Annotated in this window: 109 protein-coding genes and 1 other RNA gene (1 of these 110 running past the window's edge); 50 read left to right on the top strand and 60 right to left on the bottom strand. The window is 53.5% G+C overall.

The annotated features are described in order from the left end of the window. From IT781_RS00545 to IT781_RS00530, 4 genes are all read left to right on the top strand, one after another. Nucleotides 1-1240 carry the 3' portion of an ExeA family protein gene (locus IT781_RS00545; protein WP_194968175.1) on the top strand. 395 nt of this gene lie to the left of the window's left edge, so only the last 1240 of its 1635 coding nucleotides appear in the window; its start codon lies beyond the left edge, outside the window; the stop codon is at nucleotides 1238-1240. 1 nt (nucleotide 1241) lies between these two features. Further along, entirely contained in the window at nucleotides 1242-2060 is an 819-nt protein-coding gene (locus IT781_RS00540; RefSeq protein WP_194968174.1) for a general secretion pathway protein GspB, read from the top strand. A gap of 292 nt (nucleotides 2061-2352) precedes the next feature. Further along, nucleotides 2353-2877, top strand: a complete 525-nt coding sequence (locus IT781_RS00535; protein WP_194968173.1) for a phosphatase PAP2 family protein — start codon at nucleotides 2353-2355, stop codon at nucleotides 2875-2877. Next, on the top strand, nucleotides 2874-3917 hold the full coding sequence (locus IT781_RS00530; protein WP_194968172.1) for an MJ1255/VC2487 family glycosyltransferase: 1044 nt from the start codon (nucleotides 2874-2876) through the stop codon (nucleotides 3915-3917). Before IT781_RS00535 ends, IT781_RS00530 begins: the two co-directional genes overlap by 4 nt. A gap of 20 nt (nucleotides 3918-3937) precedes the next feature. Here the strand turns inward: IT781_RS00530 and IT781_RS00525 are convergent, their stop codons facing one another. Then, entirely contained in the window at nucleotides 3938-4252 is a 315-nt protein-coding gene (locus tag IT781_RS00525; RefSeq protein ID WP_370526869.1) for a BON domain-containing protein, read from the bottom strand. A 220-nt stretch (nucleotides 4253-4472) separates the two neighbouring features. On the opposite strand from IT781_RS00525, the gene mgtE reads away from it, so the two are divergent. Next, a complete protein-coding gene (mgtE, locus tag IT781_RS00520; protein ID WP_194968170.1) occupies nucleotides 4473-5924 on the top strand; it encodes a magnesium transporter in 1452 nt (483 codons plus the stop codon). A 39-nt stretch (nucleotides 5925-5963) separates the two neighbouring features. On the opposite strand, the gene IT781_RS00515 is transcribed toward mgtE, so the two are convergent. The 5 genes from IT781_RS00515 to sucC form a co-directional block, all read right to left on the bottom strand. Further along, nucleotides 5964-6839, bottom strand: a complete 876-nt coding sequence (locus tag IT781_RS00515; protein WP_194968169.1) for a M28 family peptidase — start codon at nucleotides 6837-6839, stop codon at nucleotides 5964-5966. 114 nt (nucleotides 6840-6953) lie between these two features. After that, entirely contained in the window at nucleotides 6954-8564 is a 1611-nt protein-coding gene (locus IT781_RS00510) for an NAD+ synthase (protein ID WP_194968168.1), read from the bottom strand. A 102-nt stretch (nucleotides 8565-8666) separates the two neighbouring features. After that, complete coding sequence (locus IT781_RS00505; protein WP_194968167.1) at nucleotides 8667-9464, bottom strand: ceramidase domain-containing protein; 798 nt, start codon at nucleotides 9462-9464, stop codon at nucleotides 8667-8669. Between the two features lie 52 nt (nucleotides 9465-9516). Continuing rightward, complete coding sequence (gene sucD, locus IT781_RS00500; RefSeq protein ID WP_194968166.1) at nucleotides 9517-10386, bottom strand: succinate--CoA ligase subunit alpha; 870 nt, start codon at nucleotides 10384-10386, stop codon at nucleotides 9517-9519. Next, nucleotides 10383-11549: an ADP-forming succinate--CoA ligase subunit beta gene (gene sucC, locus IT781_RS00495; RefSeq protein WP_194968165.1), complete on the bottom strand. Its 1167-nt coding sequence runs from the start codon at nucleotides 11547-11549 to the stop codon at nucleotides 10383-10385. The genes sucD and sucC overlap by 4 nt, the downstream gene beginning before the upstream one ends. 157 nt (nucleotides 11550-11706) lie before the next feature. On the opposite strand from sucC, the gene IT781_RS00490 reads away from it, so the two are divergent. Then, nucleotides 11707-13335 carry a PAS domain-containing sensor histidine kinase gene (locus tag IT781_RS00490; protein ID WP_194968164.1) on the top strand — a complete coding sequence of 543 codons (1629 nt, stop codon included), beginning with the start codon at nucleotides 11707-11709 and terminating at the stop codon, nucleotides 13333-13335. Next, on the top strand, nucleotides 13332-14681 hold the full coding sequence (locus tag IT781_RS00485) for a sigma-54 dependent transcriptional regulator (RefSeq protein ID WP_194968163.1): 1350 nt from the start codon (nucleotides 13332-13334) through the stop codon (nucleotides 14679-14681). The genes IT781_RS00490 and IT781_RS00485 overlap by 4 nt, the downstream gene beginning before the upstream one ends. Nucleotides 14682-14718: 37 nt before the next feature. Here the strand turns inward: IT781_RS00485 and IT781_RS00480 are convergent, their stop codons facing one another. The 5 genes from IT781_RS00480 to IT781_RS00460 all read right to left on the bottom strand — a co-directional run bounded on the left by IT781_RS00480 (nucleotide 14719) and on the right by IT781_RS00460 (nucleotide 19650). Beyond that, entirely contained in the window at nucleotides 14719-15189 is a 471-nt protein-coding gene (locus tag IT781_RS00480; protein WP_228778828.1) for a hypothetical protein, read from the bottom strand. Between the two features lie 163 nt (nucleotides 15190-15352). After that, the gene (locus IT781_RS00475; protein ID WP_194968162.1) at nucleotides 15353-16588 is read right to left on the bottom strand and encodes a UbiH/UbiF/VisC/COQ6 family ubiquinone biosynthesis hydroxylase; all 1236 of its coding nucleotides are present in this window, start codon (nucleotides 16586-16588) and stop codon (nucleotides 15353-15355) included. Between the two features lie 2 nt (nucleotides 16589-16590). Then, nucleotides 16591-17802 (bottom strand): 2-octaprenyl-6-methoxyphenyl hydroxylase, encoded by a 1212-nt coding sequence (gene ubiH, locus IT781_RS00470; protein WP_194968161.1) that lies wholly within the window; start codon nucleotides 17800-17802, stop codon nucleotides 16591-16593. Continuing rightward, nucleotides 17802-19112 carry a Xaa-Pro aminopeptidase gene (pepP, locus tag IT781_RS00465; RefSeq protein ID WP_194968160.1) on the bottom strand — a complete coding sequence of 437 codons (1311 nt, stop codon included), beginning with the start codon at nucleotides 19110-19112 and terminating at the stop codon, nucleotides 17802-17804. The genes ubiH and pepP overlap by 1 nt, the downstream gene beginning before the upstream one ends. 16 nt (nucleotides 19113-19128) lie before the next feature. Continuing rightward, complete coding sequence (locus IT781_RS00460) at nucleotides 19129-19650, bottom strand: UPF0149 family protein (RefSeq protein WP_194968159.1); 522 nt, start codon at nucleotides 19648-19650, stop codon at nucleotides 19129-19131. Nucleotides 19651-19838: 188 nt separating this feature from the next. Here IT781_RS00460 and IT781_RS00455 point away from each other — a divergent pair, with 188 nt between their 5' ends. The 4 genes from IT781_RS00455 to IT781_RS00440 all read left to right on the top strand — a co-directional run bounded on the left by IT781_RS00455 (nucleotide 19839) and on the right by IT781_RS00440 (nucleotide 21043). Next, nucleotides 19839-20066, top strand: a complete 228-nt coding sequence (locus tag IT781_RS00455) for a TIGR02449 family protein (RefSeq protein WP_194968158.1) — start codon at nucleotides 19839-19841, stop codon at nucleotides 20064-20066. Next, nucleotides 20063-20371: a cell division protein ZapA gene (locus tag IT781_RS00450; protein ID WP_194968157.1), complete on the top strand. Its 309-nt coding sequence runs from the start codon at nucleotides 20063-20065 to the stop codon at nucleotides 20369-20371. Before IT781_RS00455 ends, IT781_RS00450 begins: the two co-directional genes overlap by 4 nt. A 12-nt stretch (nucleotides 20372-20383) precedes the next feature. Further along, nucleotides 20384-20563, top strand: a non-coding RNA gene (ssrS, locus tag IT781_RS00445) — 6S RNA. Nucleotides 20564-20584: 21 nt separating this feature from the next. Next, nucleotides 20585-21043 (top strand): EVE domain-containing protein, encoded by a 459-nt coding sequence (locus IT781_RS00440; protein ID WP_194968156.1) that lies wholly within the window; start codon nucleotides 20585-20587, stop codon nucleotides 21041-21043. A gap of 43 nt (nucleotides 21044-21086) precedes the next feature. On the opposite strand, the gene ilvA is transcribed toward IT781_RS00440, so the two are convergent. The 22 genes from ilvA to IT781_RS00330 form a co-directional block, all read right to left on the bottom strand. Then, nucleotides 21087-22649 (bottom strand): threonine ammonia-lyase, biosynthetic, encoded by a 1563-nt coding sequence (gene ilvA / locus IT781_RS00435; RefSeq protein ID WP_194968155.1) that lies wholly within the window; start codon nucleotides 22647-22649, stop codon nucleotides 21087-21089. Nucleotides 22650-22727: 78 nt separating this feature from the next. Continuing rightward, nucleotides 22728-24932: a type II secretion system secretin GspD gene (gene gspD / locus IT781_RS00430; protein WP_194968154.1), complete on the bottom strand. Its 2205-nt coding sequence runs from the start codon at nucleotides 24930-24932 to the stop codon at nucleotides 22728-22730. After that, nucleotides 24922-25524 carry a hypothetical protein gene (locus tag IT781_RS00425; RefSeq protein ID WP_194968153.1) on the bottom strand — a complete coding sequence of 201 codons (603 nt, stop codon included), beginning with the start codon at nucleotides 25522-25524 and terminating at the stop codon, nucleotides 24922-24924. Before IT781_RS00425 ends, gspD begins: the two co-directional genes overlap by 11 nt. Further along, the gene (gene gspM / locus IT781_RS00420; RefSeq protein ID WP_194968152.1) at nucleotides 25521-26102 is read right to left on the bottom strand and encodes a type II secretion system protein GspM; all 582 of its coding nucleotides are present in this window, start codon (nucleotides 26100-26102) and stop codon (nucleotides 25521-25523) included. The genes IT781_RS00425 and gspM overlap by 4 nt, the downstream gene beginning before the upstream one ends. Beyond that, nucleotides 26089-27201, bottom strand: a complete 1113-nt coding sequence (locus tag IT781_RS00415; protein ID WP_194968151.1) for a PilN domain-containing protein — start codon at nucleotides 27199-27201, stop codon at nucleotides 26089-26091. The genes gspM and IT781_RS00415 overlap by 14 nt, the downstream gene beginning before the upstream one ends. After that, a complete protein-coding gene (locus IT781_RS00410; RefSeq protein WP_370526860.1) occupies nucleotides 27176-28249 on the bottom strand; it encodes a general secretion pathway protein GspK in 1074 nt (357 codons plus the stop codon). The genes IT781_RS00415 and IT781_RS00410 overlap by 26 nt, the downstream gene beginning before the upstream one ends. Beyond that, the gene (locus tag IT781_RS00405) at nucleotides 28246-28995 is read right to left on the bottom strand and encodes a prepilin-type N-terminal cleavage/methylation domain-containing protein (protein ID WP_194968150.1); all 750 of its coding nucleotides are present in this window, start codon (nucleotides 28993-28995) and stop codon (nucleotides 28246-28248) included. Before IT781_RS00405 ends, IT781_RS00410 begins: the two co-directional genes overlap by 4 nt. After that, entirely contained in the window at nucleotides 28992-29390 is a 399-nt protein-coding gene (locus tag IT781_RS00400; RefSeq protein ID WP_194968301.1) for a prepilin-type N-terminal cleavage/methylation domain-containing protein, read from the bottom strand. The genes IT781_RS00405 and IT781_RS00400 overlap by 4 nt, the downstream gene beginning before the upstream one ends. Then, nucleotides 29383-29919 (bottom strand): GspH/FimT family pseudopilin, encoded by a 537-nt coding sequence (locus IT781_RS00395; RefSeq protein WP_194968149.1) that lies wholly within the window; start codon nucleotides 29917-29919, stop codon nucleotides 29383-29385. Before IT781_RS00395 ends, IT781_RS00400 begins: the two co-directional genes overlap by 8 nt. Then, nucleotides 29916-30344, bottom strand: a complete 429-nt coding sequence (gene gspG / locus IT781_RS00390; RefSeq protein ID WP_194968148.1) for a type II secretion system major pseudopilin GspG — start codon at nucleotides 30342-30344, stop codon at nucleotides 29916-29918. Before gspG ends, IT781_RS00395 begins: the two co-directional genes overlap by 4 nt. 17 nt (nucleotides 30345-30361) lie before the next feature. Then, the gene (locus tag IT781_RS00385) at nucleotides 30362-31579 is read right to left on the bottom strand and encodes a type II secretion system F family protein (RefSeq protein ID WP_194968147.1); all 1218 of its coding nucleotides are present in this window, start codon (nucleotides 31577-31579) and stop codon (nucleotides 30362-30364) included. A gap of 1 nt (nucleotide 31580) precedes the next feature. Next, complete coding sequence (gene gspE, locus IT781_RS00380; RefSeq protein ID WP_194968146.1) at nucleotides 31581-33284, bottom strand: type II secretion system ATPase GspE; 1704 nt, start codon at nucleotides 33282-33284, stop codon at nucleotides 31581-31583. A 155-nt stretch (nucleotides 33285-33439) separates the two neighbouring features. Further along, nucleotides 33440-34438, bottom strand: a complete 999-nt coding sequence (gene waaC / locus IT781_RS00375; protein ID WP_194968145.1) for a lipopolysaccharide heptosyltransferase I — start codon at nucleotides 34436-34438, stop codon at nucleotides 33440-33442. A 12-nt stretch (nucleotides 34439-34450) separates the two neighbouring features. Beyond that, a complete protein-coding gene (gene waaF, locus IT781_RS00370) occupies nucleotides 34451-35413 on the bottom strand; it encodes a lipopolysaccharide heptosyltransferase II (protein WP_194968300.1) in 963 nt (320 codons plus the stop codon). Nucleotides 35414-35462: 49 nt separating this feature from the next. Next, nucleotides 35463-36386: a branched-chain amino acid transaminase gene (locus IT781_RS00365; protein ID WP_194968144.1), complete on the bottom strand. Its 924-nt coding sequence runs from the start codon at nucleotides 36384-36386 to the stop codon at nucleotides 35463-35465. 40 nt (nucleotides 36387-36426) lie between these two features. After that, nucleotides 36427-39297 (bottom strand): bifunctional [glutamate--ammonia ligase]-adenylyl-L-tyrosine phosphorylase/[glutamate--ammonia-ligase] adenylyltransferase, encoded by a 2871-nt coding sequence (gene glnE, locus IT781_RS00360; protein ID WP_194968299.1) that lies wholly within the window; start codon nucleotides 39295-39297, stop codon nucleotides 36427-36429. Nucleotides 39298-39567: 270 nt separating this feature from the next. After that, entirely contained in the window at nucleotides 39568-40896 is a 1329-nt protein-coding gene (locus IT781_RS00355; protein ID WP_228778827.1) for a transporter, read from the bottom strand. Between the two features lie 490 nt (nucleotides 40897-41386). Further along, nucleotides 41387-41860 carry a hypothetical protein gene (locus IT781_RS00350; protein ID WP_194968143.1) on the bottom strand — a complete coding sequence of 158 codons (474 nt, stop codon included), beginning with the start codon at nucleotides 41858-41860 and terminating at the stop codon, nucleotides 41387-41389. A 24-nt stretch (nucleotides 41861-41884) separates the two neighbouring features. Continuing rightward, on the bottom strand, nucleotides 41885-42577 hold the full coding sequence (locus IT781_RS00345) for a C39 family peptidase (RefSeq protein ID WP_194968142.1): 693 nt from the start codon (nucleotides 42575-42577) through the stop codon (nucleotides 41885-41887). Between the two features lie 25 nt (nucleotides 42578-42602). Further along, nucleotides 42603-42968 (bottom strand): hypothetical protein, encoded by a 366-nt coding sequence (locus IT781_RS00340; protein WP_228778826.1) that lies wholly within the window; start codon nucleotides 42966-42968, stop codon nucleotides 42603-42605. Nucleotides 42969-43077: 109 nt separating this feature from the next. Next, nucleotides 43078-43449: a hypothetical protein gene (locus tag IT781_RS00335; protein WP_194968141.1), complete on the bottom strand. Its 372-nt coding sequence runs from the start codon at nucleotides 43447-43449 to the stop codon at nucleotides 43078-43080. A gap of 1154 nt (nucleotides 43450-44603) precedes the next feature. Then, nucleotides 44604-45506 carry a winged helix-turn-helix domain-containing protein gene (locus IT781_RS00330; protein WP_194968140.1) on the bottom strand — a complete coding sequence of 301 codons (903 nt, stop codon included), beginning with the start codon at nucleotides 45504-45506 and terminating at the stop codon, nucleotides 44604-44606. Nucleotides 45507-46065: 559 nt separating this feature from the next. Here IT781_RS00330 and IT781_RS00325 point away from each other — a divergent pair. Beyond that, nucleotides 46066-47010 (top strand): M23 family metallopeptidase, encoded by a 945-nt coding sequence (locus IT781_RS00325; RefSeq protein ID WP_194968139.1) that lies wholly within the window; start codon nucleotides 46066-46068, stop codon nucleotides 47008-47010. A 47-nt stretch (nucleotides 47011-47057) separates the two neighbouring features. On the opposite strand, the gene crp is transcribed toward IT781_RS00325, so the two are convergent. Further along, nucleotides 47058-47711 (bottom strand): cAMP-activated global transcriptional regulator CRP, encoded by a 654-nt coding sequence (crp, locus tag IT781_RS00320; RefSeq protein WP_194968138.1) that lies wholly within the window; start codon nucleotides 47709-47711, stop codon nucleotides 47058-47060. Between the two features lie 141 nt (nucleotides 47712-47852). Here crp and IT781_RS00315 point away from each other — a divergent pair, with 141 nt between their 5' ends. Then, entirely contained in the window at nucleotides 47853-48272 is a 420-nt protein-coding gene (locus IT781_RS00315; protein WP_194968137.1) for an OsmC family protein, read from the top strand. Nucleotides 48273-48277: 5 nt separating this feature from the next. Beyond that, complete coding sequence (gene speD / locus IT781_RS00310; protein WP_194968136.1) at nucleotides 48278-49084, top strand: adenosylmethionine decarboxylase; 807 nt, start codon at nucleotides 48278-48280, stop codon at nucleotides 49082-49084. Nucleotides 49085-49334: 250 nt separating this feature from the next. On the opposite strand, the gene IT781_RS00305 is transcribed toward speD, so the two are convergent. Further along, entirely contained in the window at nucleotides 49335-49811 is a 477-nt protein-coding gene (locus IT781_RS00305; protein ID WP_194968135.1) for a hypothetical protein, read from the bottom strand. A 143-nt stretch (nucleotides 49812-49954) separates the two neighbouring features. Here IT781_RS00305 and IT781_RS00300 point away from each other — a divergent pair, with 143 nt between their 5' ends. From IT781_RS00300 to IT781_RS00290, 3 genes are read left to right on the top strand one after another with little or no spacing between them, the layout of a single operon-like run. Continuing rightward, complete coding sequence (locus IT781_RS00300) at nucleotides 49955-55081, top strand: AAA family ATPase (RefSeq protein ID WP_194968134.1); 5127 nt, start codon at nucleotides 49955-49957, stop codon at nucleotides 55079-55081. Continuing rightward, entirely contained in the window at nucleotides 55074-55478 is a 405-nt protein-coding gene (locus IT781_RS00295; protein ID WP_194968133.1) for a response regulator, read from the top strand. The genes IT781_RS00300 and IT781_RS00295 overlap by 8 nt, the downstream gene beginning before the upstream one ends. A gap of 5 nt (nucleotides 55479-55483) precedes the next feature. Further along, on the top strand, nucleotides 55484-57697 hold the full coding sequence (locus IT781_RS00290; protein ID WP_194968132.1) for an EAL domain-containing protein: 2214 nt from the start codon (nucleotides 55484-55486) through the stop codon (nucleotides 57695-57697). Here the strand turns inward: IT781_RS00290 and IT781_RS00285 are convergent. After that, nucleotides 57660-58247 carry a CPBP family intramembrane glutamic endopeptidase gene (locus IT781_RS00285; protein ID WP_194968131.1) on the bottom strand — a complete coding sequence of 196 codons (588 nt, stop codon included), beginning with the start codon at nucleotides 58245-58247 and terminating at the stop codon, nucleotides 57660-57662. The two genes, IT781_RS00290 and IT781_RS00285, sit on opposite strands and share 38 nt — an antisense overlap. Before the next feature lie 82 nt (nucleotides 58248-58329). Here IT781_RS00285 and IT781_RS00280 point away from each other — a divergent pair, with 82 nt between their 5' ends. Further along, nucleotides 58330-58587: a YcgL domain-containing protein gene (locus IT781_RS00280; protein WP_194968130.1), complete on the top strand. Its 258-nt coding sequence runs from the start codon at nucleotides 58330-58332 to the stop codon at nucleotides 58585-58587. Nucleotides 58588-58696: 109 nt separating this feature from the next. Here IT781_RS00280 and dcd read toward each other — a convergent pair whose 3' ends face one another. Both dcd and apbC read right to left on the bottom strand, forming a co-directional pair. After that, nucleotides 58697-59263, bottom strand: a complete 567-nt coding sequence (gene dcd / locus IT781_RS00275) for a dCTP deaminase (RefSeq protein WP_194968129.1) — start codon at nucleotides 59261-59263, stop codon at nucleotides 58697-58699. 232 nt (nucleotides 59264-59495) lie between these two features. After that, nucleotides 59496-60587, bottom strand: coding sequence for an iron-sulfur cluster carrier protein ApbC (apbC, locus tag IT781_RS00270; RefSeq protein WP_194968128.1), 1092 nt, complete (start codon nucleotides 60585-60587; stop codon nucleotides 59496-59498). Nucleotides 60588-60773: 186 nt separating this feature from the next. On the opposite strand from apbC, the gene metG reads away from it, so the two are divergent. From metG to IT781_RS00235, 7 genes are all read left to right on the top strand, one after another. Next, nucleotides 60774-62792 carry a methionine--tRNA ligase gene (metG, locus tag IT781_RS00265; RefSeq protein ID WP_194968127.1) on the top strand — a complete coding sequence of 673 codons (2019 nt, stop codon included), beginning with the start codon at nucleotides 60774-60776 and terminating at the stop codon, nucleotides 62790-62792. Between the two features lie 24 nt (nucleotides 62793-62816). After that, nucleotides 62817-64490, top strand: a complete 1674-nt coding sequence (gene hcp / locus IT781_RS00260) for a hydroxylamine reductase (protein WP_194968126.1) — start codon at nucleotides 62817-62819, stop codon at nucleotides 64488-64490. An 8-nt stretch (nucleotides 64491-64498) separates the two neighbouring features. After that, nucleotides 64499-65053: an electron transport complex subunit RsxB gene (gene rsxB / locus IT781_RS00255; protein WP_194968125.1), complete on the top strand. Its 555-nt coding sequence runs from the start codon at nucleotides 64499-64501 to the stop codon at nucleotides 65051-65053. Further along, nucleotides 65050-65685 (top strand): endonuclease III, encoded by a 636-nt coding sequence (nth, locus tag IT781_RS00250; protein ID WP_194968124.1) that lies wholly within the window; start codon nucleotides 65050-65052, stop codon nucleotides 65683-65685. Before rsxB ends, nth begins: the two co-directional genes overlap by 4 nt. Before the next feature lie 156 nt (nucleotides 65686-65841). Then, nucleotides 65842-66312: a hypothetical protein gene (locus IT781_RS00245; RefSeq protein ID WP_194968123.1), complete on the top strand. Its 471-nt coding sequence runs from the start codon at nucleotides 65842-65844 to the stop codon at nucleotides 66310-66312. A 94-nt stretch (nucleotides 66313-66406) separates the two neighbouring features. Continuing rightward, nucleotides 66407-67258 (top strand): DUF692 domain-containing protein, encoded by an 852-nt coding sequence (locus IT781_RS00240; protein ID WP_194968122.1) that lies wholly within the window; start codon nucleotides 66407-66409, stop codon nucleotides 67256-67258. Next, nucleotides 67239-68018 (top strand): DUF2063 domain-containing protein, encoded by a 780-nt coding sequence (locus IT781_RS00235; protein ID WP_194968121.1) that lies wholly within the window; start codon nucleotides 67239-67241, stop codon nucleotides 68016-68018. Before IT781_RS00240 ends, IT781_RS00235 begins: the two co-directional genes overlap by 20 nt. A 49-nt stretch (nucleotides 68019-68067) precedes the next feature. On the opposite strand, the gene IT781_RS00230 is transcribed toward IT781_RS00235, so the two are convergent. Together IT781_RS00230 and IT781_RS00225 are read right to left on the bottom strand one after the other, a co-directional pair. After that, nucleotides 68068-68514: a hypothetical protein gene (locus IT781_RS00230; RefSeq protein ID WP_194968120.1), complete on the bottom strand. Its 447-nt coding sequence runs from the start codon at nucleotides 68512-68514 to the stop codon at nucleotides 68068-68070. A 137-nt stretch (nucleotides 68515-68651) separates the two neighbouring features. Continuing rightward, nucleotides 68652-69236 (bottom strand): HupE/UreJ family protein, encoded by a 585-nt coding sequence (locus IT781_RS00225; RefSeq protein ID WP_194968119.1) that lies wholly within the window; start codon nucleotides 69234-69236, stop codon nucleotides 68652-68654. Nucleotides 69237-69416: 180 nt separating this feature from the next. Here IT781_RS00225 and IT781_RS00220 point away from each other — a divergent pair, with 180 nt between their 5' ends. The 8 genes from IT781_RS00220 (at nucleotide 69417) to IT781_RS00185 (ending at nucleotide 77982) form a co-directional block, all read left to right on the top strand. Then, nucleotides 69417-69608, top strand: coding sequence for a hypothetical protein (locus tag IT781_RS00220; RefSeq protein ID WP_194968118.1), 192 nt, complete (start codon nucleotides 69417-69419; stop codon nucleotides 69606-69608). After that, complete coding sequence (locus IT781_RS00215; RefSeq protein ID WP_194968117.1) at nucleotides 69605-71368, top strand: thiamine pyrophosphate-requiring protein; 1764 nt, start codon at nucleotides 69605-69607, stop codon at nucleotides 71366-71368. The genes IT781_RS00220 and IT781_RS00215 overlap by 4 nt, the downstream gene beginning before the upstream one ends. 265 nt (nucleotides 71369-71633) lie before the next feature. After that, a complete protein-coding gene (locus IT781_RS00210) occupies nucleotides 71634-71864 on the top strand; it encodes a hypothetical protein (protein WP_194968116.1) in 231 nt (76 codons plus the stop codon). After that, nucleotides 71861-73018 (top strand): c-type cytochrome, encoded by a 1158-nt coding sequence (locus tag IT781_RS00205; protein ID WP_194968115.1) that lies wholly within the window; start codon nucleotides 71861-71863, stop codon nucleotides 73016-73018. Before IT781_RS00210 ends, IT781_RS00205 begins: the two co-directional genes overlap by 4 nt. Beyond that, nucleotides 73015-73992: a cytochrome c oxidase subunit II gene (gene coxB, locus IT781_RS00200; RefSeq protein ID WP_194968114.1), complete on the top strand. Its 978-nt coding sequence runs from the start codon at nucleotides 73015-73017 to the stop codon at nucleotides 73990-73992. Before IT781_RS00205 ends, coxB (IT781_RS00200) begins: the two co-directional genes overlap by 4 nt. Nucleotides 73993-73997: 5 nt before the next feature. After that, entirely contained in the window at nucleotides 73998-75062 is a 1065-nt protein-coding gene (locus IT781_RS00195; protein ID WP_194968113.1) for a sodium:calcium antiporter, read from the top strand. After that, a complete protein-coding gene (ctaD, locus tag IT781_RS00190) occupies nucleotides 75062-77605 on the top strand; it encodes a cytochrome c oxidase subunit I (protein ID WP_194968112.1) in 2544 nt (847 codons plus the stop codon). Before IT781_RS00195 ends, ctaD (IT781_RS00190) begins: the two co-directional genes overlap by 1 nt. Further along, nucleotides 77602-77982 carry a hypothetical protein gene (locus IT781_RS00185; RefSeq protein ID WP_194968111.1) on the top strand — a complete coding sequence of 127 codons (381 nt, stop codon included), beginning with the start codon at nucleotides 77602-77604 and terminating at the stop codon, nucleotides 77980-77982. The genes ctaD (IT781_RS00190) and IT781_RS00185 overlap by 4 nt, the downstream gene beginning before the upstream one ends. A 45-nt stretch (nucleotides 77983-78027) precedes the next feature. On the opposite strand, the gene IT781_RS00180 is transcribed toward IT781_RS00185, so the two are convergent. Both IT781_RS00180 and IT781_RS00175 read right to left on the bottom strand, forming a co-directional pair. Then, nucleotides 78028-79134 (bottom strand): AI-2E family transporter, encoded by a 1107-nt coding sequence (locus tag IT781_RS00180; RefSeq protein WP_194968110.1) that lies wholly within the window; start codon nucleotides 79132-79134, stop codon nucleotides 78028-78030. 22 nt (nucleotides 79135-79156) lie between these two features. Beyond that, entirely contained in the window at nucleotides 79157-79513 is a 357-nt protein-coding gene (locus IT781_RS00175; RefSeq protein ID WP_194968109.1) for a BON domain-containing protein, read from the bottom strand. A gap of 497 nt (nucleotides 79514-80010) precedes the next feature. Between IT781_RS00175 and coxB (IT781_RS00170) the strand changes: the two genes are divergently transcribed. Genes coxB (IT781_RS00170) through IT781_RS00150 form a run of 5 tightly spaced genes read left to right on the top strand, consistent with a single transcriptional unit; the run spans nucleotide 80011 to nucleotide 85243 of the window. Continuing rightward, a complete protein-coding gene (coxB, locus tag IT781_RS00170) occupies nucleotides 80011-80979 on the top strand; it encodes a cytochrome c oxidase subunit II (RefSeq protein WP_194968108.1) in 969 nt (322 codons plus the stop codon). A gap of 11 nt (nucleotides 80980-80990) precedes the next feature. Beyond that, on the top strand, nucleotides 80991-82973 hold the full coding sequence (gene ctaD, locus IT781_RS00165; RefSeq protein WP_194968107.1) for a cytochrome c oxidase subunit I: 1983 nt from the start codon (nucleotides 80991-80993) through the stop codon (nucleotides 82971-82973). Then, nucleotides 82966-83565 carry a cytochrome c oxidase subunit 3 gene (locus tag IT781_RS00160; protein WP_194968106.1) on the top strand — a complete coding sequence of 200 codons (600 nt, stop codon included), beginning with the start codon at nucleotides 82966-82968 and terminating at the stop codon, nucleotides 83563-83565. The genes ctaD (IT781_RS00165) and IT781_RS00160 overlap by 8 nt, the downstream gene beginning before the upstream one ends. Nucleotides 83566-83573: 8 nt before the next feature. Beyond that, nucleotides 83574-83987: a hypothetical protein gene (locus IT781_RS00155; protein WP_194968105.1), complete on the top strand. Its 414-nt coding sequence runs from the start codon at nucleotides 83574-83576 to the stop codon at nucleotides 83985-83987. Nucleotides 83988-83992: 5 nt separating this feature from the next. Next, the gene (locus tag IT781_RS00150) at nucleotides 83993-85243 is read left to right on the top strand and encodes a cytochrome c (RefSeq protein WP_228778825.1); all 1251 of its coding nucleotides are present in this window, start codon (nucleotides 83993-83995) and stop codon (nucleotides 85241-85243) included. On the opposite strand, the gene IT781_RS00145 is transcribed toward IT781_RS00150, so the two are convergent. After that, nucleotides 85244-86074 (bottom strand): cytochrome c oxidase assembly protein, encoded by an 831-nt coding sequence (locus tag IT781_RS00145; RefSeq protein ID WP_228778824.1) that lies wholly within the window; start codon nucleotides 86072-86074, stop codon nucleotides 85244-85246. A gap of 203 nt (nucleotides 86075-86277) precedes the next feature. Here IT781_RS00145 and hemL point away from each other — a divergent pair, with 203 nt between their 5' ends. Together hemL and IT781_RS00135 are read left to right on the top strand one after the other, a co-directional pair. After that, nucleotides 86278-87558, top strand: a complete 1281-nt coding sequence (hemL, locus tag IT781_RS00140; RefSeq protein ID WP_194968103.1) for a glutamate-1-semialdehyde 2,1-aminomutase — start codon at nucleotides 86278-86280, stop codon at nucleotides 87556-87558. Nucleotides 87559-87646: 88 nt separating this feature from the next. Then, nucleotides 87647-88996, top strand: coding sequence for a DNA recombination protein RmuC (locus IT781_RS00135; RefSeq protein WP_194968102.1), 1350 nt, complete (start codon nucleotides 87647-87649; stop codon nucleotides 88994-88996). A gap of 35 nt (nucleotides 88997-89031) precedes the next feature. Here IT781_RS00135 and IT781_RS00130 read toward each other — a convergent pair whose 3' ends face one another. The 9 genes from IT781_RS00130 to gshB are packed head-to-tail and all read right to left on the bottom strand — an operon-like array spanning nucleotide 89032 to nucleotide 95736. Continuing rightward, complete coding sequence (locus IT781_RS00130) at nucleotides 89032-89763, bottom strand: TIGR00730 family Rossman fold protein (protein ID WP_194968101.1); 732 nt, start codon at nucleotides 89761-89763, stop codon at nucleotides 89032-89034. 4 nt (nucleotides 89764-89767) lie between these two features. Continuing rightward, nucleotides 89768-90073 carry a cytochrome c gene (locus IT781_RS00125; RefSeq protein ID WP_194968100.1) on the bottom strand — a complete coding sequence of 102 codons (306 nt, stop codon included), beginning with the start codon at nucleotides 90071-90073 and terminating at the stop codon, nucleotides 89768-89770. After that, the gene (locus tag IT781_RS00120) at nucleotides 90063-91364 is read right to left on the bottom strand and encodes a dihydroorotase (protein ID WP_194968099.1); all 1302 of its coding nucleotides are present in this window, start codon (nucleotides 91362-91364) and stop codon (nucleotides 90063-90065) included. Before IT781_RS00120 ends, IT781_RS00125 begins: the two co-directional genes overlap by 11 nt. Further along, on the bottom strand, nucleotides 91361-92326 hold the full coding sequence (locus tag IT781_RS00115) for an aspartate carbamoyltransferase catalytic subunit (RefSeq protein ID WP_194968098.1): 966 nt from the start codon (nucleotides 92324-92326) through the stop codon (nucleotides 91361-91363). Before IT781_RS00115 ends, IT781_RS00120 begins: the two co-directional genes overlap by 4 nt. Before the next feature lie 5 nt (nucleotides 92327-92331). Further along, complete coding sequence (gene pyrR / locus IT781_RS00110) at nucleotides 92332-92853, bottom strand: bifunctional pyr operon transcriptional regulator/uracil phosphoribosyltransferase PyrR (protein ID WP_194968097.1); 522 nt, start codon at nucleotides 92851-92853, stop codon at nucleotides 92332-92334. Further along, nucleotides 92850-93311: a Holliday junction resolvase RuvX gene (ruvX, locus tag IT781_RS00105; protein WP_194968096.1), complete on the bottom strand. Its 462-nt coding sequence runs from the start codon at nucleotides 93309-93311 to the stop codon at nucleotides 92850-92852. Before ruvX ends, pyrR begins: the two co-directional genes overlap by 4 nt. Continuing rightward, entirely contained in the window at nucleotides 93304-93867 is a 564-nt protein-coding gene (locus IT781_RS00100; protein ID WP_194968095.1) for a YqgE/AlgH family protein, read from the bottom strand. The genes ruvX and IT781_RS00100 overlap by 8 nt, the downstream gene beginning before the upstream one ends. A 40-nt stretch (nucleotides 93868-93907) precedes the next feature. Then, complete coding sequence (locus IT781_RS00095; protein ID WP_194968094.1) at nucleotides 93908-94789, bottom strand: TonB family protein; 882 nt, start codon at nucleotides 94787-94789, stop codon at nucleotides 93908-93910. Beyond that, nucleotides 94786-95736: a glutathione synthase gene (gene gshB / locus IT781_RS00090; RefSeq protein ID WP_194968093.1), complete on the bottom strand. Its 951-nt coding sequence runs from the start codon at nucleotides 95734-95736 to the stop codon at nucleotides 94786-94788. The genes IT781_RS00095 and gshB overlap by 4 nt, the downstream gene beginning before the upstream one ends. A gap of 144 nt (nucleotides 95737-95880) precedes the next feature. Here gshB and rpmB point away from each other — a divergent pair, with 144 nt between their 5' ends. Both rpmB and rpmG read left to right on the top strand, forming a co-directional pair. Continuing rightward, on the top strand, nucleotides 95881-96117 hold the full coding sequence (gene rpmB, locus IT781_RS00085) for a 50S ribosomal protein L28 (protein WP_194968092.1): 237 nt from the start codon (nucleotides 95881-95883) through the stop codon (nucleotides 96115-96117). Nucleotides 96118-96128: 11 nt separating this feature from the next. Next, on the top strand, nucleotides 96129-96284 hold the full coding sequence (rpmG, locus tag IT781_RS00080) for a 50S ribosomal protein L33 (protein ID WP_005370539.1): 156 nt from the start codon (nucleotides 96129-96131) through the stop codon (nucleotides 96282-96284). A gap of 72 nt (nucleotides 96285-96356) precedes the next feature. Here rpmG and IT781_RS00075 read toward each other — a convergent pair whose 3' ends face one another. Beyond that, nucleotides 96357-97751 (bottom strand): cyclic nucleotide-binding domain-containing protein, encoded by a 1395-nt coding sequence (locus tag IT781_RS00075; protein ID WP_194968091.1) that lies wholly within the window; start codon nucleotides 97749-97751, stop codon nucleotides 96357-96359. 247 nt (nucleotides 97752-97998) lie between these two features. Between IT781_RS00075 and IT781_RS00070 the strand changes: the two genes are divergently transcribed. From IT781_RS00070 to IT781_RS00045, 6 genes are all read left to right on the top strand, one after another. Further along, entirely contained in the window at nucleotides 97999-99363 is a 1365-nt protein-coding gene (locus IT781_RS00070) for a DegQ family serine endoprotease (RefSeq protein ID WP_194968295.1), read from the top strand. A 105-nt stretch (nucleotides 99364-99468) separates the two neighbouring features. Next, on the top strand, nucleotides 99469-99990 hold the full coding sequence (gene moaB, locus IT781_RS00065; protein WP_194968090.1) for a molybdenum cofactor biosynthesis protein B: 522 nt from the start codon (nucleotides 99469-99471) through the stop codon (nucleotides 99988-99990). A 1-nt stretch (nucleotide 99991) separates the two neighbouring features. After that, nucleotides 99992-100360 carry a DUF423 domain-containing protein gene (locus IT781_RS00060; protein WP_194968089.1) on the top strand — a complete coding sequence of 123 codons (369 nt, stop codon included), beginning with the start codon at nucleotides 99992-99994 and terminating at the stop codon, nucleotides 100358-100360. A 30-nt stretch (nucleotides 100361-100390) separates the two neighbouring features. Beyond that, nucleotides 100391-103042, top strand: a complete 2652-nt coding sequence (gene pepN / locus IT781_RS00055; RefSeq protein ID WP_194968088.1) for an aminopeptidase N — start codon at nucleotides 100391-100393, stop codon at nucleotides 103040-103042. A 437-nt stretch (nucleotides 103043-103479) separates the two neighbouring features. Then, on the top strand, nucleotides 103480-106143 hold the full coding sequence (locus IT781_RS00050; RefSeq protein WP_194968087.1) for a UPF0182 family protein: 2664 nt from the start codon (nucleotides 103480-103482) through the stop codon (nucleotides 106141-106143). A 91-nt stretch (nucleotides 106144-106234) separates the two neighbouring features. Beyond that, nucleotides 106235-107059 (top strand): hypothetical protein, encoded by an 825-nt coding sequence (locus IT781_RS00045; RefSeq protein WP_194968086.1) that lies wholly within the window; start codon nucleotides 106235-106237, stop codon nucleotides 107057-107059. A gap of 54 nt (nucleotides 107060-107113) precedes the next feature. On the opposite strand, the gene IT781_RS00040 is transcribed toward IT781_RS00045, so the two are convergent. The 4 genes from IT781_RS00040 to IT781_RS00025 all read right to left on the bottom strand — a co-directional run bounded on the left by IT781_RS00040 (nucleotide 107114) and on the right by IT781_RS00025 (nucleotide 110414). Beyond that, the gene (locus IT781_RS00040; protein WP_228778823.1) at nucleotides 107114-107473 is read right to left on the bottom strand and encodes a SirB2 family protein; all 360 of its coding nucleotides are present in this window, start codon (nucleotides 107471-107473) and stop codon (nucleotides 107114-107116) included. Nucleotides 107474-107832: 359 nt separating this feature from the next. Then, nucleotides 107833-108150 (bottom strand): Spy/CpxP family protein refolding chaperone, encoded by a 318-nt coding sequence (locus IT781_RS00035; RefSeq protein ID WP_228778822.1) that lies wholly within the window; start codon nucleotides 108148-108150, stop codon nucleotides 107833-107835. A gap of 138 nt (nucleotides 108151-108288) precedes the next feature. Beyond that, complete coding sequence (locus IT781_RS00030) at nucleotides 108289-108975, bottom strand: response regulator (RefSeq protein WP_194968084.1); 687 nt, start codon at nucleotides 108973-108975, stop codon at nucleotides 108289-108291. Beyond that, the gene (locus IT781_RS00025) at nucleotides 108972-110414 is read right to left on the bottom strand and encodes an ATP-binding protein (protein WP_194968083.1); all 1443 of its coding nucleotides are present in this window, start codon (nucleotides 110412-110414) and stop codon (nucleotides 108972-108974) included. The genes IT781_RS00030 and IT781_RS00025 overlap by 4 nt, the downstream gene beginning before the upstream one ends. Nucleotides 110415-110493: 79 nt before the next feature. On the opposite strand from IT781_RS00025, the gene IT781_RS00020 reads away from it, so the two are divergent. Continuing rightward, nucleotides 110494-111081: a DUF4405 domain-containing protein gene (locus tag IT781_RS00020; protein WP_370526856.1), complete on the top strand. Its 588-nt coding sequence runs from the start codon at nucleotides 110494-110496 to the stop codon at nucleotides 111079-111081. Between the two features lie 102 nt (nucleotides 111082-111183). Next, the gene (locus tag IT781_RS00015) at nucleotides 111184-112359 is read left to right on the top strand and encodes a M20 aminoacylase family protein (protein WP_194968081.1); all 1176 of its coding nucleotides are present in this window, start codon (nucleotides 111184-111186) and stop codon (nucleotides 112357-112359) included. Between the two features lie 262 nt (nucleotides 112360-112621). On the opposite strand, the gene IT781_RS00010 is transcribed toward IT781_RS00015, so the two are convergent. The 3 genes from IT781_RS00010 to IT781_RS00005 are packed head-to-tail and all read right to left on the bottom strand — an operon-like array spanning nucleotide 112622 to nucleotide 115218. Beyond that, nucleotides 112622-114241, bottom strand: coding sequence for a DUF2326 domain-containing protein (locus IT781_RS00010; RefSeq protein WP_194968080.1), 1620 nt, complete (start codon nucleotides 114239-114241; stop codon nucleotides 112622-112624). Continuing rightward, nucleotides 114234-114404: an ABC-three component system middle component 7 gene (locus IT781_RS22765; RefSeq protein ID WP_370526868.1), complete on the bottom strand. Its 171-nt coding sequence runs from the start codon at nucleotides 114402-114404 to the stop codon at nucleotides 114234-114236. Before IT781_RS22765 ends, IT781_RS00010 begins: the two co-directional genes overlap by 8 nt. A 34-nt stretch (nucleotides 114405-114438) precedes the next feature. Beyond that, complete coding sequence (locus IT781_RS00005; RefSeq protein WP_194968079.1) at nucleotides 114439-115218, bottom strand: ABC-three component system protein; 780 nt, start codon at nucleotides 115216-115218, stop codon at nucleotides 114439-114441. Nucleotides 115219-115343 lie beyond the last annotated feature (125 nt).

Here is a 115343-nt window from a genome sequence, read left to right as displayed (position 1 = left end):
AGCCCAGAACCTGAGCCTGGAAGTTCTGGAGCAGGTCCGGCTGCTGACCAACCTGGAAACCAGCAAGACAAAACTGCTGCAAATCATTCTGGTCGGCCAGCCCGAACTGAAGCAGTTACTGAGCCAGAAGGACTTGCGCCAACTCAACCAGCGCATTACAGCCCGTTATCATTTGCTGCCGCTGTCGCTTGATGAAACACGGGCCTATATTCATCACCGCTTGGCCGTCTGCAACGGCAACCCCGACCTTTTCAAGGACCGCGCCGTTCGCAAAATTTATCAATTTTCCTCAGGCATTCCCAGGCTCATCAATATTCTCTGCGATCGCGCCTTGCTCGGCGCCTACGCGACCAATGCCCATGCCATTACGCCCGACATCATTACGCGAGCCGCCCGGGAGACGCTGGCGCTCAAAAGCCCTCATCGCCAAGCTAAAGCAGCGATAGCGCTGGCGCTTTTCGGCAGCATTGCCGCAGGCATTTATTTTTTCAGCCAGCATCAGCCTGCAGACCATCAGGCCAAGCTCGTATTGTCAGGCCAATTTCCGGCACCGGCTTCAAAGCCGGCCATAAAAAGCCCGCAACCGGCGCCCAAATCTGAACCCGTAGCGCCGAAAGCCGAAGCGAAGACTTTTAACGCCTGGCTTGAAAATCCGTCGCTGTCGCTGAACTCGGCCATGATCCAGGCGCTCAAAGCCTGGAAAAAAGCCGTGCCGGCCGATAACCGGGCCGATTGCCATTATATGGAAACGGTGGGCCTTCGCTGTCTGTTCGACAAGGCCAACTGGAAGGATATACTGGAACTCGACCGCCCTGCTATTTTGGAGTTCTCGTTAGCCAATGAGAAAAAACGCTATGCATTGCTAACCGGTGTCCGCAAGGGCCAGCCTGTCATCCGCTTTAATGACGATTTGACGTTTCCGCTGGCCGACGTACTGAGCTTATGGGACGGCTATTATCTGATGCTCTGGCAGCCGCCGCGCCCGGATATGGCGGAAATCGTCCCGCAGCAGACATCGGCCAACGTGCTCTGGCTGCGCCAGCAGTTAAGCGCCGTAACGGGAACCCGCACCAGTGTTAATGAGCCGATGTTCTTTGATGAGGCGCTTAAAAAGCAGGTGATTGACTTTCAGCGCCTGCATCATTTAACGGCTGACGGCATAGCGGGCGCCCGCACCCTGATTCACTTGGACAACAGCATCGGCGCCAAAGACTCGCCACACTTGGAGATCATGGATTAATATGTCTTATATCTTGAATGCACTGCGAAAATCAGAGCGGGAACGGCAAGCCATCGAGCCCGATACGGTAGCAAACAGAATCCTTATTCCCCAGCCGCCGCAACATCAGCGCTCCACCAAACTGATCGCCGCACTGATCATAAGCAACCTGATGATTCTGGCTTATTTCCTCTGGTTCACGCAGAAAACGCAGCCTGTCGTCGCCTTGCCGCCAGCCGATACGCAGCCCGCTGCGCCTATAGTTAAGCCGCCCGTAGCACCGCCGGCTGAAATAATGACGCCCAAGCCCGAAGCCAGACTGCCTGAACCTAAAGACGCATCGATTGCCGAGATCATCGAAGCCAGAACTGTGCCGGCCTCTCAGCCTCCGGCCAAACCTGTCGTTGCCAACAAACCCGTCGTTGAGCCTGTTAAACCGGCGGTTGCGCTGCCGAAGCCGGCCCCGCAAAAAGCCGAGCCGGTCAAAAACGCGGTCATTAATCCTGAGCCGTTGCCTGCCAAAATCAGTAAACCGGCGCCTGTAAAACCGATCGAGCCTGTCGTGACGGCTGTTGCCAAACCGGCCCCGGCCGCGCTGCCGGCAAAGGACGACCTGCCTTTCTTGAATGAGCTGCCTGCCGAATTTCGCCGCACGGTGCCTAAGTTGCCTATCAATGTCTTTGTCTATTCACCGGCGCCTGCCGAACGTTTTGTCATGATCGACATGGTCAAATATACACCGGGCCAACTCATCAAAGACCAGCTGGAACTCAAGGATATACGGCCCGACAGCCTTGTCGTCAATTACAACAATCGCCTGTTCAAAATCAAGCGCCCTTAAGACTTAACGCCTGTTTCGGATGCGCCTTTTTCTGGCGCCTCCAACAATGCATATTGCAAGGTGCGGATTCATTCGCACCTGAACCGTCCTGTCTTAGGCTTTGGCAGCCTTTTCAAGTAAAGCCCTGTTAAAGCCTCTGTCACAAAACCTTAAACAAACCTTCATTTTTTTGTCACAAAAGAGTTTTAGTCTTTGCCCCGAAGGCAGGAATTAATTCAAAAGGAAAATCCGCGATCGTTCGGCTCTGCGCCGACCGCGGCCGACTTTTGCAAAACGCCGAGAGGACAAGAAAATGAAACTGCTCTATTCGATACATAAGTACGATGTGTTCATGCTCATCTGGCTGATTAATGTCAAAATGCACGGCTCATTGGCAAAATTCAGCCGGTATGTTTCAAAGACCGGAGATGGACCGCTGTATCTATTGGTCGCCGGCTTGCTATATTGGCGGCAAGGTATTGAAAGCCCTCTGCTCCAGGCTATTTTTCTGGGCTTTTTGCTCGAAAGACCAATCTATTTCATAGTCAAAAACAGCCTCAAACGTAACCGTCCGGCCGCAGCACTGCAAAATTTCCATAGTGTCATCACGCCTTCTGATCAATTCAGCTTCCCATCCGGCCATACTTCCGCAGCCTTCATGATGGCGACGCTGATCGGCTATTTTTTTCCTGCCCTAATGATTCCGCTTTATTGCTGGGCGGCCCTGATTGGTTTCTCGCGCGTCGTGCTGGGTGTTCACTTCCCGACTGACACGCTGGTCGGCGCCATGCTGGGCATCAGCACGGCGCTTTTCAGTCTGGGGCAAATTATTCCATGAGAATTTTCTATGGCGTACAGGGCACCGGTAACGGCCACATCACTCGCGCACGCGTTATGGCGAAGGAACTTTATGCGGTCGGCATGGAGGTTAGTTTTCAGTTTACCGGCCGTCCTGCCGATAAATATTTCGAAATGGCGATATTCAACAACTATCAGGTGCGTACCGGCCTGACCTTTAATACCGACAAGGGCCAGGTCAATTACCTAAAGACCGCCTGCAAAGCCAAACCGCTGACTTTCATCAAGGACGTCAGGTCGCTGGATTTGAGCGCTTACGACTTGGTAATCAGCGATTTTGAGCCGGTTACTGCCTGGGCGGCAAAAAAACAAAAAAAGACCGTTTTAGGCATCGGTCATCAATATGCATTCAACCACAAAATCCCCAAGGCGGGTTCCAATCCTGTCGCCAAAGAGATCATGAAATATTTCGCGCCGGCCGATGTCGGCGTCGGCCTGCACTGGCACCATTTCGGCCAACCCATTCTGCCTCCCATTATCGACACGACCGGGACGCCCGCCAATACCATCAAGAATAAAATTATTGTTTATCTGCCTTTTGAAGACCAGCGCGAAGTCATCAGGCTATTATCGCCTTTCAGACAGTTTATCTTTCATGTCTATGCGCCGGAAACCGTGCAGTCTGAATTCGACCATATCATCTGCCATCCGCTCTCCCGCGAAGGCTTTCAGAAGAATTTACAGGATTGCGCCGGCATCATCAGCAATGCCGGCTTTGAACTCGCCAGCGAATCGCTGAGGCTAGGCAAAAAGATTCTGGCGAAACCGCTGCACGCGCAGATGGAGCAGATCTCCAATGCCGCCGCCTTGCAGCAGCTGGGTTACGGCTATGTCATGAACGATATGGACCCGGCGGTAATTGAGCGCTGGCTGCATGATGATCATGCCGTCCAGATCACTTATCCCAATACCGCCAGGATACTGGTTCAATGGATTCAGGACGGCATGCCGGAAATGGACAAGGCTTTTGTCGATGCCGTCTGGAACAAGGTGGAAGTGCTGCAGGTTCAATTGGGATAAAACCTATCTCTTCAGTTCAGCTACTTAACGATCAGGCTGTTATTGACCATTTTAACGCCGCTTACCGCTCTCGCCCGCTCAACTGCTTTGTTAGCGGCTTTTTCGGAATCGACAAAACCGCTCAGTTGTACGACCCCTTTAAATGTCTTCACGTTAATATCCAGCACTTCCAGGCTTGGGTCATTGAATATGGCCGTTTTTACTTTGGTCGTAAGCACAGCATCGTCAAGATACTCGCCGGTGCTTTCATGCCTTCTGCTTCCCGCACAGCCGGCAAGCGATAACACCAATAATACAACTGATAAAAAACGTATTATCAAACTGAATTGATTCATCATATGTTTATATAACGTCGATAAATAGATAGGGTTTTAGCCGTTAATTATAACCCGCATTAATTAAGATATTATTTCATATACTATAAAAATATCGCCCAGCGTTTCATTTCCATGTTTTTCATAAATGAGCCGGAAATTTTAATTAGGCTTATTGTCTCTGTAAAAAGCATATTTTAATAAAAACAAATCTTACGGCCTTTAAACTATTTTTTTAACCATGGAATCCCTCGACAAACGCCATTCCGAGCAGTTTCTTCAGCAGCACCTGCAGCGCGTCATCACTTTGCTGGAAAAACAGCATCGGGAAGAATCATTGGTGCAAAAAGGCCCTGCAAGCCGGCAGGCGTTAGTCGAGATCGCCCGGCACAAGCAGCAGCAGGCCCTTTTACAGGAAGCGTTTGCCCAGCTTCATCCTGCCGACATCGCCTATATTCTTGAGTCGCTGCCGCTGGATCAGCGCCGTACAGCCTGGAACGCTATCAGAACCGATATTGACGGGCAAGTGCTGCTGGAAGTCTCCGATGCGGTGCGGCAAACGCTGATTGCAGACATGGGGCCCGAAGAGCTGGCCATCGTCGCCGGCAAGCTGGAAAGCGACGAGATCGCGGACCTTGCTGCCGACCTGCCTCAAAATGCCATACAGCGCATTCTGAAGTCTCTTAATCGCAAAAAACGCAAGGATCTGGATGCGGTTCTGGCCTGCCGGGAAGATCAAGTCGGCTCGCGCATGGATTTTGGCACAATCAAGATCCAGGACGATCTGACCCTGAAAGCCATAGCCGACTATATCCGCAAGCGCGGCAAACTGCCGGGCCATACCGACAAATTGTTCGTCGTGGACCAAAGCAATAAAATAAAAGGCGTTTTGCCGCTGCAGCGATTATTGACCCATCCGCCCAGCCAGCAAGTAGCGGACATTATGGTGACCGATTTTATCGCTTTTTCAGTCGATCAAAATCTCACCGAAGCCGCCCGGGCTTTCGAGCGTTACGACCTTGTCTCGGCGCCGGTCGTCGACCATGATGACCGATTGCTGGGCCGGCTTTGCGTCGACAGCATCGTCGATTATATCCGAGAGGAAACGGACGAAGACCTGCTGATTCAGGCCGGCGTCGAGGAAGAGGAGGATATATTTTCCAGTGTCTGGAAGAGCGCCAAAAACCGCTGGGGCTGGCTGCTGATCAATATCGCCACGGCCTTTGCCGCAACGCGCATCATCGGCCTATTCGAAGACACGATTCTGCATCTGGTGGCGCTGGCCTCGCTGATGCCGATCATCGCCTCGACAGGCGGCAATACCGGCAACCAAACCAGTATGCTGATCATCCGCTCACTGGCGCTTGGGCAGATTACCCGGGCCAATGTCCGTCATCTGATCATGAAGGAACTGAGCCTCGCCATCTTGAACGGCACGCTGCTGGGCAGCCTGGTCGGCGGACTGGTCTGGCTGTTCTATCAGAATCAGGACCTTGCCCTGGTCATGGGCATCGCCATGTTTATCAACCTGCAAGTCGCCGTCTTCGTCGGCCTCGGCATCCCTTTGCTGCGCCACAAGTTCGATAAGGACCCCGCAGTCGGCACCAGCGTCATGCTTACTTTCATCACTGATGCCATGGGTTTTTTTATTTTCCTGGGGCTGGCCAGCGTATTCCTGCTGGACCGGCCTTGAGCCGGACTCCCAGCGATTCCAAAGCCGCCTTTGTTATTTCTATACTTTTCCGACCAGATCGGCGACCACGTCATGCAGACCGCCGGTCACGGCGGCCAGAAACCCGTAATCCAGGCGTTCGATGGTATCCTTGGACTTATGGTAATAAGGATAGCGCAACGGGGCTGTATCCGTGACCATGATCGCCGGATAGTCCTCCTTCCAGAAGGACCAATGATCCGAACTCCAGGCGCCGGGAAAATTGGACGGCAGCGTGAACGTTTCGCAAGGAACCGATGCATTTCGCCGGAACGACTGCGCGGCGTCAGCAAGGAGTTCACGCGAACGGCGATTGCCGACCAGCGCGATAAAATTGCCGCGGGCCGGAGCAAACAGTCCGAACAGCGACAGATGCTGGCTGCCAAATTTTTCGGACCGGTAGGCGATTGTTTCAAGGCAGATCATGCCAACCACGCTCTCGCCGCGCTCACGGCAACGCGCGGCGTACACCCGGCTGCCCATCTGCCGGGTCCGCAGGAACGGTTTCTCTTCATTGGTGAAGGCGACAAAGCGCAGCGTACGGCCAATCGTCTCATGCGCGAACGCACGGGCCAGCGCGAGCAGCGCGGCGATCCCGGAACCGTTGTCGTTAGCCCCCGGCGACCGGCGATGCGTATCATAGTGAGCCCCCACAATAATCACCTCTTCCGGAGCAATAAGGCCGCGCACTTCGACTTCGATATTGGCGAATAATCTTCCCTTCGCCTCGTACTCCTGCCGCGCGGGAGTATAGCCCGCTTCGCGCAGCCATTGTTCAATGAGTCCTGCGGCCTCAACCAGCTGCGGATAATGGTAGACGTTGCGCGCACCGATATCACGGGCAAGCCGTCCGATGTCTTCGCGCAGTCTTGCAGTGTACTGATCTGATGCCGTCATGTTAGAAGTCCCTCCTAGTGAAGTACAGTGCGCCCATTGGCAATCAATGCTCGGCGCCCTATGAATGCTTGTTCTCCCAATAACAAGAGCGTCTACCGAGTTTAATGAAAGTTTTTAAATCCCGCGGTAGCCCGAAGTGATCGGATAGCGCCTATCGCGGCCGAACGCTCTGGGCGTGATCCGAATGCAGGGCGGTGACTGCCGGCGTTTGTACTCGTTTCTATCGACCAGGCGTATGGCTCTCTCGACATCTTCGCGCCGGAAACCGGCCGCGATAATCTCTTCAGCCGACTGATCCTGTTCCACGTACCGTTCCAGTATCGGGTCCAGCACGTTATACGGCGGCAAGGAATCCTCATCGAGCTGATCGGGCGCCAACTCGGCCGACGGCGGTCGAGTGAGCACGCGTTCGGGAATCACATTGGACAGTGAATTGCGATAGTGCGCCAGCTCATAGACCAACAATTTCGGCACATCCTTGATCGGCGCAAAGCCGCCGGCCATGTCGCCGTATAAGGTCGCATAGCCGACGCTCATTTCGCTTTTATTGCCGGTCGTCAGCAGCAGTTTGCCCGACTTGTTGGACATCGCCATCAGAATCACGCCGCGGCAGCGCGCCTGGATGTTCTCTTCGGTCGTGTCCTTGGCCCTGCCGGCGAACACACCAGCCAGCATGTCCGTGAAGGCGCTGACGGCCGGTTCTATCGGGATCGTATGGTATTTGACGCCCAGGGCTTCAGCCTCCAGCGCCGCATCTTCAAGGCTCATGGCCTGCGTATAGCGCGACGGCATCAGCACGGCTTCCACTTTGTCAGCTCCCAGCGCATCGACGGCCAAAGCCAGCACCAGCGCCGAGTCGACGCCGCCTGACAGGCCCAGGATGGCGCCCTGAAAGCCGTTCTTCGCGACGTAATCCTTGATGCCCAGCACCAGGGCCCGGTATTCACTGGAGACCTCGTTGTACAGCGGCGCACAGGTGCTTTTCAGCGGCCGATTGCCTGCAAATTCGACCACACTGACTTGCTCGCTGAATTCCTCGGCCCGAAATACGACTTCGCCGCTGCTGTCGACCACAAACGAAGCGCCGTCGAAGATCAGTTCATCCTGTCCGCCGACTTGGTTGACATAGACCAGCGGCAGCTGCAGCGCCTTAACTTGATTGACGATGATGTCTTCGCGCTCATGGATCTTGCCGGCATGGAAAGGCGAGGCATTCAGGGTCAGGACCAGTTCGGCGCCGGCGTCTCTGTTCCGGGCCAGGATGCCGGGATGCCAGACGTCCTCGCAAATCGTGATGCCGATCGTGATGCCTTTTAATGTAAGCAGAGCGGTCTGATCGCCTTCGAAGAAATAACGCTTTTCATCGAACACGCCGTAATTAGGCAGGGCATTCTTTCGGTAGCGCACTAGAACAGCGCCATCGCGCAGCACGGCCGCGCTGTTGTAGAGCTTGCCCTGATAGTTGTCGGGAAAGCCCAGCACGACATCAATGCCGGCCACCTGCGCGGCAATGCGCTCGACCGCGCGGGCCGCATGCGCAATAAAATCCGGCCGCAGCAACAGATCCTCGGGCGGGTAACCGGTCACGGACAGCTCGGGAAAGACCACCAGATCGGCATGCAGCCGGTCCCGGGCATGAAGAGCTGTATCGATAATCTTGGCGGCATTGGCATCGATACCGCCGACCAGTGGGTTGATTTGAGCAAGCGCTATTTTTAAAGACATGTATGGATTAACAATAACTGAGGTTGAATATTTGACTGCAAAAACGGCAAAGAAATCTGTAGACGTACGAAATCAGGCCTATAGGCTGATCATAACAAAACCTTATTTGGCAATGACACCGGTTTCTGACTTAACCACCTGCTGTACCGGCACGCGCTTTTGCAATGCAATCAGGAACAGACCGGCTCCGCCGGCGGCCAGCAGATGTTTGAGCGAGTGCCCGCTCAAAAAGCGCAGGTGCTCGTAGATGACCGCATCGCCGGCTTCCGCCAGTTTAGCTGCAACATAGATGCCGACGATGCCCCACAAATAACCATTGCCGGAAAGCCGCGGCTGGCAGAATACCAGCATGACCGGAATCAGCAGCATGGGCAGAAACTGAACCAGGCCGTAAAAGCGCAAATCGCCGAGCCCCTGCTGTTCGCTCCAGTGCCAGTAAATCACCGATGCCATGCCGATCAGGATCAGCGGATAGAGCAGCCGCCTGCCCCATTCAATGGATAGGAACTCGCCGACTATGGCTGAAAACAGCGCCATAAAGGCTATCGTCATCGGCAGTCTATCCCAAACCAGCGTCCCGTTGTCAGGATTTAAATGGTAATAGCCCGATCCCAGACCAGTCAGGCCGACGCCAATGAAAAACATCAAATAAGCCGAGCGCAATTGCGGCAAGCCGCCATCAAGCCGGTTGATCATGATCTGCCGCATGCCCATCAAACCGACGATCAAAAAAGGCAGGCTGGTCATGACATTCCAGAAGTTGGGAATGCCCAGAATCTGCTTCTGATCGCCGAAATCATGATAATTCAGATCCTGCGGTATCTTAGGCACCAGCGTGAAAACCGCAATCAACGCGATAATAGTGAACAGAACGATAAAGCTTCGGACTGATCGGTTCATAAGCTGTCCTGGCGTGCTTCGCGTACCGTGTTGTCTATCATCCGTTCGGTCGTTATTGCAGACAGCGCTGCATCGCCACGCCGATGTCGGCCGGTGAATTGACGACTTCGATGCCGGCCGCCTTAAGCGCGGCGATTTTGCCTGCGGCCGTGCCCTTGCCGCCCGTGATGATGGCGCCGGCATGGCCCATGCGCTTGCCAGGCGGCGCCGTCTGGCCCGCGATATAGGATACGACCGGTTTCGTGACATGCGCCTTGATATAGTCGGCCGCATCCTCTTCCTCGCCGCCGCCAATCTCCCCGACCATGACGATGCCGCGAGTCTGTTCGTCCTGCTCGAAACGGCTGAGCACGTCGATAAAGTTCATGCCGTGAATAGGATCGCCGCCTATGCCGACGCAGGTGCTCTGCCCCAGCCCTTGTTTGGTCGTCTGGTTGACGGCCTCATAGGTCAAGGTGCCGGAACGCGAGACGATGCCAATGGCGCCCGGCAGATGGATATGGCCCGGCATGATGCCGATCTTGCATTGGCCCGGCGTAATCACCCCAGGACAATTCGGCCCGATCAGCAAGGCGTCGGTGCCGGCCATGGCGGCCTTGACGCGCAGCATATGCAATACCGGAATGCCTTCCGTGATGCAGACGATGATCCTGATGCCGGCATCGACGGCTTCCAGAATGGCGTCGGCCGCATAAAAAGGCGGCACATAGATCATGGTCGCATCGGCGCCGGTCTGCCTAACCGCGGCCTCGACGGTATCGAAGACCGGCAGGCCCAGATGCGTGTCGCCGCCGCGGCCCGGCGTCACGCCGCCAACCAGCTGCGTGCCGTACGCCAGCGTCTGTTCGGAATGGAACGTGCCCTGCTTGCCGGTAAAGCCCTGGCAAATCACTCTGGTATGCTTGTCGATCAAAATGCTCATGCGGCCTCCGCTAAGGCGACAACTTGCGCTGCGGCAGTCGCCAGATCTGTTTCTGCAATCAAATTCAGGCCGGAATCGGCCAATAGCTGGCGGCCCGCCTCGGCATTGGTGCCTTCCAGCCGGACCACGACCGGCACCTTCACATGCACCTCTTTAACCGCCGCCAGAATGCCGCGCGCGATAATGTCGCATTGCACGATGCCGCCGAAGATATTGATCAGTATGGCTTTCACCTTGCCGTCGGACAGTATCAGCTTGAACGCTTCGGCGACTCTTTCCGGCGTCGTACCGCCGCCGACATCGAGAAAATTGGCCGGCGCGCCGCCATTCAGCTTCACCAGATCCATGGTCGCCATGGCGAGACCTGCGCCGTTGACCATGCAGCCGATAGTACCGTCCAGCGTGATGTAATTAAGCCCGTATTGCTGCGCCTTGTTTTCTTTTCGGTCTTCCTGGCCCGGATCGCGCATGTCCAGAATGTCAGGGTGCATGGCGACGGCGTTGTCGTCGAAATTAATCTTGGCATCCAGCGCCAGCAACTGGCCCTGCTCGGTCAGTATCAGGGGATTGATTTCAATCTGGCTGGCATCCTTAGCCAGCAGCAGCTGATACATGCCGCGCATGATGGTTTCCAGCGCCTTGATCTGCTCGCCGGCCAGTTGCAGGGCGAAGGCGATTTTCCGGCACTGATAGCTTTGCAGACCCGCTGCCGGATGGATTTGCAGCGAGATGATCCGTTCCGGCGTATCCCTGGCGACAGCTTCGATATCCATGCCGCCGGCCGCGGAAGCGATAAACAGGATGCGGCTGCTGACGCGGTCGACCAGGGCGCTCAGGTAGAATTCGCTTTTGATCGGATAGATTTTCTCGATGAGCAGCCTCTCGACCGGCAAACCGGCACTGTCGGTCTGCGCGGTTACAAGACGCTTGCCCAGCATATCGCGGCTGAAGTCCAAGACTTCCTGATGGCTATGGGCCAATCTTACGCCGCCAGCCTTGCCGCGGCCGCCCGCATGCACCTGAGCCTTCACAACCCAGCCGCTGCCGCCCAGTTCTCTGGCAACCTGCCCGGCATGCTCGGGGGTATCGGCCTGATGGCCCTCCGGGACGGCGATGCCGTAATCCCTAAACAACCTTTTTGCCTGGTATTCATGAATGTTCATTTATCGCTCCTGGTTTGACCGGCAACGACCGGAGGGTATTTTCTCAAGCCTTTGCATCGATGCTATGATGGTTCAGTTCAATCCGATCCGCCAGTAAAACTGGGGAAATCTGCTATTCTAACCAAGTCCCTGCAAAACGCTATTGTTAAAACCATCCATGTCAGATAATACGCATGAGACCATTTTTCCCTGCCCGTTCTCCAAAGGCTACGGCATTCCCGCCAAGCAAGCCTGGCTGCTACTGAAGGTTTTCCTGACTTACCGTTTTATTCTGGCCACGCTGTTTATCGTGTTATTTCAAGGCCAGATAGGGCCCTCTTCGCTTGGATCATACGACCGCCAACTCTATATTTACAGCAGCCAGAGCTATGTCATATTGTCTGCCGTCTCCAGCATCTGCATAGCTTGGCGGCTGACCGGCTATACGCTGCAGGCACAGCTGCTTATTTTTACCGACATCATCATTCTCACATTGCTGATGCATGCCTGCGGCGGCATCAATAGCGGCATAGGCATACTGCTCGCCGTCTCCATCGCCTATGGCGGTCTGTTGATCGGCGGCCGCTGCGCGATGTATTTTGCCGCTGTCGCCAGCCTGGCCGTCCTGTCCGAACAGATTTATGCCGATCAGGCCGGCCTTTTTGAAAAAACGTCTTACATATACGCCGGCATGCTGGGAGCCTCGTTCTTCACGATCGCCCTGTTGTCCTATGTGCTGGCGAAGCGCAGTGAACAGACGGTGCAACTGGCTCATCAGCAAAAACAGACCATCACGCAACTGGAAGAGTTGAACCATTACATTATCCAGCATCTGCAGTCGGGCATCATCATCGCCAATAAAAAACAGGCTATCCAGATGGCCAACGAAGCAGCCTTGCGGCTGGCCAATCTGCAAGCCATGCCGACCACGCTGGCCGATATTTCGGAACAGTTATGGCTGGCTTTTCAGATCTGGCTCAACGAGCCTGAACAGGCAATTGCACAGCTGCAACTGCCGAACCGGTCCGAAATTCATATCCGTTTCATGCCGCTGCCGACGCAGCAGGAATGCCTGTACCTGATCATGTTTGAAGACATCGCGCTTTATAATCAGCGCCTGCAGCAAAGTAAACTGGCATCCCTGGGCCGGCTCACGGCCAGCATCGCCCATGAAATACGCAATCCGCTGGGCGCCATCAGCCATGCCGGACAATTGCTGTCGGAAAACCCTCAGTTATCGGCCCAGGACAAGCGCCTGACCGAAATCATTCAGACCCACGCCGGCCGCGTCAATCGCATTATTGAAGATATCCTACAGCTTTCCAGGAGGAACGCGTCGAGGCGAAAAAAAATCCAGTTGAAGCCTTGGCTGATCGATTACCTGAACAATTTTATGCTCGATCAGACTATCGCTGCCGACACCTTCAAGCTCTCTGTAAGTACTGAACCTTTATACGCCCTAATAGACCCCGATCACTTAAAGCAGATTCTGGACAATCTATGTCTGAATGCCCTCCGGTACGGCAAACCGGAGCTGGGAAAGATCATACTGCAGGCCCGCATCAGCGGACAGGCGCCGTGCATAGAAATCATCGACAACGGCTCCGGTCTGTCTCCTGAGCAGATCTGTCATCTTTTTGAGCCCTTTTTCACGACTTCGTCCAGCGGCACCGGGCTAGGCCTTTATATTTCTCGGGAGCTGGCAGAACTCAACCAAGCAAAATTGAGCTATTATTTAACGGAAAAAAACCGGAGTTGCTTCAAGCTCTGCCTGCCCGATGCGGAAAATAAGTTAATAGAAATATGAAAAAACCACTGACATTGATTGTCGATGATGAACCCGATATCTGCGAGTTACTGGAAATAACCCTTAACCGCATGGATATCCAGACACACTGCGCCGACAATATCGGCAAAGCAAAAGCCCTGCTGCAACAGCATCCGTTCGATCTTTGCCTGACCGATATGAAGCTGCCCGACGGCAATGGCCTTGATCTGCTGGATCATATACACTCGAATTGCGCCCCGATGCCGGTTGCCGTTATTACCGCGCATGGCAATATGGATACGGCGATTCAGGCCATGAAGAAAGGCGCTTTTGATTTTGTCTCGAAACCGGTCGACTTATCTGCGCTCAGGCAAATGGTGAGCAGTGCGCTGAAACTTGCCAACGCCACAACATACCCCGCCAAAGACAGGCGAACCCGGCATCTATTGCTGGGCGAATCGCCGGTCATGTGCGCCATCCGCAGCAAAATAACCAAGCTGGCACTCAGCCAGGCTCCGGTTTATATCAGCGGCGAATCCGGCTCGGGCAAGGAACTGGTCGCCCGGCTCATCCATCAGCAGAGTTCGCGCAGCGACAAGCCTTTTGTGGCCATAAACTGCGGCGCTATTCCTCATGAACTGATGGAAAGCGAGTTCTTCGGCCATAAAAAAGGCAGTTTTACCGGCGCGGTCAGCGATAAGAAAGGCCTGTTCCAAGCTGCTGAAGGCGGCACCTTATTTCTCGATGAAATCGCGGAACTGCCTCAATCCCTGCAGGTAAAACTGCTGCGCGCCATTCAGGAAAAGAGAATACGCCCCGTCGGCGAACATCAGGAAATTCCCGTTGACGTCCGCCTGCTCAGCGCCACCTACCGCAACCTGGCCGATATGGTCCAGGCCGGCACGTTCAGGCAGGATTTGTACTACCGCATCAACGTCATCGACCTGTATGTGCCGCCTTTGCGGGAGCGCGCCATAGACATACCCATCCTTACCGACCACATATTGACGAAGCTCACGCAAGCTGGCGGCCTGAACAAACCTGCAGTGTCGGCCTCGGCCCTGTCGGCATTGCAGCAATATCATTTTCCCGGCAATGTGCGCGAGCTTGAGAACATTCTGGAACGGGCTCTGGCCTTGTATGACGGCAAAAGCATCGAAATCGACGACCTGAACCTGCCGGTAGGCGCGCATGTCATCGCCGACTCGCCGGCTTATGACCCGGCTCAGGGATCGCTGGAAGATTATCTGGAGCAAATCGAACGCAAGGCGATCGTCATCGCCCTGGAAGAAAACAAATGGAACAAGACGGCCGCCGCCAAACAGCTGGGGCTGTCTTTTCGATCCTTACGCTATCGTTTGAAGAAACTGGATCTGGATAATTAACCGGCAACTGAACCACTGCCGGTTAGCCCAGGCGGTGTTAAGCCTGATATTTATCCATGGATGCCAGCTTCGCCATAGCGCCTTTTATTTTCGCTTCGGCAGCGGCATCCAATTCATTATTCTTGTAAATTTTATCAAGCAAACCTTCCGCTACCAGCGCCTCTTTTACCCAACGCTTGGTAAAGCGGTAATTGCTGTGGGCTGAAACGACTTCTCCCGTAGCCGGATTGCGCACTTCGCCTTTGCCCGCCTCTGGTGCTGGAGCAGCAGCAGGCTTCGCAGGAGCTGCTCTTCTGGCCGCCGCTGCAGGTCTGGCCGCCGCCCTTCTCGCCGCCGGCGCTTCTTTCTGGGGCGCCGCCGCGGCCTGTGGCTGCACCGCCGCTACTTCCTGCTTTTCAGATTTTACCTGCGGCACTGTCGATTTAGCCGTAGCCCGCTGATCGTTTACAACCGCATAAACGACATAAGCCACGAAAATAGTAGTTAATATAAACAACACTTCAGCCATAACACCTCTCCACCTCTTAAGTTAATTTTTATTATTTTATTGCCCTGAAATAAGCGCAGCCTGTAGGCGGGCAAACCAAATCGCTAATTTCGGAATATACCAGAAGCCGGCGAGCAGGGTAAATACCAAATACGCATAAACGCGGGCTTTTCGGCACTTGTCGCTAACTCTGAACGACTTGCCAGCAAGCCTGGGCTTTGGCTAATTTGGGCAAATCCTCGCGCAAGCCCATGGCGTAATGGTTGAAATACGCTTTCACGACAGCCGTGTGGTTTACCCAGTTCATGCCAGCCGAACGCAGGCCAATAAAGGGCGGCGATGACACTTTATAGGTTTTGTTGAGCGCATCCATGCTCGCCATCATCATCAGATTGTCGCCTTTACGCCAGCGTTCGTAGCGGCGTAAATAAGCGGAACCGGACAATGGCCGCCGCTGCTGTTTGGCTTCAATCACCAGCTCGGCAATCGCCGCCGCATCCAGCAGGCCGGCATTTGCGCCCTGTCCGGCCAACGGATGCATGGCATGGGCGGCATCGCCAACCAATGCGAGATGCCGGTCGGTATAACGGTTGGCATATTGAAACCGCAAAGAAACCGCGGCCCTGGGCCCTACTGCCAGCATTTTGCCCAGAATGCCGCCCGAGGCCTGTTCCAGCGCCTGGAGGAAATCGGCGTCATTCAAGGTCAGATACTTTTTTGCCGTTTTCGTGCTCAAAGTCCAGACAATCGAACTTTGGCCGTTGTCCAGAGGCAGAAAAGCCAGCGGCCCTTCTTCCAGAAACCGCTGCCACGCCGTTGCCTGGTGGCTTTTTTCGGTCGTGACCGTGGCGACCAGTCCCTCCTGATCATAATCCCAACCGGTCACGTCTATGCCGGCCATTTTTCTCAACGCCGATTCGCGCCCGTCGGCGGCAATCACCAGCTCGGCTTCAAGGCGGCGGCCATCTTCCAGCCTGATCAGCCGGCCGTTATCGGTCAGCTGCATGTCGGCGACTGCCGCCGGCGTTAGACAGACCGCCGAAGGTAATGTATCGAGCACGTCCCATAAGGCCGCGACCGTCACCCTGTTTTCGACCAGATGGCCCAGTTCGTTGAATTCGGTATCGGCACAGTCAAAATGCAATTCGCCGTCGCCGCGCGCATCCCATACACGCATATCCCGGTAGGCGCATACGCCGCGCTGCACCATGCCCGGCCAGGCGCCGAGCATTTCCAGAATATTCTGCGAGGCTTTCGTCAACGCCGAAACACGGTTATCGATCGGCTCTTTCGGCCAGTGCCGTTCAGGATTGCGCCTATCCAGCAGCGCCACGCTGATGCCGCCGTGCGCCAGGGCACAGGCCGCCGCCGCACCCACCATGCCGCCGCCGACGACGATCACTTCATAGCGTTCAGTCATGATTATCTCCTGCTGCCCAATCGCGGCATGCGGCCGACGAGCCCCATAGCCTGCCGGGCCAGCAGCGCCTTGGCCGCCGGTATATGATCGAGCAGCGTCAAGCCGATATTCCTAACCAGGGCCAGGGCCAGCCATTCATTGGAAAAAATCCGCACGACATTGTCGGTAAAGCCGATAACAAGGTTGTGGTCTTTTTGCCGGACCTTAGCGTAGCGATTTAAAAAATCGGCCGCGCCGATATCCTGACCATCCCCCTGCTGCTCGATAATCATTTCGGCCAGCGCCACAACATCGCGCAACCCCAGGTTAAATCCCTGACCCGCCACCGGATGCAATTGATGAGCGGCATTGCCGATAATGACCGCCCGCCCTGAAACCATTTTTTCCGCACGTATCAGCGACAACGGGAAAGTCCGCCTGGGAGCGGCTAAAGCAAGCTCGCCCAGTCTGTAACCGAAGCATTCCTGAAGCTCGTTCAGAAAGTCTTTCTCGCTGCCGGCCATCAACGCCTTCGCATCTTCATCGGTTCTTGTCCAGACCACAGCGCACCCGCTGTTGCCGCTCGGCAGCAGCGCAAGCGGCCCGGAAGCCGTAAAACGCTCATAGGCGGTATTGTTATGCGGCACGGAGGTTTTAACCGTAGTGACCAGCGCCGTCTGCCCGTATTCAGTGGCTTTCTGGTCGATGTCCAACAGTTTACGCACCGATGACTGGCCGCCATCGGCGCCGACCAGCAATTTAGCCGACAGGCTGAACGACTCATCGCCGCGTTTCAGGCTGACATGAATGGCATCCTCGCCGGACATCAAGCCGACAACGCGGGCCGGACAAATCAGCTCGATATTGGCCTCGCTGGCAAGCCGGGCCACATGCGTTTCAATGTCGCGCGCCGAAATCACATACCCCAGCGCATCGACATTTTCCTGTTGCGCAGACAGCCGGGTCTTGCCGAAATGGCCGCGATCCGAGATATGGATGTTTTTTATCGCCGTGGCCGCCTGGCGTATGCCCTGCCAGATGCCCAGCGCTTCCAGCATTTTTACCGTGCCGCCGGCCAAGGCCAGCGCTCTGTCGCCGGCCGGGGAGGCATAAAGCTGTTCGCGCGTATTCACTTCGATAATGGCCATGCGCAAGCCGGTGTCTTTCAGCGCCAGCGCCAGACTGTTGCCGGCCAGACCGCCGCCTACAATGAGTAAATCATAATCCTGTTGCATCAGCCCGCCTGCATCAACGCTTCAATTTCTGCTATGGTTTTGGGCACGCCGGCCGTCAAAATCTCGTGTCCTTGCGCCGTGACCACCAGATCGTCCTCAATCCGGATGCCTATGCCGCGCCATTTCTCATCGACAGTTTCACAGTTCGCCGGTATGTACAGCCCCGGCTCTATGGTCAGCACCATGCCGGGCTCCAGCAACCGCCATTCCTTGTCGACCTTGTAGTCGCCCACGTCATGCACGTCCATGCCCAGCCAATGGCCTATCCGGTGCATATAGAACTGCTTGTACTTTTCGTTCTTGATCAGCGTGGGCACGCGGCCTTTCAGCAGTCCCAGAGATACGAGGCCTTTCGTCAGCACCTCAACCGAGGCCTCGTGCGCCAGATGCCAGGGCACGCCGGGCTTGATCTGTTCGATAGCGGCCGCCTGCGCATCGAGAACCAGCTGGTAAAGCTGCTTCTGCGGCTCGCTGAAACGTCCCGAGACCGGGAATGTGCGCGTAATGTCGGCCGCATAATGATCGCACTCGGCGCCGGCATCGATCAGCAGCAGGTCGCCGCTTCTTAATTTGTCCGAATTTTCGGTATAGTGCAGCACGCAGGCGTTTCTGCCGCCGGCGACAATGGAGGGATAGGCCACCGAGCGCAAGCCGCCCTGAATGAAATGATAAATAAGTTCGGCTTCTATCTGATATTCATACAGGCCAGGCTTGCAATTCTGCATGGCTTTGACATGGGCATGGGCGGATACTTCCGCCGCGCGGCGCATCAGCTTAAGTTCTTCAGGGCTTTTGAACAGGCGCATTTCGTGCAGTATATGCTCCAGCGAAACCAGTTCGCCCGGCGCTGTCACGCCGGTTCTTGATTGGCTGCGGATATGGTTGATCCATTCCAGCAACCGATGATCCAGATCCGAATCCCGGCCCATCGGATAGAAAACCTTGCCTTTGTCTTCCAGCAGGCCCGGCAGGATCTCGCCCAGATCATCGATAGGGAAAGAGTCGTCGGCCTCATAGTGCTGGGTGGCGCCTTCAAGCCCGGCATGGGCGCCTTCCCACAACGCTTTGGTTTCGTCGTATTCGCGGCAGAACAGAATGTATTCGCCCTGCTCGCGGCCAGGTATAAAGACAGCCAATGAGTCGGGTTCATTGAAACCGGTCAGATAATAAAAATCGCTGTCCTGCCGAAACGGATAATCGACATCGCGGTTACGGGTCCGAACCGGGGCGCTGCCTATCAGCGCGATATTGCCCTTGCCGATCCGCTGCATTAATTGCTTTCTTCTTTTTTTGAATTCGCTTTGCTTCATTTGCTTGTTCCACCGCCTAATGAACAGTGCCGTCGGTATTGATATTTAACTCATCCCGCAGTAATAAAACGGCGGATCTCAGGTATTCAGTAACTTCCATATAGGCATTCTCGTCTTCCTCGCCTTCGGCTTCTTCGTCCAGCTTGGTAAATTCCGTAATATCCTTCAATATTTCGGAAACATCATTGGGCCAGCCTTTTGCGGTGTACACGGAACCAATGCCGAATAAAAATCCCTGGCACCAACGGCTCAATGCCTGAACACGCTCATACAGGAAAGCGTCATCGTCAGGCAAAAACAGGTCAAATTCAAACGCTTGACTAGCCAGCAATGTCCGGGTCTGCTCGAATAACTTCATCAGAGCCGCCCTGTCTTCATCGCTCAAATCGGTATCGTCCTTAAACAGTTCCTTCAGCCAAGGAGCGCTCTCGGCCTGGCCATTGACGCACAATATGCCTGTCGCCATGCCATGAGCCTCGGCAGCGGAAACATCCGCGTCGTTATGCTCTAATATCGTATTGATTACCTGGTAAACCATGACACCCACATAATAATTTCACTACTGCTAAAAAAAAAATACTGCTTATGCTACCATTGATCCCCGACTTGGATAACATTTGTTCTTCTTGGCTCCAGGGCGACTGACTATGAGCAGTATTAGAACATATCGCCGATAATCCTAACTAAACACGCGGCTGATTATTTGCAATGATGTAGTTAACTACTATGACGAATTCAGAAACAACTCAATCCTTAGAATTAAAAGAGCTCGAAGATAAACTGGACAAGCTTATCGAACAATATAATTCGGTAAAAAACGAAAACAGTTCCCTTAAAATCAAGCAGGAGTCCCTGGTCCGGGAAAAAGCCAAACTGCTTGAAAAAACCGCCCTGGCCAGAACCCGGGTTGAAGCTATGATTACTCGTCTGAAAGCAATGGAGCAAGGTTCATGAAAAAAAATCCTCAACCGGTATCGCTTACTATCATGGGTAAAGACTATAGGATTGCCTGCGATCCTGATGAGAAGGACGATTTGATCCATTCAGCCCAGGAACTTGATCAAAAAATGCGCAAAATCAGGGATTCCGGACGAGTCAGCGGCGCGGACAGAATCGCCGTCATGGCAGCGCTCAACCTGGCGCACGAATTGCATGTGATGAGAAAGCAGAATGCCATGCTGACTCAGAGCCTCAATGAAAATCTGGCTAATATGCGTCATAAAATAGAAAACGTTTTAGAAAATCCTGAAATACAGTAAAATATTAGTTTGCATCTCCTGCAGCGTTCGAGAGTGTACTGGGTGTTTCCTGAACCTATTTTTACCCAGGGGGCAGATTACGGTGATGGTGTGCATGCCCGCTCTATACGGGAAGCCTGATTTACCGATCACGTCCCCACTTGAACCGTTGGTTCAAGGACGAAAGTGCATTACGGCGCAGGCGGGAGATGCCTTTTTCTTATAAAAATCCCCATGAATTACTGGCTAATGAAATCCGAACCGGATGCGTTCGGCATCAATGACCTGTGCAACAAACCCGACCGGACCGAACACTGGGACGGGGTGCGTAATTACCAAGCCAGAAACATGATGCGCGATGAGATGAAACTCGGCGATCAGGTTTTCTTCTATCATTCCAACTGCGATGTGCCGGGCATTGTCGGCATTATGGAAGTGGTCCGCGAAGGCTATCCGGACTTTACCGCTTTCGATCCCGATGACAAACATTTCGACCCTAAAAGCGATCCGGCCCAGCCGCGCTGGTTCATGGTTGACGTCAGGCATGTCAGAACACTGTCCCGCACCATTACTCTCCAGGAATTAAAGCAAAAGCAGGAGTTGGCCGATCTTGCGCTGGTAAGACGCGGCAATCGCTTATCGATCATGCCGGTCTCCCAACAGCAATGGGATTTTATACGCTCACTGGAATAACCGGCAGTGGCGACACAAGGCGGCCACTGACTGCCCGTGCTAGCTATGCCTCGATAACGGCGCCATCCGATTGTTTGTTTTTCACCTCGCTGCCCCCCGAGAACAGGCGATAGGCGGGATTATCGGTTTCCTCCTGATAAGCAAAACCCAGCCCATCAAGGCATTGCTGGAATTCCTTGCGCTCCGCTTTCGGCATCTGCACGCCCATCAGGACCTTGCCGAATGCGGCGCCATGATTGCGGTAATGGAACAGGCTGATATTCCAGCGCCCGCCCAGCGCCGTCAGGAAATTCAATAGCGCGCCGGGCCTTTCCGGAAACTCCAGGCTGTAAATAACCTCATTCAGTTCACGCGGCGCATGGCCTCCTACCATATAACGCACGTGCTCTTTAGCCAGATCATTGGTGGTCATATCGGTAACCGAAAAGCCCTGGTCCTGTAATTGCAGGATTAAATCGGCCCGATCCGATTCAAGCCCGCTGCTGGAGATGCCGACAAAAACCTGGGCCAGTTTGGGATCGAAATAACGGTAATTGAACTCGGTAATGCTACGTCCGCCCAGCATGCGGCAGAATCGCAAAAAGCTGCCCGGCGTTTCGGGGATGCTGACGGCCAGCAGGATCTCGCGATGCTCGCCGACCTGAGCGCGCTCGGCCACATAGCGCAGCCGGTCGAAATTCATATTGGCGCCGCTATCGATGGCGACCAGTGTTTGCCCGGTTATCTTCTCGCGCTCGACATATTTCTTCAGGCCGGCAATACCCAAGGCGCCGGCAGGCTCGGCAACCGAGCGCGTATCGTCAAAAATATCCTTGATCGCGGCGCAGATTTCATCGGTATTGACGGTAACGACTTCATCAACATAATTTTGCGCCAGGCGGAAAGGTTCTTCGCCGATCTGCTTGACCGCCACGCCATCGGCAAACAGGCCGACCTGTTTAATGGTGACTCTGCGCTTCGCTTTCAGAGCCCGGTTCAGGCAATCAGAATCATCGGGCTCCACGCCGATGACCTTGATCTCCGGCCGCACGAATTTGACATAAGCCGCGACACCGGCAATCAAGCCGCCGCCGCCGACCGGCACAAAGATCGCATCCAAGCCGTCGGTCTGCTGCCGGAGGATTTCCATGGCTACCGTACCCTGCCCGGCGATGACGTCGGGATCGTCATAGGGATGGATGAACACCATGTCTTTTTGTTCGGCCAATTCCCTGGCATGCGCATAAGCCTCATCATAGGCATCGCCGAACAGCACCGCTTTGGCGCCTCTGGCTTTCACGGACTGGACTTTAATTTCGGGCGTGGTTTTCGGCATCACGATCAATGCCTTAATGCCCAATCTTTTGGCCGCTAGGGCAACGCCCTGGGCGTGATTGCCGGCTGAAGCGGCGATCACGCCATGCGCCCGCTCCTGCTCGTTCAGCAAGGCCATCTTATTGTAGGCGCCGCGCAGTTTAAACGAGAACACCGGCTGCAGGTCTTCGCGTTTCAAATAGACGTTGTTGCCCAGGCGCTCCGACAGCGAGGATGCGAAATCCAGAGGCGTTTCTACGGCAACATCGTAAACTTTGGCGCGTAATATTTTTTCTATGTATTTTATCGGCATGTTTGAAAATGGGCTGAGATCTTCTTTAACCCGGCTATTATCCCATACTATCCACTTAAGGTGCGCTGGCTATAGCCATTAATACGTTTTCGTTACCTCTTCAGTTTGCGGTATCTCATAAATGCCGGTCAATTTGCGTCTGAACTCGTCGGTAATCAGTCGGCCGTCCTGCCTGCTTGTAACAACGCGCGGGGTAATCAGCACAACCAGTTCTGTCTTAACTTTCTCTTTTGTCGTCCCGCCGAACAAGGGGCCTATTAAAGGCAGCTTATATAAAAATGGAATCCCATCTTGATTATAGGTATCGTTCTCATCGATCAAGCCGCCCAGCACAACCGTTTCTCCGCTGTGTACCGCTACGTTACTGGTAATTTCCCGGCTTTGTATCGTAGGCGAATCGATATTACTGGCCGTCGTCTTCTGCGGTCTTTCAACGCTTTGCTCGATATCCATAATCACTAGACCGCTTGCATTGACTCGGGGCTTAACTTTCAACTTCACACCAGTCTTGCGCTGCTGAATGCCGCTGGTTTGCACGAGACTATTAGCGTCGAAAGATTGGCCTGAAGTGGGAAGAGCAGATGACTGAGACGTTCTCAACGGTATTTCATCACCGACTTGTATTGAGGCTTCCTGATTATTCAGCACCATCAACGACGGCGAAGAAATCACATTAAGCTTATTGTCATTAGCCGATGCATTTAATACGGCGCGTACATCTCCCGAATCACTGAGAAACGCATAGCCAAAGCCACCTGATACTGCACCTGCGGCAATATCCCTGAGCGATGTCCCTTCCGCCTGCGCTTCCGCTAATGATCCTCTTATATTTGATCCACTCGTGTTAGTATTAGTAATGACATGATCGCCACCCACATTATGATGACTTAAAAACCATTGAATACCGTACTTTAAACTGTCGGTCAGGTTCACCGATACGATGGTCGCATCGATCAAGACCTGCAGCGGCATAACATCGAGCTGAACGATAACGGCGCGAATCTTTTCATATTCTTCCGGCGTCGCGACAACGACGATCGAGTTATTGATCTCATCGGCAATAATTCTGACTTCCTTACTCACCTCGGCAACGCCGCCGCCTTCTGATCCCGCAGGTTTGCTGAAAGCCGCTTTTGCCGCCTCCTGCCCCTGCTTATTGGTGATTTCAGCGGCTTTTTTTCCGGGAGCAACCTTTGCGCCTTTATCTTTCTTTGTCGATGCGCCGGTAAAAATTTCATTCAATGTCGCCGCCAATTCTACGGCATCGACATTCTGAACCTTATAGACATTCACACCGCCGCCGGTAGCCGTAGTCGACCGGTCCAGCCGCAGTATCCAGCTTTCAATGTCTCTTAAATAAGAGGCCTGGTGCGTAATGGCCAGGATGGCATTCAACCGTTCGATTTCTATAAACCGGAAAAAGGTGCTCTCATCTTTTTCAGTTTTATTAAACACGGCATCCAGCTCTTCAATAACCTGCTCCGGCGCGGCATGCACTAAAGGAAAAATACCGAATGAACGCCCTCTCAAGACATCGATATCGAAAGTGGCGACCATATCCATAATACGCGCCAGTTCATCGGCCGTTCCGGAAACAACCAGCAGATTGCGCATGCCGTCGACTTGCAGGATGGTTTTTTCCTGCACCAGCGGCTTGATTACTTCGGCGATATCCTGTACGGCCACATTCCTGATCGGTATGACCTTCACCTGGTAACCGGCCGCGCCAGCTCTTGCAAAGTCGGTGCTGTATAACGCCTCTGCCGCGGGCTCGATATGATAAACGCGGCCGTCCTTGACCAGCGCCGCATTATTCATGCGCAGCAACATCTCCAGGGTAGGCAATAATTCTTCTTTCGTTAAAGCCTGGGTGGTCTGCAGCGTCACCTTGCCGGCCACCTTGGGGCTCAATACATAGTTTTCACCAAGTATGTCGCTCAGAATCACTTTCGCCACTTCGCCCAGGTCGGCTTCATCAAAGTTCAGGCTGTATGCGCCTTCGCCCCGAGCTGCGCCCCTGCCCGGCTGCGTTGCCGTCCGCGACACGAACCGTTCCGTTCCGGGATAGAGCTCCGCCGCCGGCCGCACTTTTTCACTGGGATGCGGCTTGTTTTGCAAGTGTTTAAAAACGGCTCCTTCCTGTTCCTCCGGCTGGTCCGTACGTATTGGCGGCAGCGGTTTTTTAACGGCTACCGGCGGCCCCATAAATTCGCAACTTGACAGCGAAAGCCCCAGAACAACAGCCCAGGAAGCTTTTTTTATTTTTTTTATATTATTCTTCATTTTCGCTATTTCCTGACGTGTCTTCCGCTTTGGGCGCCTCTGCTTTAGGCGTAAATGCGTTGGGTATGCTTTTTTTCTTGGGTAATTCTTTTAATTTTGGTTTTCTTAGCATAAGCTCTTTTTGATGACTTCCTTGCTTGAGTACGACTTTGTCTGTATGAATCTCGGCCAGTGTCCAGCCGCTGATATCATCGCCTTCAGTTATTTTAAGGTATTTTTTTTCCGTGGCTGGTGCTTTATCACGGCTGAACAAGGCTGATAACTGTTTGCCTTTCGTATAGACACCCGTTAGCTGCCATTCAAAACTATCGGAACCTCCAACTGCGGTTGCTTCTTCAACCTCGACCGTTTCTACAGGTCTCCGCCCTTTGATGAATAAGGGCCGTGTGACCAGATCAGCGTATTTGTCCTCCGGTTGTTTCGTCAGCACCAGGCTTGGCAAGTCGCCTACTTTGTAGGGTTGGGTTTCAACGGATGTAATCGATTTCTGCAGTTGCTTTCTGGAATGCTTCGCATATAACCACTCGGCAGTAATAATCAACAGCAGGACGGTACAAACGGAGGCCAATAATTTAATTAATTTAACATTCATCCTGGCGGTATTCTCATGAAACTAACGGCCTGAAAATTCACATTCAATTCATTGCTCGATTCAATCTGTCGGGTTTTCCTGTTTCTTATGCCTCGCACCGGCCTTATATCGATCTGATCGACGATGATCAGCGGCACCGACGTTTCCATTTTGTACAACACTGAGCGCAGCTCTTCAATAGTGCCGGTCATTCTGACTTTGACCATAATGCGGCTGAAGCCATCCTTATTGCTGACAGGAAGCGCCTGAGTACTGGTCAATTGCCCGCCTGCATCGACAATCGCCTTTTTAATAAACTCCTGTACATCCGCGGACGCCAGAGCGCCAGTCCCTTGAGCATTAAAATAACCTTGGGACAAATGCTGGGCTTTTATTTTATCCATGCCTTCAGTGACGGCGTCTTTCCTGGCTAAAATCCGCTGGTACTTCTGGAGCTTGAAAACCAGCGCATTCTTGGTTTCATGCAGTTCCATACCCTTGCTGACAATGGGCGCAATAACAACGACACCAAAAATCACTATCACAGCCGCCAGGAGGCCTACCGCAATCCAGCGCTGGGTTTTGTTATACGCCGCCATTAATGCCTCCTGCTTTGGTCACATCCACGGTGATCTGAAACCGTTCAAGCCCGCTGATTTTGTCTTGCGTAACCGGCGATACAAACCGGACGTTATCAAACAATGGCGAGGCTTCCAGAACGGCAATCAAGGCAGAAGCGGACGGCGACTCCCCTTGTATCTGCAGATGCCCATCCGAATACTGCGCATAGGTCAGCCAGGTGTCATCCTTTATTAAAGCGCTCAACGCATTCAACATGACTACGACCGATGGCGCCGAGCTTTTGACATCAACCAGCCGGCGCGACTCTTCCACCAACGCATCGATTTCCGACTGCGAGGCATCGATTTTACGCGCCTCTTTCTCTATGCCTCCAAGCTGTTCGCTTAATGCATTGACCGCCCGGTATTCAAACCAGACCGGCAAAGCTATAGCGGCTATCAGCAGGACAAATACCGCGCTGATCAAGGCTCCATGAACCAATGCAGCGTTTTTGTTGGTTTTCTCCCTGAACTGCTCCGGCAGCAAATTGTAAAAATCATAGTCCTGCTCAAGATCATTGGCAGCATCCTCATAATCGGCAATTTTGGGCGACAGGCCCAGCGCGCTTACATCGTCATAGAGCGCCTCAAGTACTTCCCGCGGAGTCAGCACCAGCATGACATTGATTTGCCCGGGCTCATGGGCGTCTGCCAGAGGCTTAACGGCAAAATAGACCTGCTCCGGTTTGAACGGTGTATAACGGTCCAGCTCATAGGAAACAACCTGAGCCAAGTTTTCCTTTGCTGCCAGAGGCAGGGTCAATTCTTTTTGAATAGCATCCTGCCGGGTCAACCTGATAACGACATCAGCCTTGGCAAATCTTTCGTCTCTGGCTAATAGCGCCTTGACTTCCGCCATATCGGGTTCATTTCGCTCCAGCGTGGCTATCGGCTCTACTTTTCCGTTGAGGACATAGGTCATTTCCAGGTGGTGGTTGTCTGGTCTAACCAGAATAATGCCCCGCTTCTCGCTGACGAGCTGCTTGATTTTTTCCGGTACCAAGAAACTAAGTTCTCGCGCCCACCAGCGAAAAAACTTCTTGAAATCCAGTTCAATTGTCGAATTGAGGTTCAGCATATTCTGTCACTAATAATTCGCTCATTTCATCAGAGAATAATGAGTCATTGCCTGCGTAGTTGCGTTGCCATTTCAAAATCTGAAACGGCGAGGATTGTTGGTCCATGGATTGCTGTCCCGCGGATTGTTGACCAAAGGGTTGTTGGCCAAAAGGCTGTTGACCAAAGGATTGTTGTTCACTGTTTGATCTTGCTATTATCGCGTTTATTACAGCGGTTGAGCCGTCATCCAGCTGCGCTTCGGAAATAATGGTCACCGCCCCGCTGTCTGTGGCTGGAGCCGCACTCTCGCCAGTCTCTTCCAAAGAAGATGATTCATTAAAAGGTGATGCCGACTTTAAGGCATCGACCGAACGCTCCCGCCTGGCTTGCATATATTCGTCTTTCGCCGCTTCGTCCAGGTCCGGCAACACCTGCAAAACTTCCGGAGACGCCAGCTGCAGATTGACCGTAGACCCTCTCGAATAAACGGTGATCAAACCCTGCAACCAATCATAAACGCTTTCGTTCATGCCCAGCACCAACTGCAATTCCTCGATGTCCTGAAAAGGTTTGTTTCGGGGCTGATAGTTTAAACCGGCATCCTGATATTCTTTCTTTTCCGCGCCGTCCTCGCGCACCAGGTCATCTTCATCGCGCCAATCGAGAATGGCATTGACGAGCCCAGCCTGCTGACCTTCATCAATGGGGGCATGACTTACCAGTGCCTGCAACACTGCCTGATCGGCCGTGTTCAGATCTATTTTGCCGGTTTCGGATAAAAGCCGTATACGCACTTTGCCACTCTCGAAGTTTATTTGATAAACACTGCTGTCTGCCCGCCAACGCCTGCCCGCATCGGGAATCAACATCATCATTTCCGCTATGGCAATCCCCGATTCCGCCACGGCCATGGCCTGCGCGTTATTTTTGATGCCTTCAATAATGGCAGCTTCCCTGCGCATAGTCAGCGCAAAACTGCCTGCCATGATAGTCAATAGGCTCAATATCCACAAAACAAGAACCAGCGCAAATCCCTTCTGCCTTACCTGCTTCCTGATGCGTATCACTCTGTTACCCCTGAATCTTCTGCACCACCTGTTAAGGTGCTCGAATCACCGCCCACCTTAAGTTCGATGACCATATCCGGCCAGTAAACTTCATCTTCCCGCTCGATCTGGATTTTTACCAGGCGCGGCAAGGCATTTTTGTTGAGCCATTCGTCCCGCCATTGGCTCTCGCCGGTTTCCTGATCCGGACCAAAATAAGACAAAGCAAAATGACTCACATGCTTTATCAGGACAGCCTCCTCCTTTTGCCATTCCTCGCCTTCGGCAAGCGGAAAAAACGGCGTCAACGTCACTTTTATTTCAGCGCCGTCGTTACTGTTCCCTTGCGGCCCTTCATCCTGCACTGCCAGGGAAAACAGCTGCAAGCCCGCCCGCCCGGCACTGGCGGGAAATACGGAAACAAATTGCAAGGATTGCGCATCGCCTTGAAAAGACAACTTACTCTCTTCTTCCGTAAAGTCATTCTGTAAAGATGACTCATCTTTCGCAAAGTCATCCTTTAAAGGTTTGGCGGCCGATAGATGCTGTTGAAAAAAATTGTAGACGACAGCCACTTCATTGACTTCGGCGATTTTCTTTTCGCCCATTTCCCAGCTTTGGGCACAAATTTTCAGACTGCCAAACAGTAGCACAACCATAACGCTTAGCAAAGTCATTGCGATAAGAACTTCGATAAGCGTAAAGCCACGCGATGAGTTACATGGCGAATCACCAGAAAAAGCTCCCTTTTGCCTCCAGCTTCTCATAATGCTTTATTGACGAGTCTTAGGTTGGTTAATTCAATCTGTCGCTCGCTCGCCTGATCATCGCCCCAGGCTACCATGACGTTAACCTTGAAAAGCAATATGGGTAACGTTGCCGAATCAAAATTTTCAATCGTCGGCGTAAAAGGACTTACTGAAACCAGCCAACGGTATTTTTCATTTTCCACTCCCGACCTTTCTCCTGGCTGCAACGGTGTTTCCACCCCCGTTTGAACCATTAACGATTCGGCGATCTGCACAGCGGCCGTGTATTCATCGGCCACAGACGCCGTATTGACGCCCCCGGAAAAAATCTTCAGTAAAATCCCCAGCGAAAGCGCCAGTATTGAAAACGCAATCAGGATTTCCAGCAGGGAAAAACCTCGTTGTTTACCCATGCGCACCTTCGCTGGCATCTTCAAGCTCAACCTGGCCGGTCAGCCAATTGATATCGATGCGCCATTTGGAACCGCCCCGCTCCAGCGTAACTCTTCCGCCTGTCGACGAACCGTCGGCAAAAAAGCGTATATTACCCTGGCCTTCGCCGGTTAATTCGTCCTGGGCCGTGACCAGCGAGAGATCGATGGACTCGGGAATCGTAAAAACCTTATCCCGGCCGCTTACCTGATAGCTGTTATCGCCAAGGTCAAGGGTGACGGTAGTCTGCTGATGGGAGAGCAAAGCCTGTCCTCTTGCATAACGCAACGCCGAAACAATATCCCTTGCCGCGGCGCGAAGCTGCGTCGATTCGCGTCCTGATGACAGATTGAACGCGACAATTGAAAAACCCAGAATGATGACAAAAAGCACAACCATTAGCTCCAGCAGCGTAAATCCTTGAGTCCTGGACAATGCCCAATGAGCGGGGAGACGCAAGCCCGCCGCTCTTTTTGAGCTCAACCCTGAGCCTTCAGTTTTATGCATCATTCCCAGCTTGCGATATCCTGATCTTCGCCTTCGCCGCCTTCTTTGCCGTCTGCGCCCAGCGTGTAAAGATCAAATTTGCCGTGTTCGCCCGGAAATACATAGTGGTATTCCTGCTGCCAAGGGTCCAGCGGCATTTTGGCTTTTTGCAGATAAGGACCGTTCCAGCGTTTTGCACTTTCAGGCGATTCGATGAGTGCCTTCAAGCCCTGCTCGGTCGTCGGATAATTGCCCAGATCCAGCTTATACATGTCAAGCGCGGCGGACAGATCTTCAACTTGAACGCGGGCCGCTTTGGTTTTGGATTCGCCCATGTGTTTCATGACTTGAGGCCCGACTATGCCGGCCAACAGGGCGATAATGCCCAGCACGACCAATAATTCAAGTAAGGTAAAGCCAGTTTCTGTACGTTTTCTATATTGTTTCATCGTAAAAAAATTTTCCATTAAAAAGCTAAGTCATTAACACTCAAAATCGCCAGCAGAATCGACACGATAATACCCGCAATCATAACGCCCAAAGTGATTATCAAAGCCGGCTCAAGCAATGCCAGCATACGCTGTATCGCTACTCTAAGCTGTTTATCATAAATAGTTGCCACGCGCAGGAGCATTTCTTCCAGCTTCCCTGTTTCTTCGCCCATTTTTATCATCTGCATGGCCATTTTAGGCAGTACGCCTTTTTCCAATAAAGCGTCCGACATGTTCCTGCCCTGCTTTAACTGCTCCTCGGCATCGGCACAGACCTCGGCCAAGGCCAGGTTGTCGACAGTCTCACGCGCTATCGCCAAAGCAGTCAGTATAGAAACGCCATTGCCCAGCAAAGTTCCCAACGTGCGGCTGATGTTGGCGGTTTCCTTGTTCAGAATGATGCTGCCGAATAAAGGCATGGCCAGAAAGCGCCTGTCCCATGCTTTCTTGGTGACCGGGTCGGCCAGTTGAAAATTCATATAGCCGTAGGCGACAACCATGAGGAGCGCCAGTATCCACCAGTAGCTTTGCAGCCATTCAGCCAGGCCGACCACGATCTGGGTCGGTACCGGCAAAGCCTTGCCGGCGCTCTCAAACATTTCGGTAAATTGCGGCACGACGAATGTCAGCATTACAAACAACGACGCCAATGACATCACCAACAAGATGACCGGATAAATCAACGCGGTGCTGATCGTATCCTTCAATTCGCGCGAACGTTCCAGATAATCCGCCAGCCGCGTCAACACTTCGCCCAGGCTGCCGCCCGCCTCGCCCGCACGGATCATATTGATATAAAACTTGCTGAAGACTCCGGCCTGCTTCTCCAGCGCATCGGCCAGGGAGGAGCCGCCTTTCACTCTTTCCAGAACCCGTCCGAGCAGCTTGTTCAGGCGCTCGTTGTCAGCCGTCAAATCCATCAATACCGACAGCGACCGGTCCAGAGGCAGGCCGGACTCCAGCAAGGTCGCCAATTCGCTGGTCAGCAGACCGATCTCTTTCTGGGACAGGCGCGACTGTTTGGCTCCCAGATTGAATCCGAGGAACGACCTGGCGGTGGCCGGCGCCACGCGGATCGGTATGTAACCTTCCGATTGCAGGGCCGCGATCAGCCCTTGCTCGTCAGAGGCATCGCGAACGCCTTCCTCAGTCTCGCCCAGACTGTTGATGGCTTTATAAGAAAACAAAGCCATATCAGCCTTCCGTTGTGACGCGCATCACTTCTTCTATAGTCGTGATGCCTTGCAAGGCCTTCTGCAATCCGTCATCGCTCATCGTGACCATGCCCTGTTCGATAGCCAATTTCTGAATGGTGCCGGCTTCTTCATGCGCCATGATCAGTTTACGGATCGGATCCGTCATCAGCAGAAATTCGATGATAGCCAGACGTCCGCGATAGCCAAGCCCGCCGCAGGCTGAGCAGCCGACCGGTTTGTACAGTACGATATCGCCTTCCGGCATGAAACGCCGCAAATGCCTGTCCTCGACAACGAGAGGCGGTGCGACATAAGGTTCCTTGCATTCCGGGCACAGTTTTCTGACCAGCCGTTGCGCCAATATGCCATTCACGGTGGAAGTGAGCAAATACTCTTCCAGCCCCATATCCAGCAAACGCGTTACACCGCCGGCGGCATCGTTGGTATGCAGCGTCGATAACACCAAGTGCCCGGTCAGCGCCGACTGCACGGCAATTTTCGCCGTCTCCAGGTCACGCATCTCACCGATCATGATGACATCGGGGTCCTGACGAACGATAGAGCGCAACGCCGCGGAGAAAGTCAGACCGATCTGTGGTTTGGCCTGAATCTGGTTGATGCCCTCCAGCTGATATTCCACCGGATCTTCGACCGTGATGATCTTGCGCTCGGACGTATTCAACAGCTTCAACGCCGCATACAGCGAGGTTGATTTACCGCTACCAGTCGGACCGGTAATCAGGATAATGCCGTGCGGCTGCGCCAGAACATCGATGAACTGTTTCGAATGCCTGCCGGAAAAGCCCAGGGACTCGAAATCGAATACGGTGCTTTCCTTGTCGAGCAAACGGATGACGACGCTTTCGCCGTACATCGTCGGTATGGTCGACACACGCAGGTCCAGCTCCTTGCCGAGCATTTGCACCTTGATGCGGCCGTCCTGCGGCAGCCGGCGTTCGGCAATGTTCAGCTTGGCCATGATCTTGATGCGGGAAATGACGGCAGCTGTCGATTTAACGGGAGGCGCATTGATATCCTGTAAAACGCCGTCAATGCGCAGCCTGACTTTCAGGGCTTGCTCGAACGGCTCGATATGGATATCCGAGGCGCGCATTTCGATGGCGCGCTGCATGATCAGGTTGACCATTTTGATAACCGGCGCTTCGCTGGCCAAATCCTTTAAATGCTCCAGATCTTCCTCGCCACCGGTATCTTCGAACTGAAGATTATCGACAATCCTTTCCATCTGCGACCGGCCTTCGCCGTACTGGATTTCCAGCGCCGCATCGATTTCCGACAGCAGGCCGACCTTGGGAATGATCTCCTTGCCAGTCGCCAGCCTCAGCGCATCGATCACAAACTGATCTTCAGGGTCCATCATCGTGATGGTAATGGCCTCGTCGCTGTTTTTGATGCCGATCACATGGTTCTGTTTTAAAAAACGCAATGAGATACTTTCCGGCAATTGCATCTCCAGCGGATACTGATCGGCTGTAATCTTCTCGAACCCGCCTGACTCGACAAATGCGTCGGCCACATCGAGTTCCGAGCACAAGCCCAGCTTCACTAGCAGTTGAGGCAGATTTTCCGAAATGGCCGTTTTTCTTATGCGCTCAACTTTGTTCAGTTCACCGGACGAAAGTTTGTCCCTGGTCTGTAACGTTTTCAATAAATCATGGTATGCGGTTGCTTGCTCTGTCATATAAATTCCATCTGCCGCCTATCCCACCTGTGCTTGCGAGAATAAAGCCTTGCTATTAACTAAACCTGGCACCTTTATAGGTTTTCTTATAAACCAACTGTGACTCGGTTTTCAACCTTTAGTTCCACAACTGCACTATTATTTCTGTGATTGAGTCACAGCCTCAATAAAGTTCTGGCCTTGCCGATAATCTCCTGCTCGCTGATCTCTCTGATCGAGTAATCCTGCTTGTTCAGTTTATAAGGATTGACGCTTGATGCCGACTTCACCACTTTGTTGATATCGGTCTGATAGACGCGGCTGACCGGCGTCGGGCCGAAAATCGTGATGGATGGTCTATTCAAGGCCCAGGCCATATGTGTCGGCCCCGTGTCATTGCCGATCAGCAGGTCGGCCTTGGCGATCAATGCCTTCAGGCTGTTTAAATCCAGTTTCGGCATGACGTTGATAAAGCGCGACTGCGAGGCCATCGAATCGGCGGTGTTTTTCTCCTGCTCGCTGCCCCAGATCACCAGACAATTCTGCTGTAACGCCTCGGCTATCTTTATAAATCTGTTGGCCGGATAGTTTCGGCTTTCCCAGGTTGAGCCGATGACCAGCACGATATTGAGCCGATCTTGCCGCAAATAAGTATAGAGGCTTTGATCTTCATGATCGAAAAACAAAAACGGCTTTTTGGTCAGGATTTGTTCCCTGCTGATGCGGATGCCTAAAGGCTCCGACAGCACCGTGGCATTCCTGTCGATAGTATTAGCATCATAGGCGCAGGCCACTTTGACATCGTAAAACCAGGAGGCTGCTTTCTCCCTGACCGAGTCGGCATCGAAGCCGGCGACGCGCTTGCCCAGGAATCTGGCCGTAACCGCCGATTTAATCAGACCCTGTGCATCAATAACCAGATCGTAGTTATTTACAGCATAACCGCGAATTGTTTTAAGCTGTCTGAAAACAGACATCTTGTTGTTTTTCAAGGATTTCAGGTTGACCGTCAGGACGTTGTCAATATCGGGATTGTCCTTCAACACGCCGGCAAAGCGCTCTTCCACGATCCAATCTATCCGGCTGTCAGGCAAGGCGGCCTTGATGAATTGCAACGCCACCATGGCATGGACAATATCGCCCAGCGCGGACAGTTTGACAATGGCGATTCTCACTATATCTGACCTTTAATCCACTGCGATCAGATCAAGCACCTGGTCGGGCCGGATTTCAGTCAGACAGCGCGTATGGCCCAACGGGCAGTCGCGCTTGAAGCAGGGCGCGCAATCGAGATTCAACGAGACAACCTGGGCTTTTTTATTCAGCGGCGGCGTAAAGCCAGGGTCCGAAGAGCCGTATATCGCGATGACTTTCCTGTCGAGCGCGGCGGCCACATGCATCAGTCCCGAATCATTGGTCACGACAGTACTGGCCAGCGACAGTAAATCGACCGCTTCGGCCAGCGAGGTGCGGCCGCTGAAATCAGTGCACAGTCGGCCGGCTTCCTGATTGATGGCTTCCGCAACGTCTTTGTCCTTGTCGGAACCGAACAGCCAGACCTGCCAGCCCTGAGCGATTTTTTGCCGCGCCACCTCGGCATAATGGCCGGCCGGCCAGCGCTTGGCAGGGCCGTATTCGGCGCCGGGGCACAAGGCCAGGATTTTCTCCGAGCGGGTAAGGTTGAATTTTTCAATAACGCGCTGCCGCCTGTCCGGTTCAACCATGATCCGCGGCGCCGGATATTCGGGCGGCAAGACTGCCGCTTTCGGCAAGCCCAGCGCCACAAACCGCTGAACGGTCATGGTCAGCCGTTTTTTATCCAGTTTGCGGGCATCGTTGAGCAATCCCCAGCGGCATTCCCCAATGTATCCTGTGCGCCTGGGAATGTCGGCAAAGAAAGGTATTAAGGCCGACTTCCAGGAATTGGGCAACAGAAAGGCTTGATCATAACCTGCCGAACGCAGCTGCCTGCCCAGTTTTATGCGATTTATCAGGCCGAATTGCCCGCGCTTCAGCGGCATGGAGATGGCCGTTGTCACTTCAGGCATGCGTTCCAACAATGAAAATGTCCATGCCGGGGCCAATACATCGATTTGGCAATGCGGATCAGCCTGTTTCAGCGTGATGAACAGGCTTTGCGCCATGACCATGTCGCCGACCCATGAGGGACCGACGACCAGGATCTTTGTGATGTTACTTTTAGGCAACGGGAGTCAGCCACTCGGCATGATCGTCCCGACGACCATGCACATAGTCAAAATACAGGGATTGGAGTTTTTCTGTGACAGGACCGCGGCTGCCAGTACCAATAGCCCGTCCGTCCAGTTCTCTGATCGGCGTGACTTCGGCAGCGGAACCGGTAAAGAACGCTTCATCGGCGACATAAATTTCATCGCGGGTAATGCGTTTTTCGATCAGCTCGAAACCTTGTTCTCTGGCGATCGCGATAATCGTATCGCGGGTAATGCCTTCCAGCGCCGAGGTGGTTTCCGGGGTGTAAATCTTGCCGTTGCGCACGATGAACAGGTTTTCGGCACTGCCTTCGGCCGCATAACCCTGATGGTCCAGCAACAAAGCCTCATCGTAGCCGGTAGCCAGCGCTTCCTGCAATGCCAGGATGGAATTGATGTAATTGCCATTGGCTTTGGCTTTGCACATGGTGCTGTTGATATGGTTTTTGGTATAGGAAGACGTGCGGATACGGATGCCTTTTTCTATGCTCTCCGCGCCCAGATAGGCGCCCCATGACCAGGCCGCGACCATGACATGGACTTTCAGGTTGTCGGCCCGAAGCCCCATGCCTTCCGAACCGAAAAAGCACATACTGCGGATATACGCGCTGTCCAGGTTGTTTTTAGCGACCGCATCACGATGCGCCTGGTTGATTTCGTCTTTGCCGAAAGGCATTTTCATGTTCATGACATGCGCCGAACGGAACAAACGATCCGTGTGTTCCTGCATTCTGAATATCGCTGTGCCTCTTTTCGTATGATAGGCTCTCAGACCTTCAAATACGCCCAAACCGTAATGCAAGGTATGCGTCAACACATGGACTTTAGCTTCCCGCCATTCAACCCATTGCCCATCCAGCCAAATAACGCCGTCTCTATCGTCCATCGTCATTGTTTATTCTCCACCATTAGTGTTTGTAATTACTTAATAATTATTCCATAAAATCGTGCCACATCTGTTCGACCTGCGCCTTCATTCCGGCAATTTCAGCTTCATCGATAATGGCGCGATCGCCCTGTAAAACCAGTTTATGACCATAATCACGATATGCGCAGTAGATGGCTTTAAGCGTTTCCGCCTGGTCTTTAGTCATAAAACCCTGCGCCTGCAAACCGTCCAGCAGCCTGACATTATCTGTATAGGTGGTCAATGCGACGTTTTTCGACGCCTGATCTAAAACGCCGAATTGTACTATAAACTCAATATCCGCAATACCGCCTTTGCTTTGTTTTAAGTCAAACTTGTCCGCTTCGCTCGAATCCAACGCGGCGCGCATCTTTTCGCGCATTTCGCGGACTTCCTTTTTCAACTGCTCGGTATCACGCGGCAAACTCAGGATTCGGCGCCGGATCGCTTCATACTGCTCTTTCAGCCGCCGATCGCCGGCAATGAAGCGCCCCCTGACCAGCGCCTGATGCTCCCAGGTCCAAGCTTGGTTTCGTAAATAATCTTCATACGCATTGACATGGGTAACCAAAAGCCCTGAATGACCGCTGGGCCGCAACCGCATGTCAACCTCGTAAAGCACGCCCGACAACAATTTGGTATCGAGAATGTGCCGGACTTTCAGTCCCAGGCGCCCGTAAAACTGCGTGCACGGAATCGGCTTCGGGCCGTCGGTCAAGGCATTGCCGTCTGCACAGTCATACAGGAACACCATGTCCAGGTCGGAGCCATAGCCAAGCTCGATACCGCCCAGCTTTCCGAACCCGAGCGCGGCAAAGCCTATCGCCTTGTCATTGCTGCCGGGCGGGTAGCCATGTTTTTCGGTCAGCATCAGCCAGGCACGCTCGACAACATGTTCGACGATGCTTTCGGCGATATAAGTCAGATAATCGCTGACCACCATCAGCGGAATAACGCCCATGATATCGGCCGCCGCGACCCTGAGCACATTCAACTGCTTGAACTGCCGTAGCACGATCATCAGCTGCTCCAGGTCCTGAATCTCGATTTGCGCCAGCAAAACCCTCAGTTGCGCATCAAGATCGGCTTTTTTCAGCGGCTCGAATAGCGAATGCGCATCAAGCAACTCATCAAATAAAATGGGATAATGCGCCAGATAATCGCTGATCCAGGGGCTTGCCGACGACAGGCGGACCAATTGAGCCAGCGCTCCCGGATTCTCAGCCAGCAGCGACAAGTAAACATTCCGTCCGACGACAGCTTCAAATAACTTCAGAATGCGCTTCAAGGTTTCATCGGGGTTGTCGACCTGCATCATGGCTTCTATCAATTGCGGCATCAGGCGGTCAAGGACACCGGCGCCTTTGGCTGTCAGTTTTCTGACGGCCAGCGAATTTTTAAACGCCTTGATGGCGGCCAGCATCTCATCGGTCCGCTCAAAACCGTACTTGCTCAGGTCGTCTGCCAATTCGGCGTCATCGGCTGTGCAGTTCCAGATTTTCCGGCTGATGCTGTCGGCATCAGCCTGTTTCGACAGCGAGAAGACCAGACCAAACACGGCATGTACCTGAGCTCTGACTCGGTCCAGATCGGCTTTAAATGCAAGCCAGGCGGGATAATCCAGCGAATAGGCCAGTATTTCCCGCACGACCGGATCGGTAGGCAAATCATGCGTTTGCCGGTCCTGATATGCCTGAATATGGTTTTCCACCCGGCGCAGGAAACGATAAGACGCAATTAACTGCTCGGCGTCCCTTTGAGTCAATAACTCCAGTTCGCCGAGCCGCTGGAGAATATCCAGAATGCCGCGCTTCTGCAGCGACCGTTCACTGCCGCCGCGAATCAACTGAAAAGCCTGTCCGATGAACTCGACTTCGCGTATGCCGCCCGGCCCCAGCTTGACGTTTTCCATACGGTCCTTGCGTTTCAGCTCCTGCATAATCTGCAACTTTAACGAACGCAATTCCTCAAAAGCGCCGTAATCGAGATAACGCCGATACACAAAAGGCTTCAGCATGGCTATCAGTTGCGCACCGGTTTTAAAGTCGCCCGCAACCTGGCGGACTTTGATCATGGCGTAGCGTTCCCATTCCCGAGCCTGGGTTTGATAGTAGATCTCCATGCCGTCGAAATTCATGATGATGGGTCCGCTGTCGCCATACGGTCTGAGCCGGATGTCCGTCCTGAACACAAAGCCGTCCACGGTCATTTCATCGAGCACCTTGACCAAACTCCGGCACAGACGAGTAAAGAACTCACCATAAGTGGTTTCCTTGCGATCCGGCAGGACGCCGTCTTCGGCATAGGCGAAAATCAGGTCGATATCGGAAGAATAATTCAGCTCGTAGGCGCCCAACTTGCCCATGCCCAGCACGATCAACTGCTGTGGACTGCCGTCAGCCAGCAAAGGCGTGCCGCGCAAGTCGCAGGCTTTCTGATACAGGAAGTCCAGCGCATATTGAATACAGGCATCGGCCAGCAGCGACAATTCAAGCAACGTTTCATTCAGCTCAGCCCAGCCGGCCAGATCGCGCCAAGCGATCCTGATCATTTCCCGCCGACGGAAACGGCGCAATTCAGACATCAGCGAGGCTTCGGAATCGACTGCCAGCTGTGCCATTCGGCTATGATAGCCCTGCTCGTCATAGGCGATGAACAGATCGTTGGAATTCACCAGGTCGACGATGATTTCCGGCCGGCGCGTACAGCTTTCCGTAACAAAATCACTCGATCCCCAGACCTTGACCAGTGAAGCCACGAATTCCGGCGCTGCCTGAAAAGTTAGTTCCAATTCGGAAAGCCGTCCGCACCATGCACTCAGGGATGATGTTACGTTAGCGCTTAACGCTTCGGGTAATGCTTCAAGTTCAGATTCAAGAAGATTGATAAACGACATGCTCGACCCACAGACCTGGAAAACCCACATGATAACCAATCCGTGAACGGATGCATAAGATGTATTTGTTTGAAATGCCCTGAGAATATCAAGCCAACACGCAGAGCGTGACTATGATCGGCAACGGATCCAATAAGTTGTCTGATTTGAACGAAGCATTATTCACTTTCTCAACCAGCGCATCCTTAATGCGGCGCCCGGAGACCAGACATTTTTGTCTTTTTCAATGACGTCAGAGCCTGCCTTTCCTCTATGCCATAAATAACGGGATTATGAGCCTGATGAGAATAAATCAAAAGTCATCGGCACCCTGACATTCAGCTTAACATCCTGCGAATCGTCTGTCGTGCCTATTCCGAGCGACAAGTTTAAAGTCGTTTTGGGGGTGTACTTGAAAGAATAGCCAACCAAGAGTTGTCCTATATCCAGTTCGCTGTCACTCACTGGCGCACCGTTAATGTCAGATCTGAAGACATGTTTGTGCGAGTACCCCAGACTGAATGATGAGCGTTCATTAAGGCCAAAGCCCATGCCGAAGCTTAAGCCTACCGCATCGCCCGGATCAAAGTTGCCAACGGCCTCGCTCGTCTCGGCGTTATAACTGTAACTGATATTCCCGAAAAAAACGGCCGGGTCCGAGGGGTACATCGCCGTGATGCTGGGCTGAATGCTGAAATAGCCTACGCCTGTCGGCAACTCGGTCGGAAATTGCGCTCCAGCTACGCCTTGAGCCATTGCATATTCCACGTCAAACGGGCTTGTTCCTGTCGGAACCGTTGCCACCAAGTTGCCTACGAGAATCGGCCATCCGCCGGAACCGCCGCTAAGCTGATAGCGGGCAGCGAATTCCAAATCGCCTATATCAGTTCCAGTCGCATTGAATGTTTCATCAATACCTGCGCCACTGTCCGCAGGACGTGAACGTTGCGTGTCTTCACGGTAGACATAAGGTGCTTTGAACTCCAGTTCAAGGCGATCCGTAATGCCATACCGCGCGCCCAAATTGCCGATAAAACTGTGCCGTTTAATCTGTCGAATATCGATGAGGCCGACAGTAATAGCGGGGAAAGTATATGCATCCAGAAAAACCCTGTTGTTATCGATATAAGAGTATTCCAATGAAGGCTCGAAGACGAGATTTCCCTTTCTGGTTAACACGCCGCCGACAGTCTCGCTCAAACGAGGAAGTTCAGGCGGTCTTGCTTTTTCTTTTGTTTGCGGAGGTGCTTCGCCAACAGGTTTGGAAGGAAGCGGATTTTGTGATTGCATGCCGGCATTCATTTTCGCGGCCACTACAGGCGGCTTGGCCGCCTGATTGACCGGTGCCGGCTTAATTCCGGCTGCCGGGTTTGTTAAAGAATCGAGACGTGCCTTTAACATCTCGATTTCCTTACCCTGCTCAGTAATGATACGCCGCTGTTTCTCGAATTCTTTTTGCTGCTCCAGAAAAAGTTTTCGGTATTCCTCGATGGAGCTCTCCTGGTGCCTTGCGTTTTCGGCAAAAGCTTCGCTATTAAGCAGCACACCTGAGCTAAAGACAAATCCGTTAAGCACTCCCACGAGAGAAAATCCCACACCCCCAATTTTATCTAGCTTCATTTACTTCATTTCCATTATTTCACTGACAAGAATAAATAACAGCCCTCCCCTGATTTAATAAACGGCTAACCACTTCAAGCGCTAAAAACTGCAATCGGTAATTAATGAAGAACTGCCTGACTAAAACTACGACTGGAATGAGCCCCCTTGGATATCGGCTTAACGTTTATCTATGAAACGTTGAGCAGACTGTGAAAACCAATTTTTAAATAGTTATTATTATTAAAATATGTTTTTCTTTTTATATTTCATTACATATTGACGAACAATATATAGACGAACAATTAGTGATATTACTTAAGTAGATTTACTTATTGGCTGATGAAATGCCAACGGTAAGCGCTTCAGGAGAATTCGATATGCCGTGTAAGTGCGAATTTACTTGTGCCCCTTGCGGGTATTCGCAATGCCTGTCTATCTCGAGTGTTCCGGGTCGAATACCCTAAAGAGCGCAAGTGAATTCGACCCTGCAACCACGCAACATCGGTTATTAATTTGCGATGAGTGAAATGGTGTTTGGCAGACCGGGAACAAGTGTTGAGATATTTGAGGGCAGATTTCGCAAGGTGATGTTAATCTCAGTAATAGCGTTGATGATCTGATTGTCCAGATTATTCTGGATAACAGAGTGCAGCCCTGAATCAGTCAATATTTGTGATAAGTTTTGTAAACCGCTCTGAGAAAGCGCAACGTTGCTCGGTAACTGAAATACAGAGGAAAAAGATTCCTTGCCATTCAGATAAATTGTTTTTTCCAGACTGACATCAATCATCATGCCATTCGGCAAAGTGAAGCCGCCGCGTGATTCGGCCAGCTCGGCATCGGATGCGGCTTCCCAATTAGCAAGTGGGCTGTCCGCCTCTGCCGTCAGATCAGATGCCGGCGCTTGAGAGGTGAAGCCGATCAATAGCCAAACTGCAGCTGCGGGGAGTTTTCGGTAACGATTAAATCGGTAAGCTTTCATCTTAAATACTCCTGAATCAAGCTGTTAAAAATCCCAATGCCCCGGCTGCAGCAGATTGAATTCCCCCAAGCTGGCTCGATCGACTGCCGATCCTAATGGCGCTTTAATCTGAAGTTCCCAATCTTCCTGAGCCTGAAAACGTGCCGCCGCCCTATTCGGTTGATTATGGATTACAAAGAGAATACGGTTGCCCCACATTTCCTCGAACTCATCGCGAGGGATCGTTTTCACGCCTACGGCTGGATCACCAACCAGAACCTCACGCTCATTGAGCCCTTTTATGATCACGAAATGCAGATAGCCCTTATTGTCGATAATAGTAATTGCCGGGGCCTTGGCTGCGATCAACTGATCCAGTTTGATTTTATATCCGTCAGCCTGATAGCCCCGCCTCTCCAGATAAAACTTCATATCCAATAACGAAAATCCCTTCTTCTGTATCAACTGCTGATCGCCGTTGTTATACATATCGGCAAATACACTTTGTTCATCGACCACATCGTCATAGTGATAAGTCAACAAACTTGCCAATGTTGCCGAGCCGCAGCTGAAATCATATTGCTGCTTGTAAACGGTCTTGAACCGGCGCTCTGCAAAACTCGTCACCGGTATATTGTAGTTTCCGGCTCCCGCGAGACCGTTAAAATCGATAGATCCGGCATAACTGTTCAACGCAGGCAGCATAAAAAAGATGTACATAACGATCAATCGTTTCATACCGCATCCTTCTCAATAAAAAAGCTCAAGGCATGATTGTCACATTCACGATAGTCGCATCCTGAATAAGAACATTATTGCCTGTATTCTGAATAACCGAGTTTATGCCGACAGCGTTAGCAAATGCGCCACTGTCAATAACATTGTAACCGGTGACCGTATTATTGGCTTCGTTGCCGCTTAACTCCGCCTTCAGGTTCATGCCATTAAGTGTTAGGTAATCTACACCGCCTTTTCCACGCTCATTGTCCAATTCATCCTGCATTGCAGTTTCGGCCTGCGAAAAAGCCAGCCCATTCCGGTCTTCAGCAGAGCCGGCAACCGCTGCCTGGCTTGAGATCATTACGACAAGGAGAGTCAATAAGCCACCCTTTAAAATCGTGTCCATCATATTCTCCTGATTCCGTTATTTTCACTGTGTCAGTAAAAGCCGGTAAGCAGCCATTCACTCATCGGCAGGCTTCATTAAATGAAGCTAAGCTATAGCTTAAACAGCCCTCTTACCGATTGACGTTTACGTTGCCTTGAACAGAAATCTGCTGTTGAACCAGTGCGTTGTCGCCAAGGTTTTGTACGCTCTGGTTAATGCCGGCTGTACTAACGAATGAACCGGCTATGCTGTTGTTAGGTGTAACAGAAGCAAGCGCAGTTATAGAAATGGCAGTTGTACCGGTAACAGAACCGGCCAGGGTTGAGTCATTAACCTTATAGTTAGAGGTTGCATTTCCGTCTATAGCTGAAACAGAACCATCACCGGCTGAGGGCAATTGCGCTTTCACGCCAATAAGAGCAGGGTCCGCCCATGCATTTGAAACTGAGCCCAAAGCCAACAGGATGCCTGCAGTTAAGATTTTTTTATTGAAATGTTTCATATCATGACTCCTTACGAGATAGAAGATCATCAGATTTTTCTGATGTATTTGAATGAACTAGAAAAATCAGAATGACATTTGCAATCCCTCTAGCTCAACACCTACTTTAATTTCATTCACGCTAACCTTAAATTTCCATAGAACCGATTCAAACAATACCCAAAACCTGAAGAAACGCTTGAAGCAATTGAGCTTTTTCTTGCTGCTAAGGTTTTTTATTGGATGGGGTTCCAGCTCCATATGAGATAAAAAATCATCAGACTTTCTCTGATGCACTTGGATCAGCCAGAAAAACCGGATGCTGCTCCGGCGAAGCTACCAGCTCAACCACGGCTTTAGTTTTGATCAAGCTGACCTTAAATTTCCATAAAACCAATCTCAAAAAATACTCATAATCTGAAAAAATACTTATGCATTGATAAAAGGTTCATTATTGTTTGATATTTAAATTTAAGATTGGCGCAAACCGAATACCTTATATATCCGGAAGAAGCGAACAAGTTAATAGACCTGTTCCGGCGTTTTATTTAAGGATCAGAGAATCTCTTCGGTTTTGGAGTTCTCTTTGATGATAATAAGAAGGAAAATGGTAGATATCGCGAATTTGCCCGTTTTTTAATAAATAAAAAACAAAAATCAGCTGGATTTTAAAATGGGCGGCTAACCAGTTTCATTGTTCGTTTGATTAATGGTTCATTTTCGTTCGATATTCAGCTCAATCAGCGCCATGATTTTTGCAATCTGAAAAATAAGCGCTTTTATCACTCATTCATATATTGCAGGCTGTGCTGAGCATGATATGCCCTTAAGGAGTTCTTGCGCCCCAAATTGTCAGCCCGCCTCAATTCGAAGACAGGTGGTTGAAATTAAATTGTTTTTTGCCGTAAATGAAAGGAATAGAGGAAGTCGATCAATGATAAGGGCAAGCAATTTGATCTCGAGGATCGCTGGGTGAGGCCTGGCCTATTTGAAAGGTTCTGCCGGATTGAACATGATTTAGCGTCGTCGACGAACCCGCTTCATTATCCAGCCTGTCTCTCGAGCAATATGATGCTCGATCGCAGGCTAATATTTATCCTGAGCCCAGTCTATCAGACAGATAAATGCGCTGGCAGCACATGCTATGGCCGTGCAATTTAATTTTCAGCAGGTTTTTATTGGGCCACAGGGGCAATGGCTGTCCCTGGCCATGCGACCAGATTGTCATAATTTTCTTCCGGGGCTTTTGTTTCAGCAGAAGAGCTCACATCAAGCCTGTATCCGAAGCCCTTGACGGTCAGAATCCATTGCGGGTTATCAGGGTCTTTTTCAATCTTTTTGCGCAGCAGGTGCATGTATTGATAAAGATCCGACTTTGTCGCGCGATTATTTCCAGGCCAGAGATGCTGAATGATTTCTTCGGCCATTAGTACGCGATCAACATCCCTGGACAGCAGCTCGAACAATTCAAATTCCTTGCGGGTAAGGTCAATGTTTTTCCCATACAATGAGACAGTTTTAAATCGCCGATCAATTTGAAAAGGACCGACTGTTGTGCCGTGATCGCCATTGCCATTTTTCGGCATCGGTTCATATTGTGCCGCCTCTAACAGATGCCCTGATGCATCCCCCCGATAAGATGCCCTTCGATCGGCCGTGGAGCGCCTTTCCTGAGTCCTTCTTTCACTGTGCACATGAGCATGCTGGATGAATTTCTTCAGCAGATAGCCATCCAATTGTTCAACAATGAGCTGCTCATCAAAAAAAGCCTCTATCCATGAGTCTGGTTTACTTTCAAGTGCATCACTATAGTCCTTGTCCCCTAATGCGCACACGGGTATCTGGTGAGCGAAGCTCATCGCTTGCAATACTAACCAGTCTTCTTTTTTCAATGAAGATACAGCCCACTGCATATCCAGGATAATCAGATCCAGGTGGTTACTAAAGACTTCCTTATTGATGGTTACAGCATCGGCCAATTCAAGAAAAGTAAATTGCTGCGCATGGCAGTAGCCTTTCAGCAAGCCCCGATAATAATGATCCGTACTAATAAACAAAATTTGCAAATTTGCATTCATATTTAATCTCACGTTTCGTTAAAGCCACTTCACTATCTTTAAGTTCAGATACTTATGGAAAAAGACTGACATGTCTTTCGCTCTACTACTAAGCTTCAAATAACAACGCAAAAAAAGAGATGCTTATAAATAAACCCGGCACTTGCTGGACTCTCAATTCGCTACGGCCCAATTAACCTGTTTGCCTGGGAATCATTAACAAATTTGTACGAAAATAAAATCGACATGCCAATTCAGAAAATACTCTGATTTCCATCATAACTATCCTTTGCATGTGTTATGTTTGCGCTCACCCGAACTCAGCTGGGAATACTTGTGTATAGCGATCATAGCTGAAACTTATCAACAAAATAATCAGTACTATTGCTTATTCATGCCCAACATTTTTATGTTAAAAAAACAGATATAAGTACATATAATTATTGATTTTTCAGGCCAATAAAGTATTTGCGGCCGCGAAGGTCGAACCACTGTTTGAGTCATGGGCCCTGCATTTTTAAACTTACAAAAACTACAGAACTCTTATGGACAGAGAATAGACTTTGACCCCGACTAAAAAATGAGATTTAGATTACTAATTTTAATGCTGTCAGCGCTCATTTCATTTAATGTCGCCGGCAAAAAACTTTATAAATTTCAGGATGAGCAAGGTACGTGGCATTTTACTGATCAGCCGCCCAAGACCAGCCAACAGGTAACTGTCAGGCAGATGAAGGTGGCGAGCAAGCAGCGGGTCTGGCTGTTGAAGTCCGGCGAAGGACGACAGCCAAAATATTATGTTCGCAACGATTATGCAGGTCCCGTGGAAGTCGAAGTCAATTTTGCCGAACAGAAAAACGTCCGTGCGATGCCTGAACTGCCTCAGCGATTTGTTATTGCGCCGGGAGAATCGGATACACTTTTTGAAATAGGCGGCATCAATGAAAAAGAATCCTCGGGATATGCTCTTCAATACCGTTACACGCCCGGCAGCCCTCTGCCACAGTACACGGCTAGGGAAAGCTATTTGCCGCCGATTGCGCCTGATGCCTCGTTTCAAATCTCGCAGGCCTTTGGCGGCAGTTTCAGCCATACCGATGCGCAGAACAAATATGCCGTCGATATCGCCATGCCGATAGGCACGCCTGTTTACGCAGCCAAAGCAGGAATGGTCATGGAAGTCGACAATGACTTCTATAAAGGCGGCATTGACGAAACCTATAACTCAAAAGCCAATAGCATCAGGATTTTGCACACTGATGGCTCCATGGCGGTTTATGCCCATCTGGAAGAGGATAAAGCCCAGGTCTATCCGGGCCTGAAAGTGGCTGCCGGGCAATTGATCGGTTATTCCGGCAACACCGGCTTTACTTCCGGCCCGCATTTGCATTTTGCCATACAGATTAATAAAGGCATGACGTTGGCTTCCGTGCCTTTTGTCTTTTTGAACAGCATGGGGCACGCTGAAGAGCCGGTCGCCGGAGCCCGGCTTAAAGGCGTTGCGGCCTCCGTAGCGGCTAAATAATCTTGCTGCAAGGGCGACCTGCCGAGCCGCCTTTGCTTGTTCGCGCCTTAACGCGTACCAAACACAACAATCGTTTTGCCGTGCGCGCTGATCAGTCCTTTATCCTCCAGTTCTTTTAACACGCGCCCGGCCATTTCTCTTGAACAGCCGACGATGCGGCTGATTTCCTGACGCGTGATGTGCAACTGCATGCCATCGGGATGGGTGATGGCATCGGGCTCCTTGCAAAGATCCAGCAGAGTCCGGGCGATTCGTCCTTCCACATCCATGAAGGCTAAATCGCAGAACTTGCGATTGGCGGCCAATAACCGGCCTGATAATTGTTCGCCTAACATGAAAAGCAGGTCAGGCGCATACTCGAGCAGTTCTTTTTTCAGCGCCAGGCGGAAACGGTCATAGCCTATTTCAGCCAACCGGCATTCACTGCGCGTTTTAATAGTGACTTTCCTCGTTTCTACTCCCTTAAAAACACCAATCTCTCCTATAAATTCATTTTTGTTAAGATAGGCCAGAATCAGCTCATGCCCATCGTCATCTTCCACGCAGACACTGACCGATCCTTCCACGATATAATACAGCCGATCCCCCGGATCTCCAGGCCTGATAATCGTGGCTTTGCTCTGGTATTTTTTTTTGTGGCAAAGATTTAAAAACTGCTCCAACGCCCTTTTATTGGAGTTTTCTTGGGAAATTAGTGTCATATTAAAAACTCATTCAATATCCATGTTGTATGTACGCCTTTAATAACAGTGCAGGATTTTAACAAAAAAATCAACATTGAAGCTCTGTCAATTGCATATTATATGCTACTCTATGCCACATTTTTTTAACCGGGGAAAAAAATGCGAGCGACAGTCAAATGGGTTGACGGAGTGATGTTCGTCGGTGAATCCGGCAGCGGCCATGCTGTAGTCATGGACGGCCCGCCTGATCACGGCGGGCGCAACATGGGCATACGGCCAATGGAAATGCTCCTGCTGGGGGTGGGCGGCTGCTCATCATTTGATGTAGTGCAGATTCTGCAGAAAGGCAAGCATGACATCGTTGATTGCGTGGCGGAAATCTCCGCCGAACGGGTCGATGCCATACCTAGCGTGTTCAGCAAAATTCATCTGCATTTCGTTGTAAAAGGCCGTGATTTAAAACCAGCAGCGGTCGAGCGGGCAGTCAAGCTGTCTGCGGAGAAATATTGTTCTGCATCCATCATGCTGAGCAAGGCGGAGGTGGAAATCACCCATGATTTTGAAGTTATCGAGGTTTAACCATTTTGAAAAAGTTGCAATTACAAGGCTTTAACAATTTAACGAAGTCTCTAAGTTTCAATATATACGATGTATGTTATGCCCCCGCCGAGCAGCAGCAGGCTTATATTGAGTATATTGATGAAGCCTATAATGCCGATAGACTGACGCAAATCCTTAAAGATGTTGCGGAAATCATCGGCGCGCAAATCCTCAATATTGCCCATCAGGACTATGAACCGCAAGGCGCCAGTGTGACGATGCTGATTTCGGAAGGCGACCTGCCGCCGCCGCCCAGCATGAACAGCCAGTCTCCAGGGCCATTGCCGGATACCGTGCTGGCGCATCTGGATAAAAGCCATATCACGGTACACACGTATCCTGAAAGTCACCCGGATAACGGCATCAGTACGTTCCGCGCCGATATTGACGTGTCGACCTGCGGCCAGATCTCGCCGCTGAAAGCGCTCAATTACCTGATCCACAGCTTCGAGTCCGATATCGTCATCATGGACTATAAAGTACGCGGCTTCACGCGCGACATTTCCGGCAAGAAACATTATATCGATCACAACATCACGTCGATCCAGAACTATATTGCCAAAGACACGCTGGAAAGCTATCAGATGATAGATGTGAACGTCTATCAGGAAAATATTTTCCACACCAAGATGATGCTGAAGGAAACCGAACTGGAAAATTACTTGTTCGAAAAGGAAAGCGATTTATCGGACGATCAGAAAGCCGAGATCCAGGAAAAGCTGCAAAAAGAGATGTTCGAAATCTTTTACGGCCACAATTTCCAGCGCAACTACGACGAAATCAAGCCATAATTCCGATGGCCGGCAAGGGCGATTGCCCTTGCCGGCTAGCGCCATCCCCTCCCATGCTCCATGCACCTCATTAACCATCGCATGGAACTAATCCTGGCCAGCCCCGCTCAAATATCAGAAATAACGGACATGACCGTTATGTTTGACTCATATTGTTTGAATTTAAAAGCCGCCATCTGAAGCATTAGGCCAGCGTGTCGAAAAAGACATAAGCCGCATTTAGTACAGGCGCGCCGTATCAGCCGGTAAATTATTGATGTTTTCGCGCGTTTCTTTCCTCAATAATGGCAGAGTACTCATCCGGTTTCGGCCGGTACAAGAACATGCCCAATGCCGACAGGCCGGTAAATATATACAGTGTATTGAAATCATCGCCCAGCATGAACATGACGAAACCGAAGATTCCCACACTTTCAATCAATGCCATTGAAACGATAACAGTTAGCAGATAACGGTTTTTGCTAGAATCATCGCCGGGCATGGTTTGATTCAGCCGCACTTGAATATGCCGTATCAGATTGGTTAATGGAAAAGTGATGATGGCGGCGGCGTATAAAATCGTTCTGATCAGTTCCCGTTGATTTTGCGGCAGAGGCTGTTGCAGTTGTTCTCCGAAGCTATGACAGACAACGATATAAGCCACCAGCATGGCAAACATGATGGCGACTACCGTCCAAGGCAGGATAAGATCGGATTTTGATTTTTCGCGTTCAACTCGGTCCAGCATTTTGTTTCCCGATTAGGTCAATAAATGGCAAATATGATAGCAAACCCTACTACATAGGCTTACATTTGTATCTAACACACGCTTACATTCCAGAAAAAGTGCTATAGTCCCTATACGTAATTTTTCTGGCTAAGTCCGCTGCAATGAAAACATTATTAAATTATAAAATCCTCGATAAACTGGGCGAGAGCATGCATGCCGACGTGTTCAAAGCGTATGCCCTGGATGATCAGGACAAACTGCTGGCTGTTAAGAAAATCAGGCCGCAATTTTGCAACGAAGATGCAGCCTCCTACATACGCCAGCAGATCAACCAGCTCAGCGAACTTGAACTGCCTCGCAGCATTATTCCCGAACTCTATCATCCCGCTATCGACACCCTGTGCCTGATACAGCCGTATATTGAGGCCCAGCCATTGAGCCGCTGGCTGGAAACCCATGCCGCTCCCGATCTGACGACGACACTTAACATTATCATCGCCATCGCCGAGCAATTGGAAGCCATCCACAAGGCCGGACATATACACAAGAGCATAAAACCGACGAACATATTGATCGAACCGGAAACGCTGGCCATCCAGATCATCGATGACATCAGGGTGCTGGATATTAACCAGCTCAGCCATTTTATCTACGAAGATCATTTTCGCGTACAGACGCTGCCGTATCTATCGCCCGAACAAACCGGCAGGATCAAGCATTCAGTCAATTATACGACCGATCTGTATTCGCTGGGCATGCTGTTCTTCGAATGCCTGACCGGCAAACCGCCTTTCCTGTTCGAGGACCCGATTGCCATCATTCACTCACACCTTGCGGAAACACCGGCATTCGCGCACGAATTAAACCCGGCCGTCCCCGAAATCATCAGCAAAATCGTCGCCCTGCTATTGGAAAAAGCGCCCGAAAAACGTTACCAAACCGCGGCCGGCTTGATAGTGGACCTGAAATACTGTTTACGGGGAATACAGCAAAACCGGAACATCAACAGTTTCATCCTGAAGCAGAAGGATTACAGCAACCGCATTACGATTCCTTCGTTAATGGTCGGCCGTGAGACGCAAAAAAAACAACTGCTCGACGAGTACAGCAAAGTCTGTGCCGGCGTGTTCCGCGCATCGCTGATTTCAGGCTTGTCCGGCATCGGCAAAACGCGGCTGATTCAGGAATTGCAGCTGCCAATCGTTGCCCATGCCGGCTATTTCACGTCCGGCAAGTTCGACCAGTTCAAAAAGCACATCCCTTACAGCACGCTGACCCAGGCTTTCAGCCATCTGATAAAAACTTTCCTGACCGAAGACAGGGAACGTATCGCCTATTGGCGCCAGCGCATCAGCGAGCAACTGGGCGATAACGGCCGGCTGATTACCGATCTGGTTCCCGAACTGCATCTGATCATCGGCCCTCAGCCGGAAGTGCCGGATCTGCCGCCGATTGAAGCGCGCAACCGGTTCAATGACACGGCCGAAAAATTCCTGGCCAGCCTGATTTCAAAAGAGCATCCTTTAACCCTGTTTATCGATGACTTGCAGTGGTGTGACGGCGCCACGTTCGATCTGCTCGAGCGGATTTTCGACAATGCCACGGACTATCCATACCTGTTCTGGATAGGCGCCTACCGGCACAACGAAGTCGACAGCAGTCATCGGCTGATGCGCCTGATACACAGAGTCAAACAGGCGCGCCGGCCGCTGCAGGAAATCCGTCTGGATGCGCTGGGGCTTAACGAGGTCAACCAGATGACCGCGTATATCCTGAACACCTATCCGTCCAGAACCGAAGACTTATCGAAAATCATCTACCAGACCTCGGCCGGCAATCCGCTGTTCGTCAATGAAAGTCTGCGCTGGCTGCATACCTACAAGCATTTGCACCTGACTGAGAACGGCGCCTGGACATGGGATGACGAACAACTGCGCCATACCGCCATTCCCGATTCGGCGCTGGACTTGTTCAAGGACAAAATTGCCAAGCTACCGGAGCGCGTTCGAGAACTATTGAGCATTGCCGCCAGCCTTGGGGCGCGGTTTGATGCATCCGATCTGGCGTTGACAACGGCCATGACGCTGCCGGTCCTTTATCATGCCTTGACGCCGGCATTCAACAGCAACATTTTACTCAGGGAGAAGGACCAGCTGCTGTTTTTCCACGACCAGGTCCAGGCGGCGGCCGCCAGCTTTCTCGATGCCGATAAGAAACAGCGCGTACATTTACAGATTGCCAAGGCGCTCATCAGCGCCATTCCCGAAAACGCCGACCTTGAGACCCTGCACAATCTGTTCGCCATCGTCGAACACCTGGCTAACGGCCGGGAGCCCGATCAAAGCACCGAAAGCCGTATTGAAGAGGCGAAGTTCAATTACTACGCCGGCATCGCAGCCATGAAAGCGCTGGCGATGGACAACGCCAACTATTTTTTCCATCAAAGTAAGAGTCTTTACCCTAAAGAAAGCTGGGATACCGATTATGGCTGTTTGTTCTCGCTGCACAAATATCTGGCCAGGACGGAAATGGCACTGGGCAACCAGCCGGAATCGGAGCAGATCCTTAATACATTGATCAGTCGTGCAAAAAGCGATATCGACCGCATCGACTGTTTATATGAACAGACGACCGGCCTGTCCTCGATGGGCAAGTTCGAACAGGCCATCGCCCTGGGCAATCGCGGCCTGGCCTATTTCAACCGCGCCATTCCCGAAAATGATGATCTGGCGCTGGAGCGGGCGGCCGCGATCATCAAACAGATCCATCAGGGCGATACGGATATCTGGCAAAAAATCCTCGATATTGAACCCAGCAGTGATAGAGCTACTCAAATTGAAACCGGCATCTACAGCGAGCTGATCCCCGATTATTATCTGGCCGGCATGGTGCCGCAGCTTTATTTGTCGGCGATTCAATCGACGCAGAACTGTCTGGCGGGCGGCGTTGATGAATCGGTCATTTACGGTTTCTCAATGGTGGGTTTGTATCTGCAGCGCCAAGGCCAGTATGAGCTGTCTTTCCGCTATGAAGACCTGGGGCTGGCCCTGGCGCACCGCTATCCCGACACGTTTGGCGCAACCAAAGGCATTAACGGCATTTTATGGACCAATATGCATAACCGCAGCGATTCGGCTTATATTATCGAGCAGTGCCAGAAAAACATTCACCGCGGCAAAAACTGCGGTGACTTATACAATGCAGGCCTGTCCTACGGCCCGTATATCTGGCATTTGATCCATCAAGGCGCTCACTTGCGGCAAGTGATCGACGTGGCCGAGGAATGCATCCATTTTTCCAACAAATTCAATTTATCCTTGTCCCTGGGGCTGGCCGAAAGCGCGCTGGCCGGCTGGGCGGATATGATGAATACGGGGCGGACGCCCTTCAGTGAACAGGTCATAGCCGCCAAACTCAACAAATGGGAGAGCGACAAACACGTCGTTTCGATAGGCGGCTATTATTCCCTGAAAGGCATCAGCAGCCATTACCTGGGCAATTATGAACAGGCGGCTGACTACCTGCATCAGGCGGAACCTTATCTGCGCGGGCTGAGCGACAACATCCTCAATCGCCTGTGGTATGTATTTCGCTATGTCAACGGACTCAGACTTCATAAGGTCATTCCAGCCGAAGAGCAAGAGATGCTGGATCTCTGCCTGGAACAGGTGCAAACCTGGGCCGCGCTAGGGCCGATCTTAAAGCCTTACCTGACCTTCATGCTGATGGAGCAGGCCAATCATGCCGGCGATTTCAGCGAAACGCGCCGCCACTGTCTCGATGCGATCGACCTGTGCAAACCACAGCATTTCACCTTGTTGGAAGGCTTCCTGAATGAGCGGCTGGGCCAGATACTGATAGAGACCCAGCATAGCTACGCCACTTACTATTTAAACCGGGCAGCGGGCCATTACCATGACTGCGGCGCGGAAGTCAAAGTCAGGCAGCTGATAGAAAACTACGCCATTACCTTTCAGCCCGATGAGGGCCTGTCCGCCGATACCTCGCTCGCGCAGATGCTCGACGTCAATTATTTGCTGCTGGCGACGCGCACCATCACGCAGCAGCAGGACTTGAACGGCTTGCTAAGCGCCATTCTGCAATCGATCATGGAGCGGCTTGGGGCCAAAACCGGCTATCTGCTCATCGCTGAACCGCAAGACCTGGTTGTATTGGCCAAAGGCATCAAACATGGTTTCGTCGATGTACAACTTCGAGGCGACCCAAACCTGAGCACTGATACCTTAAGCATGGCCATTGTCAACTACGTTTTTCGCACCACTGAAATGCTGGTTATCGACAATGCTACCAGCGAAGGCGATTTCATAGCCGACAATACGGTACAACATCAACACCTTAAATCGATACTGTGCGCGCCGTTATTGAAGCAACAGCATGCCCTGGGCGTCTTGTACCTGGAAAACAACCTGATCACCTCCGCATTCACGCGCGAACAAATCGAACTGACCCGATTATTGACCGCGCAAGCGGCGATCGCGCTGGAAAATACCCTGCTGATCGAGGAAATGAAGCGCAGCCAGGTACAGATACAATCCCTGAACGCGGATCTGGAGCAGCGCGTTGAAGAACGCACGGCCTCGTTGAATAGCGCCAATGAAGAATTAAAGCATTTTGCCTACGTCGTATCTCATGATCTGAAAGCGCCATTGCGGGCCATCAACCAGCTCTCAGGCTGGATCTGCGAGGATTACGCCGACGCTTTTGACGAAGACGGCCGCGAGCAAATGGCCCTGCTGCGCGATCGGGCCAGACGCATGCACGACATGATTGACGGCATTCTGCAATACTCCAGGGTCGGCCGGGTGGCGGAGCCCGAGGAGCGAATCGATTGTTCGCAGTTGCTGGCTGAAGTAATCAGCCTGATCGCTCCGCCCGAGCACATCGAAGTGCATATTCAAGCCGATTTGCCGGTCATCATCGGTGAAAGACTGAGACTGTTTCAGGTTTTTCAAAACTTGTTGGATAATGCCATCAAATATAACGATAAGGACAAAGGTATTATCTCGGTCACCTGCATGGAACAAGATCATGACTGGCAATTTTCGGTAACCGACAACGGTCCCGGCATCGATAAAAAATATCAGGAAAAAATATTTCAATTATTTCAAACTTTAAAACCTAAAGACCAGTCAGAAAGCACAGGTATTGGTTTAAGTGTGATAGAGAAAATTGTCACGACATGGGGCGGCAAAATCTGGCTTGAGTCGGAAGTAGGAAAAGGAAGCTCATTTATTTTTACCATACCTAAAAGAAAAGAATATGAATAGCATGCAACCCATCTTGCTCGTTGAAGATGATCAAGTCGACATCATGACCGTGAAGCGCGGTCTAAAAAAACTCGGCGTCGTCAACAAACTGGTTACGGTCCATAATGGTGAAGAAGCCTTGCATTATCTGGAAACTTCGGACGAAGAGCTGCCCTGCATGATCCTGCTGGACATCAATATGCCCAAAATGAATGGTCACGAATGCCTGAAGCAACTGAAGAGCCATCCTGCCTTCAAAAACATCCCCGTGGTGATGCTGACCTCCTCGCTGGAGCAGCAGGATGTCAACCAGAGCTTTGACCTCGGGATTTCCGGCTATATTCTGAAACCTGTCGAGTACGATCAGTTCATCGACGCAATTCAGGTACTCAGTTCCTACTGGACCCTAAAAAAATAAGTCTCATGGCGGACATAAAACTGTTATTAGTCGAAGATGACCTGACCGACCAGATGAGCTTCGAGCGCTTTGTCAAACGCGAGCATCTGCCTTATGACTATGACATTGCTGGCTCCGTGGCGGAAGCGATCGAGGCTCTGCAAAAAAACGACTATGAGATCATCCTGGCCGATCACGGCCTGGGAGACGGCACGGCCTTCGATCTGTTTGCCTTCATCCCCGAAACGACCTCGGTCATTTTCGTGACCGGCAGCGGCGGCGAGGATATTGCCGTCAGGGCGCTCAAGATGGGGGCCGCCGATTATCTGACCAAGGATCTTAGCGGCCAGTATCTGAAACTGATATCGGTCACCATCAATAATGTTTTAAGAGCCAAGGCGGCTGAAAAAGAGCTGGATGACTACCGCAACCGGCTCGAGAACCTGGTCTCGGAACGCACGGTTGAACTGCGCCAGGAAATCAACGATCGCCAGCAGGCTGAAGAGCAACTAAGGCGGGAAAAAGAACGCGCGCTGATTACGTTAAAGTCCATAGGCGACGCCGTCATCACCACCTCCAGAAACGGCATTATCGAATTCCTGAACCCGGTTGCCGAGAAATTGACCGGCTGGCGCGTAGCTGAAGCCAGAGGCCGCGTCATCGACGAAGTCTTCAATATCTACAATGACATCACGCGGAAACCGTTGCCCAATCCGGTCTTTCGCGTTCTGGCCACCCATGAGACTGAATTCGTCAGCCACGATACGCTGCTGATCAACCGTTACGGCATTGAATACTCGATTCAGGATTCCGCCGCCCCGATCCTTGACAAGGACCGCCAGATACAAGGTGTTGTCCTCGTATTCAGCGATGTCACGGCATCGCGGCGCCTGTCAAAAGAACTCGCCTATCAGGCCGCGCACGATCCCTTGACAGGACTCGTGAACCGCCGTGAATTTGAAGTCCGGCTCAACCGTGTTCTGAAAGCCAGAAACCACGGCGAAGGCGATTTTGCCTTCTGTTATCTGGACCTGGACCAGTTCAAGATCATCAATGACACCTGCGGCCATACCGCCGGCGATGAACTGCTCAAGCAGGTCACGACCCTGCTGCAGCACGAAGTCAGAGTACGCGACACGCTGGCGAGGCTGGGCGGCGATGAATTCGGCATCCTGATGGAGCACTGCACGATCGAACAAGGCGAGCGGCTGGCTAACTCGCTGCGCGAAATCATCGCCAATTACCGGTTCAGCTGGGAGCGCCAAAGTTTCCGCATCGGCGTCAGCATCGGCTTAATCGCTATCGACGAGGAATTCCATTCGCTCAACGACCTGCTCATGATCGCCGATGCCTGCTGCTATGCTGCCAAGGATGCGGGGCGCAACCGCGTTTATGTGTATCAGAAGAACTCCGAGGAAATCCTGCAACGCTCCGGGCAAATGCACTGGATCGCCAAGCTCAATGAAGCGCTCGATAAAGATCATTTCCGGATCTATAAACACCACATCAAAAGCACCCGCGAACAGGATGGCGAGCATTACGAAATCCTGGTCAGAATAGAAGACAATAACGCACTGATCCCGCCCGGCGCGTTCATTCCGGCAGCCGAACGCTACGGCTTGATGCCGAAAATCGATCAGTACATTATCGCGAAGACGTTCGCCTGGCTTGCCGATAACCCCGATCAACTGGCCCAGCTGTCGCTGTGCACAATCAACCTGTCCGGCCATACCCTGGGCAGCGAGGGCATTCTGGGCTCCATCACGCGGCAGCTGGATTATTACGCCCTGCCGGCCCATAAGTTCTGTTTTGAGATCACCGAAACGGCGGCGATTTCCAATCTGAACATGGCGACCACGTTCATTACCACGCTAAAGGAAAGCGGCTGCCAGTTTGCGCTGGATGATTTCGGCAGCGGCCTGTCTTCATTTGCTTATCTGAAAAACCTGCCGGTCGATTATTTGAAGATTGACGGCATCTTTGTCCAGGATATCTGCAACGATGAAATCGATCTGGCCATGGTCAAATCCATCAATGAGATCGGCCATCTGATGGGCAAGCAAACGATCGCCGAGTTTGTCGAAAACAAGGATGTTTATGACAAAATCGCAGCCTTAGGCATTGATTATGCACAAGGCTACTGGATCAGCCAGCCCGTCCCACTGGAGACCCCTTATATCGCCGAGCCTTTTATCGATGCGACTATTGACTCTCCTTATACGCGCGAATCAGCGCCATAAAAGCCAGGAAATCATAGAGCCCGTGAATGATGATCGGCGTCACCAGGTTTCTGTCGCCGCCGTAATCGAGAGACCAGCCCAGATAAAGCCCCACCAACGCCGCCAACAGCGCATAAAGCGGCGTCACGGCATGCACCAGCCCGAAAATGATATTGCTGCCGATCAACCCCGCGGTCATGCCCCACGACGACTCTATCCAGGGCTGAATCACGCCGCGGAACAAAATCTCTTCGGATACGCCGGCAATCGCCGCCAGCATAAACACATCGGCCCAGTGATAACGGTGCAGCCCGGGCCCCAACGTTTCAACCAACAATCGTCTGATGTGCGCCAGAGAGTCTATCTGCAACTGTTCCAGCGCCGCGAACATAATAAATAACGGCAGCGTTCCCAATATGCCGTAAGCGATCGCGCTTTCCGAAAAGCGCAGGTTTTCAAAAGGATCGATACCGGCAATCCAGCCCAGAATGACCGCGACTATGATCAGCGACGCTTCAAAGTAACAGGCCTGTTTGTAGAAAGTATCGGGATTGAAAGAGGTTTTAGCCATCGGTGCGATTATGAATTAAGGATAAGCCATTCTAACCAAAAATAGTTAAAATAGCTGTCCTGATTCATTTTCGTTTAATGCCATGCAGTGTTTCATTTATAAAAGCCTCAAAAAAGAAGACCTTTATCTGTATATCGATAAAAAAGACGATTTCTCGAAAGTGCCGGAAATGCTATTCAACAGCTTCGGAAGAATGACTTTCGTCATGGAGCTCGAACTGACGCCGGAACGCAAGCTGGCCCGGGAAGATGCCGGCAAGGTTATCACCAGCCTTAAGGAAAAAGGTTTCTTCGTGCAAATGCCGCCGACCAGGGTAGAGGCGCCGTTAAAAGTCCAGTAAGCGTATAAAACCACGAAGAACACGGAGAACACGTACCCGCGCCCTTCTTGGTGAATAATCAATCTGCTTAAGCTGATGGGGAGGATTACGCCCAAAACCAACCGCAATCTTAAGTTTTCGGCAAGGTAACGCCAGTCTGCCCCTGATACTTGCCGCCCCTGTCCTTGTAAGAGGTTTCGCACACTTCGTCGCTGCCGATGAACAGCATTTGCGCGACGCCTTCATTGGCATAGATTTTGGCTGGCAGCGGCGTGGTATTGGAAAACTCCAGCGTCACATGACCTTCCCATTCCGGTTCCAGCGGCGTGACGTTGACGATAATGCCGCAACGGGCATAAGTCGACTTGCCCAGGCAGATTGTCAAGACGTCGCGCGGAATACGGAAATACTCGACCGTGCGCGCCAGCGCAAACGAGTTCGGAGGGATGATGCAGACATCGGACTTCACATCGACGAAACTGTTCGAATCGAAGTTTTTCGGATCGACGATGGCCGAATTGATATTGGTGAAAATCTTGAATTCATCAGAACACCGGACATCATAGCCATAACTGGATGTGCCGTAGGAAATGACGCGCCCTTGCTCCGCATTTCTGACCTGACCGCGTTCAAACGGCTCGATCATGCCATGCTCTTCCGCCATGCGGCGTATCCACTTGTCCGACTTAATGCTCATGAACTACCAAATACCTAATTGATTTAAAAAGACTAATTTTCACACAGACAGATAGTCGGACGCAAGGCGGAAACAGCCAGCCAACGGCCAACGCCAAGCCAGCATTCAGCCGCAGGGTACGCACTGCGTACCTTTTCAGAGCCGGGATGAGTCGAGAAAATCCGAAAGGTATGCGGTGCGTACCCTGCAGAACTGCCAACGCCAAGCCAGTGTTCAGCCTTGCACTGCCTAATCAAGTATTTTGCACGACAATATTAGGGAACTTACTGCTGAAATCCTTGGCTTTCAGCGCCAGTTTGGCAGCGGCCTTGCGGGCAATTTCCCTGTAGATCTGCGCCGGGCGTCCGTCGGGATCGGCCGCGACCGTCGGCCGGCCGCAATCGGCGAACTGGCGGATAGTGATATCCAGCGGCAGCGAGCCCAAAAAGTCGACCCGGTTTCTCTCGGCCATGGCCGCGCCGCCGCCCTCGCCGAAAATGGCTTCTTCATGGCCGCAGTTGCTGCAAATGTGTATGCTCATGTTTTCAACGATCCCCAGCACCGGCACATTGACTTTTTCGAACATGCCGAGGCCGCGCTGGGCGTCGATCAGGGCGATATCCTGCGGCGTCGTGACGATGATCGCGCCGCTGACCGGAATCTGCTGCGCCAAGGTCAATTGGATATCGCCGGTGCCGGGCGGCAGGTCGATAATCAGGTAGTCAAGGTTGTCCCAATTGGTATCCTTCAGCAATTGCTGCAGGGCATTGGTCACCATCGGGCCGCGCCAGATCATCGGCTGGTCGGCGTCAACCAGGTAACCGATGGAATTGGTCTGCACGCCGTAAGAGACTTTCGGCATCATGGTCTTGCCGTCCTCGCTGGCCGGATAGCCGGACAGTCCGAGCATGGTCGGAATGCTAGGGCCGTAGATGTCGGCATCGAGAATGCCGACCTGAGCGCCTTCAGCCGTCAACGCCAGCGCCAGATTGACCGAGGTCGTGGATTTGCCGACTCCGCCTTTGCCCGAGGCGATGGCAATGATGTTTTTGACATTGGGCAACGGCTTCAACGCCTGTTGTACGGCATGCGCAATGATTTTTACCGAAACATCGACGGTCACATTGCCTACGCCGTCCAGTGCTTTCAGGTGCCGCTCGACGCCAGTCTTCAACTCTTCGATATAACTTTTGGCAGGATAGCCCAGTTCCAGTTTAACGCTGACGTTGGCCCCATCGATTGCGATCGCCTTCACCGTTTTTGCAGAAACCAGATCGGTGCCATTGTTCGGATCGATAAACGTACTCAGAAGATTTTCTACATCAGCCCTTTCGATGCTTGACATACTATGCTCCATGTTAGGAAAGTAAGGATACGAGCAAATAACCAAGTAATTTACTCTGGAATAGAAGCCATTTTACCGCTTTTCTCATATAATGCACATTTTAGCGTAGCGTTATTCAGCAGCGGCGCTATTTTATGCCATAATACACGGTTCGTTTTGTCTTCGTACTGCTTGGTATTTAATTTTATGTCGGATAGAAAAATTCTCGTCACCAGCGCTTTACCCTACGCCAACGGCCCTATTCATCTTGGGCATCTGGTTGAATACATTCAAACGGATATTTGGGTACGTTTTCAGAAACAACGCGGCAATCAATGTTATTACGTCTGCGCGGACGACACGCACGGCACGCCGATCATGCTGAGAGCCGACCGCGAAGGCATTACGCCGGAAGAGCTGATCGCCCGGATCGGCAAGGAACACCTGGCCGACTTCACTGAATTCGGCGTCGCTTTCGACAATTATCACAGCACCCATTCCGACGAGAACAAGACTTTTTCATCGCTGATTTACGCACGCCTGCGCGATGCCGGACACATCACCTCGCGCACGATTACGCAGGCCTACGACCCGGTCAAGAACATGTTCCTGCCGGACCGTTTCATCAAAGGCGAGTGCCCCAAATGCGGCGCGCCCGATCAATACGGCGACAGCTGCGAGGCCTGTGGCGCCACCTATTCACCAACCGAATTGAAAAACGCCATTTCCGCCATTTCAGGCGCAAAGCCGGTGGAAAAAGACTCTGTCCATTATTTCTTCAAACTCGGCGATTTTGTCGGGCTGCTTCGGCACTGGACCAAATCCGGACATTTGCAGCCGGAAGTCGCCAACAAGCTCGATGAGTGGCTGGAAGCCGGCCTGCAGCAATGGGATATCTCGCGCGACGCGCCCTATTTCGGCTTCGAGATTCCGGACGCGCCGAGCAAATATTTTTACGTCTGGCTCGATGCGCCCATCGGTTACATGGCCAGCTTCAAAAACCTGTGCGAAAAGCAGGGTATCGATTTCGACGCCTTCTGGAGCAAGGACAGCGACGCCGAGCTGTACCATTTCATCGGCAAGGACATCATTTATTTCCACGCCCTGTTCTGGCCTGCCATGCTGAGCGGCGCCGGCTTCAGGACGCCCAGCGCCATTTTCGCGCATGGCTTCCTGACTGTGAACGGCGAGAAAATGTCCAAATCGCGCGGCACGTTCATCAAAGCCCGGACCTATCTGGACTATTTGAATCCCGAATACCTGCGCTATTATTTCGCCGCCAAGCTGAGCGCCGGTGTCGACGACATCGACCTGAACTTTGACGATTTCAGCCAGCGCGTGAATTCCGACCTGGTCGGCAAGGTCGTCAACATCGCCAGCCGCTGCAGCGGTTTCATCAAGAAACGCTTTGACAACAAACTGTCGGCACACTGTTCGGAACCGGCCCTGTTCGCCGAATTCGCCAAAGCCCATGCGCAAATCGCCGAGTTTTACGAAGCGCGTGAATTCGCTAAGGCCATGCGCGAAATCATGGCGCTGGCCGACAAAGCCAACCAGTACATCGATGAGAAAAAGCCCTGGCTGATCGCCAAGGAAGAAGGCAAAGACAACGAGCTGCATGAGGTCTGCTCGATGGGCATCAACCTGTTCCGTATGCTGGCCGCCTATCTGAAACCGGTCATCCCGGCGCTGGCGTCCGAAGCCGAGCAGTTCCTGAACATCGCCTCGCAAACCTGGCCAGCCGATGTGCAACCGTTGACAGACCATGCCATCAACGACTTCAAACCGCTCATGACGCGTGTTGAGCCAGATAAAATCGCGGCCATCATCGAGGCTTCCAAGGAAAGCCTGGAGAAAACCGCCGAAGCGCCCAAAGCCCGTACCTGCGAGCCGATCGCCGACACGATCGAGTTCGACGATTTCGCCAAGCTGGATCTTCGCATTGCGCGCATTGTCAAAGCCGCCCCTGTCGAAGGGGCCGAGAAACTGCTGCAATTGACCGTCGATATCGGCGATGAGACGCGCAATATCTTCGCCGGCATCAAGTCGGCCTATGCGCCGGAAGACCTGGAAGGCAAATTGACGGTCGTGGTCGCCAACCTGGCCCCTCGCAAGATGCGTTTCGGCGTCTCGGAAGGCATGGTGCTGGCGGCAGGCCCCGGCGGCAAAGACATATGGGTGCTGCACCCCGACGAAGGCGCGCAGCCGGGCATGCGCGTCAAGTAATTGAGTAAGAGAGTTAGATTAGATATGTTTTGTTACCACTGTCAGGAAGCCAAAAAAAACGTTGCCTGTGACTCGGCCGGAATTTGCGGCAAAAAAGAGGATGTGGCCAGTCTCCAGGATTTGCTGGTGTATGTACTGAAAGGCTTGTCGTTTTATGCGCATCACGCAAGGCAACTGGGCATACGCGATGCCAGAAACGACCGGTTCACGGCTCGGGCGCTGTATTCGACTGTAACCAATGTCAATTTCGACCCGGCCGTTTTCGTATCCCTGATACAGGAGACCGTGCAGCGCCGAAACCATCTGCGCCACCAGTTCAACGCCGCGTTTGAAGAAAAGAACAGCGCGCCCTTTAGCGAGCCCGTGCCCGAAGAAGCTTCCTGGCACTATACGGACGTATCGGAAGCGGCTTTTGTAGCCCAAGGCGAAGCCGTCGGCGTCACGCAAATTCCTGCGCTGGATACCGACTGCCACGCCCTGCGCGAATTGCTGGTATACGGCCTGAAGGGTCTGGCCTCATTGATCGAACACGCCGAAGCGCTGGATGTTTCCGATGCCGAATTGTATGCCTTCATGCACGAAGCGCTGGCTTTCAGCCTGAAAGCCGACAGTTCCTTCGATGACCTCATGGCCATGAACCAGAGATGCGGCGAACTCGGCATGGCCGCTTTTGCCCTGCTCGACAAGGCCAATACCGCGCGCTTCGGCGATCCGGTCCCGACCAAGGTCTATTTCGACAGCTGGGACAAGCCGGGCATTTTGGTGTCAGGCCACGATCTGCGCGATATCGAAGACCTGCTGGAACAGACCGCCGGCACCGGCATCGACGTTTACACGCACGGCGAAGCCATTGCCGCGCACGCCTATCCGGCGCTGAAAAAATACTTCAATCTGGCCGGCAACTTCGGCGATGCCTGGCAGGAACAGCGGACCGATTTCCAGAAATTCAACGGCCCGATCCTGATCACGACCAACAGCATCCAGCAGCAAAAAGACAAGTACAAAGACAAAATCTATACGACCGGCATGGTCGGCTGGCCCGATATTCCGCATATCGCCGACCGCAAGCCCGGCCAGCGCAAAGATTTCAGCGCGCTGATCGAGCAGGCCCGGCAATGCGAGCCGCCCAGCCAGCTCAGCAACAACACGACGACGCTCGGCCATGCGCATCAGTCTCTGCACAGCTATCTGGACCCGATTGCCGCAGGCATCAAGGACGGCTCTATCCGCCGCCTGGTCGTGCTGGCCGGCGCCGACGGCCGGCACAAGGAGCGCCGCTATTATGCGCAGGTCGCAGAACTCCTGCCTCAGGACACGTTGCTCCTGACCGCGGGCGACACCAAATACCGCTTCAACACGCTGGCTTTCGGCGAAATCAACGGCATCCCGCGCCTGCTGGACGCCGGCCAGAGCAATGACTTTTATTCACTGGTCGTGTTCCTGAAAGATCTGCAGCAGGCTTTGGGCCTTGCCGACCTCAACGCGCTGCCGGTGTCTTTCAATATCGCCTGGTATGAACAAAAAACCATCCTGATGACGCTGGGCCTGCTGGCGCTGAATGTTAAAAACGTACGTCTGGGCCCGACCTTGCCGCCGTTTTTCACGGCCAGGATCAAGGACAGGCTGACCGAGCAATTTGCGCTGAAAGGCATAGATAAGGCTGAAAACGATGTCGTAGCGATGTTGGAGGGTAATTAAACAAAACCGTGATTGACCAAATAAACGCTTTACTGCCGCAAACCCAATGCGGCCAATGCGGTTTCAAAGGCTGCCGGCCTTACGCCGAAGCCATCGCCAGCGGCCAGGCCGACATCAACCGATGCCCGCCCGGCGGTGACGAAGGCATCGTCGAGATCGCGCGTCTGCTGGACGTACCGGCCAAGCCGCTCAATACGCAATTCGGCCAGCACAAGCCCAAACAGGTCGCATTTATTATCGAAGAAGACTGCATTGGCTGCACCAAATGCATCGCGGCCTGCCCGGTCGATGCGATTTTGGGCGCGGCAAAATTCATGCATACCGTCATCGCTTCCGAATGCACGGGCTGCGAGCTGTGCATCGCGCCCTGCCCGGTCGACTGCATTGTCATGAAGCCTGTAGAGCCGCAGCCAACGCTGGGGCAGAAATCCGCGCAGGCGCAAAAAGCCATGCGGCGCTATGAAGTGCGCAGTCAGCGCCTGGCCCAGGACGAAGCAGAAAAAGCCGAACGCGCGCGCAAGAAAAAAGAAGCCTTGCTCAAACTGAAAACGGCCAACATATGAACGCTGAAAAACGCCGCGCCATTTTTGATCGTTTGGCCGAAGCCATTCCCGAGCCCAAGACCGAACTCCAGTATACGACGCCTTTCGAGTTGCTGATCGCGGTCGTACTGTCGGCCCAGGCGACCGACAAAGGCGTCAACAAAGCCACGGCCAAGCTGTTTCCTGTCGCCAATACGCCGGAAGCGATCCTGGCGCTGGGCGTGGAGGAACTGAAGGACTACATCAAGACCATCAACTTATACCGAACCAAAGCCGCCAATATCATCACGCTCTGCCAGCAACTGCTCGAGAGGCATGAAGGTCAGGTGCCGCAAACGCGCGAGGAACTGGAAGCTTTGGCCGGCGTCGGCAGAAAAACAGCCAATGTCATGCTGAACACCGCTTTCGGCCAGCATGTCATTGCGGTCGACACGCACATCTTCCGCGTCGCCAACCGCACAGGCATTGCACCCGGCAAGAATGTGCGGGAAGTCGAACAAAAGCTCGAAAAATGGGTGCCCAAACTACATAAAAAAGATGCCCATCATTTATTGATACTGCACGGCCGTTATACCTGTATCGCCAGAAAACCGCTCTGCCCCAACTGTGTCATTCAGGACTTGTGCGAATATCCGCATAAAACGACTTATTAGCTAAAAACTCAGTGGCAGGAACTTAGATAAGGCTGTATAGTCTCTAGATGTTCAAAATTTGGACAAGCCGATATTCATCATTTGTTCATTTGTGCTTGATATCATAAGCTGCACTCGATGCTTATGATTCATTTTTTATAATACACGGGAGTCAATATGAAAAAAATTAATAAATCACCTTTCGCCGCGGCTATGGGGACCGCAGTCCTGTCTACTCTGGCGATAACAGCGGCTCATGCAGAAGCCAGCCCTTTCGCCATGAACGACATGAACAGCGGCTACATGCAATTGGCTGCAGCCGACACTGCCAAGTCCGGCATGAAAGAAGGCTCATGCGGCGAAGGCAAATGCGGCGGCGCCATGAAAGCAGCGCCTAAAACTGTGGAAGGTGCTTGCGCCGGCAATAAACCCGCTGCAAAGCCAGCCAATAAGGCGGCAGAAGGCAAATGCGGCGAAGGCATGTGCGGCGGCATGATGGAAGGCGGCAAAATGAAAAAAGGCATGGAAGGCATGTGCGGCGCTATGATGAAAGGCAAAGAAGGCGCTTGCGGCGCCATGCAAAAAGGCACTGACGCTAAAGGCACAGGCCAGCAAAAAGTCAGCCCTAAAGACGCAGCCGGCGAATAAGCCTTGAGGCAGGCACAACCCTGCCCTGACTGCCAAAAGAGGGCATGACCAACCGTCATGCCCTCCCGCTTTAATCCAATACACAGGTGTTCTTATGGACACAACGCTAAATCTCGTGCATGGCGCCGGCATGGGCCTGCGCCGATCCTTTTTAACTGAAATCGTCGAAAATCCGCCCGAAGCCGTCGACTTTTATGAAGTCGCGCCGGAAAACTGGATCACGATAGGCGGCAAGCTGGGCAAGCAGTTTCGGGCCATGACCGAACGCTTTGACTTTGTCTGTCATGGCTTATCGCTCTCGATAGGCAGCACCGACCCACTCGACGAGAAATTCGTGCGTGAAGTCAAAAACTTCATGGCCGAGCACCAGATCAAATTCTACAGCGAACATTTGAGCTACTGCAGCAACGAAGGCCATCTGTACGACCTGATGCCCATGCCGTTCACCTCGGAAGCCGTCTCGCACGTCGCGGCGCGCATCCGGCGCGTTCAGGACATTCTGGAGCAAAGAATCGCCATCGAAAATATCTCCTATTACGCCGCGCCGGGCCAGGAAATGTCTGAAATAGACTTTTTCAATGCCGTCGTTGCTGAAGCGGACTGCGACGTGTTGCTCGACATCAACAATATTTATGTGAACAGCGTCAATCACGGCTATGACGCCGAATCGTTCCTGAAAGCGATTCCGGCCGACCGCATCGCTTATGCGCATATTGCCGGGCACTATGTCGAAGCCGAGGATTTTCTGGTCGACACGCATGGCGCCGACATCATCGATCCGGTCTGGAAGCTGCTGGGCAAAGCCTACGAGCTTTACGGCGTATTCCCAACGCTGCTGGAGCGGGATTTCAACATTCCGCCTTTAAAAGAACTGGTAAAGGAAGTCCGCACCATCCGGTTGATACAAAACGCCTGGAAAAGTCAGCATGAAAAACAGTCAGCCTGAAACTGCCGGCCGCGTCGGCTTCAAAGCCAAGCAACTGGAATTTGCGGCTTATATCAGGGACCCCGAAAACAATCCCGCGCCGGCCGATGTCAAGGCTCAGCGCATGACCATGTACCGCGAGCTGTTCTTCAACAATGTCGAGAGCTTTCTGTCCAGCAGTTTTCCGGTTCTGCGCGAGATTCTTGATGACAAGCAATGGTTCGCCCTGGCGCAGGATTTTTTCGCCAGTCACCGCTGCCAGTCACCCTATTTTTCCGAAATCCCGGAAGAATTTCTCGATTACTTGCAGAACGAACGCGACAATCCTGAAGATTTGCCATTTCTGCTCGAACTGGCGCATTACGAATGGGTGGAAACCGCCTTGGCGATAGCCAAAGTGGAGGTGGTCGCCAATAGCCGCGATGACATCGACGCGCTGCTCTACAAGCGCATCGCCTTGTCTCCGCTGGCTTGGCCGCTGGCTTATCAATACCCGGTCCATCAGATATCGCCCGATTTCCTGCCGACGGTGCCGCCGGATCAACCGACATTTCTGATCGTTTACCGCAATATCGACGATGAGGTGCATTTCTCCCAGATCACGGGCATCACTTACAGACTGCTGCAACTGATTCAGGAAAATGAAGGGCTGACGGCTGAAGATTATTTAAAACAAGTGACTCAGGAAACCAATCATCCCGATCCGGCCCTAATCATGGAAGGCGGTCTAGCCATTCTGAAAGAATGGGCCGAAAAAACGATTATTACGATAATCGCCTAAAACATAGCATTAAAGGGGCGGATTGGTCCGCCCCATCAATATCAGCTTTTTATTGTTTTCTATTAAACAACTGTGGTCCTTTAGGCTGGGCTTTCTCCTGCAGACAGTGGTAAGCCGCATTTTCATACTTGATGACCAAAGACTGAGTGCTTTTATGCTCGGCAATAAACTTCTTGGCTTCATCGGCCGTCAAGTCTTTCATTAAGAAAGTCGCGATGCACATGCAGGCATCTTCGAGCCGCCCTTTGTCGGACTCTTTATTGATTGAATTTTTCAGCTCTCTCTCTACGCATTGGTCCGCAAACTGATGCTCGAAAGTATGTTTCTGAACATCGGTCACGACCACATCATGCGAATGGTCAAAAGGATTATGCACTTCGGCGCTGGCCGGCTTTTGTTCTTCCTTATCATCCGAACAGCCCGCCATAGACAATGCCAGAACAGTGCCGGTCAGGGCCGCAAAAAAGAGATTTCTTGTGAAGATAAACGTTTTCATAAATTTGAGTCGTAATAGTTAAATTTCTAATCGGCTATTCAGGCAACCGGAAAAACTTTAAGGCTGGCCACGATAAATCTTGAACTTTATCATTTTATGCAGCCTCGTTCTACTGATCATCGGTTAAAGAGTGCGATTCAGCCAATGCTCAGGTAAATGCCGCCAAGCGTTATTGCACCGCCGGCCAAACGCATCGCTTTTTCTGTACTGAGTTTTCTCAGGATAACGCCCATGGACATGCCGGCAACATGCAGCAATACCGTCGCTAACACAAAACCCAGACTATAGGGAACCGCATTGGCTGCCGATGGCATTTCAACGCCATGCATATAACCGTGGCACAGCGCAAAAACACCGACCATGCTCGCGCTGAACGCCAGAGGCATCTCAAAAGCACCGGCAACCACCGCGCCTAGAACCAGCACCGACATCAGGATACCCTGCTCAGCATAAGGCAGGGCCACGCCTGCAAGGCCGAGCATGCCGCCGGCCATCATCATGGCTACAAACGCGACGGGCACGGCCCATAGCGCCCGCCCGCCCTGCTGCACGGCCCACAATCCCACCGCAACCATGGCAAGCACGTGATCGGCGCCAGTTATAGGATGAATGAAGCCGGAAGCCCGCCCCATCATTTCATGGACGCCCATATGCGCCCAGGCAGAAACCGGCGCAAGAACGCACGATGTGGGAATAAACAACTGCAGGACTGATTTTTTCATGGCATTCACCTTTCTTGTAAGCGGCAGTTTTTTTATCGTTCAAACCTAATCCGAAGCATTTTAATCAGCCGGCCGGCCGCATGCCAGATAAAAAAATATTGGCATAAGCTCGCTAGCGCACATAACTGCGCAAAGTCGATACGTAAGCTATTAAAAAACAAAAGCGATCAGGAGAATGACATGACCACGACCAAGAAAGACCAGCCCGATAAAAATACGCCCCGCAAATGCGCCCATCCCGGCTGTAATTGTCCGGCGCGGCCGGGCGAACAATACTGCAGCGAGTTTTGCGAAAACATCGTCGGCTCCGATGTCTGCGGCTGTGGACATACCGACTGCAAACCCCATACCCATGCAGAGGCGGGAACATGAAAGAAAACGTCAGCGATTTTTTATTGCGCCGCTTGTCTGAATGGGGCGTCAAACGCATTTTCGGCTATCCGGGCGACGGCATTAACGGCGTGTTCGGCGCCCTGAACCGGGCTTCGGACTGGATGGATTTTGTCCAGGTGCGCCATGAGGAGACGGCCGCCTTCATGGCTTGCGCGCACGCCAAATTCACCGGCGAAGTCGGCGTCTGCGTCGCCACCTCGGGCCCCGGCGCCATTCATCTGCTGAACGGCTTGTACGACGCCAAGCTCGATCATCAGCCCGTGGTCGCTATCGTCGGCCAGCAAAAGCGCACCGCCCTGGGGGCCAATTATCAGCAGGAAGTCGACCTGGTATCCTTGTTCAAGGATGTCGCGTATGAATACGTGCATATGGTGTCGGCACCTGCACAGATACGCCACATGGTCGACCGAGCCATGCGCATCGCCCAGTCGGAACGCAGTGTCTGCTGTCTCATTATCCCTAATGATATACAGGAAATGGATGCCGAAAAACCGCCGCGCGCACATGGCACCGTCTATTCGGGGCTCGGCTATCAGGCCCCGCGCACTGTGCCGCAAGCCGAGGAACTGCAACGTGCTGCCGATATCCTGAACGCCGGAGAAAAGGTCGCGATGCTGGTTGGCGCCGGGGCGCTGGATGCTACAGCCGAGATCGTTGAGGTGGCCGAACTGCTCGGGGCCGGCATTGCCAAGGCATTGCTGGGCAAAGCCGCCGTGCCCGACGATCTGCCTTATGTGACCGGCTCCATAGGCCTGCTGGGCACCCGGCCCAGCTACGAAATGATGACCGACTGCGACACGCTGCTGATGGTCGGCTCGAGCTTTCCCTATTCCGAATTCCTGCCCGAGGAAGGCCAGGCGCGCGGCGTGCAGATTGACATCAACGGCCGCATGCTCAGCATCCGCTACCCGATGGAAGTGAATCTGATCGGCGACAGCGCCGAAACGCTCCGGTTGCTGATTCCGTTGCTGCATCGCAAAGAAGACCGCGACTGGCGTGAGCGAATCGAAAAAAACGTGGCTAAATGGTGGGAAACGCTGGAGGAGCGGGCCATGGAATCGGCCGATCCCATCAATCCGCAGCGCGTCTTTTCGGAATTGTCGCCGCGCCTGCCCGATCATTGCATCTTGACCTGCGATTCGGGTTCCGTCACTAACTGGTACGCGCGCAACCTGAAAATCCGCCAAGGCATGATGGCTTCGGTGTCCGGCGGCCTTGCGACCATGGGCTGCGCGGTGCCTTATGCGATGGCGGCCAAATTTGCTCATCCCGATCGGATAGTCATTGCGCTGGTCGGCGACGGCGCCATGCAGATGCTGGGCATGAACGAACTGGTCACGATCGGCAAATACTGGCAGCGCTGGCGCGACCCACGCCTGATCGTGATGGTCCTGAACAACCGCGACCTGAACCAGGTAACCTGGGAGCAGCGTGCGATGGAAGGCGATCCAAAATTCGAAGCCTCGCAGGACGTGCCCGATTTCCCTTATGCGCGTCTGGCTGAACTGATCGGCCTCATGGGCATACGCGTCGATCAGCCTGAACAGCTGGCCGATGCCTGGGAGCGCGCGCTCAGCGCTGACCGTCCGGTCGTGCTGGAAGCCTATGCCGACCCCGACGTGCCGCCTCTGCCGCCGCACATCACTTTCAAGCAAGCCAAAGCCTATGCCTCGGCCATCCTGAAGGGCGACCCGGATTCGGTTGACATTATCAAGTCCTCCATGAAACAAATTTTTTAAAAGCGGCTCTGTAGGGTACGCATCGCGTACCTTGCTCAATGCCAACAATTTTCAATTTTTAGAAAGGTACGCGATGCCTGCCCTACCTAGCTGCATTGACCAGCAGATGCTAAAGCGTTCAGTAAATCCCAAGCCGGCTATATCGAGCTGATGATCAAACTGGCGCACTTTGGCTCGTTTCCATTGTCATATAAAAAACAATGCGATTGCCCTGATGCTCTGCTGCCAACTGCCTAAGGACTGATTGAGCCGGCAAAATCCGGCCTTGAAAAGACAACAGTATTCTCTTGGCGGCGAGAAATCCTGGATACAAGGGGAACAACGAATGCATGCCAAGCCCACAAAGTTGTTTACGTTTGTAGAACTCGCGGTCTTGTCGCTGCCGGCATTTCTGGCACTTTGCCATGACGGAATTTTTTCGCGCCGCATGGCCGGCCCTGTCGTGCCAACGGCGGTGCTGACGACCTTGGCATCAGCTTCGGAAAGGATGTCATGATGGCCTGGATAACCCGACATTGGCGTTCTCTTCTGCTTTGGGGGCTCGGACTTTTTGCCGCGGGCGTTGCGCTTGCCTTCATTATCGCTTATTCCGGAATTTTCAACATCGCGGCGAGCGCGGGCCATCCCGCCTGGATGGAATGGTTTCTGCAGTTTGGCAAGGAGCGTTCGGTCAAAGTCAACAGCAGACCTATTGTGCCACCAGAGCTTGACTTTGCCGAACTGGTGCCGCTGGGCGCTGCGCACTTTCAAGGCACCTGCGCCATCTGCCATGGCGCGCCGGGGCAGCCGGTCAACCCGGTTTTCGATCATATGTTGCCGTCGCCTCCCGATCTGCAAAAGCATGTGCGCTACTGGAACCGCGAACAACTGTTCTGGATCGCGCGCCACGGCCTTCAGTTCACCGGCATGCCGGCCTGGAGCGGCGGAAACCGCGATGATGAAGTCTGGGCAGTGGTAGCCTTCCTGGAAGCCATGCCGTCAATGACCAAAACGGATTACCACCGCTACGCCAGCGGCCACAGCAAGACACCAAGCGCTTCCGCTCAGGAGTTTGTGCACGAGGGCCGGCCCAGGCTCGATCTCACTGCATGCAACCGCTGCCACGATACCGCTGACGCATCACCTACCAGCCTGCACATACCGCGTCTCGGCGGCCAGGATGAAGCTTATCTGAAAAGGGCGCTGCAGGAATATCGGGACGATTCCCGGCAGAGCGGCTTCATGGAACCGGTAGCGGACGATCTCGATGATGCGCAGATTGATCGTCTGGCCGCCTACTACGCCGCCTTAAAGCCTTTTCCTCACAAGCAGGCAGCGTCTTCCTCGCCGGAACTGCGCGAACTGGGCCGCCGTCTGGCCGAGCAAGGCGACCGGGAGCGCAGGATTCCGGCCTGTCTCTCGTGCCACGGCGGCAAGGGGCGGGAAGATTATCCGCGCCTGGCCGGCCAGTCCGAGCCATATATCAGGCAGCAATTGCAGATCTGGCGGCGGGGCGGCCGCAACCAGACGCCGCACGGCGCCATGATGTCCGTCGTGGCCCGGCGGCTGACGGATCAGCAGATTGAAGCTGCGGCGGCGTTCTTCGCGAACCAACCGCCGCAGAGCGGGCGCGCCCTTTCAGGCAGCGCAGAAGAGGCGGCGCGGCCATGATCCTCTTAAAACTGCTTCTGGTTACAGTGCTGGTGATGATAGCAGGCTGCGCGGGCGAGCAGTCGGCCTTCGTTGGCCTCGGGCCGGTCTCATCGCGCATTTCACTGCTGATGTGGATCATGTTCATTGCCGCCGCACTGATCACGGTGCTCATGTGCGCGCTGGTCTTCGTTGCCATCACCGGCTCCGGCAGTTGGCGCCAGACACTGACCCGGGAAAAAACCGTGGTGCTAGGCGGCATCGCCTTCCCGGTCGTGATCTTGAGCGCGCTGCTGATTTACGGCTTTTCGGTATTGCGCGTCGGGGAGAATCTGGTCCAGGCCGAAAATCCGGTGCGCATCGCCGTGGTCGGCGAGCAATGGTGGTGGCGCGTGATTTACCGGCACGACGATGGCCGCACGACGGAAAGCGCCAATGAAATCCGCATTCCCACAGGCCGGCCTGTTGAAATCGAACTGACGACGGCGGACGTGATCCACAGTTTCTGGCTGCCGGCTTATGCAGGCAAGGTCGATATGATCCCCGGCCACACCAACCGCCTGCATTTCATCGCCGACAAGCCCGGCGTCGTGCGCGGCCAGTGCGCGGAATACTGCGGCGGCGCCCATGCGCTGATGGCTTTTTACGCCATGGCGATGACGCCGGCCGACTATGATGCCTGGCTCGCCAAGGAAAAGGCCGATGCGAAGCCGGCACCCGACAAGGCAGGCGAAAGGCTGTTCCTGACCAGCGGCTGCGGCGGCTGCCATACCGTTCGCGGTACTCAAGCCAATGGCACGGTAGGGCCCGACCTGACGCATGTCGGCGGCCGGCTGTCGCTCGGCGCCGGCATTCTGCCGAAAACGCCGGAAAATTTTGCCCGCTGGATCGGCCGGCACCAGCAGCTTAAGCCGGAAAACCTGATGCCGCCGTTCGGCTTTTTTTCCGAAGATGAACTTCGGTCCTTGGCGGCTTATCTGAACGGTCTGGAGTAAGCGTCATGTTTAATTTCAGTAGCTACGATCTGGCGACCAACCTGTGGATCTTCGCAGCGGCCGCCGGCGCGGTCTGGATCGCCGGCACCAAGCTCATTGTTTATGCCGATGAACTGGCCGAGCGCTTCAGCCTTAGCCGGGCAGTGCTCGGGCTGCTGCTGCTCGCCAGCATGACCTCGCTGCCGGAAATCGCCGCCGGCTTCACCGCCGCCCGCAGCGGCTACCCCGAACTGTCCGTCAACAACCTGCTCGGCGCCATCGCCTTGCAGATAGCGCTGCTGGCCGTGGCCGACATGATCATCGACGAACAAGCGCTGACATCGATCATTCCCAATCCCATGGTGATGCTGCAGGGCGCGTTTAACGTCTGCCTGCTGGCTTTTGTCTCGATCACCGTGCTTGTCGGCGACGCGCCGTTGCTCGGCGCCGGCGTCGGGTCATGGTTGGTTTTTGCGGTGGCCATCTACAGTTTTATCAAAGTCCGTGAAGCCGACAAGAACTATCCCTGGGTAGCCAATGCCCCCGGCGCTCCTAATCTCGACAGGGAATACAGCCCGGATGCCGGAGAGCGCGAACGCCCGCTTGAAGACGACAGTTCGGCCTGGCTCATGACTAAAACGTTGCTCAGCGCGCTGACTATCCTGCTGGCAGGCTATGTCGTGGCAAGCGTCGGGGATGCAATCGCCAAACAAACCGGCCTGGGAGACTCGTTCGTCGGCTTCACGCTGGTTTCTGTCGCCACGTCGCTGCCGGAAGCGAGCACGGTATTTGCCGGCGTGCGCCATCGCCTCTACACGATGGCCATCTCCGGAATCCTGGGCACCACCGCCTTCAATGTGGCGCTGCTGTTAGGCGTTGACGCGCTGGCGGACGGCGAGCCGGTGCTGTCGCGCGTCGGTGATTTTACCGCGGTCGGGGCGTTGCTGGGCTTGGCGGCCACTGGCATCCTGCTGGTGGGGCTCGTCGAACGGGCCAACCGCACCTTTTTGCGTATGGGCATAGACTCGTTGGCCATTCTTATCGTTTATGCCTGCGGCATGTTTTTGCTCTATTCCATAAGGGGGAGTTAGTGGCAAATATCACTGAAGAACAACCTGCACTGCCCAACCGCTCGCCGCGGCCGCCGGGCGAGAAGGAAGAACTGCTGCGCATTTGGGAAACCCCGCCCGGCTGGCGCTGGATTACGGCGGTCAATAATACGGTCGTAGGGCTGCTTTATCTGGGCGCCGCCTTCGCTTTTTTCGTGCTGGCGGGACTTCTGGCGCTGGTCATGCGCACACAGCTGGCCGTGCCCGAGAATGAACTGGTCAGCCAGGACCTCTACAATCAGATATTCACCGTACATGGCACGACGATGATGTTTCTGTTCGCGGTGCCGGCCATGGAGGCGCTGGGCGTGCTGCTGCTGCCGCAGATGCTGGCCGCACGGGACCTGCCGTTTCCGCGCCTGAGCGCATTTGCCATCTGGGCCTATATCATCGGCGGCTCGGTGTTTTTCTCCACAGTTTTTTACGACCTGGCGCCCAAAGGCGGCTGGTTCATGTATCCGCCCTTGACGCTGACGGCTTTTTCGCCCGGCGACAATGCCGATTTCTGGCTGCTGGGCATCGGCTTCATCGAAATCTCGGCCATCGCGGGCGCCATCGAGATTATCGTCGGCACGTTACGGACGCGGCCGCCCGGCATGTCGCTCGATAAGCTGCCCATTTTCGGCTGGTCCATGCTGGTGTTTGCCGGCATGATCGTGCTGGCGTTTCCGTCCGTGATTCTGGCGACCATGTACCTGGAAATCGAGCGCTCGTTCGGCTGGCCTTTTTTTACCGCCGCGCAGGGCGGCGATCCGCTGCTGTGGCAGCATCTGTTCTGGTTTTTCGGCCATCCGGAGGTGTATATCATTTTCCTGCCAGCGGCAGGATTAGTGTCGATGATCGTGCCGACCATGGCGCGCACGCCGCTGGTCGGCTACAGGCTGATCGTCGTGGCGCTGATCGCCACGGCCTTCTTCAGTTTCGGCCTGTGGGTGCATCATATGTTCGCCACCGGCATCCCTTCGCTCAGCCTGGCCTTTTTTTCGGCGGCCAGCATGGCCGTAGCCGTGCCGTCCGGCATCCAGGTGTTTTCCTGGATCGCCACGATCGCCTCGTCCAAAGGCCGGTTCCGGCTGGAGACGCCGGGGCTTTACGTGCTGGGCATGCTGTTTATTTTCACGGTCGGCGGGCTGACCGGCGTCATGGTGGCCATGGTGCCGTTCGACTGGCAGGCGCACGACACTTATTTCATCGTCGCGCATCTGCATTATGTCCTGGTCGGCGGCATGGTCTTTCCGCTGTTTGCCACCTTTTATTACTGGGCGCCCATGGTCAGTAAGCGTAGGCTGTCCGAGCGGCTGGGGAAATGGTCCTTCTGGCTGTTCTTTATCGGATTCAACGTCGCCTTCATGCCCATGCATATTTCCGGCCTCTTGGGCATGCCTCGCCGCGTCTGGACCTATTCGGAAACGTCAGGCTGGGGAACTTACAACATGGTCTCCACGATAGGCGCTTATATGATCGCAGCGGGCGTACTGGTTTTCATCATCGATCTGATCCGCAACTTCCGGGTCGGACAGAGCGAGGAAATCAATCCCTGGCAGGCCGGCACGCTGGAGTGGCTGCCGACCGACCTGTATTCCACGCGCACCATTCCGCACGTGACCAGCCGCGAGCCCTTGTGGTCGCAGCCCAACCTGCCCGAGCAGGTCGAGGCGGGCGAGCATTATCTGCCCGATGCGCCAACCGGCTTCCGCGAAACCATTATCACGTCGACCATCGATGGCAAGCCGCAATACATCATTCAAATGCCCGGCAACGGCTGGATGCATTTCTTTACCGCCGTCTTTACTGCGGCTTGCTTTCTGTTGTTGACCATCAAAGTGGTGGTGCCGGCGCTCGTTTGCGGTGCCCTGGCCATCCTGTGCTGCCTGGCCTGGGTGTGGGAGCTGGACAAAGGACCGGGCAAGGGGCCAGTGCCTATCGGCGGAGGGATTGAGCTGCCCATCTACGTCACCGGCCCCATCGGCCACGGCTGGTGGGCCATGGTGATCCTGATGCTGGTCGCGGCCTCGCTTTACTTCGCTTATGTGTTTTCCTATCTGTATACCTGGAGCGTATCGCCGAAACTCTGGCCCGCCAGCGTGCAGGCTATGCCCGATTTACAGTGGCCGGCCTTGAGCGCCGCGCTGTTTGCCGCCAGCGCGGCCTTGTTTGTGATCGCGAACAGGACCTTGGCGGCGCCGGGCCGCAAGCATGTATGGACGCCGCTGCTGATACTGTCCGGCGCGCTGTTGAGTGTGCTGGCCGTGTATCTGGAATTCTGGTGCCAGTGGCAGGCCGGCTTAAGGCCCGCGGCTTCGAGCTATGGCGCCATGGTCTACATGGGCGGCATTTTAGACGGGGAGCTGGTGTTTGCCGTGCTGATTATGTCGCTGTTTGTGATCGCAAGGCATTTTACCGGCAAGCTCGACCGGGTGCGCGCAGCCACGCTGGAAAACACCAGTTTGCTGGTTTATTACACGGTAGGGCAGGCGCTTGTAGGCCATCTGCTGATTCATGGTTTCCCGAGGATGATTTTATGACAGTATCGAAGCATCCTTTTTCCGGCGAGTCTGTCGGCGTATTGCTGATCACGCTGGCCGGCCCTCTCATCTGGGGAGTACATTTCGGCATGGTCTACGCCCTCCATCACTTCATTTGCCTGCTGACAGGCAACAGCGCGGCCTTTTGGGCGCAGTCGGCTATCATCGCGGCCACCCTTGTAGCCTTGATAGCGTTACTGTTGGCCATCTTCAAGCCCGAGATCATGCAGAGTCTGGTCAGATACGAAACGGCGCAGAAGATCAGCCAATCGTTTCTGACCGGCGTCATGCGGCTCATGGCGCTGTTGTCGGTTTTCGGCGTGTTGTGGGCCGGCAGCGCGGCCTTATTATTGCCGGCGTGTGAGTCGATTGTATGATCGGTTAAAGGGCCCGGCTTGCTTTTCTGCCATGCGTTTTTTTCCTCAGGGCAATTTCACCGGCTCGCCCAGCACGTCCCGCATATACAGCATCTGCACCAGCACCATAATCACGACCGCCAATGGCGAGGCAAGCAGCAACCCCAGAATGCCGAAGCCGGCCCCCAGCACGAGCTGGGCAATCAGCAGCAGGGCCGGCGGCAGATCGACGACCCGCTGCTCGATAAAAGGTGTGATCAGATAGCCTTCCAGAGACTGCACCACGAAATAGAGGATGGCAATGTAGAGCACGGTCGTTCCGTCCTGGGACAGCCCGACCATCAGCGCCGGGATGGCGGCGATCAGCGGCCCGATATTAGGCACGAAATCCAGGACAGCGGCAACCAGGCCCAGGATGAAGGCAAAAGGCACGCCCAGCACCGCCAGCCCAATGCCGATCATTACGCCGACGATGAGCATGGCCGCGATCCGGCCGAGCAGCCACCAGCGCAGCGTATGCCCGAGCCGGTCAAAAGCCTCGCAGACGCGCTCCCTGCGCGCCTGCGGAAACAGATGCGCCGTGCCGTCGATGTAGGTTTTCGGATCAGCCGCAAAATAAAGGCCCAGCACGATCACCACCACGGCGCTGCCGAGCGCCCCGAATACGGTCGAGAAAATCCCGGCGATTTTTGCCAGTTGCTTGGAATCGGTCATGGAACTGCCCGCCCGGGACAGGGTGTCCATGAACGCCGGCCCCCATTCGTACTGTTCGAGCGCGCGGCGCAGTCGCTCCGGCGCCGACGGCAATTCTTTGAACAATCGGTAGAAGCCATCGGCGAGCTTGGGGCCGTACAGCGCCAGAATCAGCGCAAAAAGCCCCAGCAGCACCGCGACCACCAACACCAGCGACCAGCCCTCGGACAAAGGCGTGCGGCGGCTGATGAAGTCGGCCAGAGTGCGCAGAAACAGCGCCAGCAATAGGCTCGCGAAAACCAGCAGCAGAATCTGGGCCACTTGCCAGAGCATCAGCAGCAACGCAACAACCGCCGCGCCGACAGCGGCAATGATTAAAGTCCGTCTGGTCAGAAATCCGCTTGTACTGCGCGCCGCGGCGGCTGCTTTATTATCTGTCGTTTGGCTTCCGGGTATCCTGGCTTCATCCCCAGAATTCATGAACCCATCTTCCTAGCGAAGCCTATTTAGACAGTGGGTTTTTAAGTTGTAGATTATTGTCTACTGATTTGACGCCCTCAACGCGTTGCGCAACCTCTGCTGCCGCATTGATAGCCTCCTGAGAGTCTACAAAGCCGTTTAATTGCACTACGCCCTGATGTGTTTCGACATTGACGTCAAAAGCACTCAGCCTGGAGTCGCCGACTATAGCCGCTTTCACCTTAGAGGTAATCATGGCGTCATCCACATATTCGCCAGCAGTTTCCCCTCCTCCGGCTGCCATATCCATTCTTTCAGCCGCCATTGCCGTCCCATAACCGGCTATTGATGTCAATATCACAGCTAGAGCAAATGCTGAACAAGATTTGATTGTTTTCATAACTAATTCTCCAGATGAAACGATTAATGATGAGAGCTGATCATGGTTTATACCCGAATCTCAGGCAGCACAGATTTTTGGAATGAAACGGCAATGTATCGCCTGGCAGAGGCTATGCATCAATCTGAGCTATCAATTAGCGATATAACGGCCCATTCTGTTCAGATTTAAGAGCAAGCCATCTCCAAAAGAATCAGTTATTCCGACAGAAAAGCAAACCGGCCCGCCTAAAGGCTGGGTTTAATACATGATTTAATTAACTCTAGATCCGAAATCAGTTGCTGTCAGTTCGATGTCGAACATAAGGCCCGATAAAGCAGTAAAACTGATCCCGTAGAGTCCTGTGTCCATATCCCGGAACGCGAGAACCGAGTTATGGTCATAGAACACAGATTGATGGCTTTAACAACGGAGTGATAGACATGAACAATCTTGCAGGCCCCCTGCTCCGCCTTGCTCAAAGGCGACTGAAGCTCCTAATATAAACCGCGCCAGCCATGAGCATCGCTCTGTCAGAAAAGGAAATAGCGCCGCTTAACTATTTCCTGCACAGCTACGGCCCTGCCTCAATGCCGACCCTGCATCTGGGTTGGATATTTGCATCCATCGTAGTCGTGGTTTTTCTTATCGTTGCCGGACTCCTGGCAGGCGCTCTGCTTCATAAACGTCCGCAGAACAGCGGAAAAATTGACGATGCCGACAAAGGGCTGCAATGGGTTTATATCGGCACCGGCATCTCGACCTGCATATTGCTCGGCATGGCCATTTACGCGCTAATCACGCTGAACACAGTCGCTAGGCCACCGCAGGCCCCGGCCTTGACGCTGACCGTTACCGGCTACGACTGGTGGTGGAAAGTCGAGTATGAATACAATGATCCGAGGCTCAATTTTGTAACGGCCAACGAAATACATATCCCGGTCGGCGTGCCCGTTCTGGTGAAGCTGAAAAGCGCTGATGTCATACACGCCTTTTGGGTGCCCGTGCTGGCCGGCAAGACGCAGATGATTCCGGGCCTGATCAACCGGCAGTGGCTACAGGCCGATGCTTCCGGCGTCTATCGCGGCGAATGCACGCAGTACTGCGGGCTTCAGCATGCGCACATGGCATTGGAAGTGGTTGCGCAAAATCCCGCCGAATTCCAGCGATGGCAAACCGCTCAACATAGACGGGTAGTCCTGTCGCCTGCAAACAATACCGGCGCCGGCTGGAAAGTGTTTATGGAGCATTGCTCGGGCTGCCATTCGATTCGCGGCACCGAAGCCATAGGCGCCCATGCGCCCGACCTGACGCACCTGAAATCGCGCCGCCTGATCGCCGCCGGCACACTGACCAATACACCCGAGCACCGGGAGCGCTGGATCACCCACGCCCAGGAAATCAAACCGGGCGCACGCATGCCCAGCATGGTCTTGCCGCCGGCCGAGCTGACTGCGCTGTCGGCGTTTTTATCGACTCTTGATTAAGGAAGCCCGCTATGACAGACAGCGCCGACAGCCCTTTAATCCGCGTACCCGAAATGGGCTGCGCCCCGCTCGGTTCGGACGCCGAAATACGCCTGGCCGGCCTGTGGGAAACGGAGCCCGGCTGGCGCGGCTGGCTGTCGACGGTGGACCATAAAACCATCGGTTTGCGCTATCTGGCCACAGCCTTTATATTTTTGCTGCTGGGCGGCATCGAGGCGCTGATCATGCGCCTGCAACTGGCGCAGCCGGACCAGACTTTGCTGACGCCAGAGCAGTACAACCAGCTGTTCACGATGCACGGCGTGACGATGATTTTCCTATACGCACTGCCGGTGCTGTCGGGCTTTTCCAACTATCTGTGGCCGCTCATGCTCGGTTCGCGGGACATGGCGTTCCCGCGCCTCAATGCCTTGTCGTACTGGCTGTTCCTGTTCGCAGGCCTGTTCCTGTACGCCAGCTTTCCGCTCGGCCAGGCGCCGGATGGCGGCTGGTTCAATTACGTGCCGCTGACCGGCCGCCTGTACGACACCGGCCCCAACATCGATGTCTACGCGCTGGGCATGGTGCTGCTGGGCATTTCGACGACGGTCGGCTCGATCAATTTCATCGTCACGCTGTTCCGGCTGCGCGCGCCCGGCATGTCGATCGACCGCGTGCCGATCCTGGTCTGGGGCACGCTGACGGCGTCGGTCGCCAATGTCTTCGCCGTCCCCGTCGTCAGCCTGGCCTTCTTCATGCTCTGGCTGGACCGGCAGTTCGGCACGCACTTCTTCGATGTCGTGAATGGCGGCAAGCCGATGCTGTGGCAGCACCTGTTCTGGATGTTCGGGCACCCCTGGGTTTATGTGGTCGTGCTGCCGGCCATGGGCATCGTCTCGGACGCGCTGCCGACGTTCTGCCGCCGACCGCTGGTCGGCTACGCCCCTGTCGCGCTATCCACGATGGCGACCATGCTGCTCGGCTTCGGGGTCTGGGTTCATCACATGTTCGCCACGGGCCTGCCGACGCTGGCGCTGTCGTTTTTCGGCGCCACCAGCATGGTCATCTCGATCCCCAGCGCCGTCGCCGTGTTCGCGTGGATCGCGACGATCTGGCTGGGCCGCCCGGTCTTCAATACGCCGTTCCTGTTTTTCGCCGGCTTCGTGCTGCTGTTTGTGATCGGCGGGCTGTCAGGCGTCATGACTGCGGCCGTGCCGCTGGACTTCCAGCTTAACGAGACTTACTTCATCGTCGCGCATCTGCATTATGTCCTGCTCGGCATCAATGTGTTCCCGGTCGTGGGCGGCATCTATTACTGGTTCCCCAAGTTCTTCGGCCGCATGATGAACGAAACGTTAGGGAAATGGAGCTTCTGGGTCATGTTCATCGGTTTCAATGCGGGCTTCTTCCCGATGCACATCGCCGGCCTGCTGGGCATGCCTCGCCGGATCTATACCTATGCGCCCAATATGGGCTGGAATACGGTCAACCTGATCACATCGGCAGGCTCGTTCGTGTTCGCCCTCGGCCTGCTGCTGTTTCTGATCAATGTCTTGGTCAGCCTGAGACGCGGCGCGCCGGCGACGGAAAATCCCTGGCAGGCGTCGACGCTGGAATGGGCCGTGCCTTCGCCGCCGCCGGCTTACAATTTCGCCGTCATCCCTGTTGTCGCCAGCCGCCATCCTTTATGGGAAGACTGGCTGGACGAGGGCGCAGGCCGCTCCAGTCTCGAGACCGGCTATCTGCTCATGGAAGGGCGCGAAACGCTGGGCACGACGCCGCTCGATGCCAGGCCGGACGTCATTCTGAAAATGCCGGAAGACTCTTATGCGCCGTTCTTTCTCGGGCTGTTCAGCAGCCTGATCTTCGCCGGCCTGTTGCTGCATGCCTGGGATTTTGCCGGCCTGATGATCATGGCGTCCGGTCTGTCGCTGATTGCCTGGCTGTGGCCGAGCAAGGCCCTGGTTCAGCGTGTGCCGGCCGTTAAACCCGACAAAGGAGTCGCCCATGTCTGAAATCATTCAACTGGACAGGCCGCTGCCGGTCGGCAGTGAAGGCAAGCGTGCCGGCGGCTGGTGGGGATTGCTGGCCCTGATCGTGACCGAAGGCGCGCTGTTCGGGTATCTGCTGTTTTCCTACTTCTATCTGGTCTCGCAAACGCAGCAGCACTGGCCGCCGCAAGGCCTGCCGCAACTGGGCATAGCCAGCCTGAACACAGCAATATTGCTGGCCAGCAGCGTTTTTGTCTGGGCCGGCGAGCGCTGCATCCGGCGCCGGCAATTACAGTGGAGCCTGGCATCGATGGCCGTGGCCATTTTGCTGGGCGCCGGCTTTGTCATGATTCAGTTCAGGGAGTGGGGGCACAAGCACTATGACATGACGGCGAATCTGTATGATTCGCTGTACTTCACGATCACGGGCTTTCATCTGCTGCATGTCGCCGTCGGACTGGTGATCCTGCTGCTGTTGCTGCTCTGGACCGCGCTCGGCTATTTTGACGACCGGCGTTATGCTGCTGTCACGATCGGCGGCGTCTACTGGCATTTCGTCGACGTGGTCTGGCTGTTCGTCTTTACCACGCTGTATCTGACGCCCTACCTCTTTTAGGAGATGCCGTGTACGCCAATGCCCCTGCTTCATTTAAACGACCCGGCCGGGTAAGCACCCTGTACCTGCTGACGGCGCTGTTCGGCGCGCCGATTGCCTGGGTGGCGCAGCTGTCGTTAAGCGAGCCGCTGGCCGCCCAGGCCTGCTATCCCTATCAGATGCCGCTGCCCGAACCGGTCTGGCAAGGGCTGCTGGCCACGCTGGCTTTGATCAGCGGCGCCTGCCTGGCAATAGCCCTGCTGTCGGGCTTCATGGCCTGGACTTTGTGCCGGCAGACACGTGCGCCGTTACTGGAAGAGCGGGATGACCGAGCCCAGTTTCTGGCCAAATTGGGCGCCATGTCAAGCTTCATTTTCACCATGGCGGTGCTGTTTACGGCTTGTGCGGTCCTACTGGTGTCGCCATGCAGTCCCTGGCATTGAATCGCATGATAAGACTATTGCTCTGCATCTGTGGGTCGTTGCTGCCGGGCCTTGCCATGGCACAGACCAGCCTCGGAGCCTACCTGGCCCGGGCAGGCGATTGCGTGGCCTGCCATACGGCCGGAACGGAAGGTGCACTTTTTGCCGGCGGCCTGCCGATCAACTCTCCTTTCGGGATCATCTATTCGACCAACATCACGCCAGATCCTGAAACCGGCATCGGCCGCTACACGCTGGAGGATTTCAGCCGCGCACTCAGGGATGGCGTGGCCAAAGGCGGCAAACGCCTGTATCCGGCCATGCCTTATGCTTCGTTCAAGGCCATAAAGGACGACGATGTCCGCGCCCTGTACGACTATTTCATGAAGGAAGTGAAACCGGTCAGGCACCGGCCGCCCGAAACCCGGCTGCCCTTCCCGTTCAACCAGCGCTGGACGCTGTTATTCTGGGATATGCTCTTCGTCAACCATGAACGCTTTGAACCGAGCCCGGACCGCGATGCGGAATGGAACCGGGGCGCGTATCTAGTGCAGTCCCTGGGCCACTGCGGCGCCTGTCACACGCCGCGCGGGCTGGCGTTTCAGGAAAAAGGCTATGCGGAAGCCTCGCCTTACTACCTGACCGGCGCGGTCGTCGACAACTGGTTTGCCGCCAATCTGACCGGAGCGCCGGCCTCGGGCCTGGGCCGGTTCCCGGAAGAAGCCATCGCATCCTTCCTGGGAACCGGCCACAGCGATGTGGGCGTGGTTTTCGGCAACATGGTGGAGGTGATTGAGAACAGCACGAAGTATTTGCGCAATCAGGATCTCAAGGCTATTGCCCACTATCTGAAGTCCTTGCCGCCCCGGAGCGAAAAAGCGTCCTACGAGCCCGATGCGCCGGCCGTCGCCGTAGAGCTGTCGGCGATCGTAACCGGCGAAATCGAGCGGCCGGGTGTCGGCATTTATCAGTCATTCTGCGCCAAGTGCCATAAGGCAGGCGGCGAGGGCGAAGCGCGCAAATTTCCGAAGCTGGCCGGCAATCCGTCCGTGCTCGCCCGCATCCCAGCGTCGCTGATCCGCCTGACGCTGGAAGGCGGCGAGATTACGCAGACTCAAAGCGGCTCGAAATCAGAAAAGATGCCCAGCTTTGCCAAAAAACTGTCTGATCGCCAGATCGCCGAAGTCCTGAGCTTTATCCGCAACAGCTGGGGCAATGCCGCATCGCCGGTTACAACACGCGAGGTTTCGTTGCTGCGCGAGGCGTTGCGGCAGTGATCATTCAGACCTCGGCGTCAACTGCCGGAACCAACGCAAGCCGCACCAGCCGCCGGCGAGCAGATAAGGCAGGCCGCCCGGCACCCACATGATCAGGCCGGCCAGTTGCTGGTCCTGAAGATCGAGCCTGTCATCGTATAAGGGCGTCTGTGCGAAAGTCAGCAGAGCGCCGAGCATGCCCATATGCATAAACGTAAACAGCAGAGCCGGCAAGGCCGTTGCGCTGTGCCGGCCCAATACCGACCACCAGAAAAGGCCGGCCCCCAGCGCGAAGCTGGCATGTTCGACGAAATGCCATTTGGGATCAGCCAAGGCCAGGTTATAAAACTTTGGCGCATGCCAGAACCAGATCGCGGCGCCCTGCAAGCCGCCTGCCCAGATCGGGTAACGGCTTAAATGCAAAAGCGGCCTGAAGAGCCAACGGCCTGCCCGCCCCGTTGCCGCCAGCCATTGCGGCAACGGCCGCGCCAGCGCATAGAGCGGCGCGATCACGGCCATGATCAACAGATGCTGAATCATGTGCGCGGCCGAGCCGCTTCCGAGCCAGGGCTGCGATGGCCCGAACGAGGTCAATGCCGCGATCAGGCTGGCGCCTTGAAATGCCAGCCATCGGCCTGTTGCGGGCCGCACGCGCCGGGCTCCGATGCAATAGGCCAACCAGAGCGCAGCCAGCAACAGCCCGCTGGCTATGACCGGTAATCGTGCGCGGCCTGTTTCTTCAATCAGCCCATGCGCCTGAGCCGATCCCATCGTCATAAACATGACGGTTATCGGCAGCAAACCCCGCCGGCAGATCGCTTTTAGAATACGTGACAGCAAAAGCCTGCGCATGATTCTCCCTTTTCAATTGTTGAAACCAGTCTTCATCGGTTTTAAAGCCGAGCCTGTCTATCGGCAGCCGCTACCAGCCTAATCCAGGCAAAAAAGCGGGTCTGTGCGGCAGCATACGCATCTTGATCGTGATAACCCCTTCCAATCCCGGTCAAGTTCCCCTATCCTTTACGCCATTCAAAATTAACTTTAACTGAAAAATTATGACTGAAGCAGCTGTTTTATTTTCCGATGCCAAACGCGTCATTCCGGGCGGCGTGAATTCGCCCGTGCGTTCTTTCAGCGGCGTGGGCGGCACGCCTGTTTTTATCGACCGGGCCAGCGGCGCTTATATTTACGACAGCCAGGACAATCGCTATATCGATTACGTCGGCTCGTGGGGCCCTATGGTGTTAGGCCATGCCCATCCCGAAGTGATCGCAGCGGTCAAGGCGGCTGCCGAGAGAGGCCTGAGCTTTGGCGCGCCGACCGAAATCGAGACACGCATGGCCGAGTGCGTGACCGAACTGGTACCGTCCATCGATCTGGTCAGAATGGTCAGCTCCGGCACCGAAGCGACCATGAGCGCAATCCGGCTGGCGCGCGGCTATACCGGCCGCGACAAGATCGTCAAATTCGAAGGCTGCTATCACGGCCATTCCGACTCCCTGCTTGTTAAGGCCGGCTCCGGCGCCCTGACGCTGGGCGTACCGAGCTCGCCGGGCGTGCCGGCCGCCTTCGCCGAAAACACCATTACCCTGGCCTATAACGACAGCGAGGTGGTCAAAACGCTGTTCAGCGAGCTTGGCGAGCAGATCGCCTGCATTATCGTCGAGCCGGTCGCCGGCAATATGAACTGCATTCCGCCGGTGCCGGGATTCCTGGAAACCTTGCGCCAGGCCTGCGACCAGTACGGCAGCGTGCTGATCTTCGATGAGGTCATGACCGGCTTCCGGGTCGGCCTGCACGGTGCCCAGGGTTTGTATGACATTACTCCGGATCTGACGACGCTGGGCAAGGTCATCGGCGGCGGCATGCCGGTCGGCGCTTTCGGCGGCAAGCGCAAGATCATGGAATGCCTGGCGCCGCTGGGACCCGTCTATCAGGCCGGCACGCTGTCGGGCAACCCGGTGGCGATGGCTGCCGGCTTGAAGACGCTGGAACTGATCTCGCGCCCCGGCTTCTTTGAGGACCTGACGGCCAAAACCGAAAAACTGACAGCCGGCATGAAGCAGCGCGCCCAACAGGCCGGCATCGCACTGAGCACCAATGCCGTCGGCGGCATGTTCGGACTGTTTTTCACCGAAGCCGAGCGGGTAACGAGCTTTGCCCAGGCCATGCAATGCGACCAGAACCTGTTCAAGCGCTTCTTCCATGCCATGCTGGAGCAAGGCGTTTATCTGGCGCCGTCGGCTTTTGAAGCCGGGTTTGTATCCATTGCGCATACGGACGAGGACCTGAATCAGACGCTTGATACCGCTGAGGCCATCTTCAAACGTTTATAATAGAATGATAACCGCTCGCGGTTCGTGCCCAGATCTGAGTACGAACCCGGCGCTATCTATCGCCCCGCTCTGAAATCCGAGATGTAATATGGATTTGCTCAATAGCATACCCGCCTGGGTATTTGCCTTAATCGGTACTTTAATAGGCGCAGTCGTGATGGGCCTGGCCAATGGCCGCAATAAAACGCTTATCGCGCGGCTGTCGACCGATCTGGCTGTCGCCGAAGAAAAATTAAAGCAACTGCAAGGCCGTGAAGCCGAATTAAAACAGTATCAGCAGCTCCTGATGCAGGCCCAGGCCCAAAATGCCCACTTGCAGGCGCGCATGGACGAGCAGGCCAAGCATGCGGCTGAAAAGCTGGCGCTGCTGCAGGATGCCGAAGTCCGGCTGAAAACCCAGTTTGAGAATCTGGCGGGCAAAATCTTCGATGAGCGCAGCCGGCAGTTTACCGAACACAACAAAGCCAGCCTCGACCACATCGTGACGCCGCTGCGCGAGCAGCTGGGCGAGTTCAAGCAGCGCATCGAAACGGTTTACGACAACGAAAACAAAGACCGCATTTCCCTGCGCGAAGAGATCATTTCATTGCGGCGCGATACGGCGCAGATGAACCAGGAGGCGCTGAACCTGACGCGCGCCCTGAAAGGCGACAAGAAAGCCCAGGGCAATTGGGGCGAGATGGTCCTGGAAAAAGTGCTGGAACAGTCGGGTCTGCGCAAGGGCATCGAGTATGAGACGCAAGGCGCGTTCAGGGATGAGGACAACCGGCTGTTCAAACCCGATATCATCATCCGCCTGCCCGAGGGCAAGGACATCATCATCGATTCCAAGGTGTCGCTGCTGGCCTATGAGCGCTACTGTGCCAGCGAAGACGACCAGGAAAAGGCGCTGGCCTTGAAGCAGCACACGGACGCCGTGCGCGAGCATATCAAGAGCCTGAGCCAGAAAGACTACGCCAGCCTGAAGGGCCTGCGGTCGCTGGATTTTGTCCTGCTGTTCATGCCGATCGAGCCGGCCTTCATCGCCGCCGTCCAGGGCGATGAGCGCTTGTTCACCGATGCCCTCGAGCACAAGATCGTGATCATCACGCCGACCATATTGCTGGCGACCTTGCGCACGATCGAGAATATCTGGCGTTATGAGCGCCAGAACGAGAATGCCCGGGCCATAGCCGACAAAGCCGGCATTCTCTATGACAAAATCCGCGGGTTTGTCGATGATCTCGACAGGCTGGGCAGGCAGCTGAGCACGGTCAACGCGACCTACGACAGCGTCATGAATAAACTGACGCGAGGCAACGGCAACCTGATCCGTCAGGCCAGCAGTTTTGTCGACCTGGGCGTCAAGGTCAAGAAGACGTTTCCTAAAAGCATTACCGAACAGGCTGGGCTGGAAAGCGACGAAGCCGGTCAGGATGCCACATTTGAAAACTTATAAGGGCGACTAAAGTCGCCCTCACAGGCCGCGCAGCATTAGCTGAACGCTTCAGCCTCTCGCCTCGATTCCTTGATCGACCGCGCGCGCTGCCTGTTTTTCCATTCCCGGTGCTCGATCATGACCTGCAGCACTTCCTGCGGGTCATCGGTCACCTTGATTAAATCCAGATCTTGCGGCGAGATGGTTTCATACTTGATCAGGGTCGTTTTAATCCAATCGATCAGGCCGCCCCAGAACTCGGTGCCGAACAGCACCAGAGGCATCGGATATATTTTGCGCGTCTGCATCAGCGTCAGCGCCTCAAAGAGCTCATCGAGCGTGCCGTAACCGCCGGGCATGCAGATATAGCCCATCGAATAGCGCACGAACATGACTTTACGCACGAAAAAATAACGAAAATCCAGCGTGACGCTCTGATAAAGATTGGACCGCTGCTCCATCGGCAGATTGATGTTCAGGCCGATAGAGGAACGCTCCTGCAGATAAGCGCCTTTATTGGCCGCCTCCATAATGCCGGGACCACCGCCGCTGATAATCGCAAAACCGTTTTGCGCCAGCAGTTCGGCCACTTCGACCGTTTTCTGATAATAAGCATGATCGCGGCCAAGCCGCGCCGAGCCGAAAATCGACACGGCCTCGCACAGGCCGGACAGCCTGTCGAAGCCCTCGGTAAATTCGCTGATGATTCTGAAGATGCGCCAGGACTGGTCGCCTTTCATATCCTCGATAATGCCCGAGGCATCATAATGGTTCTTCCAGCAGTCCATCGCTTCAATCCCTCAGACTGTGGTCCAGGACATATGCGCTGAGCGCGCGCATGTCCTGGTCTTTGATATTGGGGAATTTCGGCATCATCAGCGAGCCGGCATGCACCTTGTGAGCGATATAAGTCGGCGTCGCCTTGTCGCTGTCCAGCGTAAACAGCTTGCCTGGCACGCTGTCTATCCCTTTGTTGTGACATTCGGCGCAGGCGGCCTTGAAGATCAGCTCGCCGCTGGCGCCGGATTCGGGCATATAGTCTCTTGTGCAGCCCGCTATCAGCAGGGCCGCACCGATCAAGGCCAGCTTATTGTTCATGACTGGCTTCCCGCACCAGCTCATGAATGATCCGGCCGCCCTGCAAGGTATGCGTCACGCGGCCTTTCAGGGTCTGGCCCCAAAACGGCGTATTGGCGCCCTGGCTTTTCCAGCTGTCCTGATTGACTTGCCAGTTCAGTTCCGGATCAAACACACAGACATCGGCGGAAAATCCCGGCGTCAGCGCTCCGCTCCTCAGGCGCAGGATCTGCGCCGGTTTCTCAGCCAGGGCCGCAATGCCCTGCGTCAGCGTGATGGCCCGTTGCGCGACGAGCGTCAGCATCAAAGGCAGCAGCGTTTCCAGCGTCGACATGCCCGGCTCGGTTTCCGGGAAGGCGCCGAGCTTGGCGTCGAGATCGTGCGGCTGGTGGTCGGAGCAGATGCTGTTGATCGTGCCGCCGGCCAGCCCCTGCCGCAGGTACTCCTTGTCCTCTTCGGTGCGTAGCGGCGGCAGGACATGATAGGCGCTGTCGAACGGCGCAATGTCGTTTTCGGTCAGATGCAGCTGATGCATAGCCACATCGGCGCTGACATCGAGGCCGTATTTCTTCGCCTGATGAATCCGGATGACGGAGCGCTTGCCGCTGAGCTGGCCGAAATGCACGCGGCAGCCGGTCAGCTCGGCCAGTTCCAGACATTGCGCCAAGGCGATGGTTTCGGCCGCTTCCGGGATGCTCGGCAGGCCATAGCGCGTCGCGAACGCGCCCTCATGCGCGCAGCCTTTATGGCCCAGCCAGTAATCGTTGGGCCGGAACATCAGTAGCAGGTCATGGCTGGCGGCATACTCCATGGCGCGGCGCAGAATCAGCAGGTTTTTGACCGGCTGATTGGCATTGCCGACCGCGATGCAGCCGGCCTGTTTCAGCGACAGCATGTTGCTCAGTTCGTTGCCCTCCAGTTTCTGGCTCAGCGCCGCGATCGGATAGATCTGGGCATAGCCGGCTTTCTCGGCGAGGTCCTTGACCAGTTCCGCGACCGCCGGCGTATCGATGACCGGCACGGTATCGGGTTGCAGGCATAGAGTCGTGACGCCGGCGCTGGCGGCGGCCGCCGTTTCGCTGGCGAACGTCGCCTTGCGGCTTTGTCCCGGCTCGCGCAGGCGCGTGCTCAGATCAATGAAGCCCGGGCAAATGATTTGACCATATGCATCGATAATCCGGTCGGGCCTGAAGCCGTCCGGTTCGTTGAGTACGGAAACGATCTTGCCGTCGGCAATATAGACGGAACCGACATGGTCGATTTTGTTGGCGGGATCGACGATGCGCCCCTGGCTGATTTTTATGCGGCTCATGATAAGGCTCCCTGTCTTTGCATGGCCATGGACATGACCGCCATGCGCACGGCGATGCCGTTGCTGACCTGCTTCAGGATAACGGACTGCGGACCGTCGGCGACTTTGGAATCGATTTCGACGCCGCGGTTGATTGGTCCGGGATGCATGACGATAGCATCGGGTTTGGCGATTTTCAGCTTGTCTTCGGTCAGCCCGAAGCATTTGAAATATTCGCTCTCGCTGGGCAGCAGCGCCGAGGTCATGCGTTCTTTTTGCAGGCGCAGCATGATGATGACGTCGATATCCTTCAAGCCTTCGTTCAAGTTGTGCGATACGGTCACGCCGAGCGTCTCCACATGCGCGGGCAGCAGTGTTTTGGGCGCGATGACGCGGACTTCGGCCGCGCCCAGAGTATTCAATGCCAGAATCTGCGAGCGTGCGACCCGCGAATGCAGGATGTCGCCGATGATCGCCACGCGCAGCCGCGAGAAGTCCTGTTTGATCTGGCGGATCGTGAACATGTCCAGCATGGCCTGGGTCGGATGTGCGTGCTGGCCGTCGCCGGCGTTGATGACGCTGATATGCGGCGCCGTGTGCTGGGCGATGAAATGGGCCGCGCCGCTGATGGCGTGGCGCACGACGAACATGTCCACGAACATCGATTCCAGGTTGCGGATGGTGTCGAGCAGGCTTTCGCCTTTCGAGGTTGCCGAGGTGGCGATGTTCATGCTCAGGACATCGGCGGATAGGCGCGTCGCGGCCAGTTCGAAGGTCGTGCGCGTGCGCGTGCTGTTTTCAAAGAACAGGTTGACGATGGTCTTGCCGCGCAGCAGCGGCACTTTTTTGACCTGTTGCTCGGACATGCCGGCAAAAGACTCGGCGGTGTCGAGAATTTCCGTCAGCAGGTTTTTGTTTAGCCCTTCAATGGTCAGGAAGTGTTTGAGCTTGCCTTCCGAATTTAACTGTAGATTATCAACCATGGATATTATGCCAATGCTTCCTCAATCGTTTGCACATGAATCGCCAGGGGCTCGGGGCCGGTCAGTTTGATGCGCTCATTGGCATTGAGCTTGATAACGGCGCCGGCGCAATCCGGGCTCAATGGAATCTGCCGGCCGTCGCGCTGGATCAGCACGGCCAGGACTACCTGGTTAGGCCGGCCGTAGTCGAAAATTTCGTTCAATGCGGCCCGGATCGTGCGCCCGGTACAAAACACATCATCCACCAGGATAATATCGCGGCCTTCGATAGTGGGCGGCAGATGGCTCGGCTTGACGTTCGGATTGACGCCGATTTGCGAGAAATCATCGCGGTAAAACGAGATGTCCAGCAGCCCCAGCGGCTCACTCAGCCCCAGGCACTGATGCATGCGTTCGGCCACCCAAACGCCGCCGGTACGGATACCGATTATCAAGGGATTTTCAAGCCGGCGTTCGATGATGACGCTTTTCAGCTCGGCTTCCAGTTTATTCAGTAATGCGGGAATTTCCAGATTATGCGTAGTCATGTTTTATTTATAGGGTCATTGAGCCAAGTTTGCAGGATCAGCTGGGCGGCCAGCTGATCCTGCACTTCCCAGAGTTTGGTCGCATTGACGCCGACATCATCGAACAGCATCTGTTTGGCTTCGAATGTCGACAGGCTTTCATCCTGCTGGTAAACAGGCAGGTGATAACGCCCCTCCAGCTGCCGGCAGAATTTTAGCATGCGCGGCGTTACCGGATTATCCGAACCGTCAGCCTGCCTGGAAATGCCGACCACGAGCCCGGCAGGCTGCCATTGCTGAATCAGCTTGCCGATGACATCCCAATTGGGCGTTTGATTGATGGAGCGGATGGTTTGCAGCGGGCTTGCCGTCCCCGTAGTCGTTTGCCCGACGGCGACACCGATCTTCTTATTGCCGAAATCGAAGCCCAGATAAGTATCGGCCCCCGATTTCGCTAACAGCGGGTCTTGTCTAGCCATGCCCGGCCGGTGTCGTCAGCAAATTGATATTAATGCCGATCTGGCTGGCTGCGGCGCTCCAGCGCTGCTCGATCGGCGTGTCGAATAAGACTTCTTTGCCGCAGGGCGTGTTCAGCCAGGCATTGTCCATCATTTCGCTTTCCAGCTGGCCTTCGCCCCAACCCGCATAGCCTAAAGCGATCAGATACTGTTCAGGGCCTTTATCAGTGGCAATAGCCTCCAGAATATCGCGCGAAGTCGTCAGTGCAATGGTGTCGGATACCGCCAGGCTCGAATCCCAATTGCCGCCGGGGCTATGGATCACGAAGCCACGCTCGATCTGCACCGGGCCACCGATAAAAACAGGCGCATCGGCCGCTGTCCCGGATGAGACATGGATTTGCATTTGCTTAAAAATCTCGCCCAGCTTCATATCCGCCGGCCGGTTGATGACGATCCCCAAAGCACCTTCTTCATTATGCTGACACAAGTAAGTCACCGTATGAAAAAAGTTGGGATCGGCCAGATTGGGCATGGCGATAATGAATTGATTGGTTAGATAGGTTGCTCCGTTCATGTGCCGTAGTATCCCGGGTTATGGTTGGCGCTGCAAATATTTATTGTGAAGTCATGCCGGATTCATCGGAGAATTTCCAGACTCTGGGAATCACCAGTACTTTGGTTTCCTTGAGCACTTCCGCCGGCAATGGCGGAAAAGGCGCACTCATTTTGACGATGTTTTTGGCGGCCTCGTCAAGTGCGGGATTGCCCGAGGACCGGTTGATGCGCATGCTGTAGATGCTGCCGTCGGCGCTGATGCCGACATCCATCGTCAACGTTGCCGAGAAATTTTTCTTGGCGGCTACTTCCGGATAGTTGAGGTTGCCGGTCCGCTCCACTTTGTTTTCCCAGTCTTTCATGTATTGCATGCCGATCGCTTTGTGAGCGCTCAATTGATTGACAAACTTTATCCCTGCATTATCGGCGCTTTCCTGCTTTTGCCTTATTTCGGTGCCTAATTGGGCGATTTGCTGCTGCAGGTCTGCGGCCGACAAACGCGGGCGCGGCTGCTGTTTCTTTTCACCTTCCTCAGGCTTGCTGGCCGCAACCACTTTTTTCTCGGCGACCTTTTGAACGACCATCTTCTTCTCTGCCTTGGGCTTGCTCTCAACTTCAGCTACTTTTTTGGCGACTGGCTTGGCTTCGCTCGCACCCTGGCTGGGAAGTTGCTGCTGGGGCGGCTCGGGCTTTTTGGTTTCTTCGCCGGAGCCTATTTGATTTTCCTGCGCCAGAAATTTTGCCTCTTTTGGGGCCTTTTTCGCCGGCGCATTGACCAGAACGATATCAATGGATCGGTGCACTTTTTCCGGTTTAGGCATGTCGAAACTAATGCCTAAAATAAGGACAATGTGCACGACAGCCGCCAGAAACAGCGTTATCAATAGTGAGTCGTTGTTGGACAGGGAGGGTGGAGGATCGAACATGGCTACCGCATTCATCGTTGTATCTTACCTTCAATATGATCCATCAACAGACCGGCAATATTAAGCCCAAACTGCCGGTCCAGTTCCTGCACGCAAGTTGGGCTGGTGACATTGATCTCGGTCAGCGTATCGCCGATCACATCAATGCCCGCAAAAACAAGGCCTTTTTCCCGCAGCGTCGGCCCGACCTGATTGGCAATCCACAAGTCCCTTTCCGTCAGTTTGCGCCCTTCGGCAGTGCCGCCGGCCGCCAGATTTCCGCGCGTCTCGCCCTGGGCAGGAATACGCGCCAGCGCATAAGGCACAGCTTCGCCGTTAACCAGTAGAATACGCTTATCGCCGTCTTTAATCTCCGGCAGATACTTCTGAGCCATGACATAGCGGCTGTTATAGTGCGTCATGGTTTCCAGGATCACGCTGAGATTGGGATCGTTCTGGCGCAAATGGAAAATGGACGTCCCGCCCATGCCGTCCAGCGGCTTTAAAATGATTTCTCCCTGTTCCTGCAGAAAATGCCGGATTCTGGCAGGCTCGCGCGCTACTAGCGTCGGTGCGCAGCATTGCGGAAACCAGGCCGTAAACAGCTTCTCGTTGGCATCGCGCAGCGACTGCGGCTTGTTGACGACATAAACCCCCATGTTTTCCGCGCGTTCCAATAAATAAGTCGCATAGATGTATTCCTGGTCGAAAGGCGGATCCTTGCGCATCAGGATCACGTCCAGCGCATCCAGGGCAATATCCTGCTCCGCCAGGAATTGATACCACTGCTTTTCGTCGCGCTGAACGCTCAGCGTTCGCGTTCTGGCATAAGCCCTGCCGTCTCTCAGGTACAGCTCGTTGAGTTCCATGTAGTGCAGTTCCCAGCCTCTGGACTGGGCTTCAAGCAGCATGGCAAAACTGGTGTCTTTCTTTATATTGATATGGCCGATGGAATCCATGACCATGCCGAGTTTGATAGGCATGTGGGTCCTGTTGTAATTACTTGAAAAACAAATGGTGAATGGTTTTACGTCAGTCATTTTATCGATTGTTGTTTACCTTGAAAAGATTTTTTGGTATAAAGCTCGGCTAACTTTTGAATTTAAAGGCACACTAAGAGGTTAATCATGTCCAGAGTATGTCAAGTAACAGGCAAACGCCCCGTTACCGGAAATAACGTATCGCACGCCAACAACAAAACCAGAAGACGCTTCAGCCCGAACCTGCAACACCACAGATTCTGGGTAGAAAGCGAGAACCGCTGGGTTCGTCTCAGAGTTTCTGCTAAAGGCATGCGTGTCATCGATAAAAAAGGCATTGACGCTGTTCTGGCTGATTTGCGTAAACGCGGCGAAAACGCTTAAGGAGTTAGAAAATGCGCGATAAAATCAAACTGGTTTCTACCGAAGGCACTGGTCATTTCTATACCACAACCAAAAACAAACGTACAATGCCTGAAAAAATGGAGATCAAAAAATTTGATCCTGTTGTTCGCAAGCACGTTATCTATAAAGAAGCCAAAATCAAGTAATCGTTGGTTTGACAACTTCTTTCAAGTCGCCCGGCTGACCACAGCTGACCCAGCTGTGGTTTTGCTGGCGTCTCAGGCGACGCCCTGATCGCCTTTGGCTTTATCCAGCATCTGCATCAGCTTTTCCGTCTGCTTCTGCAGAATATGGTGTTGCCTTAACGCTTCCTCCCTCTCAACCTCCAGCTTCAGACATTTATCATTGAGCTGAAGATTTACTCTCCTGAGCGCCTCATTTTCCGACTTCATCAGCCTGAGCTGATCTTCCAGCGCACCACTGGCTGCAAAGGATGAGATCTGATCGGATTGTTCCTGCTTATTTTGCGGATGAGGCTCATCAACAAGATTAATCAATGTTTCAACACCATCATCTATAGCGAAATGGGCTGTTTCATGCTCCGGCTCCGACGCTTTCGCTTCCGGCCTGGATGCAGGGCCATTCATGCCGCCCTTCAGGATCAGGGCATTAAATCTGTGCCTGAGCAATAAAAAAGCAGCCGCCTCGCTGATCCTGCCGTTGTCGCAGACCACAACGACAGGCTGTTCGCGATTAAAGGTTTTAAGCTGCATCCTTAATGAGAAAAAAGGCGCGTTGATGCTGCCTGGCAAGTGCCCGGCTTTATAGTCATCCTGGGAACGAACATCGAGCAGCACGGCTCCTTGCCTCAGAACGTCCTGCATCCGTTCCTGATCAATAAATTTCAGAGAAGGCTCTCTGATCAAGGACAAAAAGTGCTGTTCATCCAGCCGCAGCAAGACCATATCCGTCAGCGCTGTTATGGTAACGTTTCTTGGCTCGCCGGAAAGCAATGCATCCTCTCCGAAAGCCTCGCCTTTGCCGAGCTGCGCCAGTTTAATATCTTTCGCATGGGACGAAGGCTTGCGCGAAACCAGGCAATGACCGCTTTTTATCAGATAATAGTAATCACCCATATCACCCTGCCTGATAATGATTTCACCTTTTTCAAAACAGACCTCTTCCAGCGTTATCAGGATTTTCTGTAAATTGGCAGGCGGCAGGCGCTGAAAAACAGGTGACTTCAATAATGCTGTCATCCAGTCATTTGGATCGTCTTCAGGTTCTTCAATTACCATATAACTATTGTCCTCTTTGCATACCAAGGGCGTCGGATTATTAACGATATCGGCATCCAGCCGCAGAAAACGCACGGCGCCATTCGCGACGGCGTCAATTTTCCGCGGTATCTGGTGAGCCAACGCGAATCTGGCGGCTTCGCTTTCGGCGGCTATCACTTCAATAATGAGCCCTTCCGACTGAAGCGTAACCTCGCCACTTAACAGATAAATGAGACGCGGGTCCATGTCCCCTTTTTTAAATAATGTCCCGCCCCGAACTTCTTCGGTGGTTATGCTTTCGCATAAGGCATTGAATTGAGCGCCCGGCCATGTTCCCAGCGGGATCAATTTGCGAATGATCAGTCCATCTTCAGAATTGACGTCTATAGCCATCAGGATATCCTTAAGTGGGATTCATATGAAGAATAGTCCATTTTTCAAACTTGACTTGTCAGTCCTGATTCTAACAGGCAAGCAATTTCCAAAAAATGAACCGGTCCTCAAAAATCAGAAAAAGCACCTCCTGTTTTTCGCCAAAGAGCCATTGATTAATTATTATTGAACCGCTCAACCTTGTATTAAACATTTTTGGACCTATATTGTCTATGGCACACGATTAACCCATACCCGGAAATCCATGATGAATAATAAATTAGTAAAACAGTTGTTATTGATGACTCTTTTGCCTGTTTACCTGACAGCTCCATCGATCGCGCACGCTGCACTGCCGGGCTACGCAGAAGGACAACCATTACCGTCATTGGCCCCGATGTTGGAGCGCAGCATGCCGGCCGTAGTCAACATTTCTACGACCACCAACATCCAGACCAGGGAAAACCCGCTGATGCAGGATCCGTTTTTCCGCTATTTCTTCGAATTGCCTAATCAACCGCCGCGGCAGCAGCAAAAGAATAGTCTGGGTTCCGGCGTTATCATTGACAGCGAGCACGGTTATGTCCTCACCAACAACCATGTCATCGACAAAGCGGACAAGATCGTGGTGACTTTGAATGACGGCCGCCAGCTCAACGCGCAATTAGTCGGCGCAGACCCGGAAGCCGATGTCGCCGTCATCCAGATTCCGGCCGACAATTTAACGGAGCTGCCCATTGCCGATTCCAGCCAGCTCAAAGTCGGCGATTTCGTCGTGGCTATCGGCAACCCGTTCGGCTTGGGGCAAACCGTCACATCGGGCATTATCAGCGCCTTGGGCCGATCAGGCCTGGGCATAGAAGGCTATGAAGACTTTATCCAGACCGACGCCTCCATCAACCCCGGCAATTCTGGCGGCGCACTGGTCAATCTGCGCGGCGAATTTATCGGCATGAACACAGCCATTCTGGCGCCTTCCGGCGGCAACGTCGGCATCGGCTTTGCGATTCCGGCCAATATGGTCATGACAATCAAGGATTCGCTAGTTAAACATGGCGAAGTCAGACGCGGCCTGCTGGGCGTAACGACCCAGGATCTGAGCGGGGACCTGGTCAAGGCATTTAATCTTGAAAGCAAAAACGGCGCCGTGGTCAGCCGGGTCGAAAACAATTCGCCAGCAGCCAGAGCAGGCCTGGAGCCGGGCGATATTATCGTGTCAGTCAATGGTCGATCCGTTAAAAACAGCCATGACATCCGCAACATCATCGGCCTGATGCAAATTGGCGACAATGTAGACATACAATATTTCCGAGGCAGCGAGAAAAGGGAAACGACGGCCACGATCGGCAAGCCGCAAAGACCACAATTGGCGGGCAACAAGCTGCACCCGGCCCTGCAGGGGACGATATTAAGCACCACGCAAAAGGATCAGGTCGAGGGGGTTTTAATCGAAAAGATCGACACATCGTCAAAAGCATGGCGCGTAGGCTTGCGCCCCGGCGATGTGATTGTGACGGCGAACCGCTACCGCATTCATAATCTTGACGAGTTTAACCAGGTCATTGATCCGAGAGGTCCGCTGCTGATTAATATTCAGCGCGGACAGGAAGCATTCTTCCTGGTATTGCAGTAATATAAGACCAAAGTCTAATTGAGGGCGGCCGACAGGCCGCCCTTTTTACCACGCGCAAAAGCGCTGCCTGAGCGGCTAAACGGCCGCTTCTGCCTTTTTTAAATTATGACAACTGAAAAACACTTTATACCGTTGAATATTGCCGTACTGACGGTCTCTGACACCCGCACCGACAGCGATGACCTATCCGGCAAAACCTTGATGGAACGCGCCCAGGAAGCAGGGCACCAGGTTATTGAAAAGAAAATAGTCCCTGACAATATCTATCAAATCCGGGCCGCTGTTTCGGCATGGATTGCCGATGACGGCATTAATGTCATCCTGACCACGGGCGGCACCGGCGTGACGGGCCGGGACGGCACGCCGGAAGCGGTACAGCCTTTGCTGGACAAGGTTCTGGACGGTTTCGGCGAGGTCTTCAGGATGCTGTCGTACCAGGACATTAAAACGTCGACGATCCAGTCCAGAGCGATTGCCGGCGTCGCCAATGCCACCTACGTCTTTTGCCTGCCCGGCTCATCGGGCGCCTGCCGTACGGCCTGGGATGATTTAATCAAGGAGCAGCTTGATTTCCGCACCCGCCCGTGCAATCTCGTACAACTCATGCCCAGGCTGCTGGAAAAATAATATGAACTCACTATTTCTGTGCCTTGGGGCGCTCAGCGCCTTTCTGGGCGTCAGCATGGGCGCATTCGGCGCTCACGCCTTAAAAAATGTCCTGAGCCCCGAAATGCTCGAAGTCTACAAAACCGCGGTCAGCTACCAGATGTGGCATGCGCTGGGCCTGGTCGCCATCGCCTTCATACCGAGTGCGTCGGCGCTGGTGCACTGGGCCGGCTGGCTCATGTTCGCCGGCATACTGCTGTTTTCCGGCAGCCTGTATCTGCTGACGATCCTGAATCTGAAATGGTTGGGCATGATTACGCCGATAGGCGGCGTTGCTTTTTTAAGCGCATGGTTACTTATCGCCATTTTTGCTGTCAAAACCCAATCCTGACCTTAATCAATAAATATTCCCGAAAATACTATGCGTGATGCCAATCCACAAACCATCTATTTAAAAGATTACACTGTCCCTGACTACCTGATCGACAGCGTTGAATTGAATTTCACGCTCGATGACGAGAACACCCAAGTCATCTCCCGGCTTACCATGCGCCGCAATCCGGCCAGCCAATCCGCCGGCAAATCGCTGACTTTATCCGGCGAAAACCTGAAACTTCTGCGCGTCAACCTGAATGACGGCGATGATTTAACCGCAGTTGACTACCAGCAGACGGCCGATTCCCTGGTTATCCATGAAGTACCGCAAGATCAACGCTTTGTGCTGACCATCGAAAACCTGATCAATCCGAAAGCCAATACCGCCTTGGAAGGTCTCTATCTTTCCAACGGCATGCTGTGCACGCAATGCGAAGCGGAAGGCTTCAGGAAAATCACTTACTATCTCGACCGCCCCGACGTCATGGCGCGGTTCAGGACCACCATCATCGCCGACAAAAACCGCTATCCGGTACTGCTGTCGAACGGCAATAAAGTCGGTCATGGCGAACTGTCCGAAAATCGTCATTGGGTCACCTGGGAAGACCCGTTCGACAAGCCCTGCTATTTATTCGCGCTGGTCGCCGGCCAGCTGCACTGCGTCGAAGGCAACTTCACCACGCAATCAGGCCGGAACATCAGCCTGCAAGTCTTCGTCGAGCCGCATGACCTGGACAAATGTGACCACGCGCTGCAGTCCCTGAAAAACGCGATGCGCTGGGATGAGGAAGTCTATGGCCGCGAGTATGATCTGGATCTGTACATGATCGTTGCGGTCAGCCACTTCAACATGGGCGCGATGGAAAACAAGGGGCTCAACGTATTCAACACCAAATATGTGCTGGCGCGTCCCGACACGGCCACCGACTCTGATTACGAGCATATCGAAGGCGTCATCGGCCATGAATATTTCCACAACTGGACCGGCAACCGCATCACCTGCCGCGACTGGTTCCAGCTCAGCCTGAAGGAAGGCTTCACCGTATTCCGCGACCAGGAATTTACCGGCGACCGGACCTCCAAGGCCGTCAAGCGCATCGAAGACGTCAACATGCTGCGTACGCGCCAGTTTGCCGAGGATGCAGGCCCGCTGGCGCACCCGATCCGGCCTGACTCCTATATGGAAATCAACAATTTCTATACCCTGACCGTGTACGAAAAAGGCGCCGAAGTCGTGCGCATGATTCACATCTTGCTGGGCGCCGAAGGCTTCAGAAAAGGCAGCGATCTGTATTTTCAACGCCATGACGGCCAGGCCGTCACTTGCGATGATTTCGTCAAGGCCATGGAAGACGCCAACGGCGCCGACCTGACCCAGTTCCGGCGCTGGTACTCCCAGGCCGGCACGCCGGTATTGACGGTCCGGCAGCACTATGAGCCGAACGGGCAAACGCTGACCTTGACCATCGCCCAAAGCTGCCCGCCGACGCCGGGCCAGCCCGTCAAAGAACCGCTGCATATTCCCGTCAAAGTCGGGCTGATCAACCGCGACGGCTCTGTTGCTTCATGCAAACTGAAAGACAGCGATCAAGCCAGCGATGAAGTGACCTTATCTGTCACCGAAGCAGAACAGTCGTTTACATTCGAGGACCTGACGCAGCAACCTGTCGTCTCCTTGCTGAGAGGCTTTTCGGCGCCGGTCAAGCTGGTCATGGATTACAGTCTTGAAGAACTGGCGTTTTTATTGAGCCATGACAGCGACACCTTCAATCGTTGGGAAGCCGGGCAACAACTGGCCGGCGCCATTATCATGCGACTCATCGAAGACTGCCGAAACGGCTGGAACATGCAGCTTGACCCGATTATCGTCGAGGCTTTCAGAAAAGTGCTGGAGCAGCCCTGGGATGATCTGTCCTATTTCTCCCTGTTGCTGGACCTGCCGTCGGAGACTTATCTGGCCGAGCAGATGCAGGTGGTCGATGTGGAAACCATCCACAAGGCGCGGGAATTCGTTAAACGAACGCTGGCTCAGCAGTTGCAGCCGCAGTTCCAGGCGTTGTACCAGACCAATCATCGCGACGAGTCGGGCCAGTTCGATGCCGGCGCCATAGGCCGCAGGCGCATCAAAAACACCTGCCTGAGCTACTTGAGCAAGCTTGAAAATGCGGACATTCAAAGCTGGGCCGAGCAGCAGTTCAAGGCGGCCCGCAACATGACCGACCAGATGGCCGCCTTAACAGCCATCGTCAACAACCCGCACCCGGCCACCCGGCAGTGCCTGACGGATTTTTACCAACAATGGCGGAATGAGGCGCTGGTGATTGATAAATGGTTCGCCCTGCAGGCATCCAGTCCGATGCCCGGCACGTTTGCCACGGTCCAGGCCTTAATGGCCCATGACGCTTTTGACCTGAAAAATCCGAACCGCGTCAGATCCCTGATCGGCGCCTTCAGCCAGGCCAATCAGCTGCATTTTCATGCCGCCAACGGCCAGGGCTATCAATTCCTGGCCGACCAGATCATCGCGCTGAACACGATCAACCCGCAGGTCGCATCGCGCATGCTCAGCGCCTTAACGCAATGGCGGCGCTATGACGAAAGCCGGCAGGCGCTCATGAAAGCGCAGCTCGAAAGAATCATGGGCACCGAAAACATCTCCAAGGATGTTTACGAAGTAGCGAGCAAAAGCCTGGCTTAAACGCTTCATGGCCAAGCCGCGAGCCCGCGCGGCTCGCGGCTTGGCCAAGTGCGCGCATTTTCCTGAAAAACTCCCTTAACGAACCCTGCATCTGGACTTCAGGCATGAAAGCCGCACTGATCTGGAGCTTCGCTTCGGCCTGCCTATCAGAGACAGCAAATCCGCCAGGGACTTGAACGCAAAGGCCGCAGCATGCCTGAGCTTACTTACGCCTTTTACCGAACTGACCGGACTTTATGCCCCAAGACCAAAGTCCGTATTGCTGTCAGACCTAAAGGCCGACAAGGCGTCCAAAGAGCAATAAAGAAGCACTAAATCGCTACGAACCTCTATTGGGTGCTAGAATAAAGTCATTCATGCCGGCATTAAGCAAATAATGGCCGATGCCTGCAAATTAAGCATTGTCAAAAGCATAATCTATAAAAAAAGAGGACACTATGCGGAATTGGAAGCTTTTACTCGCCTCGATAGGAGTGATCCTGGTCGTCGCAGGCATTGTGTATGCCGCCTTTTATTTCATCTTTCTCGATCTGATCGTCGATTTCTGGTGGTTTCGGGAATTAAAATTCGAGGCCTACTTCTGGTTAAGACTGCTCTATAAATTCTTTCTGTCCGGCGGCGTTACGCTGGTTTTCTTTGCGATTTTCTTTTTTCACTTCTGGATTGCCTCGCGTTACCTGGGCCTGAATCCGCCCGACGAGGTTTTTAATAATATAGACAAAAGCCGCCGCTTTCAGCGCTTCGCCGACATGTTCATGAGCGGCTCGATGAGAATCTATACATTGATCTCACTGTTGCTGGCCATTCTTATTGCGATACCGTTCTATCAGCAGTGGGAAACCGCATTACTGTATTTTTTCGGTAGTGATTCAGGCGTAACCGAGCCGGTCTACGGCAACGATGTCAGCTTTTACATGCTGTCCTATCCGATTTATATCCTGATCCAGAAGGAATTGCTGCTAACGGCCATTTTACTGTTTTTCTCGGTCGGAGCACTGTATTGGCTCGAGCATGTGTTTGTGCCTGATCAGAGCAAGGAATTCCCGCTTGGTGCCAAGATTCACTTAGGCGTTCTGATCGGTTTCGTCGTGTTGTTCGTCATTTGGGGCTTCATGCTGGAGCGATTTTCGCTGCTTTACAATACATCGCACGAGCCTGTGTTCTATGGTCCCGGCTTTGTAGAAATCCGTTACCGGTTGCCCTTCATCTGGCTCAGCATCATCACTTTTCTGGCAACAGCCATTACGGCCAGCCTGTTTATTTTCTCGGAAAAACATCGCATTAAAACGCCGTTCCTGATCTCGCTCGGCGCGTTTCTGTTGGTTATGTTCATTCCAACCATTGATGCGATCCCGGCCGCCATACAAAAATTCATTGTCAATCCGAATCCGGTCAGGACCGAAAAAACGTTCATGCAGAACAACATTGAAGCGACGCTGGACGCGTATGATTTAAAACGTATCAATGTTGTTGAACTGCCGATTAAGCTTGATGCCACGGATGACATTAATGCCTGGAGCACGCAGAAATTCTTCGAGAATATTCCGGTCTGGGACCGAGAACTGCTGATAGACGGCTACCGCCAGTTGCAGGGCATCCGGCCTTATTACAGCTTTCCGCATGTCGATGAAGACCGCTATTTCATCCTGGACCACACCCGCCAGGTCAATCTGGCGGCCCGCGAGCTCAACTTTTCCAAGCTACCGGAATCTGCACAGACGTGGGAAAACATGCACCTGCGCTATACGCACGGCTATGGCGCCGTGGTTTCGCCGGCCGCACAGGATGCAGGCAAGCCGCTGGTCTGGTATTTGCGCGACTTGAACATGTATTCGCCGGTCGGCTTAAGCGTCAAATACCCGGATATTTACTATGGCCAGGAAGACTACACTTATGCCGTCATACCTAACAGACTGAACGTTGTCGGCATTTCCGGCTCGCTGACTGATCCGGGGGTAGAAGCTGAATATAAGGGCAAGGGCGGCATTCCGATCCCGTCACTGTTCAGAAAAGCATTATTCGCCTTTTATTTCAAAGACGAAAAAATATTCTTCTCTACCAATATTACCGACCAGAGCAAGCTTCTGATACGCCGCAATATCGTGGAGCGTATCCGCAAGCTGACGCCGTTCCTGCATCTGGACAAGGATCCTTATCTGGTGATCGGCAAAGATCGTTTTTTCTGGATACAAGACGCCTATACCTTATCAAAGTGGTATCCGGTTTCCAAACCGGCGGCCGATGATTTTCTAAACGACCCACAAGACTTCAACTATATCCGCAACTCGGTCAAGATCGTCGTCGACGCCCTTGACGGCGAAGTGGCTTATTACGTTTCCGATCCATCGGATGCGCTCATTCGCGCCTACAGCAACGCTTATCCGAGTGTGTTTAAGAATATCGAGGAAATGCCGGCTGAATTACGCACCCATTTGCGTTATCCGCGCGATCTGTACTACGCGCAGATGAAAATTTTTGCCCGATATCACCAGCGCAGCCCGGAGCTGTTCTACGAGCAGGCCGAAACCTGGCAATTTGCCAATGTGCGTGAAGAACCGGTCATGCCGTACTATCAGACCATGGATTTCGGCTACTGCAACCATAAGGAAGAATTGGTCCTGATCAACCCGATGACACCTGTCAACAGAACCAATCTGAGCATGATCGGGGTTGCCAGCATACTGGATAAAGCCGGCTGCGGCCTGGACTATAAGCCTAACATTACCGTCTTCAAGTTCCTGAAGGACATCCAGGTTAACGGTCCTGCACAGGTTGAAGCTTTGATTTCCCAAAATCCGGACATTGCCGCACAGTTCACGTTATGGGATCAGCGGGGTTCACAAATTGCCTTGGGCCGCATGGTGATTCTGCCGATGGGCAATACCGTGCTGTATGTCGAACCGGTATATATGTTGTCTACCCGAAACAGAATTCCGGAATTGGCCCGCGTTATCGTTTCAATCGGCAACCATACCGTCATGGATACGACCTTATGGGGCGCCTTCAGCCGCCTGAAAAATCTCTACTATAAGGAAGCCAGCGAAGTCGGCGGCACCGGTACGGCCAAGCCGCCGGAACGAGCGCCGACCACGGCGCCGTAGCAGGCGCTCAGCTTTGGAAGGGCTTTAGTTACGGCTAAAGCCCTTCCCCACTGCCGGCTATCTATCCTTAGCCGCCCCAAGACTCCGCTTTATGAATCAAGCCAACCAATACAAAACTTTTATCTACACCGCTCTGCCCTGCGAAGCGAAACCGCTGACCGCCCATTTTAAACTGAAGAAAGATACGGCTGTTGAGCCGTTTGCCGTGTATCTGAACCAGGACATCTGCCTGACTGTGACCGGCCCCGGCAAAAGCGCCATGGCAGCCGGCGTGGCCTACACGCAAGCCTTGTTGGCCTCGGCAGAAAATCCGGTTATGCTCAATATCGGCATCGCCGGACATAGAGACCATGCCTTAGGGACGCTGCTTCTAATTGACAAAATCATCGATCTCGACAGCGGAAAGCATTATTACCCGCCGTTAGTGTGTAATCAGCATTGCCTCACCGATAACTTGCAAACCGCTTCAAGGCCACAACTTCAGTACGACCTTCCACACCTGTACGACATGGAAGCCTCGGCATTTTACGAGACCGCAACGCGCTTTTCCTGTGCGGAATTGACTCAGTGCCTGAAAGTGGTCTCGGACAACAAACAAATGCCAGCGGAAAACATTGAGCCTAAGCAGGTTTCGGCCTTGATAGCGGCCCATATTCCGGCTGTTGAAGCCTTGCTGACCGACATGAGCGCCCTGGCCAAGCTGATCACATCCCCCGAACCGCACCTGTTCAGCCAATTGGTTCAACAATACCACTTCACCGCCAGCGAGCGTGTCCAGCTAAAAAACCTGCTATGCCGTTGGGATGTATTGACGGATCATCGAGAACTGGAGTTTGACGGAACCGACCTAAAGCGCGGGAAGGACGTTTTGCGCCGGCTGGATCAACAGATCGGCAAAATAGATTTTTGTTTATAAACAAGGGCAGGAAGAAAAATATAAAACTTCGTGCCCTTCGTGATTTTTATGGGCTTATAAAAAGAACCACGCATCCTTGGTCACTGCGACCATGCCGATATAGGCAAAGCAGGCCAGCGCGCCGGTAAACGCCAGCCAACGGGTAGTACCCTGATTATGCAGTACCATTATGCCTAAACCGATGTAGCCCAACAGGCCTATTAGCTTGCCGATAATCCAGCCGTACTCCATTGACAGCCATGATCCTTGAAAAACCAGAATGATACCGCTGAGCAACAATATTGTATTGATGACATGGGGGCCAATATTAAAGGCTTTCTGTTTCAGCATTTCGGGATTGACTTCTGACAGTACGACTCTGCCGATAAAACTGAAAAGCGACAGCGCCACAAAGGCAAGGTGAATTGTTTTCATTATAAATATCCTCAGGTAGTAGTTGGAGCTGCCGCTCCGCTTAATCTTCAGGCTGAGAAACAAGCCTGCTCATGCGCGGCATTGTAAGCGATGATGCCCGCGCAAAATAGCTGAATTTTACTGAGGAATTGATCTTAACGGATCGCCCGCGGACGAGGAATGCCGCTGTCATGCTCAACGCCGGCAACCTTAAGCGCGGACGGCCGCATCGTGGAAGCAAGACCTGTTTGCCGATCAAATCTATAAAACAGGCTGCCTGTATGCCTGGCAATAGAATATGCCGGTCATGCGCAGTATTTAACATCGGGAAAACTGATCCTTCCCTGGATCAAGAATGAGTTAGATTGTCCTTGCAGGTATTACTTCTGTTTTTCCATGCCCCTCTTGCTTTTCCATTGTTCATGATGGCGTTTTTTGATTTCATCCATCTTTTGCATCTGTTCAGGCGTCAGGATTTCTTTCAGGCGCGCGCGGGTTTCTTCATGAAGGCTTTTATATTTCTCATGCTGCTCCTTGAATAACGCATCCATTTTGGTTTTTTGCTCTTCATTTAAATTCAGCTCCTTGGTCATACGCTCCATTTTCTCGCCGTGCCGATATCCGCCTTCAAAACCCTCTTTCTCGGCGCCGGCCCCAGCCGATGCGGAGAAAGGAAGAGCCAGGGCTATTGCGATCATTATGATTTTCTTGTTCATAGTTATTCTCTCATCTCTGTAAAGTTATGGTTTTCGAACGGTCCATCTCCGTTCTTGGGTCTTACTATATCGATAAAAAAGGCAAACAATTTGCAGCGATTGTGTAAAAAACAAGGAAATTCAATCGCTGTTTCTATTTGGCGCCTCATAGCGATAACCGGCGCCGTAAACAGAATGGATCAACTCCTGGCCGGGCAACAGATCGGCCAGTTTTTTGCGCAGTTTTTTAATATGGCTGTCAATGGTCCGGTCGGATACGATACGCTGATCCTGATACATCAGGTCCATGAGCCTGGCGCGGGAAAAAATGCGCCCCGGCTGCTGGTACATCGTTTGCAGCAACTGGAATTCGACCACTGTTAATTCCGTTTCCAGTTTGCCGACAGAAATCCTGAAACTCTGCGGGTCCAGCTTCAATAGATTAGAGACCGGCTCCGTCGCCAAAGGTTGCATTCTTCGCAGCACGGCCTTGACGCGCGCCGTCATCTCGCGCGGGCTGAACGGCTTGCAGATATAGTCGTCGGCCCCGAGTTCCAATCCCAGAAGGCGGTCGACTTCCTCTATGCGCGCGGTCACCATGATGATCGGCACGGAGCTGAACCGGCGGATATCCCGACACAGGTCCAGGCCGTCTCGGCCCGGCAGCATCAGATCCAGCAGTATCAGATCCACTGAATTTTCCTTCAGCCACGGCACGACTGCCAGCCCATCGGCCAGGCAGAAGGTTTCAAAGCCGGCATTATGCAGATAATCGGCTTCCAGGCGCGCCAGTTTTTCTTCGTCTTCTACAATCAGGATACGGTTCATGAGTCAATCGGTAGTTCAATATGAATGGCAAGGCCGCCCAGCGACGAGGCTTGCGCCTTTATCGTGCCGTTATGGGCCTGCACGATATTGCTGCAAATCGCCAGCCCCAGCCCTGCGCCGCCATGATGCCGGCTGCGCGAGCTTTCCACGCGATAAAAGCGGTCAAACAGGTGCGGCAGCTCCTGCTCCGTCACGCCCGGCCCGCTGTCGGCAAAAACCATGATCAGCCTGTTCCCCTGCCGGGAAACGGTAATATCGAGCTGGCCGCCTCGGTCCGTATAGTTAAGACTGTTGTTGAGCAGGTTCCGGTAGAGCTGCGACAGGCGGTCCGGGTCGGCGTGAATTTTGGCGGCAGCCGCCAGCTTGTCCGCCAGATGCACGCGGAGCTGCTTGCTGTCGAATTCAGGCGCCAGCGCGGCAAGATCCTGTTTCAAGGCCGCGACCGGATCGACCAGCGTTTTACGATAACTCAATGCGCCCTGATCGGACAACGACAATTGATACAGGTCGTCAGTCAGGCGATGCAGCCGCATGACATCGTTCATCAGCGAATCGACAGCATTCCGCGTCAACGGCCTGATGCCGTCCTGCAACGCTTCCAGCTCGCCGCGCAAAACAGCCAGCGGCGTACGCAACTCGTGCGAAATATCGGCCACCCAGCGCCGCCGCGTCTGCTCCGATTGCTCCAGCGCCGCCGCCATCTCGTTAAAGTCCCGCGCCAGCTGGCCCAGCTCATCGCTAGACTCGACCGGCAGGCGCGTATCATAACTACCCACCGCCAGCGCCTTGGCCGCGGCCGTAATGCGCTTGAGCGGACGCCCCAGCGTGTAAGCCAACAGCAAGGCCAGGCCTGCCGACAACAGCACCATGAATACAGCAATCCAGATAAAGGCCTGCGACTGGCGCTCCATAAACTGCAACTCCAGCGGTTGATTGACCGGCTTGCCCGGCAGCACGCCCAGGAAGCCGACCGTCTGCTGCTGATAGCGTATGGGATAGAGAGTCAACTGCTGCAACGATTCCCGGCGGCCGAAGATGATCGATTTGTCGGCGCGCAACAGCATCACGCTCAGCTCCAGCGGCTTGAAGCGCCAGCGGGCTTGCGATTCGGGCAGCGCCGGCGGCCAGACGTCGGGCGGCTCGATCAATGCCTGCTTGAACCACTGCGCCGGCCGGTAATGCCGATGCTCGTTGGCTTGCCATAACAATTCCATCCACTTCCGCTTGTTGCCGGTCAATGCCTGCCAATCCTGATCGCCGGCATAGTATTCGCTCAGGCCCTCGACCAGTGCGCCGATGCGTTCCTGCTGGCGTTTTTCGATGAATGCGTTAAATCCGCGATCCAGCGACCAGCGCATAAACACATACATGCCCGAGACGATAAGGCTCGTCGTCAGCAAAAATGTCAGAAAGAGTTTGAACCGGATTGATTTATGCACAAAGATACCCGTTAAGCTGTTGCCGTATTATTGTCAGCGAATGTGCAAAAATTATGAACCACTATGCAGGGAGATCTCAGTGAAAGCCACGTTGAATTTTATAATTGATGTCATCGCGTTTATCGGGTTTCTTTTTCTGACTGCGACCGGCGTGCTGATGCGCTATATCCTGCCGCCGGGCAGCGGCCGTTTTTCGAGCCTATGGGGCTTGAACCGGCATGAATGGGGAACGATACATGTCTGGATATCGGCGGCTTTCCTTGCCGTGCTTGCCGTTCACCTGCTGCTGCACTGGCGCTGGATTGTTCATACGCTTACCGGCCGCCCGAGCGAAAAATCAGGACTCAGGGCCGGGCTCGGCCTGGCTGGTCTGCTGGCGCTGATTGCGCTGGCTTTCGCGCCGATCATAACGCCTATCGAAGTATCCGAAGACGCCCTGACCAGAGGCAAGGACATCCAGATCACAGGATCAATGACGCTGACGGAGCTGGAGCAGCAAACCGGCGTACCGGCCGAACATATTCTTAAGGCGCTGAATCTGCCGGATTCAATCAGTAAAGACCAGAGACTCGGCATTCTGAAAAGGACTTACGGATTTGAAATGGGCGATGTCCGGCGCGTCATCCGCGAGTATAAAGGCGAGCCTGACGGTCCTGCTGAGCATTAGGCCGGATCATGTAGGTTATCGAATTTATTAGCTGCCAAGCGGCTTTCTGACTATGATAGGATTACCAAACAGCCTGTATGAACCACCTTTAACTATTCTGCCATGCCCATACCCAGCGACATTCAACAGCTCCACGACGAAATGCGCCAGTGGCGCCGGCATCTGCACCAGTTTCCGGAAACCGCGTTTGAAGAAACCGGAACGGCCCGGTTCATCGCCGACAAGCTGTCCGATTTCGGCCTGGACGTGCATCAGGGCCTGGGCAGAACCGGCGTAGTCGCCACTTTGTCGGCTGGGAACAGCGACAAGAAGATCGCCTTGCGCGCCGACATGGATGCGCTGTTCATACAGGAGCAGAACACGTTTGACCACAAATCCTGCCATGAAGGCAAAATGCACGCCTGCGGCCATGATGGGCATTGCGCCATGTTATTGGGCGCGGCCAGCTACTTGGCACGTAATCGCAATTTTAACGGCACCGTGTATTTTATTTTTCAACCGGCTGAAGAAGGCCGGGCCGGCGCCAAACAAATGATTCAGGACGGCCTGTTTGAAAAATTTCCGGCCGACCGCGTATTTGGCCTGCATAATTTTCCCGATGTTCCGCTCGGCCATTTTGCCGTCAAACAGGGGCCGATGATGGCTTCATTCGATTGTTTCGAGATTGTCCTGACGGGCCAGGCAACCCATGCCGCGATGCCGCATTTGGGCAGTGACGCCATCGTCGCGGCCGCCCAATTGATCACTGTCTTGCAGACGATCATCAGCCGAACTGTCGATCCGGCTGAACAGGCCGTCGTCAGCATTACCCAGATCCATGCCGGCCAGACCTGGAACGCCTTGCCGGAATCAGTCGTGTTGCGCGGCACGTTCCGTTGTTTCAGCGATAGTGCGCAAAAAACCATTGCCGACAAGATCCGCCAGCTAACCCATGCCCTCTGCCAGGGCTTCAATGTAACGGCAGAGATTAAATTCAATCCGGAAAATCCCGGTTATCCGATCACATTCAATACGGCAGAAGAAACACAGATGGCGCTGAACGCCGCCATTGCGGTAGTCGGAGAGGATGGCATCGACCTTCAGCCGACGCCCAGCATGGGTTCTGAGGACTTTGCCTTTATGCTGCAGGAAAAGCCGGGCTGTTATCTCTGGCTGGGCAACGGCCCCGCCGAAAACGGCTGTCTGCTGCATAACCCGCACTATGATTTTAAAGATGAGATCCTGCCGATTGGTGCAGCTTATTGGGTCAAGCTGGTTGAGACGGTGTTGCCGGGATAGTTAACACGCTGAGAGATCGATTCTTTCAATTAATTGTAAAACTCTGATCTTGATCTAACAGTTCTAAACATTGGTTTAGATTGAACCTGACAGTGACTCTCCAGCACGACCCATCCGACATTCAAAGCTTTCTACTCAATGTCGGTCGTGATGCAATGAGCTGTCATTCAACGTTGGAAGTAACTGGCAGCCGGAGCTGCACAGTAGCGGAGGGTAACCCGAAGCTTAGCTTTGGGCTGTCCAATTGACTAAAAGGTTAGCTCTACTTCTTATCGCGCCAGTCTTTATTGTAAAGAAGATCGTTGTGACTCAACTTCAAGACAGTGAATTTCCTAATTAGCTGTTCCGTTTGAAGGCCAAATTTTTTTGCCTCATCAAAAGACAAGAAAATTTGCTTTGATTTGATAGCAGCCAAAATTCTGAGGATTCGCTTTACAGCGATAACTTCAATATTCTTGTAGACAACAGAATCGTGTATGACAAACGGCAGCTTGGTCAGAGAGAGCATGGCCATATCAAATCCGATCAAGCCAGCATATGACTTCCCAGTCCCCGTATCCTCGGGGGACGTGAAACTATAGGAATTAGAGTTTTTTATTCGTAATTCCGAGCTATTTCTGGCGGGACCGTAAACAACCTTGTTGAATGCCTTCAACTTCAAATTGATTTTGGCCTCAATCTCAAGGAAGATTTTTGCATAGATTTTATCCAATCGATGACCAGATATCTTTATTGCCGCTTCAAGCTGCGCCTTTTGCTCAAAGTATTTATTTTCTTCAGCTGCTTTATCCGTGATTTCCTTCAAGTCAAATATGCGTTTAAACAAATCATCCGGCATACCCTTTGACTTCAACGCAGTTTCAATTTGCCGCTCTAACGACATAATTTTGCTCGTAAGAGCAGATTCTTCCGATTGAGCAGCAGCAAGCTCATCTTTTAGTTCCTTCTTAACAATGCTTCCAATCTTCTGATGGAATGCCTCTACTTGCTCAAGCCTCTCCACGTCCACAGTGGGGAAATATTCAGCCACAAGAGCAATATTGGCTGCAAGTCGAGGCGTTATACCGAAAATCTCCCGCTGCAATCTTTTTACTTTGTTCTGAAGTTCATCTCTCAAATTTGTAAGCTCGTTCTTACGCTGCTGCATACGCCGCAAGTTTTCGTCAAACAGAGCTTCATAGGCATTGAGTGCCCCACTAAACCCCCGCTTGAGCTGTTCAATCTGCACAGTATTCTCAGCAATAGTCTTAGTGTTTGCTTCGTACTGAGCCTTGTTTATATTGGGGATTATTTTCGCATTCATTGATCCTGCGATAAGCTTCTTACGCTCTTTCTGCTTATCAATCACCTTCTTCTCAGCAGCGATATCCGCACTGCGGTCGAAGAGATCAATTAAACGGCTAACTGCTGTTCCAGAAGACTCTTTAGGTGCGGAGATAAATGGCTGATCAGGCTCCAGCCCTCCTTTTTTCCAAATACGAGCAAAGGGGCTCACAATAGAGCGAAACGAACTTTCTAGGCTTGCTAGCCCATAAAGCTCCTTTAGCTTCCTGCGATAATCATCGATAGGCAATTCGCCCAGCCTTGCATAATCATTATCACAGATGTACACCACATCCGAAGCATCGGTTGAACGAGAGAAGAAATAAGGCTGCCCCGCAAATACAAAGGAAAAATTATAGTGATGGTGGCCAAGTGCTCTAATGGCCCCCGCCTCATCATTAAGGAAGCTGTTGCCTCCTTGTACAAAGTCTATGACCATCAATGCCGTAGATTTGCCAATAGAATTTTTGGCATCATCATCGCCCAATATGATGTTGAGTCCTTGGTGAAAAGTAATTCTTGCGCGATTGAAAAAAGGACACTGGATCTCTTTAAGCATACTCAATCAGCCCCGAATCATCTTTAATATTCACTAAACCTAAGACGTACAAGACATCAAGCGCATGGAGAAACTCGCTAGCATCGTAGAAGAAATCTTTAGTTCTGAGATATACATCATGAACACTTTCGCTTTCTTTTTTATTAGCCAGAATACATTTCATCTTGAAGATAGTGGATTCTTCAAGCCTCGTAAACTTACTCGGTACCAACATCAAAGACCTCGCAATTCTGGACAAAAAACGAAGTTAATACCTTCGCAGCCAAGATTGGCTTATTGGTTTTTGCACTCATCCACTGTGCAACATAATTAAATACCAGATCCTTGTTTTCAGGATTTTGCTTATTCATGGCAAGATAGTACGAGTTAATTTGATTTTGAAGAATTCTTACCGAGGCTTGGTCTTGTTGCTCCAGCGTACGAATGTGATCCCGTATCCGCACATAGAAACTGATAGCATAAATCTTGATTTCATGTTTCTGAAGTGGACTCATCCCTGTCTTGAGCTTTTTATCCACTGTTGAAACATTAAAATTAGTGGGTGACAGTGCAGTTTCATCAAAATCAAATGCAGCGATTGCATCCAAGATTTCGTAGACCTCCTCTTGAATTGTGTGCTGCGATGCGGTTTGCTTTGCTCTCGCCTCACTCAAATATCCATCCTTAATTTTTCTGAGCCTTATTAGCTCATCCAGCTTAAAATCTTTGTCGTATTTGGTATGGCACGTAGGACACAGAGCGATGACGTTCTCAAGAGCATTAATATCAGAAGGAACGGGATACCCGACAAGAGCCGTAGCTTGCGACTGCGTGGGGTTCAATGGATAGATGTGGGCAACTTCATAGCCCTTGCTGGGTTTTCTTGAATCCTTTTTTTGAAAAAGAATTGGCATTGTACATAAAGGACAACATCCACCAGTTTCCGCATAGAGAATACTGTGCTCATCTGCACTATAGCTATCCCTCTTTATTGCCATCTATAGATCCTTGCCTCTAAACGCCAATCTTTTCGAAAATATTACATGTAAACAATGTCGGTTCAATAGTGTGAACCGCCCCGAATTTTTCGGAGGCCGATGGTTGTGAGTCATGCCGCCTGAGC

It is taken from the genome of Methylobacter sp. BlB1, assembly GCF_015476545.1.
Taxonomy (GTDB): domain Bacteria; phylum Pseudomonadota; class Gammaproteobacteria; order Methylococcales; family Methylomonadaceae; genus Methylobacter.
Note: the sequence above shows the minus strand (reverse complement) of the source record. Positions and strands in the feature narration are given on the sequence as shown.

Coding starts and splice junctions, on each gene's coding strand:
- IT781_RS00540 (WP_194968174.1), top strand. CDS start 1,242: ATGTCTTATATCTTGAATGCACTGCGAAAATCAGAGCGGGAACGGCAA.
- IT781_RS00535 (WP_194968173.1), top strand. CDS start 2,353: ATGAAACTGCTCTATTCGATACATAAGTACGATGTGTTCATGCTCATC.
- IT781_RS00530 (WP_194968172.1), top strand. CDS start 2,874: ATGAGAATTTTCTATGGCGTACAGGGCACCGGTAACGGCCACATCACT.
- IT781_RS00525 (WP_370526869.1), bottom strand. CDS start 4,252: ATGAATCAATTCAGTTTGATAATACGTTTTTTATCAGTTGTATTATTG.
- mgtE (WP_194968170.1), top strand. CDS start 4,473: ATGGAATCCCTCGACAAACGCCATTCCGAGCAGTTTCTTCAGCAGCAC.
- IT781_RS00515 (WP_194968169.1), bottom strand. CDS start 6,839: ATGACGGCATCAGATCAGTACACTGCAAGACTGCGCGAAGACATCGGA.
- IT781_RS00510 (WP_194968168.1), bottom strand. CDS start 8,564: ATGTCTTTAAAAATAGCGCTTGCTCAAATCAACCCACTGGTCGGCGGT.
- IT781_RS00505 (WP_194968167.1), bottom strand. CDS start 9,464: ATGAACCGATCAGTCCGAAGCTTTATCGTTCTGTTCACTATTATCGCG.
- sucD (WP_194968166.1), bottom strand. CDS start 10,386: ATGAGCATTTTGATCGACAAGCATACCAGAGTGATTTGCCAGGGCTTT.
- sucC (WP_194968165.1), bottom strand. CDS start 11,549: ATGAACATTCATGAATACCAGGCAAAAAGGTTGTTTAGGGATTACGGC.
- IT781_RS00490 (WP_194968164.1), top strand. CDS start 11,707: ATGTCAGATAATACGCATGAGACCATTTTTCCCTGCCCGTTCTCCAAA.
- IT781_RS00485 (WP_194968163.1), top strand. CDS start 13,332: ATGAAAAAACCACTGACATTGATTGTCGATGATGAACCCGATATCTGC.
- IT781_RS00480 (WP_228778828.1), bottom strand. CDS start 15,189: ATGGCTGAAGTGTTGTTTATATTAACTACTATTTTCGTGGCTTATGTC.
- IT781_RS00475 (WP_194968162.1), bottom strand. CDS start 16,588: ATGACTGAACGCTATGAAGTGATCGTCGTCGGCGGCGGCATGGTGGGT.
- ubiH (WP_194968161.1), bottom strand. CDS start 17,802: ATGCAACAGGATTATGATTTACTCATTGTAGGCGGCGGTCTGGCCGGC.
- pepP (WP_194968160.1), bottom strand. CDS start 19,112: ATGAAGCAAAGCGAATTCAAAAAAAGAAGAAAGCAATTAATGCAGCGG.
- IT781_RS00460 (WP_194968159.1), bottom strand. CDS start 19,650: ATGGTTTACCAGGTAATCAATACGATATTAGAGCATAACGACGCGGAT.
- IT781_RS00455 (WP_194968158.1), top strand. CDS start 19,839: ATGACGAATTCAGAAACAACTCAATCCTTAGAATTAAAAGAGCTCGAA.
- IT781_RS00450 (WP_194968157.1), top strand. CDS start 20,063: ATGAAAAAAAATCCTCAACCGGTATCGCTTACTATCATGGGTAAAGAC.
- IT781_RS00440 (WP_194968156.1), top strand. CDS start 20,585: ATGAATTACTGGCTAATGAAATCCGAACCGGATGCGTTCGGCATCAAT.
- ilvA (WP_194968155.1), bottom strand. CDS start 22,649: ATGCCGATAAAATACATAGAAAAAATATTACGCGCCAAAGTTTACGAT.
- gspD (WP_194968154.1), bottom strand. CDS start 24,932: ATGAAGAATAATATAAAAAAAATAAAAAAAGCTTCCTGGGCTGTTGTT.
- IT781_RS00425 (WP_194968153.1), bottom strand. CDS start 25,524: ATGAATGTTAAATTAATTAAATTATTGGCCTCCGTTTGTACCGTCCTG.
- gspM (WP_194968152.1), bottom strand. CDS start 26,102: ATGGCGGCGTATAACAAAACCCAGCGCTGGATTGCGGTAGGCCTCCTG.
- IT781_RS00415 (WP_194968151.1), bottom strand. CDS start 27,201: ATGCTGAACCTCAATTCGACAATTGAACTGGATTTCAAGAAGTTTTTT.
- IT781_RS00405 (WP_194968150.1), bottom strand. CDS start 28,995: ATGAGAAGCTGGAGGCAAAAGGGAGCTTTTTCTGGTGATTCGCCATGT.
- IT781_RS00400 (WP_194968301.1), bottom strand. CDS start 29,390: ATGGGTAAACAACGAGGTTTTTCCCTGCTGGAAATCCTGATTGCGTTT.
- IT781_RS00395 (WP_194968149.1), bottom strand. CDS start 29,919: ATGATGCATAAAACTGAAGGCTCAGGGTTGAGCTCAAAAAGAGCGGCG.
- gspG (WP_194968148.1), bottom strand. CDS start 30,344: ATGAAACAATATAGAAAACGTACAGAAACTGGCTTTACCTTACTTGAA.
- IT781_RS00385 (WP_194968147.1), bottom strand. CDS start 31,579: ATGGCTTTGTTTTCTTATAAAGCCATCAACAGTCTGGGCGAGACTGAG.
- gspE (WP_194968146.1), bottom strand. CDS start 33,284: ATGACAGAGCAAGCAACCGCATACCATGATTTATTGAAAACGTTACAG.
- waaF (WP_194968300.1), bottom strand. CDS start 35,413: ATGGTCATGGCGCAAAGCCTGTTCATCACGCTGAAACAGGCTGATCCG.
- IT781_RS00365 (WP_194968144.1), bottom strand. CDS start 36,386: ATGACGATGGACGATAGAGACGGCGTTATTTGGCTGGATGGGCAATGG.
- glnE (WP_194968299.1), bottom strand. CDS start 39,297: ATGTCGTTTATCAATCTTCTTGAATCTGAACTTGAAGCATTACCCGAA.
- IT781_RS00355 (WP_228778827.1), bottom strand. CDS start 40,896: ATGAAGCTAGATAAAATTGGGGGTGTGGGATTTTCTCTCGTGGGAGTG.
- IT781_RS00350 (WP_194968143.1), bottom strand. CDS start 41,860: ATGAAAGCTTACCGATTTAATCGTTACCGAAAACTCCCCGCAGCTGCA.
- IT781_RS00345 (WP_194968142.1), bottom strand. CDS start 42,577: ATGAAACGATTGATCGTTATGTACATCTTTTTTATGCTGCCTGCGTTG.
- IT781_RS00340 (WP_228778826.1), bottom strand. CDS start 42,968: ATGATGGACACGATTTTAAAGGGTGGCTTATTGACTCTCCTTGTCGTA.
- IT781_RS00335 (WP_194968141.1), bottom strand. CDS start 43,449: ATGAAACATTTCAATAAAAAAATCTTAACTGCAGGCATCCTGTTGGCT.
- IT781_RS00330 (WP_194968140.1), bottom strand. CDS start 45,506: ATGAATGCAAATTTGCAAATTTTGTTTATTAGTACGGATCATTATTAT.
- IT781_RS00325 (WP_194968139.1), top strand. CDS start 46,066: ATGAGATTTAGATTACTAATTTTAATGCTGTCAGCGCTCATTTCATTT.
- crp (WP_194968138.1), bottom strand. CDS start 47,711: ATGACACTAATTTCCCAAGAAAACTCCAATAAAAGGGCGTTGGAGCAG.
- IT781_RS00315 (WP_194968137.1), top strand. CDS start 47,853: ATGCGAGCGACAGTCAAATGGGTTGACGGAGTGATGTTCGTCGGTGAA.
- IT781_RS00305 (WP_194968135.1), bottom strand. CDS start 49,811: ATGCTGGACCGAGTTGAACGCGAAAAATCAAAATCCGATCTTATCCTG.
- IT781_RS00300 (WP_194968134.1), top strand. CDS start 49,955: ATGAAAACATTATTAAATTATAAAATCCTCGATAAACTGGGCGAGAGC.
- IT781_RS00295 (WP_194968133.1), top strand. CDS start 55,074: ATGAATAGCATGCAACCCATCTTGCTCGTTGAAGATGATCAAGTCGAC.
- IT781_RS00290 (WP_194968132.1), top strand. CDS start 55,484: ATGGCGGACATAAAACTGTTATTAGTCGAAGATGACCTGACCGACCAG.
- IT781_RS00285 (WP_194968131.1), bottom strand. CDS start 58,247: ATGGCTAAAACCTCTTTCAATCCCGATACTTTCTACAAACAGGCCTGT.
- IT781_RS00280 (WP_194968130.1), top strand. CDS start 58,330: ATGCAGTGTTTCATTTATAAAAGCCTCAAAAAAGAAGACCTTTATCTG.
- dcd (WP_194968129.1), bottom strand. CDS start 59,263: ATGAGCATTAAGTCGGACAAGTGGATACGCCGCATGGCGGAAGAGCAT.
- apbC (WP_194968128.1), bottom strand. CDS start 60,587: ATGTCAAGCATCGAAAGGGCTGATGTAGAAAATCTTCTGAGTACGTTT.
- metG (WP_194968127.1), top strand. CDS start 60,774: ATGTCGGATAGAAAAATTCTCGTCACCAGCGCTTTACCCTACGCCAAC.
- hcp (WP_194968126.1), top strand. CDS start 62,817: ATGTTTTGTTACCACTGTCAGGAAGCCAAAAAAAACGTTGCCTGTGAC.
- nth (WP_194968124.1), top strand. CDS start 65,050: ATGAACGCTGAAAAACGCCGCGCCATTTTTGATCGTTTGGCCGAAGCC.
- IT781_RS00245 (WP_194968123.1), top strand. CDS start 65,842: ATGAAAAAAATTAATAAATCACCTTTCGCCGCGGCTATGGGGACCGCA.
- IT781_RS00240 (WP_194968122.1), top strand. CDS start 66,407: ATGGACACAACGCTAAATCTCGTGCATGGCGCCGGCATGGGCCTGCGC.
- IT781_RS00235 (WP_194968121.1), top strand. CDS start 67,239: ATGAAAAACAGTCAGCCTGAAACTGCCGGCCGCGTCGGCTTCAAAGCC.
- IT781_RS00230 (WP_194968120.1), bottom strand. CDS start 68,514: ATGAAAACGTTTATCTTCACAAGAAATCTCTTTTTTGCGGCCCTGACC.
- IT781_RS00225 (WP_194968119.1), bottom strand. CDS start 69,236: ATGAAAAAATCAGTCCTGCAGTTGTTTATTCCCACATCGTGCGTTCTT.
- IT781_RS00220 (WP_194968118.1), top strand. CDS start 69,417: ATGACCACGACCAAGAAAGACCAGCCCGATAAAAATACGCCCCGCAAA.
- IT781_RS00215 (WP_194968117.1), top strand. CDS start 69,605: ATGAAAGAAAACGTCAGCGATTTTTTATTGCGCCGCTTGTCTGAATGG.
- IT781_RS00205 (WP_194968115.1), top strand. CDS start 71,861: ATGATGGCCTGGATAACCCGACATTGGCGTTCTCTTCTGCTTTGGGGG.
- coxB (WP_194968114.1), top strand. CDS start 73,015: ATGATCCTCTTAAAACTGCTTCTGGTTACAGTGCTGGTGATGATAGCA.
- IT781_RS00195 (WP_194968113.1), top strand. CDS start 73,998: ATGTTTAATTTCAGTAGCTACGATCTGGCGACCAACCTGTGGATCTTC.
- IT781_RS00185 (WP_194968111.1), top strand. CDS start 77,602: ATGACAGTATCGAAGCATCCTTTTTCCGGCGAGTCTGTCGGCGTATTG.
- IT781_RS00180 (WP_194968110.1), bottom strand. CDS start 79,134: ATGAATTCTGGGGATGAAGCCAGGATACCCGGAAGCCAAACGACAGAT.
- IT781_RS00175 (WP_194968109.1), bottom strand. CDS start 79,513: ATGAAAACAATCAAATCTTGTTCAGCATTTGCTCTAGCTGTGATATTG.
- coxB (WP_194968108.1), top strand. CDS start 80,011: ATGAGCATCGCTCTGTCAGAAAAGGAAATAGCGCCGCTTAACTATTTC.
- ctaD (WP_194968107.1), top strand. CDS start 80,991: ATGACAGACAGCGCCGACAGCCCTTTAATCCGCGTACCCGAAATGGGC.
- IT781_RS00160 (WP_194968106.1), top strand. CDS start 82,966: ATGTCTGAAATCATTCAACTGGACAGGCCGCTGCCGGTCGGCAGTGAA.
- IT781_RS00150 (WP_228778825.1), top strand. CDS start 83,993: ATGATAAGACTATTGCTCTGCATCTGTGGGTCGTTGCTGCCGGGCCTT.
- IT781_RS00145 (WP_228778824.1), bottom strand. CDS start 86,074: ATGCGCAGGCTTTTGCTGTCACGTATTCTAAAAGCGATCTGCCGGCGG.
- hemL (WP_194968103.1), top strand. CDS start 86,278: ATGACTGAAGCAGCTGTTTTATTTTCCGATGCCAAACGCGTCATTCCG.
- IT781_RS00135 (WP_194968102.1), top strand. CDS start 87,647: ATGGATTTGCTCAATAGCATACCCGCCTGGGTATTTGCCTTAATCGGT.
- IT781_RS00130 (WP_194968101.1), bottom strand. CDS start 89,763: ATGGACTGCTGGAAGAACCATTATGATGCCTCGGGCATTATCGAGGAT.
- IT781_RS00125 (WP_194968100.1), bottom strand. CDS start 90,073: ATGAACAATAAGCTGGCCTTGATCGGTGCGGCCCTGCTGATAGCGGGC.
- IT781_RS00120 (WP_194968099.1), bottom strand. CDS start 91,364: ATGAGCCGCATAAAAATCAGCCAGGGGCGCATCGTCGATCCCGCCAAC.
- IT781_RS00115 (WP_194968098.1), bottom strand. CDS start 92,326: ATGGTTGATAATCTACAGTTAAATTCGGAAGGCAAGCTCAAACACTTC.
- pyrR (WP_194968097.1), bottom strand. CDS start 92,853: ATGACTACGCATAATCTGGAAATTCCCGCATTACTGAATAAACTGGAA.
- ruvX (WP_194968096.1), bottom strand. CDS start 93,311: ATGGCTAGACAAGACCCGCTGTTAGCGAAATCGGGGGCCGATACTTAT.
- IT781_RS00100 (WP_194968095.1), bottom strand. CDS start 93,867: ATGAACGGAGCAACCTATCTAACCAATCAATTCATTATCGCCATGCCC.
- IT781_RS00095 (WP_194968094.1), bottom strand. CDS start 94,789: ATGAATGCGGTAGCCATGTTCGATCCTCCACCCTCCCTGTCCAACAAC.
- gshB (WP_194968093.1), bottom strand. CDS start 95,736: ATGCCTATCAAACTCGGCATGGTCATGGATTCCATCGGCCATATCAAT.
- rpmB (WP_194968092.1), top strand. CDS start 95,881: ATGTCCAGAGTATGTCAAGTAACAGGCAAACGCCCCGTTACCGGAAAT.
- rpmG (WP_005370539.1), top strand. CDS start 96,129: ATGCGCGATAAAATCAAACTGGTTTCTACCGAAGGCACTGGTCATTTC.
- IT781_RS00075 (WP_194968091.1), bottom strand. CDS start 97,751: ATGGCTATAGACGTCAATTCTGAAGATGGACTGATCATTCGCAAATTG.
- IT781_RS00070 (WP_194968295.1), top strand. CDS start 97,999: ATGAATAATAAATTAGTAAAACAGTTGTTATTGATGACTCTTTTGCCT.
- moaB (WP_194968090.1), top strand. CDS start 99,469: ATGACAACTGAAAAACACTTTATACCGTTGAATATTGCCGTACTGACG.
- IT781_RS00060 (WP_194968089.1), top strand. CDS start 99,992: ATGAACTCACTATTTCTGTGCCTTGGGGCGCTCAGCGCCTTTCTGGGC.
- pepN (WP_194968088.1), top strand. CDS start 100,391: ATGCGTGATGCCAATCCACAAACCATCTATTTAAAAGATTACACTGTC.
- IT781_RS00050 (WP_194968087.1), top strand. CDS start 103,480: ATGCGGAATTGGAAGCTTTTACTCGCCTCGATAGGAGTGATCCTGGTC.
- IT781_RS00045 (WP_194968086.1), top strand. CDS start 106,235: ATGAATCAAGCCAACCAATACAAAACTTTTATCTACACCGCTCTGCCC.
- IT781_RS00040 (WP_228778823.1), bottom strand. CDS start 107,473: ATGAAAACAATTCACCTTGCCTTTGTGGCGCTGTCGCTTTTCAGTTTT.
- IT781_RS00035 (WP_228778822.1), bottom strand. CDS start 108,150: ATGATCGCAATAGCCCTGGCTCTTCCTTTCTCCGCATCGGCTGGGGCC.
- IT781_RS00030 (WP_194968084.1), bottom strand. CDS start 108,975: ATGAACCGTATCCTGATTGTAGAAGACGAAGAAAAACTGGCGCGCCTG.
- IT781_RS00015 (WP_194968081.1), top strand. CDS start 111,184: ATGCCCATACCCAGCGACATTCAACAGCTCCACGACGAAATGCGCCAG.
- IT781_RS00010 (WP_194968080.1), bottom strand. CDS start 114,241: ATGCTTAAAGAGATCCAGTGTCCTTTTTTCAATCGCGCAAGAATTACT.
- IT781_RS22765 (WP_370526868.1), bottom strand. CDS start 114,404: ATGAAATGTATTCTGGCTAATAAAAAAGAAAGCGAAAGTGTTCATGAT.
- IT781_RS00005 (WP_194968079.1), bottom strand. CDS start 115,218: ATGGCAATAAAGAGGGATAGCTATAGTGCAGATGAGCACAGTATTCTC.